The organism is Rhodopseudomonas sp. (genome assembly GCF_013377015.1).
Taxonomy (GTDB): domain Bacteria; phylum Pseudomonadota; class Alphaproteobacteria; order Rhizobiales; family Xanthobacteraceae; genus JARJEH01.
This window is the reverse complement of the sequence record NZ_JACABA010000002.1, coordinates 1,124,155-1,233,894: the sequence shown is the minus strand read 5'-3', so window position 1 is coordinate 1,233,894 and position 109,740 is coordinate 1,124,155. Positions and strand designations below refer to the sequence as shown.

The 109,740-nt window shown below is 63.6% G+C and carries 115 protein-coding genes and 2 tRNA genes (2 of these 117 cut by a window edge); 28 read left to right on the top strand and 89 right to left on the bottom strand.

Features of this window, described 5'->3' with window-relative positions; all coding sequences use genetic code 11:
* From flgE to HXX15_RS14295, 7 genes are all read right to left on the bottom strand, one after another.
* Window positions 1-885: the 5' portion of a flagellar hook protein FlgE gene (gene flgE / locus HXX15_RS14325; RefSeq protein ID WP_296516728.1), read on the bottom strand. 381 nt of this gene lie to the left of the window's left edge; only the first 885 of its 1,266 coding nucleotides appear in the window; its start codon is at window positions 883-885; its stop codon lies beyond the left edge, outside the window.
* Window positions 886-904: 19 nt separating this feature from the next.
* A complete protein-coding gene (locus tag HXX15_RS14320; RefSeq protein WP_296516727.1) occupies window positions 905-1,567 on the bottom strand; it encodes a FlgD immunoglobulin-like domain containing protein in 663 nt (220 codons plus the stop codon).
* A 519-nt stretch (window positions 1,568-2,086) separates the two neighbouring features.
* Window positions 2,087-2,497 (bottom strand): hypothetical protein, encoded by a 411-nt coding sequence (locus tag HXX15_RS14315; RefSeq protein WP_296516726.1) that lies wholly within the window; start codon window positions 2,495-2,497, stop codon window positions 2,087-2,089.
* Between the two features lie 214 nt (window positions 2,498-2,711).
* Window positions 2,712-3,116, bottom strand: coding sequence for a flagellar export chaperone FliS (locus HXX15_RS14310; protein WP_296516725.1), 405 nt, complete (start codon window positions 3,114-3,116; stop codon window positions 2,712-2,714).
* Window positions 3,117-3,118: 2 nt separating this feature from the next.
* Window positions 3,119-4,813 (bottom strand): flagellar filament capping protein FliD, encoded by a 1,695-nt coding sequence (gene fliD, locus HXX15_RS14305; RefSeq protein ID WP_296516724.1) that lies wholly within the window; start codon window positions 4,811-4,813, stop codon window positions 3,119-3,121.
* 67 nt (window positions 4,814-4,880) lie between these two features.
* Window positions 4,881-5,708 (bottom strand): flagellin, encoded by an 828-nt coding sequence (locus tag HXX15_RS14300; RefSeq protein WP_296516723.1) that lies wholly within the window; start codon window positions 5,706-5,708, stop codon window positions 4,881-4,883.
* A gap of 139 nt (window positions 5,709-5,847) precedes the next feature.
* Window positions 5,848-6,537, bottom strand: a complete 690-nt coding sequence (locus HXX15_RS14295; protein ID WP_296516722.1) for an RNA polymerase sigma factor — start codon at window positions 6,535-6,537, stop codon at window positions 5,848-5,850.
* 671 nt (window positions 6,538-7,208) lie between these two features.
* Between HXX15_RS14295 and HXX15_RS14290 the strand changes: the two genes are divergently transcribed.
* The 3 genes from HXX15_RS14290 (at window position 7,209) to HXX15_RS14280 (ending at window position 9,734) form a co-directional block, all read left to right on the top strand.
* Entirely contained in the window at window positions 7,209-7,499 is a 291-nt protein-coding gene (locus tag HXX15_RS14290; RefSeq protein ID WP_296516721.1) for a hypothetical protein, read from the top strand.
* A gap of 279 nt (window positions 7,500-7,778) precedes the next feature.
* A complete protein-coding gene (locus HXX15_RS14285) occupies window positions 7,779-9,191 on the top strand; it encodes a hypothetical protein (RefSeq protein ID WP_296516720.1) in 1,413 nt (470 codons plus the stop codon).
* A gap of 276 nt (window positions 9,192-9,467) precedes the next feature.
* A complete protein-coding gene (locus tag HXX15_RS14280; protein WP_296516719.1) occupies window positions 9,468-9,734 on the top strand; it encodes a hypothetical protein in 267 nt (88 codons plus the stop codon).
* 1,061 nt (window positions 9,735-10,795) lie between these two features.
* Here the strand turns inward: HXX15_RS14280 and HXX15_RS14275 are convergent.
* From HXX15_RS14275 to HXX15_RS14230, 10 genes are all read right to left on the bottom strand, one after another.
* Window positions 10,796-10,871, bottom strand: a tRNA-Phe gene (locus HXX15_RS14275).
* Between the two features lie 125 nt (window positions 10,872-10,996).
* Window positions 10,997-11,182: a DNA gyrase inhibitor YacG gene (gene yacG, locus HXX15_RS14270; RefSeq protein ID WP_296516718.1), complete on the bottom strand. Its 186-nt coding sequence runs from the start codon at window positions 11,180-11,182 to the stop codon at window positions 10,997-10,999.
* Window positions 11,172-11,795 carry a Maf-like protein gene (locus HXX15_RS14265; RefSeq protein ID WP_296516717.1) on the bottom strand — a complete coding sequence of 208 codons (624 nt, stop codon included), beginning with the start codon at window positions 11,793-11,795 and terminating at the stop codon, window positions 11,172-11,174. Before HXX15_RS14265 ends, yacG begins: the two co-directional genes overlap by 11 nt.
* Window positions 11,796-11,881: 86 nt before the next feature.
* Window positions 11,882-12,346 (bottom strand): low molecular weight phosphatase family protein, encoded by a 465-nt coding sequence (locus tag HXX15_RS14260; RefSeq protein ID WP_296516716.1) that lies wholly within the window; start codon window positions 12,344-12,346, stop codon window positions 11,882-11,884.
* A 6-nt stretch (window positions 12,347-12,352) separates the two neighbouring features.
* Window positions 12,353-12,844 (bottom strand): UPF0262 family protein, encoded by a 492-nt coding sequence (locus HXX15_RS14255; RefSeq protein WP_296516715.1) that lies wholly within the window; start codon window positions 12,842-12,844, stop codon window positions 12,353-12,355.
* The gene (gene hisD, locus HXX15_RS14250; RefSeq protein ID WP_296516714.1) at window positions 12,841-14,136 is read right to left on the bottom strand and encodes a histidinol dehydrogenase; all 1,296 of its coding nucleotides are present in this window, start codon (window positions 14,134-14,136) and stop codon (window positions 12,841-12,843) included. Before hisD ends, HXX15_RS14255 begins: the two co-directional genes overlap by 4 nt.
* Window positions 14,137-14,232: 96 nt before the next feature.
* Window positions 14,233-14,706, bottom strand: coding sequence for a DUF2948 family protein (locus HXX15_RS14245; protein ID WP_296516713.1), 474 nt, complete (start codon window positions 14,704-14,706; stop codon window positions 14,233-14,235).
* Window positions 14,703-15,992, bottom strand: coding sequence for a UDP-N-acetylglucosamine 1-carboxyvinyltransferase (gene murA / locus HXX15_RS14240; RefSeq protein WP_296516712.1), 1,290 nt, complete (start codon window positions 15,990-15,992; stop codon window positions 14,703-14,705). The genes HXX15_RS14245 and murA overlap by 4 nt, the downstream gene beginning before the upstream one ends.
* A gap of 183 nt (window positions 15,993-16,175) precedes the next feature.
* Window positions 16,176-16,838 carry an epimerase gene (locus tag HXX15_RS14235; RefSeq protein WP_296516711.1) on the bottom strand — a complete coding sequence of 221 codons (663 nt, stop codon included), beginning with the start codon at window positions 16,836-16,838 and terminating at the stop codon, window positions 16,176-16,178.
* A gap of 110 nt (window positions 16,839-16,948) precedes the next feature.
* The gene (locus tag HXX15_RS14230; protein WP_296516710.1) at window positions 16,949-17,146 is read right to left on the bottom strand and encodes a hypothetical protein; all 198 of its coding nucleotides are present in this window, start codon (window positions 17,144-17,146) and stop codon (window positions 16,949-16,951) included.
* Between the two features lie 47 nt (window positions 17,147-17,193).
* Here HXX15_RS14230 and HXX15_RS14225 point away from each other — a divergent pair, with 47 nt between their 5' ends.
* Together HXX15_RS14225 and HXX15_RS14220 are read left to right on the top strand one after the other, a co-directional pair.
* Entirely contained in the window at window positions 17,194-17,640 is a 447-nt protein-coding gene (locus HXX15_RS14225; protein ID WP_296516709.1) for a nuclear transport factor 2 family protein, read from the top strand.
* A 99-nt stretch (window positions 17,641-17,739) separates the two neighbouring features.
* Window positions 17,740-17,814 (top strand) — tRNA-Thr (locus HXX15_RS14220).
* Window positions 17,815-17,923: 109 nt separating this feature from the next.
* Here the strand turns inward: HXX15_RS14220 and HXX15_RS14215 are convergent.
* Genes HXX15_RS14215 through HXX15_RS14185 form a run of 7 tightly spaced genes read right to left on the bottom strand, consistent with a single transcriptional unit; the run spans window position 17,924 to window position 23,249 of the window.
* The gene (locus HXX15_RS14215; RefSeq protein ID WP_296516708.1) at window positions 17,924-18,211 is read right to left on the bottom strand and encodes a hydrogenase maturation nickel metallochaperone HypA; all 288 of its coding nucleotides are present in this window, start codon (window positions 18,209-18,211) and stop codon (window positions 17,924-17,926) included.
* A complete protein-coding gene (locus HXX15_RS14210; RefSeq protein WP_296516707.1) occupies window positions 18,204-18,722 on the bottom strand; it encodes a hydrogenase maturation protease in 519 nt (172 codons plus the stop codon). Before HXX15_RS14210 ends, HXX15_RS14215 begins: the two co-directional genes overlap by 8 nt.
* Complete coding sequence (locus HXX15_RS14205; protein WP_296516954.1) at window positions 18,719-20,017, bottom strand: Ni/Fe hydrogenase subunit alpha; 1,299 nt, start codon at window positions 20,015-20,017, stop codon at window positions 18,719-18,721. The genes HXX15_RS14210 and HXX15_RS14205 overlap by 4 nt, the downstream gene beginning before the upstream one ends.
* Window positions 20,007-20,780 (bottom strand): oxidoreductase, encoded by a 774-nt coding sequence (locus tag HXX15_RS14200; protein WP_296516706.1) that lies wholly within the window; start codon window positions 20,778-20,780, stop codon window positions 20,007-20,009. Before HXX15_RS14200 ends, HXX15_RS14205 begins: the two co-directional genes overlap by 11 nt.
* Window position 20,781: 1 nt before the next feature.
* Window positions 20,782-21,639 carry an FAD/NAD(P)-binding protein gene (locus tag HXX15_RS14195; protein ID WP_296516705.1) on the bottom strand — a complete coding sequence of 286 codons (858 nt, stop codon included), beginning with the start codon at window positions 21,637-21,639 and terminating at the stop codon, window positions 20,782-20,784.
* Between the two features lies 1 nt (window position 21,640).
* Entirely contained in the window at window positions 21,641-22,102 is a 462-nt protein-coding gene (locus HXX15_RS14190; RefSeq protein WP_296516704.1) for a cyclic nucleotide-binding domain-containing protein, read from the bottom strand.
* A complete protein-coding gene (locus tag HXX15_RS14185) occupies window positions 22,089-23,249 on the bottom strand; it encodes a 4Fe-4S dicluster domain-containing protein (RefSeq protein ID WP_296516703.1) in 1,161 nt (386 codons plus the stop codon). The genes HXX15_RS14190 and HXX15_RS14185 overlap by 14 nt, the downstream gene beginning before the upstream one ends.
* A gap of 774 nt (window positions 23,250-24,023) precedes the next feature.
* Here HXX15_RS14185 and HXX15_RS14180 point away from each other — a divergent pair.
* A complete protein-coding gene (locus HXX15_RS14180; RefSeq protein ID WP_296516702.1) occupies window positions 24,024-25,400 on the top strand; it encodes a hypothetical protein in 1,377 nt (458 codons plus the stop codon).
* Window positions 25,401-25,421: 21 nt separating this feature from the next.
* On the opposite strand, the gene HXX15_RS14175 is transcribed toward HXX15_RS14180, so the two are convergent.
* The 7 genes from HXX15_RS14175 to HXX15_RS14145 form a co-directional block, all read right to left on the bottom strand.
* Window positions 25,422-27,059: a regulator gene (locus HXX15_RS14175; protein ID WP_296516701.1), complete on the bottom strand. Its 1,638-nt coding sequence runs from the start codon at window positions 27,057-27,059 to the stop codon at window positions 25,422-25,424.
* Complete coding sequence (locus HXX15_RS14170) at window positions 27,056-27,781, bottom strand: isochorismatase family cysteine hydrolase (RefSeq protein ID WP_296516953.1); 726 nt, start codon at window positions 27,779-27,781, stop codon at window positions 27,056-27,058. Before HXX15_RS14170 ends, HXX15_RS14175 begins: the two co-directional genes overlap by 4 nt.
* 212 nt (window positions 27,782-27,993) lie before the next feature.
* Entirely contained in the window at window positions 27,994-28,293 is a 300-nt protein-coding gene (locus HXX15_RS14165; RefSeq protein ID WP_296516700.1) for a hypothetical protein, read from the bottom strand.
* 83 nt (window positions 28,294-28,376) lie between these two features.
* Complete coding sequence (locus HXX15_RS14160; protein ID WP_296516699.1) at window positions 28,377-29,888, bottom strand: tripartite tricarboxylate transporter permease; 1,512 nt, start codon at window positions 29,886-29,888, stop codon at window positions 28,377-28,379.
* A gap of 76 nt (window positions 29,889-29,964) precedes the next feature.
* A complete protein-coding gene (locus tag HXX15_RS14155) occupies window positions 29,965-30,513 on the bottom strand; it encodes a tripartite tricarboxylate transporter TctB family protein (RefSeq protein WP_296516698.1) in 549 nt (182 codons plus the stop codon).
* Window positions 30,514-30,652: 139 nt separating this feature from the next.
* Entirely contained in the window at window positions 30,653-31,636 is a 984-nt protein-coding gene (locus tag HXX15_RS14150) for a tripartite tricarboxylate transporter substrate-binding protein (protein WP_296516697.1), read from the bottom strand.
* A 95-nt stretch (window positions 31,637-31,731) separates the two neighbouring features.
* Complete coding sequence (locus HXX15_RS14145; RefSeq protein WP_296516696.1) at window positions 31,732-32,937, bottom strand: aminotransferase class V-fold PLP-dependent enzyme; 1,206 nt, start codon at window positions 32,935-32,937, stop codon at window positions 31,732-31,734.
* A 156-nt stretch (window positions 32,938-33,093) separates the two neighbouring features.
* Here HXX15_RS14145 and HXX15_RS14140 point away from each other — a divergent pair, with 156 nt between their 5' ends.
* The 3 genes from HXX15_RS14140 (at window position 33,094) to HXX15_RS14130 (ending at window position 36,856) form a co-directional block, all read left to right on the top strand.
* Window positions 33,094-36,096, top strand: coding sequence for an FAD-binding and (Fe-S)-binding domain-containing protein (locus HXX15_RS14140; RefSeq protein WP_296516695.1), 3,003 nt, complete (start codon window positions 33,094-33,096; stop codon window positions 36,094-36,096).
* The gene (locus HXX15_RS14135; protein ID WP_296516694.1) at window positions 36,089-36,520 is read left to right on the top strand and encodes a heme-binding protein; all 432 of its coding nucleotides are present in this window, start codon (window positions 36,089-36,091) and stop codon (window positions 36,518-36,520) included. The genes HXX15_RS14140 and HXX15_RS14135 overlap by 8 nt, the downstream gene beginning before the upstream one ends.
* Before the next feature lie 174 nt (window positions 36,521-36,694).
* On the top strand, window positions 36,695-36,856 hold the full coding sequence (locus tag HXX15_RS14130) for a Flp family type IVb pilin (protein WP_296516693.1): 162 nt from the start codon (window positions 36,695-36,697) through the stop codon (window positions 36,854-36,856).
* Between the two features lie 25 nt (window positions 36,857-36,881).
* Here HXX15_RS14130 and HXX15_RS14125 read toward each other — a convergent pair whose 3' ends face one another.
* Window positions 36,882-37,853, bottom strand: coding sequence for a S1C family serine protease (locus HXX15_RS14125; protein ID WP_296516692.1), 972 nt, complete (start codon window positions 37,851-37,853; stop codon window positions 36,882-36,884).
* Between the two features lie 355 nt (window positions 37,854-38,208).
* Between HXX15_RS14125 and HXX15_RS14120 the strand changes: the two genes are divergently transcribed.
* The 5 genes from HXX15_RS14120 (at window position 38,209) to HXX15_RS14100 (ending at window position 43,898) form a co-directional block, all read left to right on the top strand.
* A complete protein-coding gene (locus HXX15_RS14120) occupies window positions 38,209-39,483 on the top strand; it encodes an O-antigen ligase domain-containing protein (protein ID WP_296516691.1) in 1,275 nt (424 codons plus the stop codon).
* A 31-nt stretch (window positions 39,484-39,514) separates the two neighbouring features.
* A complete protein-coding gene (gene galE / locus HXX15_RS14115) occupies window positions 39,515-40,498 on the top strand; it encodes a UDP-glucose 4-epimerase GalE (RefSeq protein WP_296516690.1) in 984 nt (327 codons plus the stop codon).
* Window positions 40,499-40,864: 366 nt separating this feature from the next.
* Window positions 40,865-41,644 carry a WecB/TagA/CpsF family glycosyltransferase gene (locus HXX15_RS14110; RefSeq protein WP_296516689.1) on the top strand — a complete coding sequence of 260 codons (780 nt, stop codon included), beginning with the start codon at window positions 40,865-40,867 and terminating at the stop codon, window positions 41,642-41,644.
* A gap of 89 nt (window positions 41,645-41,733) precedes the next feature.
* Window positions 41,734-42,888 (top strand): Gfo/Idh/MocA family oxidoreductase, encoded by a 1,155-nt coding sequence (locus HXX15_RS14105; RefSeq protein WP_296516688.1) that lies wholly within the window; start codon window positions 41,734-41,736, stop codon window positions 42,886-42,888.
* Complete coding sequence (locus tag HXX15_RS14100) at window positions 42,885-43,898, top strand: DUF6492 family protein (protein WP_296516687.1); 1,014 nt, start codon at window positions 42,885-42,887, stop codon at window positions 43,896-43,898. Before HXX15_RS14105 ends, HXX15_RS14100 begins: the two co-directional genes overlap by 4 nt.
* Window positions 43,899-43,908: 10 nt before the next feature.
* Here the strand turns inward: HXX15_RS14100 and HXX15_RS14095 are convergent, their stop codons facing one another.
* Window positions 43,909-44,901 (bottom strand): glycosyltransferase family 2 protein, encoded by a 993-nt coding sequence (locus HXX15_RS14095; protein ID WP_296516686.1) that lies wholly within the window; start codon window positions 44,899-44,901, stop codon window positions 43,909-43,911.
* A gap of 305 nt (window positions 44,902-45,206) precedes the next feature.
* On the opposite strand from HXX15_RS14095, the gene HXX15_RS14090 reads away from it, so the two are divergent.
* Together HXX15_RS14090 and HXX15_RS14085 are read left to right on the top strand one after the other, a co-directional pair.
* Window positions 45,207-46,139, top strand: a complete 933-nt coding sequence (locus tag HXX15_RS14090; RefSeq protein ID WP_296516685.1) for a glycosyltransferase — start codon at window positions 45,207-45,209, stop codon at window positions 46,137-46,139.
* Between the two features lie 153 nt (window positions 46,140-46,292).
* Window positions 46,293-46,823 carry a hypothetical protein gene (locus HXX15_RS14085; RefSeq protein WP_296516684.1) on the top strand — a complete coding sequence of 177 codons (531 nt, stop codon included), beginning with the start codon at window positions 46,293-46,295 and terminating at the stop codon, window positions 46,821-46,823.
* A 12-nt stretch (window positions 46,824-46,835) separates the two neighbouring features.
* Here the strand turns inward: HXX15_RS14085 and HXX15_RS14080 are convergent, their stop codons facing one another.
* The 3 genes from HXX15_RS14080 to HXX15_RS14070 all read right to left on the bottom strand — a co-directional run bounded on the left by HXX15_RS14080 (window position 46,836) and on the right by HXX15_RS14070 (window position 51,560).
* Window positions 46,836-47,834, bottom strand: a complete 999-nt coding sequence (locus HXX15_RS14080; RefSeq protein WP_296516683.1) for an NAD(P)-dependent oxidoreductase — start codon at window positions 47,832-47,834, stop codon at window positions 46,836-46,838.
* A 10-nt stretch (window positions 47,835-47,844) separates the two neighbouring features.
* Window positions 47,845-49,221, bottom strand: coding sequence for an oligosaccharide flippase family protein (locus HXX15_RS14075; RefSeq protein ID WP_296516682.1), 1,377 nt, complete (start codon window positions 49,219-49,221; stop codon window positions 47,845-47,847).
* A 176-nt stretch (window positions 49,222-49,397) separates the two neighbouring features.
* Entirely contained in the window at window positions 49,398-51,560 is a 2,163-nt protein-coding gene (locus HXX15_RS14070) for an exopolysaccharide transport family protein (protein WP_296516681.1), read from the bottom strand.
* 378 nt (window positions 51,561-51,938) lie between these two features.
* Here HXX15_RS14070 and HXX15_RS14065 point away from each other — a divergent pair, with 378 nt between their 5' ends.
* Window positions 51,939-53,273: an O-antigen ligase family protein gene (locus HXX15_RS14065; RefSeq protein WP_296516680.1), complete on the top strand. Its 1,335-nt coding sequence runs from the start codon at window positions 51,939-51,941 to the stop codon at window positions 53,271-53,273.
* 15 nt (window positions 53,274-53,288) lie between these two features.
* Here the strand turns inward: HXX15_RS14065 and HXX15_RS14060 are convergent, their stop codons facing one another.
* The 6 genes from HXX15_RS14060 to HXX15_RS14035 all read right to left on the bottom strand — a co-directional run bounded on the left by HXX15_RS14060 (window position 53,289) and on the right by HXX15_RS14035 (window position 59,191).
* Complete coding sequence (locus HXX15_RS14060; RefSeq protein WP_296516679.1) at window positions 53,289-53,723, bottom strand: hypothetical protein; 435 nt, start codon at window positions 53,721-53,723, stop codon at window positions 53,289-53,291.
* Window positions 53,724-53,746: 23 nt separating this feature from the next.
* On the bottom strand, window positions 53,747-55,375 hold the full coding sequence (locus tag HXX15_RS14055) for a lipopolysaccharide biosynthesis protein (RefSeq protein ID WP_296516678.1): 1,629 nt from the start codon (window positions 55,373-55,375) through the stop codon (window positions 53,747-53,749).
* Window positions 55,258-56,370 carry a hypothetical protein gene (locus tag HXX15_RS14050; protein WP_296516677.1) on the bottom strand — a complete coding sequence of 371 codons (1,113 nt, stop codon included), beginning with the start codon at window positions 56,368-56,370 and terminating at the stop codon, window positions 55,258-55,260. Before HXX15_RS14050 ends, HXX15_RS14055 begins: the two co-directional genes overlap by 118 nt.
* Before the next feature lie 87 nt (window positions 56,371-56,457).
* Window positions 56,458-57,111 (bottom strand): PIG-L deacetylase family protein, encoded by a 654-nt coding sequence (locus HXX15_RS14045; protein WP_296516676.1) that lies wholly within the window; start codon window positions 57,109-57,111, stop codon window positions 56,458-56,460.
* A complete protein-coding gene (locus tag HXX15_RS14040; RefSeq protein WP_296516675.1) occupies window positions 57,111-57,905 on the bottom strand; it encodes a glucose-1-phosphate cytidylyltransferase in 795 nt (264 codons plus the stop codon). The genes HXX15_RS14045 and HXX15_RS14040 overlap by 1 nt, the downstream gene beginning before the upstream one ends.
* Window positions 57,902-59,191, bottom strand: a complete 1,290-nt coding sequence (locus tag HXX15_RS14035; RefSeq protein WP_296516674.1) for a class I SAM-dependent methyltransferase — start codon at window positions 59,189-59,191, stop codon at window positions 57,902-57,904. Before HXX15_RS14035 ends, HXX15_RS14040 begins: the two co-directional genes overlap by 4 nt.
* A 196-nt stretch (window positions 59,192-59,387) precedes the next feature.
* Here HXX15_RS14035 and rfbC point away from each other — a divergent pair, with 196 nt between their 5' ends.
* On the top strand, window positions 59,388-59,918 hold the full coding sequence (gene rfbC / locus HXX15_RS14030) for a dTDP-4-dehydrorhamnose 3,5-epimerase (protein ID WP_296516673.1): 531 nt from the start codon (window positions 59,388-59,390) through the stop codon (window positions 59,916-59,918).
* 10 nt (window positions 59,919-59,928) lie between these two features.
* Here the strand turns inward: rfbC and HXX15_RS14025 are convergent, their stop codons facing one another.
* Both HXX15_RS14025 and HXX15_RS14020 read right to left on the bottom strand, forming a co-directional pair.
* Window positions 59,929-61,236: a DUF4910 domain-containing protein gene (locus HXX15_RS14025; RefSeq protein WP_296516672.1), complete on the bottom strand. Its 1,308-nt coding sequence runs from the start codon at window positions 61,234-61,236 to the stop codon at window positions 59,929-59,931.
* Window positions 61,237-61,318: 82 nt separating this feature from the next.
* Window positions 61,319-62,374, bottom strand: coding sequence for an NAD(P)-dependent oxidoreductase (locus tag HXX15_RS14020; protein ID WP_296516671.1), 1,056 nt, complete (start codon window positions 62,372-62,374; stop codon window positions 61,319-61,321).
* A gap of 370 nt (window positions 62,375-62,744) precedes the next feature.
* On the opposite strand from HXX15_RS14020, the gene HXX15_RS14015 reads away from it, so the two are divergent.
* The gene (locus HXX15_RS14015) at window positions 62,745-63,848 is read left to right on the top strand and encodes a glycosyltransferase (RefSeq protein ID WP_296516670.1); all 1,104 of its coding nucleotides are present in this window, start codon (window positions 62,745-62,747) and stop codon (window positions 63,846-63,848) included.
* Between the two features lie 60 nt (window positions 63,849-63,908).
* Here the strand turns inward: HXX15_RS14015 and HXX15_RS14010 are convergent, their stop codons facing one another.
* Window positions 63,909-64,271: a VanZ family protein gene (locus HXX15_RS14010; protein ID WP_296516669.1), complete on the bottom strand. Its 363-nt coding sequence runs from the start codon at window positions 64,269-64,271 to the stop codon at window positions 63,909-63,911.
* A gap of 364 nt (window positions 64,272-64,635) precedes the next feature.
* Here HXX15_RS14010 and HXX15_RS14005 point away from each other — a divergent pair, with 364 nt between their 5' ends.
* Window positions 64,636-65,223 carry a DUF2478 domain-containing protein gene (locus HXX15_RS14005; protein ID WP_296516668.1) on the top strand — a complete coding sequence of 196 codons (588 nt, stop codon included), beginning with the start codon at window positions 64,636-64,638 and terminating at the stop codon, window positions 65,221-65,223.
* A 33-nt stretch (window positions 65,224-65,256) separates the two neighbouring features.
* Here HXX15_RS14005 and HXX15_RS14000 read toward each other — a convergent pair whose 3' ends face one another.
* The 32 genes from HXX15_RS14000 to HXX15_RS13845 all read right to left on the bottom strand — a co-directional run bounded on the left by HXX15_RS14000 (window position 65,257) and on the right by HXX15_RS13845 (window position 92,525).
* A complete protein-coding gene (locus tag HXX15_RS14000) occupies window positions 65,257-65,553 on the bottom strand; it encodes a ferredoxin family protein (RefSeq protein WP_296516667.1) in 297 nt (98 codons plus the stop codon).
* Between the two features lie 69 nt (window positions 65,554-65,622).
* On the bottom strand, window positions 65,623-66,930 hold the full coding sequence (locus HXX15_RS13995) for an FAD-dependent oxidoreductase (RefSeq protein ID WP_296516666.1): 1,308 nt from the start codon (window positions 66,928-66,930) through the stop codon (window positions 65,623-65,625).
* Window positions 66,931-66,941: 11 nt separating this feature from the next.
* The gene (locus HXX15_RS13990; protein WP_296516665.1) at window positions 66,942-68,048 is read right to left on the bottom strand and encodes an electron transfer flavoprotein subunit alpha/FixB family protein; all 1,107 of its coding nucleotides are present in this window, start codon (window positions 68,046-68,048) and stop codon (window positions 66,942-66,944) included.
* A 24-nt stretch (window positions 68,049-68,072) separates the two neighbouring features.
* The gene (locus HXX15_RS13985) at window positions 68,073-68,918 is read right to left on the bottom strand and encodes an electron transfer flavoprotein subunit beta/FixA family protein (RefSeq protein WP_296516664.1); all 846 of its coding nucleotides are present in this window, start codon (window positions 68,916-68,918) and stop codon (window positions 68,073-68,075) included.
* Between the two features lie 393 nt (window positions 68,919-69,311).
* Window positions 69,312-69,656 carry a nitrogenase stabilizing/protective protein NifW gene (gene nifW / locus HXX15_RS13980; RefSeq protein ID WP_296516663.1) on the bottom strand — a complete coding sequence of 115 codons (345 nt, stop codon included), beginning with the start codon at window positions 69,654-69,656 and terminating at the stop codon, window positions 69,312-69,314.
* A gap of 50 nt (window positions 69,657-69,706) precedes the next feature.
* Window positions 69,707-70,888: a homocitrate synthase gene (gene nifV, locus HXX15_RS13975; RefSeq protein WP_296516662.1), complete on the bottom strand. Its 1,182-nt coding sequence runs from the start codon at window positions 70,886-70,888 to the stop codon at window positions 69,707-69,709.
* Complete coding sequence (gene nifS, locus HXX15_RS13970; protein ID WP_296516661.1) at window positions 70,881-72,095, bottom strand: cysteine desulfurase NifS; 1,215 nt, start codon at window positions 72,093-72,095, stop codon at window positions 70,881-70,883. The genes nifV and nifS overlap by 8 nt, the downstream gene beginning before the upstream one ends.
* Window positions 72,092-73,090 (bottom strand): Fe-S cluster assembly protein NifU, encoded by a 999-nt coding sequence (gene nifU / locus HXX15_RS13965; protein ID WP_296516660.1) that lies wholly within the window; start codon window positions 73,088-73,090, stop codon window positions 72,092-72,094. Before nifU ends, nifS begins: the two co-directional genes overlap by 4 nt.
* 25 nt (window positions 73,091-73,115) lie before the next feature.
* Window positions 73,116-73,436, bottom strand: coding sequence for an iron-sulfur cluster assembly accessory protein (locus HXX15_RS13960; RefSeq protein WP_296516659.1), 321 nt, complete (start codon window positions 73,434-73,436; stop codon window positions 73,116-73,118).
* A gap of 165 nt (window positions 73,437-73,601) precedes the next feature.
* The gene (locus HXX15_RS13955) at window positions 73,602-74,267 is read right to left on the bottom strand and encodes a nitrogen fixation protein NifQ (RefSeq protein ID WP_296516952.1); all 666 of its coding nucleotides are present in this window, start codon (window positions 74,265-74,267) and stop codon (window positions 73,602-73,604) included.
* Between the two features lie 56 nt (window positions 74,268-74,323).
* On the bottom strand, window positions 74,324-74,635 hold the full coding sequence (fdxB, locus tag HXX15_RS13950; protein WP_296516658.1) for a ferredoxin III, nif-specific: 312 nt from the start codon (window positions 74,633-74,635) through the stop codon (window positions 74,324-74,326).
* 41 nt (window positions 74,636-74,676) lie between these two features.
* Complete coding sequence (locus HXX15_RS13945; protein ID WP_296516657.1) at window positions 74,677-74,883, bottom strand: CCE_0567 family metalloprotein; 207 nt, start codon at window positions 74,881-74,883, stop codon at window positions 74,677-74,679.
* Window positions 74,884-74,901: 18 nt separating this feature from the next.
* Window positions 74,902-75,369, bottom strand: a complete 468-nt coding sequence (locus HXX15_RS13940; protein WP_296516656.1) for a NifX-associated nitrogen fixation protein — start codon at window positions 75,367-75,369, stop codon at window positions 74,902-74,904.
* Window positions 75,362-75,772: a nitrogen fixation protein NifX gene (nifX, locus tag HXX15_RS13935; protein ID WP_296516655.1), complete on the bottom strand. Its 411-nt coding sequence runs from the start codon at window positions 75,770-75,772 to the stop codon at window positions 75,362-75,364. The genes HXX15_RS13940 and nifX overlap by 8 nt, the downstream gene beginning before the upstream one ends.
* Before the next feature lie 46 nt (window positions 75,773-75,818).
* Entirely contained in the window at window positions 75,819-77,186 is a 1,368-nt protein-coding gene (nifN, locus tag HXX15_RS13930) for a nitrogenase iron-molybdenum cofactor biosynthesis protein NifN (protein WP_296516654.1), read from the bottom strand.
* A gap of 10 nt (window positions 77,187-77,196) precedes the next feature.
* On the bottom strand, window positions 77,197-78,861 hold the full coding sequence (gene nifE, locus HXX15_RS13925) for a nitrogenase iron-molybdenum cofactor biosynthesis protein NifE (RefSeq protein ID WP_296516653.1): 1,665 nt from the start codon (window positions 78,859-78,861) through the stop codon (window positions 77,197-77,199).
* Between the two features lie 39 nt (window positions 78,862-78,900).
* A complete protein-coding gene (gene nifK / locus HXX15_RS13920; protein WP_296516652.1) occupies window positions 78,901-80,457 on the bottom strand; it encodes a nitrogenase molybdenum-iron protein subunit beta in 1,557 nt (518 codons plus the stop codon).
* A 90-nt stretch (window positions 80,458-80,547) separates the two neighbouring features.
* A complete protein-coding gene (nifD, locus tag HXX15_RS13915) occupies window positions 80,548-82,011 on the bottom strand; it encodes a nitrogenase molybdenum-iron protein alpha chain (RefSeq protein WP_296516651.1) in 1,464 nt (487 codons plus the stop codon).
* Between the two features lie 77 nt (window positions 82,012-82,088).
* On the bottom strand, window positions 82,089-82,985 hold the full coding sequence (gene nifH / locus HXX15_RS13910) for a nitrogenase iron protein (protein ID WP_296516650.1): 897 nt from the start codon (window positions 82,983-82,985) through the stop codon (window positions 82,089-82,091).
* 432 nt (window positions 82,986-83,417) lie between these two features.
* Window positions 83,418-84,317: an SIR2 family protein gene (locus tag HXX15_RS13905; protein WP_296516649.1), complete on the bottom strand. Its 900-nt coding sequence runs from the start codon at window positions 84,315-84,317 to the stop codon at window positions 83,418-83,420.
* Between the two features lie 34 nt (window positions 84,318-84,351).
* Window positions 84,352-84,624, bottom strand: coding sequence for a hypothetical protein (locus tag HXX15_RS13900; protein ID WP_296516648.1), 273 nt, complete (start codon window positions 84,622-84,624; stop codon window positions 84,352-84,354).
* A 2-nt stretch (window positions 84,625-84,626) separates the two neighbouring features.
* On the bottom strand, window positions 84,627-84,836 hold the full coding sequence (gene nifT, locus HXX15_RS13895) for a putative nitrogen fixation protein NifT (protein WP_296516647.1): 210 nt from the start codon (window positions 84,834-84,836) through the stop codon (window positions 84,627-84,629).
* Window positions 84,837-84,933: 97 nt separating this feature from the next.
* A complete protein-coding gene (locus HXX15_RS13890; RefSeq protein WP_296516646.1) occupies window positions 84,934-85,170 on the bottom strand; it encodes a nitrogen fixation protein NifZ in 237 nt (78 codons plus the stop codon).
* Entirely contained in the window at window positions 85,170-85,478 is a 309-nt protein-coding gene (locus HXX15_RS13885) for a nitrogen fixation protein NifZ (RefSeq protein WP_296516645.1), read from the bottom strand. Before HXX15_RS13885 ends, HXX15_RS13890 begins: the two co-directional genes overlap by 1 nt.
* Entirely contained in the window at window positions 85,469-86,269 is an 801-nt protein-coding gene (locus HXX15_RS13880) for a 4Fe4S-binding leucine-rich repeat protein (protein ID WP_296516644.1), read from the bottom strand. Before HXX15_RS13880 ends, HXX15_RS13885 begins: the two co-directional genes overlap by 10 nt.
* On the bottom strand, window positions 86,259-86,798 hold the full coding sequence (locus tag HXX15_RS13875) for a tetratricopeptide repeat protein (protein ID WP_296516643.1): 540 nt from the start codon (window positions 86,796-86,798) through the stop codon (window positions 86,259-86,261). Before HXX15_RS13875 ends, HXX15_RS13880 begins: the two co-directional genes overlap by 11 nt.
* Window positions 86,799-86,801: 3 nt before the next feature.
* A complete protein-coding gene (locus tag HXX15_RS13870; protein ID WP_296516642.1) occupies window positions 86,802-87,167 on the bottom strand; it encodes an iron-sulfur cluster assembly accessory protein in 366 nt (121 codons plus the stop codon).
* Between the two features lie 10 nt (window positions 87,168-87,177).
* Window positions 87,178-87,402 (bottom strand): 4Fe-4S binding protein, encoded by a 225-nt coding sequence (locus HXX15_RS13865; protein WP_296516641.1) that lies wholly within the window; start codon window positions 87,400-87,402, stop codon window positions 87,178-87,180.
* Between the two features lie 77 nt (window positions 87,403-87,479).
* Window positions 87,480-89,036: a nitrogenase cofactor biosynthesis protein NifB gene (gene nifB, locus HXX15_RS13860; RefSeq protein ID WP_296516640.1), complete on the bottom strand. Its 1,557-nt coding sequence runs from the start codon at window positions 89,034-89,036 to the stop codon at window positions 87,480-87,482.
* A gap of 273 nt (window positions 89,037-89,309) precedes the next feature.
* Window positions 89,310-89,504, bottom strand: a complete 195-nt coding sequence (locus HXX15_RS13855; protein WP_296516639.1) for a 4Fe-4S dicluster domain-containing protein — start codon at window positions 89,502-89,504, stop codon at window positions 89,310-89,312.
* Between the two features lie 171 nt (window positions 89,505-89,675).
* Window positions 89,676-91,421 carry a nif-specific transcriptional activator NifA gene (gene nifA / locus HXX15_RS13850; RefSeq protein ID WP_296516638.1) on the bottom strand — a complete coding sequence of 582 codons (1,746 nt, stop codon included), beginning with the start codon at window positions 91,419-91,421 and terminating at the stop codon, window positions 89,676-89,678.
* 288 nt (window positions 91,422-91,709) lie between these two features.
* Complete coding sequence (locus HXX15_RS13845) at window positions 91,710-92,525, bottom strand: SDR family oxidoreductase (protein WP_296516950.1); 816 nt, start codon at window positions 92,523-92,525, stop codon at window positions 91,710-91,712.
* Window positions 92,526-92,855: 330 nt separating this feature from the next.
* Between HXX15_RS13845 and HXX15_RS13840 the strand changes: the two genes are divergently transcribed.
* A complete protein-coding gene (locus tag HXX15_RS13840) occupies window positions 92,856-93,710 on the top strand; it encodes a xanthine dehydrogenase (protein ID WP_296516637.1) in 855 nt (284 codons plus the stop codon).
* 18 nt (window positions 93,711-93,728) lie between these two features.
* On the opposite strand, the gene HXX15_RS13835 is transcribed toward HXX15_RS13840, so the two are convergent.
* The 5 genes from HXX15_RS13835 to HXX15_RS13815 form a co-directional block, all read right to left on the bottom strand.
* The gene (locus HXX15_RS13835) at window positions 93,729-95,609 is read right to left on the bottom strand and encodes a ferrous iron transporter B (RefSeq protein ID WP_296516636.1); all 1,881 of its coding nucleotides are present in this window, start codon (window positions 95,607-95,609) and stop codon (window positions 93,729-93,731) included.
* A gap of 14 nt (window positions 95,610-95,623) precedes the next feature.
* Complete coding sequence (locus HXX15_RS13830; protein WP_296516635.1) at window positions 95,624-95,905, bottom strand: FeoA family protein; 282 nt, start codon at window positions 95,903-95,905, stop codon at window positions 95,624-95,626.
* Window positions 95,906-96,002: 97 nt separating this feature from the next.
* Window positions 96,003-96,341: a hypothetical protein gene (locus HXX15_RS13825; protein ID WP_296516634.1), complete on the bottom strand. Its 339-nt coding sequence runs from the start codon at window positions 96,339-96,341 to the stop codon at window positions 96,003-96,005.
* A gap of 77 nt (window positions 96,342-96,418) precedes the next feature.
* The gene (locus HXX15_RS13820; protein ID WP_296516633.1) at window positions 96,419-97,096 is read right to left on the bottom strand and encodes a spermidine synthase; all 678 of its coding nucleotides are present in this window, start codon (window positions 97,094-97,096) and stop codon (window positions 96,419-96,421) included.
* A 96-nt stretch (window positions 97,097-97,192) separates the two neighbouring features.
* Window positions 97,193-97,936 (bottom strand): thermonuclease family protein, encoded by a 744-nt coding sequence (locus HXX15_RS13815; RefSeq protein WP_296516632.1) that lies wholly within the window; start codon window positions 97,934-97,936, stop codon window positions 97,193-97,195.
* 385 nt (window positions 97,937-98,321) lie between these two features.
* Here HXX15_RS13815 and HXX15_RS13810 point away from each other — a divergent pair, with 385 nt between their 5' ends.
* On the top strand, window positions 98,322-98,540 hold the full coding sequence (locus HXX15_RS13810; RefSeq protein ID WP_296516631.1) for a hypothetical protein: 219 nt from the start codon (window positions 98,322-98,324) through the stop codon (window positions 98,538-98,540).
* Window positions 98,541-98,557: 17 nt separating this feature from the next.
* Here HXX15_RS13810 and HXX15_RS13805 read toward each other — a convergent pair whose 3' ends face one another.
* Window positions 98,558-100,114, bottom strand: a complete 1,557-nt coding sequence (locus tag HXX15_RS13805; protein ID WP_296516630.1) for a long-chain fatty acid--CoA ligase — start codon at window positions 100,112-100,114, stop codon at window positions 98,558-98,560.
* Window positions 100,111-100,845, bottom strand: coding sequence for a TetR/AcrR family transcriptional regulator (locus HXX15_RS13800; protein ID WP_296516629.1), 735 nt, complete (start codon window positions 100,843-100,845; stop codon window positions 100,111-100,113). The genes HXX15_RS13805 and HXX15_RS13800 overlap by 4 nt, the downstream gene beginning before the upstream one ends.
* Window positions 100,846-100,898: 53 nt before the next feature.
* Between HXX15_RS13800 and HXX15_RS13795 the strand changes: the two genes are divergently transcribed.
* From HXX15_RS13795 to HXX15_RS13770, 6 genes are read left to right on the top strand one after another with little or no spacing between them, the layout of a single operon-like run.
* On the top strand, window positions 100,899-102,083 hold the full coding sequence (locus HXX15_RS13795; protein WP_296516628.1) for a lipid-transfer protein: 1,185 nt from the start codon (window positions 100,899-100,901) through the stop codon (window positions 102,081-102,083).
* 9 nt (window positions 102,084-102,092) lie between these two features.
* A complete protein-coding gene (locus HXX15_RS13790) occupies window positions 102,093-102,548 on the top strand; it encodes a MaoC family dehydratase N-terminal domain-containing protein (protein WP_296516627.1) in 456 nt (151 codons plus the stop codon).
* Window positions 102,545-102,952 carry a MaoC family dehydratase gene (locus HXX15_RS13785; protein ID WP_296516626.1) on the top strand — a complete coding sequence of 136 codons (408 nt, stop codon included), beginning with the start codon at window positions 102,545-102,547 and terminating at the stop codon, window positions 102,950-102,952. Before HXX15_RS13790 ends, HXX15_RS13785 begins: the two co-directional genes overlap by 4 nt.
* 14 nt (window positions 102,953-102,966) lie before the next feature.
* Window positions 102,967-103,794, top strand: coding sequence for an SDR family oxidoreductase (locus HXX15_RS13780; RefSeq protein ID WP_296516625.1), 828 nt, complete (start codon window positions 102,967-102,969; stop codon window positions 103,792-103,794).
* A gap of 11 nt (window positions 103,795-103,805) precedes the next feature.
* The gene (locus tag HXX15_RS13775; protein WP_296516624.1) at window positions 103,806-104,951 is read left to right on the top strand and encodes an acyl-CoA dehydrogenase family protein; all 1,146 of its coding nucleotides are present in this window, start codon (window positions 103,806-103,808) and stop codon (window positions 104,949-104,951) included.
* A gap of 38 nt (window positions 104,952-104,989) precedes the next feature.
* Window positions 104,990-105,766, top strand: coding sequence for an enoyl-CoA hydratase-related protein (locus HXX15_RS13770; RefSeq protein WP_296516623.1), 777 nt, complete (start codon window positions 104,990-104,992; stop codon window positions 105,764-105,766).
* 9 nt (window positions 105,767-105,775) lie between these two features.
* Here the strand turns inward: HXX15_RS13770 and HXX15_RS13765 are convergent, their stop codons facing one another.
* The 5 genes in view from HXX15_RS13765 to HXX15_RS13745 are tightly spaced (at most 26 nt apart) and all read right to left on the bottom strand, a layout consistent with a single transcriptional unit that may run on beyond the window.
* Entirely contained in the window at window positions 105,776-106,753 is a 978-nt protein-coding gene (locus tag HXX15_RS13765; protein ID WP_296516622.1) for a branched-chain amino acid ABC transporter permease, read from the bottom strand.
* Window positions 106,750-107,616 (bottom strand): branched-chain amino acid ABC transporter permease, encoded by an 867-nt coding sequence (locus HXX15_RS13760; RefSeq protein ID WP_296516621.1) that lies wholly within the window; start codon window positions 107,614-107,616, stop codon window positions 106,750-106,752. The genes HXX15_RS13765 and HXX15_RS13760 overlap by 4 nt, the downstream gene beginning before the upstream one ends.
* A gap of 26 nt (window positions 107,617-107,642) precedes the next feature.
* Window positions 107,643-108,347 carry an ABC transporter ATP-binding protein gene (locus HXX15_RS13755; protein WP_296516620.1) on the bottom strand — a complete coding sequence of 235 codons (705 nt, stop codon included), beginning with the start codon at window positions 108,345-108,347 and terminating at the stop codon, window positions 107,643-107,645.
* Window positions 108,340-109,059, bottom strand: coding sequence for an ABC transporter ATP-binding protein (locus tag HXX15_RS13750; protein ID WP_296516619.1), 720 nt, complete (start codon window positions 109,057-109,059; stop codon window positions 108,340-108,342). The genes HXX15_RS13755 and HXX15_RS13750 overlap by 8 nt, the downstream gene beginning before the upstream one ends.
* Window positions 109,060-109,068: 9 nt before the next feature.
* Window positions 109,069-109,740 carry the 3' portion of an ABC transporter substrate-binding protein gene (locus HXX15_RS13745; RefSeq protein WP_296516618.1) on the bottom strand. The gene runs 573 nt beyond the window's last position, so the window shows 672 of its 1,245 coding nt (coding positions 574-1,245); the start codon falls outside the window, past its right edge; it ends in the stop codon at window positions 109,069-109,071.

The window sequence follows — 109,740 nt, the reverse complement described above, 5'->3', positions numbered from 1 at the left end:
ACTGGTGGTATCGATGCTCGGGGAGCTCTTGCCGGATGAATATTGGGTCAGACCGTCGGTCTTGCCGACCGTGCCGAGATTCAGCGCGATGGAGCTGTTGGCCGCGCCGTCGGTCCATCCGCTGATGCTGATCGTCGCCGGACTCGGGGTCGTGCTGGCCAGAGACCCGTCGCTATTGAACACAATCGAAACCGAACCGCTCGTGGTTCCCGTGGTCTTTGTCGAATCCGAGGATAGCGTGGCATTTCCGAAGCTGGCCGACCAGGTGTTGCCGGCAGTCTTCGTCCAGGTCACCTGAACGGTATTTGCGGTTCCCAACGAGTCGTAAGCGGACATCGAGCTGTTGAACGTGTCCCCCACTGCGGCGTCCGCTGGCAAATTTGCCGCTACAGTCGTCTTGGTCGTCGCGCTCCCGCTCGTCTCGGCTACCCTTGTATTGATCGACACCAGGCTATCGCTGCTCTCGCTTCCGATCACCTTGCCGGACGCATCGGTGCGCCACCCCTGCAGATAGTTCCCATTGTTGACGAGATAGCCGCTGTCGTCGGTCGTAAAGGCGCCATTCCGGGTATAGAGCGTGGCTCCTCCCGACTTCGAAGTGCTGACGGCAAAAAATCCGTTACCCTGGATAGCGACATCGGTAGCGCTCGTTGTCGATGACAGAAGCCCCTGCTCCGAGATATTCGATCGCGATCTCGTCGCGACACCGCCCGACGCATAGGAGGCGGAGCTCGACGTATTCGTCACAAGATCCTCGAAATTCGCCGTCGTGGTCTTGTAGCCCTTGGTCTGGGAGTTCGCGATGTTGTCGCTGATCATTGAAAGCGATTGGCTTTGCGCGTTCAATGCCGAAATCGCGGAAGATAGCGCACCTGACAGACTCATAATGTAACTCCGAATGTTTTTAGGAGGTGACTGCGATGATGTCGCTGGTCTTCACAGAACGGCTTCCGATCGTCAGCTCCGTCGTCCCGCTCGAGCTGTCGACGCCGGTGACCTTGCCCGAGACCGTGGTGTAGTCGTAGACGGAGTTGCCGCTCGAATCTGTTGCGGCGACCGAGAGCGTGTAGTCGCCGCCGTCGCTGAGCTGCGTGCCGTTCGAATCTTTTCCATCCCACGTGAAACTGTTTTTTCCGGACGATGTCGATCCGCTGCCGGACCAAACGGTGCTACCGGAGGAATCCTTGACGGTGAGCGTGACGCTTTCGGCTGCGGACTTTAGTGAATAGCCGAACGTCGCCTGTCCGTTGCTGAGCGTTGTGGTATCGCCCTTAGCCTCGACCGCGTGACCGATATAGTTGGTGGAACTCAGCGTCAGAAGACTGTTGAAGGACGTTGCCAACGAATTCAGATTGGTGTTGAGCGTGGAGGTTTGTTCGTAATTCGAATACGATGTGAGCTGGTTGACGAAGTCAGTGGTCTTGGTGGGATCGAGCGGATTCTGGTTTTGCAATTCACTGACGAGTAGTTTCAAGAAATCCTGTGACGTTAGGCTCGACGTTGAAGACGATGACGAGGACGCCGTGGTTGCTGTTGCAGTGGTTGCAGTCGTTGCAGAGACACTCATGGCAGGCTCCAATTCGCTTCCGGGCGCAGTACGAAATTTGGCAGGCGGCTCCGGGGATCGCTTAATTCCGCTCCTTGTTGAAACGGACGCCGCTCCGAAATCAGGCAGGGTTTTCGCGCACCGATGTCGGCGGTCATCTGCAATTTTGCGCAACGCGCCGGGTTCGATTGACGGGGCTTCAGGCCGCGCGGTCGGCAGATGTGCGCCGCGTGCTGGTCAGGAATTGCCTAGTCTGGATCGCGCAGTTCTGCGTCGACCGCCGGTGACGCGATCACGTTGGCGACGTGTGCAACGGATGTGATTTGAAAACCGCCTGGATTTTCTGGACGCGCCTGACCAAAGGCTCTCGGATATGCCGTTCGGCGAACATGGACGACAATGATGGAGAGCAGATCGTCGAGGATCTCGCCGAATGAACCCGACGAAGATGTTACTCGCAGTGGTCAAAATTTTCCGGGTCGCAACGACGCAATCTTTGCGTCGCAATCGATCGAGGCCGACGAAGGTGTCAACCGGTTGCTAAAAAATAAACTGCCGGACACACTCTGCTGCGGTTTTCAGGACATCCGAGGCCTGCTCGCTGCCCGAGTCGCTTGAGGGTGCGGCGGGAGGCGTCTCGGGCTTCGTTGGTTCTGGCTGTGATGCGTCCGGCTCCGTTTCGACGGGCTCGGCGCCACCCTGACGCACTCCCTGCATGATCCGTTCGGTGAGTCCGGCCTCCGCACGAATCGGGGGAGCGGACAAGGCTTGCCGCAGGAGCCTCGCCTCCGCGAGGGCTGAACGTGCTTCGGCTGAGGACCGCAGGAGATCGGCCGCGGCCTGCTGCTGCGGCACAGGCCAGCTGGACATGTCCTCCCCGAGCCGATCGAGCAGATCCGCAAAATCTGCAATTTTCATTGGCGACAAGACCTGTTTTCGCAACCCGACCATGTTGTCCTGTTTTTACGGGAGGCAGGGGCGACTTGGCAATCACAGCCTGCCGCCATGGCTGCGACCTGCCTTTTTCAACCGCAAACAGCTGTTGGAAACGGGTTTTCGACCCCGAATTGCCCGGATTACCGGTTGATCTGCCCAGGATCTGGCAACAACAGATCGCGGTATCCAGTCACCGCCGTCAAACGGGCTGCCTGAAGGCGCACCGAATCTACGCGGCCCCGGCAGGCTTCGCGGTCTCGACCGCGACGAATTTCCACGCATCTCGCAGTTCAGCGAGGCTTGCAATGATGCGACGATAGCATTCCGGCGCATCCGGACGACCAAACGACCGCAAGCATGCCAGGATCAATGCGTGGTAGGTCAAGTGCAACTGTTCGGCCATGGCGCCGCCGCGATCGAAGTTGAGGCCGTGGCTGAGGCCCCGCAAGATCGCCGTGGCGCGGATCATATGCTGATGGCTTTCCTCGAACCGCCGGGCTTCGGAAGCGGTGATTGTCTTCTGAAGGAACATGATGGTGCCGTCGTAGAGCATGATCAGCGCTTTCAGCGGCGGCACAGCAACGGAGGCGCTGCGGTAGGCCTGAGTCGCCTGATAGGCTGTCGAATTCTGCATGACTAGTTACTCGAGCTGGTGTTCAGGAGGGCGGAGAGATAATCCAAAGTCGAATTCGCGGACTCAATTGCGGATTGGTATTTCGCGTACTGATTCTTCAATGCCGTCTGATAGGCCGCCGCCCTCGACATGATGTCGTCAGCCTGCGTCTGCATTGTGTCGTCCTGCGTGGTCAGATTCTCGATCAGCTTCTGGAGCGAGCCGTTGCTGGTGTTGGAATCCGTCTTTGCAATGTTGTAGATTTGCGCGGCGATACCCGAGGTCGAAGTGATCGTGATGGTTTTGGAGGTCGACCCGGAATAGGTGAATGCCATGCCGGCATAGGCCGTCCCCGAATTGCCGACGATCATATGCCCGCTGACCGTGAACAGCGTACTGTCTCCCCCGATGGCCGCCGAGGTGAGATTGCCGGAACTGTCCACGGATAGATCGAGGTTGAAGGAAGCCGGGGCGGAGCTTCCGGTATTGACCACCGAGAGATCGCTCGACGATGTCGTGGTCTTGGCGGCCAGCAGCGATATCGCCCCGTCGAGATTGCTCGACAGCGTCGTCGACAGCTTGCTGGTGTCGAGTTCGAGTTCGTTCTTGGTGTTGAAGGACAGCCCAAGGCTGCTGAGCGACATCCCCCCCACCGAGATGTTCAGCGCCTGTTCGGCCCGCGTCATGATATCACGCATGGTCGCGTCGCCAAACAACACCGAACTGGATGATGCTGTGCCGTCCGAATTGGTCTGCTGCTGGGCGGTGACGGAGTCACGGAGAGAATTGTAGTCGGTCACGAACGTCTGCAGCCCCGTCTGAATCTGACTGGTGTCGGTGCCGATGCTGATGTTCAGACTGGTTCCGGTTGTCGTGCTCTGCAGAAGATTGAAGGTTACGCCGCTCAGCACGTCGGTAATGTCGTTGGTATCGCGCGTCAGCTCAACTCCGTCCAGCTTGAGTTTGGCCGCCTGCGAAGTCTGCAACACGTCGGTGAATGCTCCGGAACTGTCGGTGATGCCGAGCTTGTTCAGAACGTCGTCGCCGGAGACGCTGCTGGTCTGGATGTCGGCCGCGTCCTTTGTCCCCGACAGCACCATTTCGAATTTGTTGCTCGACACCTGGATGATCGACGCCTGCACATTGGTCGTCGAGGTCTGGTTGTTGATCGCATCGGCCACGTCCTGAAGCGTCATACCGCTGCTGATCGAGATGTTCGCGCTGGACCCGCCGGCCAAACCGATCGAAAAGATCCCGGTATAACCCAGGCTCGCGGTCTGATCCGACACCGACGACCCGATGACCTTTTGTGCGGTCGCGATCTGCTCGATTTGCAGTGTGTGATCGCCCGTCGCGGCGCCGTTGGCGACCGACATCGACAGCGCCGAACTCGCGCTGACGTCGCCGGTCGAGGAGATCGTCGCCGATCTGGTCGCGAACACGCTGGAAGACAGCGAATTCTGGATGGAATTGCTCAGCGAACTCGCCGCGGTAGCGAGGGTGCTCAGCGACGACTGCAGGCTCTGGTACGCCGAGATCTTGGCCTGGTTGCTGGTGATCTTGGTCTGGATCGTCGTCGCCCGGGCCTCTTTGGCGTCGACCTGCGCCTTGATCAACGCCGTCCAATCGACGCTGGAGGTCGTTTTGGTCCCCGACGTCGTGGTTGAATTTGTGGAGCTCGTGCTGGATGAGGAAGTCGTGCTGCTTACCGACGACATGGCAAAACCTCCGGTTCACGGAAACCACGGGCCGGCGCTCGACGCCGGCCCCCGGTTGGCGTTGGCGTTAACCGAGCAACTTCAGAAGATATTGCGGCAGCTCGTTCGCGGCGGCTTCCGCGGAAACCGCTGCCTGGGTCTTGACTTTGGCCGAAGACAACTTCGACTGTTCCGCGGCGATGTCCACGTCCGTAATGGCTGAGTTGGCCGACTTCAGGTTCTCCGACTGAGTCGAGATCGAACTGGCGCTGAAATTGAATCTCGACTCCTGGGCACCGATCGACGCACGTGCCGATGAGACCTTGTCGATCGCGGTGTCGAGCGTCGTAAGCGCCGAGGTTGCCCCCGCCTGCGTGCTGATATCCAGTGCAGTGGTGCCGAGCGTCGCCGATGTCAGATCGGAGAGGGTGACGGTAATCGTATCTGTCGAACTCGATCCGACCAGAATCGATGAGCCGGTGCCGGCGAATGGGCTGGTGCCGTCGAGGAGAGACTGCCCACTGTAGCGAGTGCCCTTCGCAATGCTGTCGATTTCGTTGCTGAGCTGCGAGAACTCGGATTGCAGATAGGCGCGGCTGCTATCAGTCACGGTACCTGAGGACGACTCCGATGCCAGCGACTTCATCCGCGAAAGAATGTCGCTGATGTTCGAGGCGCCGCCGTCTGCGGTCTGCAGGATCGATGTCGCCTGCGAAGCATTGGTCGCCGCCTGCTGCAGCGCCGTGACGTCCGATGAAATACGCGTCGAGATCGCGAGACCAGCGGCATCGTCAGACGCCTGGTTGATTTTCGAACCGCTCGACAATTTGGCCAGCGAACTCGACTCCTGCGCCGAGTTGATATTGAGGTAACGCACGGCCGAGTTCGCCGCGGTATTGGTGGAAATGACGGGCATGTATTTGATCCTCGATATGACCGGCGATATTGCCGCATCAACGGATTGAATCCCGGACGTAGGTCAGCCCCCGTCCGCATCTAGAACGTGCGAGCACTCGGAATTCAGGCGGGCTTTGTGCGCGGTCGGGAAATTATGGTTAGCAATCGGTAAACAAATGCCGGATGTCCCGCTCGTGACGTCGGAGCAATTCCCGAAGTTGCTGACGGCCGCGCTTGAGAAGCGACTCAACCGCCGCGATAGTCGTATCCATCACCTCTGCGATTTCGCCGTTGCTCATATTCTCATGATACGAGAGAATAACCGCAACCCGCTGCTGATCAGGCAGCCGCTGCATTGCATTCTCCAGCATCTGCGTGACCTCTTCGCGCTGCATCGCGCTAACGACGTCCGGCTGGGTGTCCACGGGTTCCGGAACAGCGTCGACATTGTCGGTGCGCGGCTGCCGGTACAGATCGATGCAGCGGTTGGTGACGACCCGGTAGAGCCATGTCGAGAACTTCGCGCGTCCGTGCTGCCATTGCCCGCGATGACTCCAGACTTTTAGCATCGCATCCTGGACAACATCCTCCGCATCCGCTCGACTTCTGACGATGCGAAGAGCAATTCCGAATGCGCGATCGATGTGGCGTTCCACGAGTTGCCGAAACGCAGCTTCATCGTTGTCAGCAAGCCGCTTGAGAAGCTCTTCGTCCTCATCCGGTAGCAGCAACCGCACGACTTCTTCGCCCGCCATCCCGGCGGCCAAGCTTGGTGAAACAGCTTCCGACTCTGCCATCACGGTGGGCACTACATCGACTGGAGCGCAGATATCGAGCGCATACGCCATCCCCATCTCCCGATCAGCCACGCCCGCAGATATTCAATTCGGATGGCTTCAGTCTCTTGAACGCACGAGCGCAGCAAATCCGGCGGACAATTTTGGCTTATCTCACAATATCTTAGTGGGAATTTACTGCCTGCCTCTGGGCAAAACATGCCGGCTCCCGTCGCATCGGCCCGGCGCGGCGACGAAGCCGCCAGGCCGATCAGGATCTTCGCCGACGATCTCGAAGATCGCAGCCCTTGCCCACGCCACAACACCATCCAGCTCCCGAATTCCCCAGAAACACGACACGCGACGCAACTATCTGACGCGCCGCGCCGACGATCTTGCACAGACGTTCCGACGTTCGTTGCCAAGCATCGAGAGTCGGACGTCCCAAGCCGCTCGGTAATTCTTTCCGAATCAGCTTTTTAAATCTAAGCGCAATTTTGAATCGCCGAAACACGAATGATCAAACTCTCTGTACCGCGCGATCATTGCGCCTGATTTCCTGGCAACAATCGGAAACGGGCGGGCGGAGGATTTTGAATTGAATGTACAAACTTCAGAACTATTGCGCCACAATTGGAAACATTCGGAAGCAATAAATCTCCTTCGATATCTTCGATACTTTCATGCTACGCACCCGCACCCAGGACCCTATCTGGTTAGTGCTCCCGATTTGATCGAAAAAGATGACGTCGGTGGCCGCCGACCTCGGGGCAGAATTACTTCTCTACCTGCGACAGAAGATTCCGAATTTCGACTACCGCCGCGACCTCGTTCTGATCGATCTCGGCTATTTCGACGGCATCCAGCAATCGTTCCGTTCAGGTGGAATACTATCGGACCGGGTTCGGCGATCTCCGCCTGCGAATCCGGATTGTACAGCGTATGGCTGCTCGGACCATCGTGCTGCCTATCGTCAGACCGGCAAGGGAGGGCGCGATCGCCGGACCGTTCCTGCGCCCGAGGGCCAGCTTTGAGAAAGCATTGCTCCTGACCGGGTCATGAAACTCGCGCCACAGCACGTGACCACCGCTGGGTTAGTTCGGAGCGGTCGGTATTTCTGCACGACCGAGGAAGACGGAGCGCTGATCGTCATGATTCCGCCCCAGATCGCGCCGGTTACGATCGTGAGCGTCGGCTTGACATCCCTGCGGCACCACCTGGTCATTGCGTCCCAATGGCAAAACGCTTGCAGCCGCCTGAATTTCGCTTGCCTGCCGTATCAATAGCGATACTCAGCAAGAAGGTCCGCGCACATGAGCGACGCTATCGACAGAATATTGAAAGAACGTGAAGCCGCCGGGATTTGGTTGGGGTCCATCCAGCGCCATCGCCTTCTTCAATTACTTCAGCGTTACCGCGAAGCCGTGTTGTGGGACGGCGCCAGCGGCGTGACGGAGCCCGGCGTGCCGGTAGTCGTGCTGAATTCAGCCTCCGCACCGCGCATGGAGCTGCTGGTCAGTTCGCTGCACGAGAATTCTATCGTAATCATTCCGTTCGGCGAAAACCCCGCATTCGATTTCCTCAAGTCGAAGCTTCACCCATACGGCTCGATAGGTTCACAGGGACCGACGGCTCCGCATCAGGTCTGGTGGGGTGGTGCAAAGCCATTGTCCGTGCCGACCGGCTTCTACCGTAAGGAAGAAACGCTGTTCACTTCGTTGTTCCGAAGCGGTCTCATAAATGGGGAAAGGGCGGCGACGCTAACGAAGGACCTGGATCGGTTGAGCCTCGACCATGTTGTCGAAGGCCCAAGCCAGGAAATGCTGGCGGGGACGAGCAGCCTTCCCAAGATCGATTTCATCATTCGTCAATGGGAACGGAGCAATCTTCCGATCTTCTGGATCGATCCGGACGCGAGGGTTCGTCAGCATCCCCTGCTGCCTCAATCCATAGGTTGCGACTTCGCGATCCACAGGCACTCGTCCGGCGAGATGGAGACCGGCGTGATGTTCTTTCATCAGACCGAGGCAGCACGCGCCTTGCTGGACATGTGGCGGCGACTGACCCGTGACCATGCGAATCTTCCGGAATCCTTCCTGTTGGATCAGGCCTGGATTCTCGTATCTTCGCAGCGCCAGCTCGAAACGGCATGGCTACCTGACACCTATTGGCGTCCGGCAGGACTCCCTGCCTCCCATCGCAATGCCGTTGTTCTGTACGATCCCGTCAGCAGGCCTCAGTCTCCGTTGGCATATTTCACGCTGCCGTTCCAGCAGGCCCGTCGGTTCGGGAGACATCAGGCGCCCGAAGCCCATCTGATCATGCAGGGCGTCACTGGAGCGCGTGGACCGATCACCGTGCTCATTCGTGACGTGCTGGACGCCGATACCCAAAGCGTCGGCAGCGCCATCGAGGCGGCCGCGCAGGCGTATGCAAGCAACGCGGGAGGCTTCTCCCAAATGGAGGTCGTACTCTGCGCCTGGAATAAAGAAGTAGAAGCCGTGCTGCAAATCGAAGACGGCACCTGGGTGCTGGTGACTGATCCGTCCGAGCGCCTCGCACCTGACGCTTTCAGTAAGGAGGACATGTTTGACGCCGTCAGGATCGCCTCGGGTGGCCGTCAGGTTTCGGGGATTAAATATCAGTTCCCCAGCGGGAGATTGAAAAACAGCGGCAAATATCGCGGATTCCTGAAGCGTCCCCTACTGCCTGCGTACAACGAATGAACGACTGATGCCGGGACCGACCGACGCGTCTCTCCCGTGCTGGTCATCTCGACGTTGGACTCTGCTGGGTTATTAGCCACGCGGCTTTCAGCAGACTACAGAGGCTATTGTACACCTCTGAATTGTGGAATACGTTTTTCTGAGAATGCGCGATGCCCCTCCGCATTATCCTCACTCGCGAAACATTTTGCCACTGCGTTTTCGACCGCAGAGAGATTTTTTCCGCAGCAGCCGCCTGCGCCCGATCGATCGCCAGTTTCGCGCCGGAGATAGTCATTGTGCGTTCTGCGCTATCTACATCGTAGCATCGGTGGGGTGGCGTTAAGCCGTTGGCAACGCCTAAAGGCCGAATTCGGCACCGCCGAATTTATTGACGAGTTGACTGAGATAGAACGCAAGCTGAAACCGCCGCTGCCGACAGGCACCGTGCAAAGAGTGGTGGACCTGGCGCTGGAGCCGCCGGCGGGAGAAACAACCCACTGGACCGGCCGGATGCTGGCGAAAGCCGCAGGGGTCCAGCTAATCGCGAGAAAAGTCGCGTGATACACATGGTGCACACCGATCGCCGGCCATGGGTGCACGCTAAGGACTGAGCTGCTGGGCACTGGAGATCAGGCTTTGCGCCAACTGCTGAGCAGTATCTTGTTTATTCACGTCTCTGTCGCCGCTGGGCTCGCGGTCATTCTCGGGTTTGTTGAGGCGGGCGACCCTCGCGTTGCGGCATGCATCGGCATTTCATTTTCCGGGGCGATTTGCGGCGCATTCATCAGAGTTATCGATGCTCCAAAGAACCTGAGGTAGCAGGCTTGAAATGTTCTCGTTCCCTGAGGCTTGAACGAACAAACCCGACATCAAAGGCCAGACAATAGTCGATCGCGCTACGGACGCCGATTGCTGAGTGCCACACGCAGAAATCCGTACATGGCTTTATTGATCGATGGACGCGTTTTCGCCCAAGCAGCCGCCGGCTGCTATCATCGCCGCGCTCGGATGCGACGCGGAGCGGATCGAGCCTCCTGCGGCAAAAGTGATTCGACGGTTTGTCGGCACCGGCCCGGTGCACAGGTGTAAGAATCACAACCTTTTTCATCTTCATACATTCCGATGTAAGGCTGTGAATGATTTTGTATAAATTTGCATAAGCTTGACGGACTATTTTCGCCTGGTTGGCGTCGACTTCGATGGTACGCCCTCGCGAAAGCTGACCGATGAGGCGCCCAACCGACGCCGAGGAGCGTGTTGGCCGCCTCTATGCGGCGATCGAATCAGGGACTATCGACGGCACGGACCCGACCTTGAAGGATCGGGTGTCCTCCCTGAAAAATACCCGGGACCGGGCCACCGAAGCCTTCGACTACGCCAGGAAGTCCAGCGCCCTTCCGGTCGAAATCGATCCGGTCGCGATCGACAACTTCACCCGTTTGATGCGCGAACAGCTCGTCTCGGGAGATGTGGCAGCTCGGAAGGCCTATCTGGCCGCCATCGTCGACGCCGTCATCGTTTCGGAGAATAAAATCCGGATCATCGGGTCAAACGACAACATCCGGTCGACCTTCGGCCCAAAAGGCCAACCCACTCCAGTGGTTCGTAAATCTGTTCAGCAATGGTGCCCAGGGGCGGGATCGAACCACCGACACTGCGATTTTCAGTCGCATGCTCTACCAACTGAGCTACCTGGGCGCCGCCCGGAGCAAGTCCAGGGAGCGCCGGGTTATAGTCAGGCCAGACAGCGCTGTCCACCCGCCGCGGGGGAAACTTGCGGGCGGAAAAACCGCCCCGGAATCAAGGGGCCGGCTGCGCCGCCTTCAATCGGCATCGTCGTCGTCGCTGGGCGCGGCCGGAATCGCATAGGAATTCGACAGCCAGCGGTTCAGATCGACGTCGCGGCAGCGCTCGGAGCAGAACGGCCGCGAGGCCTCGACCGCCGGTTTGCCGCAGATCGGGCACTTCTTGGCGCCAGGGGCGGCTTTCGGGGCGTCCTCAGCTGGCATTGAGCCAGCCGAAGCGGATCGGGAAGCCTTCGCCGCCGAGCAGGGTCACCGTCTCGTACAGCGGCAGGCCAACGATGTTGGTGTAGGAGCCGACCATCTTGACCACGAAGCTGCCGGCGATGCCCTGCACCGCATAACCGCCGGCTTTGCCGCGCCATTCGCCGGAGCCGATATAGGCTTGGATATCGTCCTCGCTGAGCCGCTTGAACCGCACCTTGGATTCGATCAGACGCTGCCGGAAGGTCTGTTTCGGCGTCACCACGCAGATCGCGGTGTAGACCCGGTGATTGCGGCCCGAGAGCAGCCGCAGGCATTGCGTGGCCTCCTCGACCAGTTCGGCCTTCGGCAGGATGCGGCGGCCAACCGCCACCACGGTGTCGGCGGCGAGGATGTAGGCGCCGCGCAGTTCGTCATCGAGCTGCACCGATTTCAGCGCGGCTTCGGCCTTGGCCCTGGCCAGACGGTTGGCGCAGACGCGCGGTAATTCCCCCCGTTTCGGAGTCTCGTCGACATCGCCGGGGCGCAGCGCGTCGGGCTCGATCCCGGCCTGGTTGAGCAGGCTGAGGCGTCGCGGCGAACCGGAAGCGAGAACGAGTTTGGGACGGCCAAGCATGCGGGCATTTCGGGGCTGGAGGGATGCGCGCGGAACCTATCGGAAGGCACCCGCTTCGACAACCGCGCAGGCGGGAGTTTGGCGTCTTACTCGTTGCCGCCGCCGTGGCGGCCGAAGCGCTTGCGGATGCGCAGCATCAGGCCGTCGGCGACGTCGCGGTAGGCCTGCAACCGCTGCGCGCGGCTGCCCTCGACGCCGGTCGGATCCTGGGTCGGCCAGTATTCGACCTCGACGGCGCTGCTGCGCGTCAGTTCCAGCGCCTTGTGATGCGCCTCCGGCGACAGCGTCACGATCAGGTCGAAATTGAGCCCCTCATAGTCTTCCAATTCGTCGAAGGTGATCGGCTTGTGCTTGGAGATGTCGTGGCCGATTTCGGCCATCGCCGCCACCGCGAACGGATCGAGCTCCAATTTCCGCACCCCGGCGGATTTGATGTACATCGTGCGCGGCGCGATCTGCCGCAGCAGGCCCTCCGCCATCGGCGAGCGCACGCTGTTCATGCCGCAGGCGAACAGCACCGCTTGCGGTTGGCGCGCGCGCGATGCCGGCATCGCGCGCTAACCCTTCCAGTGCAGCACGGAGATCAGCGTGAACAGCCGGCGCGCGGTCTCGAAATCGATTCGCACCTTGCCGGCGAGGCGCTCCTGCAGCGTGCGCGAGCCCTCGTCATGAATGCCGCGGCGGCCCATGTCGATGGCCTCGATCTTGTCCGGCGTCGCGGTGCGGATCGCCTGGTAGTAGCTGTCGCAGATCATGAAGTAGTCCTTCACGATGCGGCGGAACGGCGTCAGCGACAACAGATGCGCCACCACCGGGGTGCCGTCCTCGCGGCGGATGTCGAACATCAGCCGGTTGCCGGTGATGCCGATATGCAGTGTGAACGGCCCGTCGCCGGCGCCCTCAGGCGCGAACAGGTTCTTCTCGACCAGATCGTAGATCGCAATCGCGCGCTCGTGCTCGATGTCCGGCCCGGAACGCCCGATCGATTCCTCGTCGAGCGTCACCGCGACGATGCAATTCTTGGAATCGTCTGGCGGCGGTTTGGTCATCGCAGGTTCAAACGCAGTCCCACCGAGCGCGCATGGGCATCGAGGCCCTCGGCCTTGCCCAACGTCATCGCCGCCGGTCCGAGCGCGCGCAATTGATCCGGGCCGCATTTCAGGATCGAGGTCCGCTTCATGAAGTCGAGCACGCCGAGCCCCGAAGAGAACCGCGCCGAGCGCGCGGTCGGCAGCACGTGGTTGGAGCCGCCGACATAGTCGCCGATCGCCTCCGGCGTATGGGCGCCGAGGAAGATCGCGCCGGCATTGCGGACTTTCGCAGCGAGTGCTTCCGGATCGGCGGTGACGATCTCGAGATGCTCGGCCGCGATCGCATTCGCCAGCGGCACCGCGTCCTCGATCTGCCTGACCAGAATGATGGCGCCGAACCGGTCCCACGAGGCGCGCGCGATCGCAGCGCGCGGCAGCGTGGTGAGCTGGGCCTGCAGCGCGCGCTCGACCTCGTCGCCCAAAATGGCGCTGTCGGTGATCAGGATCGATTGGGCGTTTTCGTCGTGCTCGGCCTGTGCCAACAGATCGGCGGCGATCCAGTCCGGATTGGCATTCTGATCGGCGATCACCAGCACTTCGGACGGCCCGGCGATCATGTCGATCCCGACCTTGCCGAACACCAGCCGCTTGGCCGCCGCCACATAGGCATTGCCGGGGCCGACGATCTTGGCGACCGGCGCAATCGTGGCGGTGCCATAGGCCAAAGCCGCCACCGCCTGCGCGCCACCGACGCGATAGATCTCGGTGACGCCGCCGAGCCGGGCCGCCGCCAGCACCAGTGGATTCAATTTGCCGTCGGGCGAAGGCACCACCATCACCACGCGCTCCACGCCGGCGACCTTGGCGGGAATCGCATTCATCAGCACCGAGGACGGATAGGCCGCGGTGCCGCCGGGGACATAGAGCCCGACCGCCTCGATCGCGCTCCAGCGCCAGCCGAGCTCGACACCGAGCGGATCGGTGAAGCGGTCGTCCTTCGGCAATTGCCGGCGATGGAAGAACTCGATGCGGTCGCCAGCCAGCTTCAGGGCCTCGATGGTGGCGGGATCGCAGGCTTTGACCGCGGTATCGATCTCGGCGGGGGTGACGCGCAGGCCCGAGGCGTCGAGCTTGAGCCGGTCGAACTTGGCGGTGGCCTCCAGCAAGGCGGCATCGCCGCGCGCGGCGACGTCGTCGACAATGGCGCGGGTGGCCGCCTCGATGTCGGCCGAGACCTCGCGCTTGGTCGCCAGGAAGGCCTTGAATCGCGGGGTGAAATCGGCGCTGCGGCTATCGATACGGATTGGCATTTCGGGATTCCGGCAGGGGCTTCGTCGGGAAGGCCTACTGCTCAATGGCGCGGCGACAAATCGCCGTCAACCCTTGCCGAGTCCGCCGACACCGGCTCAGTCGCCCAGCCCCGCAGATTGACCCGCCGCGCCGCTGTCGTCGAAGTCGTCCAGGCCCAAATCGGTCAATGCACATTCCAGGCACTCAAGATCGAGCCGCAGCATCCCGCCATGGGTGAACATCAGCACCGCGCTGCCGCCGGGGGCCTCGGCGGCGGGGTAAAACTCGATTCCGATCAATTCCAGCGCAGTTTCCGCGGCATTCGGGTCGATGTTTCGCGACTTGCAGGCAAGCACCCGGTCGAACCGCAGCGCCGCGACCAGCCGGCGCGATGCGGCCGCCCCGGCCAGCGTCTGGTCCCAGTCGAGCCGGTGCAGGCCGAGCACCAGCCGCTTCTCACTCTGCCGCCAGACGATGTCAGCGGTCGCGATCCGGGAATCCTGGACATGGGCCGAGATCACCGCGAGATCGTCGGGATCGAGCGCGATCAGCTTGAGCAAGCCCGGCACGGCGCCCCCCTGCAAACTCATCCGCTAATGCGTTCGATGGTGGCGCCGCAGGCAGACAGCTTTTCCTCGAGCCGCTCGAAGCCGCGGTCGAGATGGTAGATCCGATTGACCATGGTCTCGCCTTCGGCGGCGAGGCCGGCGATCACCAGCGACACCGAGGCGCGCAGATCGGTCGCCATCACCGGCGCGCCGCGCAATTTCGCCACGCCATCGATGGTGGCGGTTTCGCCGTCGAGGTGAATCCGCGCGCCGAACCGCGCCAGCTCCTGCACATGCATGAAGCGGTTCTCGAAAATCGTCTCGGTGATGTGCGAGGAGCCCTTGGCGCAGGCCATCAGCGCCATCAATTGCGCCTGCAAATCAGTCGGAAAACCCGGAAACGGCGCGGTCGAGACGTTGACCGGGCTGATCCCGGCGCCGTTGCGGGCGACCCTGATGCCGTCATTGTTGACCGTGATGGTGGCGCCGGCCTCGGTCAGCACGTCGAGCGCCGATTGCAGCAGTTCCGGGCGGGCACCGGACAGCTGGACGTCGCCGCCGGTCATCGCTACCGCCATCGCGTAGGTGCCAGTCTCGATCCGGTCCGGCAGCACGGTGTGGCGGGCGCCATGCAGCTTGGCGACGCCCTCGACGACGATACGCGGCGTGCCGGCGCCGCTGATTCGCGCGCCCATCTTGTTCAGGCAATCGGCGACATCGACGATTTCCGGCTCGCAGGCGGCATTGGTGATGGTGGTGATACCCTTGGCCAGCGTCGCGGCCATCAGCGCCACATGGGTGCCGCTGACGGTGACCTTGGGAAAATCGATCGCGGCGCCCTTCAGCCCGCCGGGGGCCTTGGCGATCACATAGCCGCCGTCAATGGTGAGCTCGGCGCCAAGTTTTTCCAGTGCCATGATCAAGAGATCGACCGGACGGGTGCCGATCGCGCAGCCGCCGGGCAGCGACACCTTGGCCTCGTGCATCCGCGCCAGCAGCGGCGCGATCACCCAGAACGAGGCGCGCATCTTCGAGACCAACTCATAGGGCGCGGTGGTGTCGATGATGTTCTTGGCCGAAATATGCAGGGTCTGGCCCTGATATTCGTGGTCACCCGGCCGCTTGCCGGCCGACATGATGTCAACGCCGTGGTTGCCGAGAATGCGTTGCAGCTGCGCGACGTCGGCAAGCCGCGGCACATTATCGAGGATCAGCGTTTCCTCCGACAACAACCCTGCGATCATCAGCGGCAGCGCCGCGTTCTTGGCGCCCGAGATCGGAATGGTGCCATGAAGCTGGTTGCCGCCGACGATGCGAATGCGATCCATGCCGATTCCCGCTGGTTTGCTGTCGAGAAGTCATAGGCGTCTCAGCCCGTGATTGCAAAAGCCTCGGAATTTGCGGCGAAATCATGGGTTTTGGGCAATTTGCACCGGATTCGAGGCGAAAGGGGCGCGGTGCAGAGCCTCCGCGACGGCGGCCCGCCCGTTCACCCCGCGTGCGGGGAGAGGTCATACGACCGCGTTGATGTCGGCACTTTCCAGGATCGAGGTCGGATAGCCGTGTTTCGCCACCGCGAGCATGGCGCGGCCGACCTGTTCGGAGGTGGTCATGTAGTTGGGCGCGGTTTTGACCAGCAGCGACAGCAGCGGCGCGGTCACGGCGTAGATCGCGTTGATCCAGCCGACCTTCGAGCGGACGCCATGCAGCGGCTGGATTCCGGCCGGCCGAAACATGTAGGCGGCCTTGAATGGCAGCTTCAGCAGATCGTTCTCGGTCTTGCCCTTGACCCGCGCCCACATCTGCGGCCCCTGCTCGGTCGAATCGGTGCTGCGCCCGGTGACGTAGATGAAAGTCATGCCGGGGCTGAGCCGCACCAGCGTCTTCGCCGCGGCAAGCGTGATGTCGTAGGTCAGCTGGCGATAGCGCTGCTCGGACAGGCCGAGCGAGGTGACGCCGAGACAGAACAGGCAGGCATCATGACCTGCCAGTTCGTATTCAATCGCGGAGAAATCCAGAAAGTCGCTGTGCACGATTTCGCGCAGCTTGGGATGGCTCTGTCCGGTCTTGCTGCGCCCGACCGACAGCACGCTGGTGACCTCGGGATCGAGCAGGCATTCGCGTAGCACGCCCTGCCCAACCATGCCGGTGGCGCCGAACAGAATAACTCTCATTTTCCTCCTCGGGGTGAGTCGCAAATACGCCCGTCAAGACTAAGCGCTTAAGTTCGTCATTGCGAGCTGTTACGAAGCCGGTGTTCACAGCGCCGCTTCTCCGCAGCCTGCTAGCTCTTGTCGTCGGAGTCCTTGCCGATTTCGTCCTGGACGACACCCGGATCGTCGGCCGAAACCAGCGCGGGCTGATCGGCCCGGCCGCGGGATTGCGATTTCCGCCGCTTCAGGTTTTCACGCAGCGCCTCGCGCAGCCGGTTCTGACGATCCAGCGTACGTTCGGTCGAGGGGCGATTTGGCGCGTCGGTCATGGCATGCTTTGTTCGGCTGGTTGGAAAGACGATCCCGGAGAGAGACGATGGCCACCGACACATATGCGCTGGCGCCGCTGCCGCAACAAACCGTCGCAGCCTGGCACGATTTTGTCGCCACCAGCGACCCCGGCGTGCTGCGGCCGTTGCTGGCCGAGAACGTGGTGTTTCGCTCGCCCGCAGTGCAATCGCCGATCCCCGGCCGGGAGGCGACGCTGCTGGTGCTGACCACGGTGACGACGATTTTCGAGAATTTCCGCTATCACCGCACCTTCGTCGCCGGATCCCACGACGTCGGGCTGGAATTTTCCGCCAATATCGGCAAATGGCAGCTCAAGGGCATCGACCTGATCAAATTCAACGAATCTGGCGAAATGGTCGAGTTTGAGGTGATGATCCGCCCGCTCAAGGCGCTGCAGGTGCTGGCCGAGGAAATGGGCAACCGGATCGGGCCACAATTGCTCCGGATGAAGGAAATGGCGGCGTCCCGTTAGACCAATCCCCCAGCCGGCCCGCTTGCGCCGACGGTGGCCTTGTGGCAAGGATCGCCCGCCGAGCCGGGCCATCGCAGGTTGATTCCCGGACAGTGGCACGCTGCCGTAGCTCAGTGGTAGAGCACTCCATTGGTAATGGAGAGGTCCACAGTTCGACCCTGTGTGGCAGCACCAGCTTTTTTTGAAAATAGCTTTTTAAATCAGCACATTATAACTCTGCGGTATTCTCGTCAGCCTCAGCCATATCGGCTATTGGCGCGGTCGATTCCGGACGCGCCTGTCTTCAGCTGCCCTCTCCGTTGTCGTCGGGAACTTCGAGGTCGATGCTTTCCATCATCACGTCCTGCGCAGACGGATCCGTCACATCCGCCGACGTCTGGATCCGCAGCGCAGCGCCTTCGGCGAGGGTGCCGCGGGCCTCTTCGTCGAAATGCTCGCGAAAATGCTCGGGCGCGAACTGGCTGAGCGCGCCAATCCGAACCGCGACGCCGGCCACCCGCTTCGCCCCGGCGTCCCGCGCGACCGCTTCCAGCCGACGGATCAGGTCCCTGACGATTCCCGTCTCATGCATCGGACATGACCTTGCCTTCGCGGCAGCGGAGTCGGCCGACCTCGGCGACGACGCGATCCGCAACTTCGGCGGCCGCAGCCGTCACCTCTGGTGTCATTGCGGCACCACCATCGAATGAAGCGCCTTCGATCGCATAGACGATGACGGTGTCGGGCAGTGACCTCAACGCGGCGGCAAGCGCAATCGCTTCCGCGAGGCCGAAAGCGTGGCTTGATGCGAACGATACCTCGTTCGGCAGTTCGCCGGCGCCCGCGTCGATCCGATGGATGCGTCCCGGCATACCCATCGACGCAGCAGCATCGATGAAGATGACGGCATCGAAGCCGGCCCATTCCTCGATCAGGGAAAGGATGTCTCCACGTCGCGCAACGAGACTCACGTCCGGGGGCAGCCGTCCGGCCAGTCCCGTTGCGGCCAGAGCGCCAACGCCGTCGTCGGCACGGTCCGGATTGCCGACGGCGACAACGAGGACCTTCGGCAGCATGGCATTGCGGTCGGCTGCGCCACTCACGTTCGGCGCACCGTGAGCTTGAGGAAATGAGTGGCGCAAGAGATGCAGGGGTCGTAGTTGCGGATGGTCTGTTCGCAGCGATGGCGGATGACATCGTCAGGCTGATCGAGAACCGTGGTCGCTACCGCAGCGAGATCGGCTTCGATGGTGGGCTGGTTCTGCGAGGTCGGCGGCACGATGCGGGCCCGTTCAATGCTGCCGTCCGCCTGGAAGTCGTAACGGTGCCAGCAGATTCCGCGTGGCGCTTCGGTACAGCCAAAGCCGGTGCCGGCGCGGGGCTCGATCGGCACCGCCGCCAGGTCCGGCGGCTCGTAGGCGGCGATCAGGCGCAATGCCTCGTCGCAGGCAAAGACGAGCTCGAGCCCTCGCACAATGATGCTCTTGAACGGATTGCGGCAGACGGAATCGAGCCCGACCTCGCGCGCGAGCTCCCGGACCGATGCCGGTAGTCGATCGAAATTCAGCGCATAGCGCGCGAGCGGACCGACCAGATAGGCGCCGCGCCGCTTCACCAGGGAATGCAGCGCCGTCGAATGAGCGACGTGCCGCTCCTCGAACTCGGTCTCGAAATCGGCGATATCGATGTCGATGTCCCGGCTCGAGACAAGTCGGCCCTCGTTGAGGGGATACTCGTCCGGATGGCGGAGCGCGACGAATTCGTAGTCCTGCTCGAAATCCGGGAACGGGAACGTCGCGACCCAGCGGACCATGCCGATGGCAAGATCGCGGGCGCGCGCAAGGCTCTCCGCCACCGGCGCGAGCTCACTTCGCGTCGGCACCCGGTGGAAGCCTCCGGCTTTGACGTTGACAGGATGAATTTCCCGGCCGCCGACGACCCGCATCAGCTCGTTGCCGGCCTTCTTGAGCGTCAGCGTGTTGCGGACCGCCTCGCCATGGTCGCGCGCCATCCGGATCCCGTCGGGAAAGCCCAGGAAATCCGGCGCATGCAGCATCACCACATGAAGCGCGTGGCTTTCGATCCATTCGCCGCAGTAGATCAGCCGCCGCAGCGCCCGAAGCTGGCCATCGACCTTGACGCCGAAGGCATTCTCGATCGCGTGGACCGCGCTCATCTGGTAGGCGATCGGGCAGATGCCGCAGATGCGCGCGACGATGTCGGGCAGTTCGGCATAGCCGCGGCCGCGCAGGAAAGCCTCGAAGAAGCGCGGCGGCTCGAAAATCCTGAGTTCCGCCGATACGACCCGGCCATCGCTGATTTCGAGGTCGAGGGCGCCCTCGCCCTCGACGCGGGCGAGATAATCGACCCGGATCGTTTTGGTCGTCTTATCCGCCATGGGCCTTGCTCTCTTTCCGAAAGGCTTCGGCCGCTGCATTGAAGGTGCTGAAGACACGGGCAATGTCGCGCGGCGTCGCGCCGAGCACCTGCCATTCGCACGCGAGCGCGGCGGTGTTGGGCGTCTCCATCGGACCGTAGCAGCCGTAGCAGCCACGCCGGAAGGATGGACAGATTGCTCCGCAGCCAGCGTGCGTGACCGGGCCGAGGCAGGGCGTGCCCTGCACCATCACGCAAACCGCACCGCGCTGCTTGCATTCGATACACACGCTGTGGGCCGCGATCGAAGGCTTGCGGCCGGCAAGGTAGGCCGAGATCACCTCGATCAGTTGCGCCTTGTTGATCGGACAGCCGCGCAATTCGTAGTCGACCGCGATGTGCGCCGAAATCGGCGTCGAGGTGGCAAGGGTCGAGATATATTTGGGCGATGCGTAAACGGCAGCGATATAGTCGTCGACGTCAGCGAAATTCCGAAGCGCCTGGATGCCGCCGGCGGTGGCGCAGGCGCCGATCGTGACGAGGAATTTCGATTGCTGGCGCACCATCTGAATGCGCTCGGCGTCGTGCGCCGTCGTGATCGATCCTTCGACCAGGGAAAGGTCGTAAGGGCCGTCGAGTATCAGACTCGAAGCCTCGGGAAAATTGGCGATCTCGATCGCGCCGGCGAGAGTCAGAAGCTCGTCTTCGCAATCCAGCAGCGAGAGCTGGCAGCCGTCGCAGGAGGCGAACTTCCAAACCGCGAGCCGGGGACGTTGCGCTTTCATCTCAGACCTCCCGAATGGCGAAGATCTTGGCGATCCTGGCGAACTGCATGACCGGGCCGTCCTTGCAGATGAAGGTCGGCCCGAACTGGCAGTGGCCGCAAAGACCGATGGCGCACTTCATATTGCGCTCCATCGACAGATAGATGCGTTCCGGCGGCACTCCCGCTTCAGCCAACGCACTCGCCGAATAGCGCATCATCACTTCCGGGCCGCAAACCAACGCGATCGTGTTGTGACGATCGAAGGTCGCACGCGGAATCAACGCCGGCACGACCCCGACATTGCCGTGCCAGTCGGCTTCGGCATGATCCACCGTCACCTCGATACTGATGTCCAGGTGCTGCCGCCATTCCTCAAGCTCGTGCCTATAAAGCATGTCATGGGGATTGCGGCTGCCGAACAGGATCACGACCCGCCCGTAGCGAACCCGATTGGCCAGAATATGATAGATGGCCGGCCGCAGCGGCGCGAGACCTAGGCCGCCGGCCACCAAGACGACGTCGGAGCCTTCCGCCGCCTCGACCGGCCACCCGACCCCAAAAGGGCCGCGCAGACCGATCGTCGCGCCGGTCCCCAGTTCCGTGATCGCCTTGCTGACGGCGCCGACATCGCGGACGGTGTGCACAAAATGAGTCTCGTCCGTGCTGTCGCCGCTCAAGCTGACGGCGATTTCGCCGACGCCGAAAACGTAGAGCATATTGAACTGCCCGGGCCTGAAGGCCGGACGCCTGCCGGCAGACGGGGCAAGCTCCAGCGTCACCGTGTCGTGGAGTTCGCGGCGTAGCCGGCCGACGCGATAGATCTGCGGAACGAAGGGGTCGGGAAGCGATGCCGCCGCAGAAACACTTTCCGGAACCATGTCAGCGCTTCTTCCCGTAGACGTCGAGGATTTGCAGCTGTGTTGCGTGCAGGCGTCTGATGAAAACCGGCAGGAATCGCTTCATCATCTCGTAGCCGAGATGGTGGTCCGCCTCGCATTTGCCGCGCAGGCAGGCGGCGTCAATTCCGATCGCACGAACCAGCTCGGTGGCGCGAGCGTCGATGGTCCAGCGATAAGGCGGCACAAGCCAGGCCTCCCCCACGATCTCGCCCGGGCCAAGGGTCGCAAACACGATCGGCGCCTGCCCCGGGGCCACGATCTCAAGCGCCACCTTGCCGTGGCGGATCAGGAAGAACTCGTCTGCGGGATCGCCTTCGCGAAACAGATAGTCGCCGGGATCAAAGCGATGGTTCCGGGCGCAGCCGGCAACCAGCGCGCCGTGCTCGGGCGCGAAGTCGGCGAAGAAGGGATGCTGTCGAAGAATATGCTCAAGTCCCTCCATGCGGCTCTCCCTTTCTGGATTGTGGCGTCGCCCGGATGGCGGCCGCTTCCGCCGTGATGTCGATGCCGACCGGACACCAGGTGATACAGCGCCCGCAACCCACGCAGCCGGAGGTGCCGAACTGATCGATCCAGCTCGCCAGCTTGTGCGTCATCCATTGCCGATAGCGCGAGCTGGCGGTCGTCCGCACGCTGCCACCGTGCAGATAGGAGAAATCCAGGGTGAAACAGGAATCCCATTTGCGGATCCGCTCGGCCGACGAACCCATGAGATCACTGTGGTCTTCTACAGTCGTGCAGAAGCAAGTCGGGCAAACCGACGTGCAGTTGCCGCAGGCGAGGCAGCGCGCGGCGACCTCATCCCAGCGCGGATGGTTCAGGTTGGCCTGGAGCAGCTCCTTCAGGCCGTCCGTTTCCAGCCTGCGTCCCATCGCGCTCTGCGTGCGCGCTATCACCGCTTCAGCGGCCAAGAGATCGGCATTGGCCGCGGGGCGATGGGGTAATCGGTCGAGCAAATCGCCGCCGGCTTCGCTTCCCACCTCGACAACGAATTCGTGGCGCGTGGCGTCGATCAGCTCGGTCAATGCAAGGTCGAAGCCAGCATCCACCTTTGGTCCCGTTCCCATCGACGCACAGAAGCAGGTAGCTGCGGCATTCCCGCAGTTGACCGCGACGATAAAGGCGTCCTGCCGCCGCATGCCGTAGGTCACATCGCGATAGGGGCCATCCAGGAAGACGCGGTCCTGGATGGCGATCGCGTGGAGCTCGCAGGCGCGCACGCCGATGAAGGCAAATATCGGGGTCTCCGACCTGTCGGTCGCAATCGAGATGCCATCGTCGCCCTGGCGCGCGGTCCACAGCGTCTCGACCGGCGGATGCAGAAACTGCTTCCACGACTGAGGGCCGACGGCGAAGCCGAACAAGGCATCGTCCTCCCGACGCTCCAGATGATAGCGTCCGGCTTCCTGACGATCGGTCCAGCCTGCCGGCAAGTTCCCAACTTGCGCGATCTCATCATAGACGATCGCCCCGTCACGCACCGTGGGGCCAAGCACCCGACAGTTCTCAGCGGAGAGAGCCTCGATGAGTTGCTGCAGCGCCTCCCGGGAGATCACCGCCTTCGTTCCCCCGTCTGGGCGATGCTGCATCACGTCACCTCTGCTTGACGGGCGGATGGGCCGAACGATCCCGTCCGGCACCACATCCACTTGGCACCTTCCGGGTTCGATCGATTATGGCCGCCACATGCGTCATCAATCGCCCGCAGCTTCCAAGCCAATAGATTCTCATCGTTTGACGATAAGCACGCTTGATTCAGATCAACGAACACTACCGCGAAGCCTATGAACGCTGCGCGAATTGACCTCGACTTCCTGCTGTTGACCATTGCGACGACGCTCATTTGCGTCCTCGGTTCCCGGATGAATGGCGCGTCCGTCATTGTGGACGTTACGGCGATGTTCCCGCTGTCTTATCCGATCAGTTGCATCGGTGTCGCGACGTGCCAAGGCGATGGACGCGGATTCGTCCGGGCCGCCCGGACGTTTGGGACTGGCGATCGCTGACCTCATCGATTTGCAACCTAAAGAGGATTATGAAATAATATTCATGTTTTGCGTGTTTTTTGGGCTGTAATCGCGAGCGCTATGGTCCGTCAAATGTCCCCGCAAGGTTGAGCGCAGGTCCGTAGCTTCTCACGGTCCGCTTGATCGGTCAGCATCCCGGACTTAATTATGACCAAATACTCGCCTTGGTAGCGCTTGGTAGCGCCGCCACACCGGCAAGCCGCGGCAAGGTGGATCGCCGGCCGGCTAACTTCGTACTCTGTCGAATGGACGAATTAACTCTGATGTGTAATTTGACAGCATATAAGGCCAACAGCCCCCGGCGTAACGCCGCGGTAACGGCAAATTCGATCCGGGATGGAGCGTTCCATTAATACCCAGGCACTGGTCGCGCGGACGCGACAATCACTGACGTCGCGGATCGCCGTCGCCATTCTCCCGCTGCTGCTGATCGCTCCGGCGTTGTGGAATGAATATCCGCTGCTGCAATTCGATACCGGGGGCTATCTCGCCCGCTGGTACGAAGGCTATCTGGTTCCGAGCCGCTCGACGGTGTTCGGGCTGTATCTGCATTTCGGCCAGAACACCCATTTCTGGATCAATCTCTGCATTCAGGCGATCGCGACGCTGTGGATCCTGCAGCTGACGCTGCGGGTGTTCGGCCTCACCCGGCCGTTCCGGCTGGCGCTGATCGGCCTGATCCTGATCGCCACCACGGCGCTGCCCTGGATCGCCAGCATGCTGCTGACCGACATCTTTGCCGGGCTGTCGGTGCTGTCGCTGTTCCTTCTGGTCGCGCATGGCGACAACACGTCGACGCTGGAGAAATGGCTGCTGTTCGGCTTCACCGCCTTCGCCGGCGCGACCCATAGCGCGACGCTCGGCGTCCTGCTCGGCCTGTGCTGCGTCGCCTGGCTGCTGCGGCCCTTTCTCGGCGCGCGACTGCCGTTCGCCGGCCTGATCGCCGGCAGCCTGACCATCGTGGCCGGCGCGGCGATGCTGCTCACCGCCAATTTCGCCCTGTCGGGCAAATGGGCCTGGACCCCCGGCGGCGCCGGCGTCACCTTCGGCCGGATGCTGCAGGACGGCATCGTGACCCGCTATCTCAATGACAATTGTCCGCAGCTGAAACTGAAACTCTGCCCCTACCGCAACCAGCTGCCGCCCACCGCCGACGATTTCCTGTGGGGCAATGACGGCATCTTCAACAAGCTCGGGCGCTTCGAGGGGATGGACCAAGAGATGGGCTACATCGCCGCCCATGCGCTGACCGCCTACCCGCTCTGGCAGGCCCAAGCCGCCGCCGTCGCCACCGCGCAGCAGCTGGTCCAGGTCGCCACCGGCGAAGGCACCACCGGCTGGATTCCCCACACCTATGGCATCATCGAACGCTATCTGCCGGCCCAGGTGCCGGCGATGCGCGCGGCGCACCAGCAGAAATGGGACATCAATTTCGCCGCGGTGAACTGGGTCCACGTCCCGGTCGCGCTGGGGTCGATGCTGCTGCTGGTCGGGCTGCTCGGCCACGCGCTATGGCAACGCCGGCTCGACGATCTGACCTTGCTGGCCGGAACCGCCGCGGGCGCATTGCTGGGGAATGCCATGATCTGCGGGATCATTTCCGGGCCGCACGACCGCTATGGCGCCCGAATGGTCTGGATCGCAACCTTCGTGGTGCTGATCGCCGCCACACGGTACTTCGTCGATCGCGACTCCGCCGACCCGGCCGACTGACCGGGTCGACGCGGCCCGACGCTATTCGGCCGGCGCGGCCAGCGCCGTATTCGGCTCCGCCAGCGCCACAGCCCCGTATTTGCCGTAGGCAAAGAACCCGGCCGCGACGACCGCATAGGCCATCGCCACCGGCAATCCGCTGCCGATCCCGACCGCCTCGCCATGCATGAAGCCGAAGAAGGTCAGCACCGCGCCGCTCAAGGCGAAGGCAGAGGCCTTGACGAATTCACGGTCGATCACGAACACGCCGATCGCGCCGAGGATAAGGCCGGTCAGGATCGAACCGCCGCCCATCACCTCGAGGCCGTGATACAGCACACCCTGCTGCGGCAATGAGGCAATCGCCGCGGCCTTGACCTCCACCACCTTGTCGGCGGCAAGACCCGCGGCCTGCGCCGCAGTCACGGTGGCGCCCAGCATCGTGTCGATCTGCAATTTCGCCCAGGCGGCGAGATGCGGCGTCAAAGCCAGCACGATCGCGGGCGCGTGCTTGACCGGCGTGGTCTGGAACGCCTGCGCGCCGATCAGCATGCCGATGTAGAGCAGGATCGGCGAGATCGCCACCACCGGCACCAGCGCCAGCAGCAGCGAGATGATACCGAACCACGACAGCACCACCACCATCAGCCCAGTCGCCGCGGAGTAACCGATCCGGCCGCCCATCGCCTTCCAGCCGGGATGGCCGATATAGACCGCGTTGATGAACGGGTTGCCCATCAAGCAGCCGATCAGGCTGACCACGCCGTCGGCAGTCAGCACGCGCGTGGTCGGATATTCGTCGCCGGCGGCCTCGGCGGATTCGACATTGTCCATCGCCTCGACCAGGTCATAGATGCCGAACGGAATCGCCGTCACCAGGATGATGCCGAGGAATTCAAAGCCAGAGAATACCTGGCCGAACGCCGGCAGCGGCACCGAGAAGCCGAAGCTCGCAAAGGCGTCTCCGACGCCCTTGACGCTGAGGCCGCCGAGCCCGAGGCCGAACAGATTCGAGCCCCACGCGATGATCATGCCGACCGCGATCGCAACCAGACCGGCGGGCACGCCCTTGAAATATTTCACACCGCCGAACCAGCTCGCCAGAATGATGGCGAAGCACACCAGCCCGATCTGCGGCGTCATGTACATTTCCAGCGCCGGCCGCATCGAGATGAAGGTCACCGAGACGCCGGCCAGCGTGCCGAGCAGCGCCGCGCGCGGCGTGATGCGTCGGATATAGGGCGCGATGAAGCCGCCGATCATCAGGATGAAGCTCTGGAAGAACACCCAGACCAGCCCGGCGGACCAGCCTTTCATCGGATCGCCGGTCTTCAGCGTGATCGGCAGCATGATCACGAAGGTGACGATGAACATGTGCGGCACGCTGACGCCGGACGGCAGCGCGCAGACGTCGCTGCGGCCGGTCTTCTGCGCCAGGCGATAGGCGAGGTACGCGTAGTAGAAGGTCGACAGGCACATCATCAGCCCGAGCGCCGGCAGGATCCGCCCGAACACCAAACTGTCGGGCATCTTCAGCACGAAGCGCAGCAGCCCGGTCAGCACCAGCATGTTGACCAGAATGTTGGTGCCGAAACCGAACAACGCGTTCCAGTCGCCCGGCGTCCATAGTGCAGGCTTGAAATCGGTAGGCGCGACAGTTGCCGTCTTGCTCGTGCTCATCGTGATGCTCCCGCTGCAACTCGGTTCGATCTATCCGGCGTCATTGCTTTCAGCACCGCGGCCGAGTCGGCGACCCAGCCGAAAATGCCGCCCTGGGCCTTGATCATGGCGAGGCCGGCCTGGTGAAATTCCGGGAAATAGGAGGCGCAGCCGTCGGCGATCACCACGCAGCGATAGCCGCGGTCGTTGCCCTCGCGCACCGTGGTGTTGACGCAGACCTCGGTGGTGACGCCGCACACCAGCAGATTCTCGATGCCGTATGTCTGCAGCACGTCGCCGAGTTCGGTGGCGTAGAACGCGCCCTTGCCGGGCTTGTCGATGACGATTTCGTCGTCCAGCGGATACAGCGCCGGGATGATGTCGTGGCCGGCCTCGCCGCGGATCAGGATGCGGCCCATCGGCCCGGGGTCGCCGATCCGCAGACTTGGCGCGCCGCGTTCGACCTTGGCCGGCGGCGCGTCGGAAAGGTCGGGCAGATGGCCTTCACGGGTGTGGATCACCAGCATGCCGCTGGCGCGCGCGGCTTTGAGCAGCGCGGCGATCGGCGGCACCGCGCCGGCGAGCTGCGATACGTCATTGCCCAGCGTTTCGCCGAAGCCGCCGGGCTCCATGAAGTCGCGCTGCATGTCGATGATCAAGAGCGCGGTGGCGGTCCAGTCGAGTTCGATCGGGGTCGGCTCAGCGGCGACAATGCCGCGGGACGTGGAGGTCGGGCTCGCCATCGCCATGCGTACTCCCCGAGCTGGAAACAACTCGCAGCTAGCAAAGCAAGGCGCATGCCATTGTGTACAACGCCGAAACGGGTCCGTTGAGGCGTCATTAGTCGAAATAAATCAAACGATTAGTTGTTTCTGAGGGATCGCCCGCGGGCTCGTCCCTGCGCCGCAGCGACGGGCACTTGCCCATTCAATGAGCGTGCTGGTTCGCTGAGTGCTCAGGAATTGCGATGGGTGAATTGCAGGGCGATCAAGCTGCCGACGATCATGCCGGCGCACAAGGCGGCGGTGGCGAACACCGCGGACCACAGCGAGAAATACAGCGCGATCGCCGCGAAGGTTTTCTCGGCGCTATCGCCGAACATCAGGAAGGAGGCGACGCAGGCGATCAGCAGCACGGTGGCGATCGCGATCCTGATCCACAGCGTGTCGCGCCGCGCGCGTGCGGCCAGATACCACGATCCCAGCGTGGAGATCGCGGCGATGCAGAGCCACAGAATGATCAGTCGGGACGCCATGATTCTAGCCTGATCCAAAATGCCTTGCCGATAAATTCGACCATCGGCCAAAGACAGCTCCCGGTGCGAACTCCCAGGCAGCACTATGCCTTGGCCGGGCGCAGCAGTCGACCGATGCTGCCGAACGCCTTGTCGAGCACCGGCCAGAACAGCAGCGCGATCGCCAGCGTGGTGATGGTGCCAACCAGACCGTTCGACCAGAACACCTTCATGCTGCCGCCGGAGCCGATCATCGACAGCCGGAAGGCATCCTCGGCGCGATTGCCGAGCACCAGCGCCAGCGTGAACGGCGCCAGCGGAATTCCGATCTTCTTGAACACATAGCCGACCACGCCGAAGCCGAGCATCAGCCAGATGTCGAACATCGCGTTCTGGATCGCATAGGCGCCGATCGCGCAACTCACCACGATCATCGGCGCCACCGCCGCAAACGGCACCCGCAGGATCGAGGCGAAGATCGGCACCGTGGTCAGCACCAGCACGAGGCCGACGACATTGCCGAGATACATCGAGGCGATCAGGCCCCAGACGAAATCCTTGTGTTCGACGAACAGCAGCGGTCCGGGATTAAGCCCCCACACCATCAGCCCGCCGAGCAGGATCGCCGCGGTGCCGGAGCCGGGAATGCCGAGCGCCAGCATCGGCAGCAGCGCGGCAGTGCCGGAGGCATGCGCCGCGGTCTCCGGCGCGAACACGCCCTCGATCCGGCCCTTGCCGAAGGTCTCGGGATTCTTCGAAAACCGCTTGGCCAGATTGTAGCCCATGAAGGACGCGGCAATTGCGCCGCCCGGCGTGATCCCGAGCCAGCAGCCGATGAACGACGAGCGCAGCAGCGTGGCCCAGTAGCGCGGCAGGTCCTTCCACACCTTCAGCACCACGCGCAGGCTGATCGCGGCGGCGTGGCCGCGCAGCGCCAGCCGCTCCTCCATCGTCAGCAGGATTTCGCTGATGCCGAACAGACCGATCACCGCGACCAGGAAGTTGATACCGCGCAGCAGTTCGTTGGAGCCAAAGGTCATGCGCAACGTGCCGGACACGGTATCCATGCCGACGCCGGCGAGCAGAAGCCCGAGCGACATCGAGATCACGGTCTTGTGCTTGGCCTCGCGGCCGAGCCCGACAAACGAGCAGAACGTCAGCAGATACACCGCGAAGAATTCAGGCGGTCCGAATTTCAACGCGAAGGACGAGATCATCGGCGCCAGGAACGTGATCAGCAGCACCGCGACCAGCGAGCCGATGAACGACGAGGTGAACGCCGCAGTCAGCGCCTCGGCGGCGCGGCCCTGCTGCGCCATCGGGTAGCCGTCGAAGGTGGTGGCGACCGACCACGCCTCACCGGGGATATTGAACAGGATCGAGGTGATGGCGCCGCCGAACAGCGCGCCCCAGTAAATGCAGGACAGCATCACGATCGCCGAGGTCGGGTCCATGGTGAAGGTGAGCGGCAGCAGGATCGCCACCCCGTTCGGCCCGCCGAGCCCCGGCAGCACGCCGACGAAGATGCCGAGCACCAGCCCGACCATCATCAGCGCGATGGTCTTCCAGGTCAGCAGCACGACGAAGCCGTGCATCAACAATCCGAAAGCTTCCATGAGGCTGTCCCGGTTAATGCAGAGATTTGCGCATGATCTGGTCCGAAAACCGGTTCCCATTTTTCGGGATCATGCGTTAGCGCCCGAACGCCGCTTCGAGCGGGCCCTTCGGCATGATGACGTCGAACGCGACGTCGAAGGTGACGAACATGATCGCGGTGAAGACGAAGGCGGTGAGCAGCGATTTCCACCACGCGATCTTGCCGACCAGCCGCATGAAGCCGGCGATCAGCAGGAAGCTCGCGACATATAGCCCGAGAAACTGCATGGCGAGACAGAACAGCAGCGTCGGCACGAACACCTGCATCACGCGGCGCAATTGTGCGCGGGTGACGAAGGTCTCGGAGGTTTCGCGGCGTGCAAGGAATGTGGTGACCAGTCCATACAGGCTGGCGCCGCCGAGAATGACCGAGAGATAGAACGGGAAATAGCCAGCCTGAGGGCCGGTGGAATCCCACGACGCGCCGGTGCGCCAGTTATCAATGCCGAGCATGACCGCGAGCGCCAGCAGCATCAGCGAGACCACGATTTCGACCGTATGGATATCGGTGACCGCTGGAGAATCCGGCTCCGGAGCGGTGGGATCGTCGACGATGATTTCGATATCGAATTCAGATTTCGACATATGGTCACGCTCGGTGGGAGTTCTTCACCTCTCCCCGCCTGCAGGGAGAGGTCGGCGCGAAGCGCCGGGTGAGGGGCGTCACGTCATCATCAGAGTCCGCGGCAAGCCCGCTCTCCCCGCCCGCGGGAAGAGGGAGAAGTCACTGCGCGACGAATCCCGCTTCGGTCATCAGCGACTTGTTCAGCGCGTCGTCTTCCTCGAGGAACTTCAGCATCTCGGGGCCGGTGAGATAGACCGGCTTCAGCGCCTGCTTTTCCATGTAGTCCTTGTATTCGGCGGTCTGCGTCACCTTCTTGAACAGATCGACATAGAAGTCCTTCTGCTCGGGCGTCACCTTGCCGGGCAGGAACATCGCCCGCAGCATCAGATACTGCACGTCGAGTCCCTCTTCCTTGCAGGTCGGAATGTCGTTCCAGGACTGCGTCTCGGTGACCTTGGTTGTGTAGGCGATCCGCTCCTTGTCGAACACACACAGCGCCCGGACCTGGCCGGCGCGCCAGACTTCGAGATTTTCCGACGGATTGTTGACATTGGATTCGGTGTGCTTGCCGACCAGCTGGGTCGCGGCCTCACCGCCGGATTTGTACGGCAGATAGGAGAATTTCGCGCCGGTGCGCTTCTCCATGAACACGGTGAGCACATGGTCTTCGCGCTTGGAGCCGGTGCCGCCCATCTTGAACGGTGAACCGGCGGTCTTCGCAGCCGCGATGAAATCCTTCACCGTCTTCGGACCCTCAATATTGTCCCACAGCACGAACTGGTCCATCGCCACCACCGACACCGGCGTCAGCTCACGCCAATTGAACGGAATCTTGGCCGACAGCGGCAGCATGTAGATCAGCGAATAGGCGATCAGCACCTTGTTGGGATCGCCCTCGCTGGACTTCATATAGATCAGCGCCTCGGCCCCGGAGGCGCCGCCCTTCAGCGACACTACAACCGGCTGCTTCATCAGATTGTTCTTCTGGATCGCGGCCTGCATCATCCGCGCCATCTGGTCGGAGGCGCCGCCGGCGCCGGCCGCGACCACGATCTCGACCGGCTTGGTCGGTTCCCAGGCGGCTGCGGGAAAGCTCGCCATCGCGGCCACAAGCGCGACCGCGGCTTTCGTTATCTTGCGCATCGTTTCGTCCCTGTCGTGTTCGCCGGGCAGTGCCAAGCTTCTTGTTGTCGTCATTGTGCGGGTTTTGCCCGCGAGTTCAAGCGCAAGGCTGAGCGTCAGGCGACCGCGCTGCGCGAGGCCGGGAGCGGCACCGCGCCGCGGCCCTTTAGCACCTCCATCGCGGCAAGCACGCCGCCGCTGCGATGCGGCACCTTGGCGAGATCGAGCCCCATCTCGACGCCGGCCAGGGTTCCCATCAGCATCAGGTCGTTGAAATGCCCGATATGGCCGATCCGGAACACCTTGCCCTTCAGCTTCGACAGGCCCGCGCCGAGCGACATGTCGAAATTCTCCAGCACCACCTTGCGCAGATGATCGGCGTCATGCCCCTCGGGCATCAAAGCTGCGGTGACGACGGCAGAGTGACCGTGCGGGTCGAGGCAGAGCAACTCGATGTCCCAGGCGCGGATCGCGGCGCGGGTCGCTGCCGCGTGTCGCTGATGCCGGGCGAACACGTTGTCGAGCCCCTCCTCGTGCAGCATCGCGATCGCTTCCTTCAAGCCGTAGAGCATGTTGGTCGCCGGCGTGTAGGGCCAGGAACCGGACTTGTTAGACGAAAGAATCTCGTTCCAGTCCCAATAGGAGCGCAGCGATGCATTCGCCTTCGACGCCGCCAGCGCCTTGTCTGAAATCGCGTTGAAGGCGAGTCCGGGCGGCAGCATCAGGCCCTTTTGCGACGCGGCGACGGTGACATCGACGCCCCAGCCGTCGTGTTGGTAGTCCATCGATCCCAGCGACGACACCGCATCGACCATCAGCAGCGCCGGATGCTGCGCGCGGTCGAGCGCGGCGCGCACCTCCGCAACGCTGCTGGTGATCCCGGTCGAGGTCTCGTTGTGTACAACCATCACGGCCCTGATGGCGTGGGCGCGATCCTCCGACAGCTTCGCTTCAATCTGTTGCGGGTCGATGCCGTGACGCCAATCGCCCGGAATGTAGTCGATCGCCAGCTTGAAGCGCTCGGCGATCAGCCGCCACTGCGCCGCGAAATGCCCGGTCTCGACCATCAATACGCGATCGCCGGGCGATAGCGTATTGACGATGGCGGCTTCCCAGCCGCCGGTTCCGGAGCCGGGATAGATGATCACAGGGCCGCTGCTGCGGAAAATGGTCTTGCAGCCCTCCATCACCTCGCGGCCGAGCGCGGCGAATTCCGGCCCGCGATGATCGATGGTCGGCATGTCCATCGCGCGCAGCACCCGCTCGGGCACGTTGGTGGGGCCCGGAATCTGCAGAAAATGTCGTCCGGTGTGCACGGTCATGGGTGGCGTCCTTCCCCGGGGGCATTGTTCTTGAGGCGCCCGCATAACAGTTTTTCGCAGCCTTGTCCCCGCATTGCTGACCGGCAGGGCGCCGTTCGAGCGTCTTGCAATGCCGAAATCCGGATGCAAGACAGATGGCACAGACGAGGCATCTGAATGGCAACCAGCACAACGGTAACGGTTCGGAACGCGGGCACGGACGACGCGCTCGCCGCGCGGCTTTCGCGCGAAACCTCGGGCGACGTGCTGTTCGACAGCTTCAGCCGCGGCCGCTACGCCACCGATGCCTCATTCTACCAGATCGTTCCCGCCGGCATCGTTGTGCCCCGCAGCATTGACGAGGCGCTGCGGGCGCTGGCGATCTGCCGCGAGGCCGGGCGGATCGTCACCCCGCGCGGCGGCGGCACCTCGCAATGCGGCCAGACTATCAATCACGGCATCGTCATCGACTTCTCGAAGCACTGCAACAAGCTGCTGTCGCTGGACGTCGAGAACCGGACCTGCGTGGTCGAGCCTGGCATCGTGCTCGACGACCTCAATCGTCAACTGAAGAAACACGGGTTGTGGTTTCCGGTCGATGTCTCCACCGCGTCGCGGGCGACGATCGGCGGCATGGCCGGCAACAATTCCTGCGGCGGCCGTTCGCTGCGCTACGGCACCATGCGCGACAACACGCTATCGATGCAGGCCGCCTTGGCCGATGGCGCGCTGCTGCAATTCGGCGAGGTGCCGCGCGACCTGTCGGATTCGGCCGAAGCCGGCCGCGCCTTGTTCGCCGACATGCTGGCGCTCGGCGCGCGCGAGGCGGCCGAGATTGCCGAGCGGTTTCCGAAAGTGCAGCGCCGGGTCGGCGGCTACAATCTCGACGCGCTGGTGCCGAGCAACCGGCCGAACAATCTGGCGCATCTGCTGGTCGGCAGCGAAGGCACGCTTGCGTTCACCACCCAGGTCGAACTCAAGCTGTGGCCGCTGATCCGCAACAAGGTGCTGGGCGTCTGCCATTTCGGCAGCTTCTACGAGGCGATGAACGCCGCGCAGCATCTGGTGAAGCTGAAGCCGATCGCGGTCGAACTGGTCGACCGCACCATGCTGGCGCTCGGCCGCGACATTGCGATGTTCAAGGGCATCATCGCCACCGCGGTACGCGGCGATCCCGACGCGGTGCTGATCGTCGAATTCGCCGAGGAGGACCAAGCCGAGAATGTTGCGCGTCTAAAGCAACTCGGCGAGATGATGGGCGATCTCGGCTTCGGCTGGGATCAGCCGCAACGCAAATGGGGCGGCGTGGTCGAGATTATCGAGCCGGCACTGCAGACCGGAATCGCCGAGTTCCGCGCCGCGGGCCTCAATGTGATGATGTCGATGAAGCAGGCCGGCAAGCCAGTATCGTTCGTCGAGGACTGCGCGGTGCCGCTGCCGCATCTGGCCGACTACACCGCGCGGCTCAACGCGATATTTGCGAAGCACGGCACCAGCGGGACCATGTATGCGCACGCCTCGGAAGGCTGCCTGCATGTCCGTCCCGTGCTCAATCTGAAGCTGGAGAAGGACGTCAAGGCGATGCGCGCCATCGCCGAGGAAACCTTCGCGATGGTGCGCGAATACAAGGGTTCACATTCCGGCGAACACGGCGACGGCATCGTGCGCTCGGAATTCCATACATCGATGTTCGGCGAGCGCATCGTCGCCGATTTCGCTGAAGTCAAGCAGCGCTTCGATCCGGACAATTTGCTCAATCCCGGCAAGATCGTCGACGCGCCGCGGATGGATGATCGCTCGCTGTTCCGCTATCCGCCCGACTATCAGGTCGGCGAGTTGAAGACCGTCTTCGACTGGACCGCCTATCCAGGCGCCGGCGACGGTTTCCAGGGCGCGGTGGAGATGTGCAACAACAACGGCGCCTGCCGCAAGCTGGAGGGCGGCGTGATGTGCCCGTCCTATCGCGCCACCCGCGACGAGAAGGACGTCACGCGAGGCCGCGCCAATGCGTTGCGGCTGGCGATCTCGGGACAACTCGGGCCGGACGCGCTGACCTCCGACGAGATGATGCAAACGTTGAAACTCTGCGTCTCCTGCAAGGCCTGCCGGCATGAATGCCCGACCGGCGTCGACATGGCGAAGATGAAGATCGAGGTGCTGGCGGCGCGCTTGGCGAAACACGGCCTCGCGCTGCGCGACGCCCTGTTCGGCTATCTGCCGCGCTATGCCGCGCTGGCGGCGCGGGTGGCGCCGTTGATCAATTTGCACGAGCGCAGTTTCGTGGTCAGGGCGCTGTTTCAGCGCTACGTCGGCATCAGCGCCAGGCGCAATCTGCCGCGCTGGCGCAGCGATGTCTTCCGCGCCCCTTCCGACGCAGTAGGCCCCGCGAATGGCCGCGAGGTGGTGTTGTTCGCCGACACCTTCAACCGCGCCTTCGAGCGCGAAAACGTCGACGCAGCGATACAAGTGCTGATCGCGTGCGGCTATCGCGTGCATCTGCCGAAACCGCCGGATGGTGGAAGGCCGCTGTGCTGCGGGCGGACGTTCCTGTCGACCGGCTTGGTCGATCAGGCCCGCGCCGAACTCGACCGGCTGGTCGCGGCCTACGCGCCGTTCGCCGCGCGCGGCGTGCCGATCGTGGGACTGGAGCCGAGCTGCCTGCTGACGCTGCGCGACGAATTACCGTCGCTACGCAGCGACGACGCCGCCAAGGCCGTCAGCGCGCAGGCGCTGCTGTTCGAGGAATTTCTGGCGCGCGAGGCGGAAGCCGGCCGGCTGCAACTGCCGCTTCATGCCATCGCGCCGAAGGCGCTGCTGCACGGCCACTGCCACCAGAAATCGTTCGGCGCGTTCAAGCCGGTTGAGCAGGTGCTGCGGTTGATCCCGAATCTCGAAGTCGAGACCGTGGAGTCGAGCTGCTGCGGCATGGCGGGCTCGTTCGGCTACGGCGCCGAGACTTATGACGTCTCGATGCAGATGGCCGAGGCGTCGCTGCTGCCGGCGGTGCGGCGCGCCGATGCCGCGACGCTGATCGTCGCCGACGGCACCTCGTGCCGACATCAGATCAGGGACGGCGCCGACCGCGGCGCGCTGCACGTCGCCCGCGTGCTGGCGATGAGCCTCGACGCCGCAACGCTTTCCGCTTTACCGCCGGCTCACAAGGACAACAACAATGGCTGATCTTTCGCTCGACACCGCCCGCACCATCCTCGACGCCGCGCTCGCCAAATCGGGCGAGCTCAAGCTGAAGCCGCTGGTGATCACGGTGCTGGATGCGCGCGGCTGCGTCAAAGCCAGCGCGGCACAGGACGGCACCAGCCTGATGCGCGGCGAGATCGCCCACGGCAAGGCCTGGGGCGCGCTGGCGCTCGGCATGGGATCGCGCGCGATCTTCCAGCGCGCGCAGGAGCAGCCGTATTTCGTCGATGCGGTCAACACCATGGCGCGGGGCGCGCTGGTGCCGGTGCCGGGCGGCGTGCTGATTCACGACCAGGCGGGGGCACTGCTCGGCGCGATTGGAATCAGCGGCGACACCTCCGACAATGACGAGGCTTGCGCCCTGGCGGGAATCGAAGCCGCGGGGCTGAAAGCCAACGCAGGATAACGTCGCCGCCCGGACCCACGTCTGGATCTCTCGAGATTCAGCCCGGAATTCGCCGGAACCGTTCCGGCCGGCGCCCGTCGGGTTGCCCCGAGTTCCCGAAACGGAACCAGAAATACCCGTATTTCAATGGGTTATTTAACTCGCCTTTCAAGACTTCGGCCTATCGATAATCCGATGAAAATCATCCGAGCATTCCTCGCGGACGAAACTGGCGCAACGGCCATCGAGTATGGCCTGATCGCCGCGGGCATCTCGCTTGCGATCATCACCGCGGTCAACGGACTTGGCACCAACTTGAAAACCAAGTTCACGAGCATCAACTCATCGATCAAGTGACAATCGCGGCGGCTGTGCTGCGAGATCAATGCAGCCGCGGCGCCTTGAGGAATTTCGCCCGGTCGGACGAATGCAGCACCACATCGAAGGTCGCGCCGCCGCTGAGCAGCGTCAGCGGCACTTCGACTCCGGCCGGCCCCAGCGCCCAGATCTTGCGGTAGAAATCCGCCGCGCTGTTCACCGGCTCGCCGCGCACGGCCAGTACGACATCCCCGGGCTTGAGTTCGGCACGCGCCGCCGGACCCTTGGGCGCGATGCCGACCACCACGATTCTGTCATCGATTTCCGACGAATACATCCCGAGCCAAGGCCGCGCCGGCTTGTTGACGCGACCGAATTTGCGCAGATCGTCGAGCACCGGCTTCAGCAGATCGATCGGCACCATCATGTTGAGATGCTCGTTGTTGCCACCGCGCTCGCGCTCGATCTGAAGCGAGCCGATCCCGATCAGTTCGCCGCGGGACGAGATCAGTCCGGTGCCGCCCCAATTGGGATGCGAGGGCTGGGTGAAGATCGCGTCATCCAGCAGATATTCCCAATAGCCGGCGAATTCCTGCCGCGCAGCGACCCGGGCCGCGACCGAGCGGGCGCGTCCGCCGACGCCGCCGACTACGACCCTGTCTCCGACCTCGGTGGCGCCGGACACTCCAAGCGGCAACGACGGCAGATCGAGCCGGCCGAACGCCTGCACCAGACCGAAGCCGCTGTCCTGGTCGAAGCCCAGCGCGTGACCTTCGACGACGCGGCGATCGCCGAGATGCAGCCAGACCATTTCGGCCTCGGTGATCAGATAGCCGATGGTCAGCACCAGATCGTCGTCGATCAGGACGCCGTTGCCGGCGCGTTCGACGCCCAGGGTGTTGGCGGTAAAGGCATCGGCAGGAACGATCGAATGAAGCCCGACAACGGCGGACAACGTCCGGTTGAGATCGAAGTCGTAATCCGCAGCGCGCGGCCGCACCGCGGCCGGCACACTCCATTCGGGCAAAGAAGGCATGGGCTTCTCCTGTTCGACCCGAACGACCGCCGCAGACCGGCGGAATCCGCGGCATCAAAGGACCGGCCTGCTGCCGGATCGGCGAAGCAAGCCGCGGCCTTTGGGAATTATGGAGACTGGGCCGGCTTTTGCAAGCCGGCCACGGCCCGCCGCAGCCATGCAAACCCGACCGCCGCCGGTCCCATGCGGCGGACAGAGCCGGCTCCGCGACTCGCGATAAAGTCGATGTTAATCTCAATTCAATAGACTGCGGCAGGTCGTTCGGTCGGCGGCCCGCACACCTATCGGCGCATGCCTGCTAGCGCCGCCTTGCGGCCAACAGATTGTTCCAGATCGGCGACGCCAGGTTGAACCGATGACTGATTTTGCCCTCGCGTCCCAGGCCGAGCGTCCGGCGGCGTCGATCCCCGGACTGAAGGCCGTGCAGCTCGGCCTGCTCTGGCTGCTCGGCGCCAGCGGCGCGATCGTCTTCATCGAGCCGAGCCCGTATGAATTCGCCATCGTGCTGTCGATGATCGTGTTCTTCGCCAGCGGCCTGCGAATGTCGCCGCCGCTGCTGGTCCCGATCGGGCTGCTCGCCGGCATCGGCATCGGCTATTCGATCGGCGCCATCGAACTCCTGGAAGACACCGAGATTCTGTATTGGGTGCTGACATCCTGGTACATGGCGATTGCCGCCATCTTCTATTCGCTGCTCTGCCTCGAAGACAGCGGCGACCGCGTCGAGGCGATCGCGCGCGGCTATCTGTTCGGTGCGATCATCGCCTCGCTGGCCGCGATCGCCGGCTATTTCAACCTGATTCCAGGCGGCGAGGATCTGCTGACCTATGCCGGCCGTGCCCGCGGCACCTTCAAGGATCCGAACGTGCTCGGCGCCTTTCTGGTGTTTCCTGCGCTTTACGCCTTGCAGAAAGTCCTCGAGGGATCGTTCTGGAGCGCATTGCGTAACGGCCTGGCACTGGGGATCCTCAGCCTGGCGATCTTCTTGGCTTTTTCTCGCGCCGCCTGGGGCACCTTCGCCGGGTCGACGCTGCTGATGTTGGCGCTGACGTTCATCACCGCGTCGTCGCAGCAGAAGCGTGCCCGTATCGTGATCCTCGCGGTCGTCGCGCTGGCATTGGCGGTAGCGGCCATCGCCATTCTGCTGTCGTTCGATCAGGTCTCGTCGCTGTTCAAGGAACGCGCGAGTTTCAATCAGCCCTACGACAGCGGCCGGTTCGGGCGGTTCGGCCGTCATATCCTCGGCGCCGGGATGGCGCTCGACTATCCGACCGGAATCGGCCCGCTGCAATTCCGGCGTTTCTTCCCGGAAGACACCCACAACTCCTTCCTGAACGCCTTCATGTCCGGCGGCTGGATCAGCGGAATCCTGTACCCCGCGCTGGTCTTCACCACGGCGATCTTTGGACTTCGCCAGGTGTTCGTGCGAACACCCTGGCAGCGCACCTACATCGCCATCGTCTCGACCTTGATCGTGACGCTGCTGGAGAGCTTCATCATCGATACCGACCATTGGCGTCATTACTTCATGCTGCTAGGATTGACCTGGGGCCTCGCGGTCGCAACCAGCGCGTACCGCAGCCAGAGCCTCGCCGGCTCGAGCGATTCGCAAGCGAGTGGTTCGCGGTAAGCTCCGCAACGAACGCAGGTTGAAGCCGGCCATGAGCCAACAGCGACATATTCTCGTCACCGGCGGCGCCGGTTATATCGGCAGTCACATGACGCTCGCATTGCTGGCCGCGGGCGAGCGGCCGCTGGTGATCGACGATCTGTCGGCCGGGCTGCGTTCCGCGGTGCCGGCCGAGGTGCCGTTCTTCCTGGGCGATTTCGGTAACGCCGATTTCGTCGGCGAGATCATGGATCGCTACCCGGTTGAGGCCGTGATCCATTTTGCCGCCAGCGTGGTGGTGCCGGACTCGGTCGCCAACCCGCTGGCCTATTACGCCAACAACACCGTCAACGCCCGTACGCTGATCGAATGCGTGGTTCGCCACGCCATTCCCCATTTCGTGTTCTCATCGACCGCCGCGGTCTATGGCGAGCCGGAGGTGACGCCGGTCGTCGAGGATCAGGCGACCGATCCGATCAATCCCTACGGGCGTTCCAAGTTGATGGTGGAATGGATGCTCGCGGACGTCGCCAAGGCTCATCCGCTCAGCTACGCGGCGTTACGCTATTTCAACGTCGCCGGCGCCGATCCGCAAGGCAGGGCCGGTCAATCCTCGCCCAATGCGACGCACCTGATCAAGATTGCGGTGCAGGCCGCGCTCGGCAAACGCGCCGGAATGGAGGTCTACGGCACCGACTATCCGACCGCGGACGGCTCGTGCATTCGTGACTACGTCCATGTCAGCGATCTGGCGCAGGCGCATCTCGACGCGCTGAACTATCTGCGAGGGGGCGGACCGAGCCTGACCTGCAATCTCGGCGACGCGACCGGCTACTCCGTCCTCGAAGTGATCGACGTGGTGAAGCGGGTGTCCGGCGTCGATTTCGATGTCCGCCTCAAACCGCGCCGCGCCGGCGATCCCGCGACGCTGGTGGCGTCCAACCAGCGCGCCCGGACAATGCTGGGCTGGACGCCGCGCTATGGCGATCTCGAAACCATCGTTCGCCATGCACTGGCCTGGGAGCGCGGACTTTAGGCGCCGCAGCCGTCATATCGGGCAACTAATCGGTTTCCTTCGATCCGTTTCGCGGCGATCATTCACGTCTGCGCGATGTGCGGCGGCGCCGGCCACCAAATCGACAGATGCACCCGACTTTCGCGAAGCGACTTCACGGACCGATAATCTCTTGATCCGTAGGGTCGCGCTGCATTCGTTCGATCTTCAACAGCTCGAATCGCAATGCCTTCGAGAGCAATTTTTCCGCGCTAACGAGACGTAGACGGATTAACTATGAAGAATGGTTAAAGTCGAAGAGACTCGTAGCAGGTCGCAGGACTGATAATATTCCGATTGACACGCTTCACGTTGCGCGTTCAATCATCTGGAGCGATCGTTGTTATCATGAACCCGAAGCCCGTCGCAGTGGTGGCCGGACAGCAGATCAACGTTCGCAACTTCGACGATCTGCAGCGTCTAGTGACGGGCCGCGTTAACCAAGACGCCGGGTTCACACTGGCGACGCTCAACCTCGATCATCTGGTGAAGCAGCGCCGCGACAAGATTTTTCTTGCCGCCTATCAACGAATGACCTTCGTCACCGCCGACGGAATGCCGATCGTGATGCTCGGGCGGCAAATGACGCCCGACCTTCAGCGGGTTGCCGGCGCCGACATCGTGCTTCCGATATGCGAGGTCGCCGAGCGAAACGGCGTCGGCGTATTCATGTTCGGATCGGACAGCGCCTCGCTGCATGGCGCCGCGCAACGCCTGCAGGCCAGGTATCCGAAACTGATCGTCAGCGGCATCGAGGCGCCGCCGCAGGGCTTCGACTACGCGTCGGCCGAGGCGCTGGAATCCGCGGCCCGTATCGCGGCCTCCGGAGCGCGGCTGTGCTTTGTCTGCCTCGGCGCCCCCAAACAGGAAATGTTCGCCGACCGGATGGCCGCGATCTATCCGCACGTCGGCTTTCTCTGCGTCGGCGCCGCGCTGGACTTCGTCGCTAATACACAGACCCGGGCGCCGAACATGATGCAGCGGTTCGGCCTGGAATGGATCTGGCGATTGGTCAGCCATCCGCGCCGGATGGCGTGGCGCTACGCGTTGTGCGCGGTGCTGCTGATCCAGATTCTCCTGGGGCGACTTACGACGCAGCGGTCCGCGATTCCCGAGCGTGACGCCTAGCCGGCAGGCCACGCCGTGACCAGTAACTCGGATTTAAGTCGAAGACTTTATTGCTTCGGGCGATCGGCAGTCGCGCCCCAAAGGTAGCCATGAACGAGCCCCTCGGCATTGCCATCATCGGTTGCGGCTATGTTGCGGATTCCTACCGCTATTGCCTGCCGTTTCACGGCGACCGGCTGCGCCTGGTCGGGGTGTTCGACCGCGACCCGCAACGCCTCGATGCCTTCGTGGCCTGTTGGGGCGATACCCGCTACGCTTCGCTGCAACAGGCGCTGGACGATCCCGCGGTCCGGATCGTCGTCAATCTGACCTGTCCGGAGAGCCACGCCGACGTTACCCGCGCAGCGATCTCCGCCGGCAAGAACGTATATTCCGAAAAGCCGCTGGCGTTGACCATGCGGCAGGCCGCGGAACTGCGCGACGCCGCCCGCGCCGCCGACGTCCGGCTGTCTTCGGCGCCCTGCAACGTGCTCGGCGAAAGCGCGCAGACCGCATGGTCGGCGCTGCGAGCGGGACGGATCGGAAAGGTGCGGCTGGCCTACGCCGAGCTTGATGACGGCATGATCCATCGCGCCAATTATCAGAGCTGGGTCAGCAGGAGCGGCCGGGTCTGGCCGGCGCGCGGCGAGTTCGAGACCGGCTGTACCTTCGAGCACGCCGGCTATGCGCTGACGATCCTGGGCGCGATGTTCGGCCCGGTGCGGCGCGTCACCGCCTTTGCGTCGGTCCAGGTAGCCGACAAGAAGGTCAGCCCGCCGCTGCATGCGGCGACGCCGGACTTCTCCGTGGGCCTGCTCGAATTCGACGATGGCGTGGTGGCCCGGCTGACCAATTCGGTGGTCGCGCCCTATGACCACCGGATGCGTATCGTCGGCGACGACGGCCACCTCGAAATCACCGAACTGTGGGACTACGCCAGCCCCGTCGTGCTGCGTCGCGCAGCGCAAGGCCGGATCTCGCGACTGATCGAACGACGGCTGCCGTGGCTCGCCGGACGACGGCTCCCGCTGGTGCGCCCGCCGCTGTTTGCCGGCGGGCGGGGCCGTCCCACGATGGATTTCATGCGCGGAGTGTCCGAACTCGCCGATGCGCTCGCAACCGGACGCAACAGCCGGCTCGACGAGGATTTCGCGGTTCACATCACCGAGGTCACCGAAATTCTGCAATTTCCCGGACGCTTCGCCTCCCCGGCGATCGTTCAATCATCGTTCTCACCAATCGCGAAAATGGACTGGGCACCATGATCAGCGCAGGCAAGCCTGCTGTTAACGGCCAGGACGAGGCGAGCATCCTGACCTGCTCGTTTCGCGGCGATTTCGACCTCTGCGCGATGCTGTGCGCGAGCGTTGATCGGTTCGTGCCGGACAATGTGCAGCATCGGATTTACGTCCCGGCCTCCGACCTGGCGCTGTTTGCGCCCCTCGCCAACGCCCGGCGCCAGATCATCGCCGAGGAAACTCTGCTGCCGAAATGGTTCTGGAAGGTGCCGCTGCCGGCGGCGCGCTGGCGCAGGCTGTTGTTGTTGCCGCGGCGAAATATCTACGTCACCCCATTCAGCATGCCGGTGCGGGGATGGATCGCGCAGCAGATCATGAAGGTCGCCGGGGCGGCGGATTCGCCGACCGAAATCGTCATGCATGTCGACAGCGACGCGGTTTTCGTGCGGCCGTTTTCGCTGGAGACCCTGTATCAGGACGGCGCCGGCGTTCGGCTGTTTCGCCGCCCGCATGTCGATGCCGAGGGGCACCGTTGCTGGCATCTGTCCGCCAGCACCTTGCTGGGCCTGCCGCCGGATCCGTTCCACGACGGCGACTACATCGATTCCCTCGTCGTCTGGCGGCGTTCCGTGGTGCACCGGATGATCGGCCGCATTGAAGAGATCGGCGGGCGCGATTGGCGCGTCGTGCTGGCGCGCACTCAGCACTTCTCGGAATATCTGCTGTACGGCGTGTTCGCCGAACGGGTGCTGGGTCTCGCCGACGCCAGGCTGGCGATCGCGCCGGTGTCGCTGTGTCACACCCGCTGGAGCGACGAATTCGCCGGCGCCGAGGACGAAACGGAATTCGTCACCTCGCTCGATCCGCGGATGATCGCCGGCTGCGTGCAGTCGACGATCGCGCTGCCGCTGCCGCAACTACGGAATTTGTACGATCGCCTGGTCGCCTTCGCGGCGTCGCAGGATCGGGCCGCGCCGGAGGACGATCGCAGCGTGGTGCAAATCGCCGAGCGGCGCGAAAGCCTGGCGTCGCGATAGGCACTGGAGATCAGTTGCGGTCGCGACGATACAACGGATAGATCCCGCCGAACGACAGCTTGCCGAGAATGCCGGCCCAGCGATAACCGTAGTCGTCGAGACTGCGGCCCCCGCGGATCAAGACCTTTGGCAATTGCAGCAGCAGCAGGATGCCCTGCGCCGCCGCCTTCCATCGCACGATCCAGCGCGTCAGTTGCTGGTTGTCGCTGTTGCGCGCGATCGCCGCGGCGAACGCCTGGCCGCCGGCATAGAACCGTCGTCGCAGATAGCGGCCCTCGCAGCGCGCCCCCGGAACAAATTCGCGCACCGTGGCGGCGGGCAGCCAGCCGAAGCTGCGGCCGCGCCGTTGCAGCCGGCAGAACAGATCGTAGTCCTCGCCGCCGCCGACGCCGAACGAGGCGTCGAACGGAACCTCGTCGGTCAAGGTGGTGGCGCGGCGAAAAATCGAGTTGCAGGTGGCGAGCGAGATCGCCGCGAGCTTGTCGGGGCCGAAGGCATACAGCCTGTGCCCGTCGGCGCGATCGAGCTCACGGGAAAACAGCTGCTTGACGGCGTCGCTCGGCAGATCGGGATTCTCGAAATTGGCGACGACCCGACCGAACAGCACGTCGTGAGCGGTGATTCGCAGCGCCCGGCCGACGGCTTCGAGCCAGCCAGCTTCGCACAATTCGTCATCGTCGACAAAGGCCACGAACGGCTCGTCGGTCGCGCCGATCCCGACATTGCGGGCCACCGATATATTGGCCGGATGCGCCTCCAGCCATCGCATCGGCAGCCGGTTCGACGCCGCGGCCGCCGCCACGACCGCGGCGGCGGAGCCGTCGTCGCTGTTGTCGACGACGTAGACAGTCGGCCGCAGATCGTCCGGCACCGTTTGTCGACCGAGGCTGTCGAGCGTCTCTCGCAGCAGCTCCGGTCGGTGGTAGGTGCAGATGATCACCGCCAGGCCGATGCCGTCACGCCGGCGTGAGCTGGTTGCATCGTCAAGTTCGGCTAGCTGCATTTCAACGGCCCAGAGTTAACGGAATGCCGGCTCTGGCAGGCCGACGTCGAAGCGGCGCTAAAGCAATGAGAGATTTTGGCAGCTCCATCAGGCGGCCGCCGGGGAGCAATTGTTAACGATATTCATATTCCTCCGCACGACCCGTTCGTCTTTAGCGACCGCCGCACACCAGTTGAACCTATTATCGTGCCAAATCGTTTTCATCGTATGATTGTTGCGCCAAATTGTTCGGTGCAACAGGCGCAGCATCTATGTTCCGCCGAGAATTGCCTGCCGTCGACTTTGACGCGCAACCGGAGTGCCTCATGGACGTGGTTTCCGTCGTGATCCCCACGCTCAATCGTGCCGTGCCGCTGCGCCGCGCGATCGAAAGTCTCGGACGGCAGGTCGGGCTGACCGGCACCGACGTCGACATCCTCGTGGTCGACAATTCCGCGGACGGCAACGCGCAGGCTGCGGTGGCGGAAATCGCTGCGCAGATCCGCTTTCCGGTTCGCTACCTGCACGAGCCGCATCCCGGCGTTTCCAGCGCGCGCAATGCCGGCGTGCGCGCCGCTCGGGGACGCTGGGTGGCGTTTCTTGACGACGACGAGGAGGCCGCTGACGGCTGGCTCGCCGCGCTGGTGGAAACGGCGCGGCGGACCGGCGCCGACGCGGTGTTCGGCCCGGTCGTCGCCAACGGCGAAGGCGCCGCCGGCATCGCCGGATTTGCCTGCTATTTTTCGCGACAGATCGATTGTCCCGACGGCGCCGATATCACCGGCCGCGTCGCCTATCTCGGCACCAACAATTCGATGTTCGACCGGCTGCGGTGTTTGAACGACGCTGCGCCGTTCGAGCTGTCGCTGAACAGCGTTGGCGGCGAGGACAGCCTGCTGCTGAAGCGTCTCACACTCGCCGGCCGGCGGTTATTTTGGGCCGCCAACGCCAGCGTGATCGAGTGGGTGCCGGAGAGCCGACTGAACTGGGGCTATATCCGCAAGCGCAAATTCCTCAGCGGCCAGATTCGCGTGTTCGTGCTCGGCATGTTGCGGCCGGTCCATCGGCTGGAGATCGTCGGCTGGATGGCGATCGGTCTGGTTCAGGTCGGCCTCGGCGGTCTCGCCATGCTGGCATTGTCGCCGTTCGACGCGCGGCTGCGTGCGCGCGCGTCGGTGGTGTTATCCGCCGGACTTGGCAAAGTGCTGTGGATGCCGCGGTTCCGCCCGGCATTATATGGGTCAGGGTTGGTCTCTTGACGGCAGCTGCCGACGGATTGAGCAGGCGGTCGGTTGTCGCCGGCCTGGCATCGGTCGGATGCGCGATCGCTGCCAACCCGGGCCTTGCACGGACGTCCACGGCTATCGTGATCGACGACCGCCAGCACGGTCGCGCGATTAGTCCCCTGATTTGTGGATCCAACGAAATCGGCACCATGGACGGCGGCGCGCCGTCCGGCGATCTCGATCGCATCGCCGGACAACTATAGCGGCGCCGAATCGCTAACTGCCGGCCGGGCCCTGGCGGACGCGCTCGGGCGGTTCGGCAGTCACGGGGTTCGACTGGCGACGCATTGGGGCAGTCTGACCGGGTTTCTATCGGAGGCTTACCGGCTGTATCGCGAGCCGGACGAAGCCAATGAGAGATTCGGCGATTTCAGTCTGTCGGTGGAGCATCCAATTCCCGGCCTCGCGGTCTATGCCGCCCGCGCGCGACAGGGCGACCGGCTGCAGATCGTCGTCATCAACAAGACCGCCGACACCATCGATACCGAGCTCAGCTTCCGCTCGGCGCGCAAGTTCCGGCTGGCCGACTTGCTCGGCTTCGACGCCGAGCACCGTCATACGATGTCGCTCGACATTCGGCTTAGCGACGGCGACGATGCCCTGGTGGTCAACCTGCCGCCCTGGTCGGCACGCCGCTATGCCTTTGCGGGGTTGTGACGCAACGCTTCGTCACCGGGCCGGAAACGTCCGGCGCAGCCCGTCCTGAAGTCCGATCCCGGCCTTAAATCCGAGCAGCGCCTCGGCATTATCGACGGCGTAGCTCGCTCGCAGCGCAAACAGCCGCAGCTCGCCCGGGGTCGGCGCAAGCGCGGCGCATCGTCCACCGGGCAGTCCGGCCTTACGCCAAGCCTTGGCAACAATCGCCGCGGCCATTCTGAACGCAAGCTCGCCGCGCGAGAATTGGCGCAGCGCGGGTTGACCGTCCGCCGCGGCGAGCGCCTGGAAATACGCGTTCCAGGATGGCGTCTCGGGGCCGACCGCGTTGACAACGTTCACCGCGGGCAGTGGCGGCGACGCCTGCGCCAGACGCGCGCAGGCCTTCACGATGATCGCGGCGACGTCGTCGACGTGGATCAGCGCCGCCGCTCCCTCGCCGGACGGCCCAAAACTGCCCCAGGCGCCGCAGCGAATCCGTTCGAGCATCTTGTCGATCCATAACAAGCTGTTGGCGCCGTATACTATCCCGGGTCGCAGAATGATCGCGCGCCGGGTCGCCGGCTGCTGCTCGACCCAGTGCCGAATCGAATCCTCGCATTGCCGCTTGGCCAGGCCGTAACTGCCGGGGTCGCCTTGCAGCGGCGCATCCTCGCGAACGATTCCATCGGCTTCGCCGTAGACCGCGATCGAGCTGAGGAATACCAGGTTCGAGGTGCCGGCGGCCGACATCGCGTCGAGCAGCCTGCGGCATTGGTCGTGCATCGCCGTGACCGAGCGATAGGCGGTGTGAACGACAACGCTCGAACTGGTCACCGCAGCGCTGAGTTCATCGAGGTTGTCCAGATCGCACCGGCACTCCCGTACGTTCGGCGCCATCCGGGTCGATGGCCCGGCCTGCCTGACGCCGGCGCGAACCACCGCGAACTCGCGGGCCAGTAGGCCGGGCAGGCTGGAGCCGATGAAACCGGTCGCACCGGTGATCAGAACGCAGCTCTCGTCCTCGCCGGACATCCGCGCTATTTCAACTGTTGTTGGCGCGGCGCGCCGGCCACACCGCAATCATCCGGACCAGATCACTGCGGGCGAAGGCGAACAGCAGCACCGCATAGGTCGCCACCCCGAAAATCACCAGCACCGCAAGCGTCAACGAGCGATCCAATATAGGTGGTACCACGCCCAGCAAGCCAACCAGCCCCCCCATGACGATGGCTAGGCCCCAGGCCGGCGCCAGCGCCAGGAACCTATCGCGGCAGGACCATCCGAAATTACGCGGCGATACGCCGATCGCAATCGCGGCCTGCAAGACGTCGCCGGCAATTCGCGACAATCCGACACTGATTGGGCCAAGGCTGACGGTGCAGACCAGCACCGCCAGAGTGCCGGCAAACGCAACGCAATTGGCCACGAGGCTGAATTCGGGCCGGGCCGTTGCCGAAAATGCCGAATAGATCAGCTGCGACGGCACCGCGATGGCACTGCCGATACCAAGGCAAACCGCGATCTTCACGGATTCGTCCCATCCCGGACCAGACACCAGCGGAAGCAAGGTCGGCATCACCGCGGCCAACCCGACGAAGATCGGTACGATCGCCAACGAGGCCAGCGAGACCAACTCCGATGTGCGCCTCAGCAACCGCGAACGGTCGTTCTGAACCGCCGCGAACCAGGAAAACGCCAAATTGTGACTGGTTGCTCCGATCGCGCCGCGAATCGGTTCGATCAGCCGCATCGCGACGTTGACATATCCAAGCGTGGTGAGACCGTAAAATGCCCCCACCAGATTGTTGAAAGCGACGTAGGTCATGCTGTCGAACAGCCGATCGAGCAGCGTCACCGTGCCGTAGCGGCCCATGCCAGACAGATTCTTCAGCGACAATTGCGGCAGGATGATTATGTCGATGCGCCATTGCAGCACCGCCGCGCGGATGATCACCACCAGCAGCCGCTGCGCGATCAGGGCCCACAGGCCGAAGCCGGTCATCGCCATCACCACTGATATCGGAATGCCGATGAGGTGGCCGAACAGCGTCGCCGCCGAGACGTCACTGAAGCGACGCAGCCGCCGCGCCAGCCCGGTCATGACGTCGGAATGCCCCGAGAAGAATACCGAGCACATCGCGACCGGCAACAGTGTGGTGATCTGGGGCTCGTGATAGAGCCGCGCCAGCAACCATCCCGCCGGAATCGAGGCGGCGACGAGGACCAGCCCGATCAGCCAGCTCCCGGTCAGCGCCGCACGCAGATGCGGTCGCCGCAGTACGCTGCGCTGCGCCAGCGCCTCCTCGAACGGCGCACCGACCATCACCGAACCGAGCGCCACCACGGTGAGCACCAGAGCCGCGATTCCGAAGTCGCGTGGCGTGAGCAGTCGCGAGCAGACGGCGGTGCTGGCCGTCAACAGCGCAAGGCGGCCAACAGTGTCCGTCCCGGCCCAGCCAAGCCATCCTAGAACACGCCTGCGCAAATTCTGTTTCCCTTCGATGCAAGAAAACGAAGAGATATTACATCTCCCGCAAGGACGGTTGCAGAACAACAGACCGCAAATCCGTCAGCAACGTTTAACCAAAATTAACGCTAACCGGCCCGAACGATTTTCCCACGAGTCATCCGATCTGCGATCGTGTCAGTCGCCGCATCGCCGGCGCCGGCAACGATCGTTCGCAAGACCTTGTTCGCCGGCACGTCGAGCCAGCTGACAAGGTCGGCATGGCTCGGTTGCGCCGGATCGTCGGCGGCCGATACCAGCACGATGCGGTCGGCCACCCCGGCCAGGCCGCGCGCCTGTTCGCGGCTTGCGATCACCGGACCGTCGAACACGATAAAATCGAAATCCTCGGCCGTCTTCGATATTGCGGGCGGATCGCCGCGCAGCGCCAGGCGCAGGCAGATGTCCTGCTCGTTCTTCAGAATCGGCGCGACACTCAGCGTGTGAGACCCGGCGTCGATCCGATAAATCGGCCGGAGAATTCCCGCCAGCTTGAACAACCGCACCGGCGCATTCCGTGGCACCACGGCGGCCAGCGTCGGATTGACCGGGTCGGCCTCCGCCAACAGTGCGCGGCGACCGGAACTGGCCGCGATCCAGGCCAGTTCGGCGGCGACCGCCGACTTGCCGCTGCCAGAACGAGCGGCGACGACCAGCACTGAGATCGATTTCGTCTGGCGCGGGTCGCCCGAGCCGGATGCAAGGCAGGTTCGGTACAGTGCCTTGACGGTGGCAGTCGGATCCGCATCCGATCGGCCGCGTTTTTCCCGCACCGGTTCGACCTGCGGGGGCGACGCGTCGGGTCGTCGCGCGCTGCCGGGGTTCGATTCCGGCGCCGGAATTCGAACGATGGCGTGCTCGCCGGCAACGCCGCGTTGAAAGATCGTCAGAAACACGATCGCCGCGATCGAAATCGCCGCCCCCGCCAGTCCGCCGAGCAATCCCCACAGCAGCAATCGCTTGAGGCTGCCCTGCGCGCTGGGCGCCCGCGCGGGCGAGACGATGCGCACGCTGGTGCCATCGATGCGGCCGAACTCGCTGGTCTCACGTGCTTTGGTCTCGAACGATTCGAGGATCTTGCGATGGCCCTCGACGTCGGCCTGCAGCGTTCGCAGGCCGACTTCGGCCTGCCGCGCCTTGGACAGGTCGGCCGACAAGGTCGAAACCTTGCGCGACAGGTAGGCGACTTCCGACTGCGTCTGATCGAGCTGCGATTGTGTAGCCTTGCGGACGCCGCTGAGCACGGCGGTAATGCTCTTGTCGATTTCCTTCAGCCGGCTGCGTGCATTCTGCAATGCCGGGTGCTGCTCGCCGAGCGAGCCTGACAACTGCTCCATCTCGCTGCGCGCGGTGGCCTGGCTGTTCAGCAGCAACGCAAGGCTGCGCGATTCCGGATCGGTTCCCAGCTCGCCGATCGCGCTCATCAGCGGCTGCGACGATGCGAGTTCGTTGTACTTGCCACGCAGCTTGGCTTCGCGGCTCTCCGCCAGGGTGAGAGCCGTGGTGGTCTCGCTGAGCCGCTGTTCGAGCACCAGCTTGTCGCGCACGCCGACCAACCCGTTGGTCACCCGAAAGGCTTCGACCTTGTCTTCCGCCTCGCGCAGATTCTGCCGCAGGCTTTGCAGCCGGCCGGTCAATTCGGTCGTCACGCGCTTCATCGAAGCGCTGCGGTCGATCTGATCCTCGGCAATGTAGGCATCGACCACCGCGTTGGCCAACGCCGCCGCGCCTTGCGGCGACGCGGCGTCGACGGTGACATCGACGATGAAGCTGCGTTCGGCGCGCTCCACCTTGATCGACCGCTGCAGCTTGGTCAAAGCCTTGGTCTCGGCCAGTTCGCCTGAGTCGCCGGGCAAGGACGGCGCGCCGTCGGCCGGCGGCTGGGATCGATCGTCTGCAGCGGGCTGCCCGCGCAAGACCCGCAACAGCACCCGCTCCGACTTGATCACGCCCATCTGGCTCTCGACGAAATTGATCGCCGTATTGGCGTCGAGCTGGCCGGAATCATTCGAGAAGATTCGCAAACCACGCGGGTCGATCAGGACCTGCACGGTGGCCTTGTAACTGGCGGGGATCACGAGCCGCGCGGCAATTCCGGCCAATGCCGACAGCACGGTGACGATGGCGATCAGCGCGATGAACCGCTTCACCTGGCTCGTCGCGGCGGCCAGCGCGACCGTCCAGGGGTCCGCGCCGGAGCGGTTTGCACTCCCGGTTTCCGCGTCTGCCGATGTGGTCGGTTGAACTGACATTGCCGTCCCGAATACTGCCTGTTGCTGCAATTGCGCGGGCAATCGGCAGCAACCCGAGCAGACAAAGCTGCTGTCAGTGGCGAGACCGCCGGCAATCCGCAAGGTTCGCCCGCGGAGTCGCACCTCGACCGCCCCCGACCATGAACCAATATGGTTAATGGTCGATTGCCAATGGCGCCGCCGTCACTGCCTCCCGCCCGCCTGCGTCGCGGGTTGCACGGCATAGTTCGGCTCCCCCCCGCCGCCGATTGCGGCCGTCCGGGCCGTTAAGACTAAGATATGCCCTTGCGGCTATCGTCCCGGCTTGATCGCGATCCGGTCGCCGTTGCGGCGACTCGTCACGACGGGGCAATGACGGGCAAGTCGACGGGGCAAGGGATGCCGACTTCTTCAAGCGCCAATGCCACCGCCATCCCGGGCGGGCCTCAGGCCAGCGGGTTGCGACGGTTCGACTGGATTGGCCCGACATCGTGGTGGCTGAGCCTGTGCTTCCTGCTGTTTACCTTCATCGGCCTCAATCCGCTCGGCAACGCCTCGCCGCGCGCACGGGTCGAAGGCAGCCTCTCCGACCGCCTCGCTGTTGTTGCCATGACCGCGGTCGCGCTCATCATTCTGATCCGCCATCGCCGTGCCGCCTTCCACTGTGTTCGCGACAACCTGCTGATCTTCGGCGTGCTGGCGTTCTGCCAATTCAGCGTGTTGTGGTCCGACTATCCGGAATTGACGATCCGTCGCGCCGTACTGACTTTGCTCGGCGGCGTGATCGCGATGGCGGTCGCCGTCAGCGTCAAATCACTGCGGTCGTTTCACACCCTGCTGTTCCTGAGCCTGTTCGGCGTCGTGCTGGTCAATCTGGCGGCGACGGCGCTATGGCCGGCGCTGACGATTTCCGACATCGGCGTGCACGGCATCTACGGTCAGAAGAACGTCGCCGGAATGGTCGCGATGCTCGCTCTGATCGTCTGTGTGACATGGATCGCCGGATCGGCCGCACTGCCGCAGATCCTGTTCGGTCTGTTGGCCGCCGCCGTCGTCAGCTTCTTTCTCGTCATCACCTCGAGCAAGACCTCGATCGGGTTGGCGGTGCTGGCGCTGGGCATCGGCGCGGTGTTCTGGATCGCCTCGCGCCTTGGGCCGCGCTTCGTCCTGCTGATTCTCACGACGCTGATGCTCGGCGTCGCCGGCCTGCTGATTCTGTTCATCGTCAATGATTTTGATCCGATGCGCTTGGTCGGGCTGTTTGTTGGCGACACCTCGTTCACCGGCCGCGACGAGCTGTGGGCGTTCGCGTGGCGCAAAGCCTCCGAGCGGATCTGGCTCGGTCACGGTTATGGCGCTTTCTGGGATGTCGGACTCGTCAATGATCCGCTGACCAGGCTCGACCCCGGGACCTGGCTCGGCGACGTCGAAAAGGGCATCATCAACCAGGCCCACAATGGGTACCTGGAGCTCTGGCTGCAAATCGGCCTGCCCGCGACCTGCGTGGTGGCGATCGCCATTGCGGCCCGGATATCTTCAACAACCAGAATGGCGATCGAGAGCGCGCCGGCCACGGATACGCGGGCGACCTATGCGGCAATCGCGCTGATCCTGTTCATTCATCTGGTGCACAATCTGACCGAAGCCACGCTGTTCCTGCGCGGCAATCAGTTCTCGGTCCTGGTGCTGATCCTGCTGTTCGTCAGCAGTGAGTTCCGGCGCAGACAGGCCTGACCGCGGCGGGGCCGATTAGATCGCCGCATCGGCCGGATCGATCCGGCGCCAAAGCAACAGGCCAACGCTGCCGCCGATCAGGCACAATAGCGCGATCAGCGATTCGCCGCGGTCGAAGCCATTGCCGATCATCGCATAAGGCAGCAGGCCTAGTCCGATCCAGAACAGCTTTTGCCATTGATAGGAATCGTGCCGCCTGGCGATCCTGCGGCGCGTCGACCAGATTTCCCTCGCTTCGACCGAGAATGGCAGCACGCGCCGAAGCAAGGCCGGGATCGTGTAGAGCGCGACCAGGATTCCGAGGAACAGCGCCAAATCGGTCCAGAACCGGTCATGGCCGCCGGCGAAGGCGCGAAACAGCGGCGGCAGTGACAGCCCTAGTGCGATACGCCAGACCGCGCTCCACGGCGGGCCGTCAAGGCCGACCAGAAATCGTTCGAAGGGTCCCATGATGAGTCCGCCTGCCTGTTCGGTTAGGAGCGCGCCGGCGAACGCCTTGCGGCATATTCGCCCAGCACGGAAAGTGCCAGTCGGATCGGTCCGGTCATCTTGAAGACGCCCACCACCACCGTGAAATAGACCCCCAGACAGACCGCGCCCGAAATCGATACCCTGATCAGCTGGAGATGGTCGGCCAGAAACATTTCCTGAATGCCGAATCCAACCGCCGCGGCGCTCAGCCCCGCGATCGTCTGCGGCCCCACCGCCCGCAGCACGTCGTCATAGCCGATGCCGACCGGCCGTCCAGCATAGACCAAAGCAGGGATGAAAAGGCCGAACGTGACGATCGCATAGGTCGTCGCCACGCCAATAACCCCGAAGGGAAGGCCGGCAGCCAATGCCGCGAGTTGGACCAACGCGCTGACGAGCCCCCACCGCATCCAGCGATCGGACCGTCCGACGGCGACGTGAACCCACCCCAGCGACCGTTCGACGCTATGGGCAATGCCGCGCACGGCGAAAATACAGAGCAGCGGACCCGCAGGCGCCCATTTCGGCCCCAGCAACACCACCACCAGATCCTGCCCGGTCACGGCAAGCAGCGCGAATGCCGGAGCCGAGAAGAAACTCAGCGACGACAGCGCCGTGGCCCACGCCCGCTTCAACTGGTCGGCGTCGTTCCTGAGCTTGCTCAGGCCGGACACCGCTATGTTGTGCAGCGGCTCGGTGAGGATACTGAGCAAATTGCTGTAGATCGTGAATGCATTCTGGAAATAACCGAGGGGGCCGGGTCCGTAGAAATAGCCGATCGCGATCCGATCTCCCGCGCGCGCCAGATAGTCCGTCATCGTGAACCCGGTCACGCCCAGGCCGAACCGAACCAATTCCCTCACGTCCGGCGTGACACGCGGCCGCCCCGGCACCCATCGGCAGCTGATCCACACGCCGACCGCTGCCAGCACCGACGTCACCAGCGGCTTTGCGACCAGCGCCCAATAGCCCCAACCGGTGAGCGCCAGGACGACGCTCACGACGCTTCCCACGACGTTCGCCGAAATATCGATGGTCGCGATACGGCGGAATTGCATGGCTCGTCGCATCAGCGCGTAATGCTGGGTCGACAGCGCCGCCATCACGAAAGTTGCCGACAGCACCAGTGCGATGCCGGCGAGCAATGGCTCGCCGAACATCCGTGCGATGACGCCGCTGCCGGCGGCTAGCAGCACCGTCAGCAGCACGCTGATCGCGACGTTGAGCCAGAACAGCGAGCTGATTTCGACTTCGCTGATCTGCGTCTTCTGGATCGACGCTTCGGTGGTTCCGAGATCGATCAGCATCGGGGCAAATCCGACCAGCGCCAGAACGATTGCGACGAGGCCGAAATCATGGGGACCTAGCAGGCGGGCGAGCACGACAGTCGACGCCAGTTGCACGAAAATGTTGATGCCGCGCGCGGCGACGTAGGTCACACCGCTGCGCAGCGAGCTCCGCTGCAGGCCCACGAACGGCTTGTTGTCCTCGAAATATCGGTCGACATTCCGGCTCAACGGACCACGCTCATGTCCTGAGATTCCCCTGGCCCCTTGCACACCTTGCTCGGGCCTTCCGCGGCGCGCTCCAGCCAGATTTCGCGCCAGTACGGATAGATCGCGCGCGGACAAAAGCGACGGCAGACCGAATAGCGGGACTGGCACACCACATCCTTGAGGATGATCGCATCGGTCTTGAACCGCACCATCTTGCCGGTGCCCTCGTCGATGATCTGCGACTGCCGACGCTCGACCTCGTAGGTGCGGCCGGTGAACGGCACCATTTCCACGTCGAAATACAGGCCGCGATTGCGATAGTGGGAGTCCAAGGTCGGCAGGATCTCCTCGAACGGCTTGACGCGGACGATCTCGCCCTGCTTCAGATCGAGCTGCGCGCGCGGGACCGGCGTCCCCTTCGGCACGCCGAACGGTCGCACCGGGTAGGGCGACCCGCCGACGGCGCGCTGAAACCGGTCATAACTCCAGCGCATCGCCGAACCGAGCCCGATCCCGGCTTCGGCGACGGTGCGCCAGAGCGAGTACAGCAAGCCGTTGGCGAGCTGCGACAAGCGGACATTGCCGGATGTGTAGTCTTCCCAATATTGGCGGATATCCCACCATTTCAAAGGTTGGGTAGCGAACTTGATCTGGGTATTTTGACACACATAGGTCGGCTCCGTCTCGCCGGCGGCCGGAGGGATCTTCACGCCCGAGCGAAGTGCATCCTCTACGGACCGGATGCGACCGGACGGCTCTGCGATTCGCGAAGACGCGCCATCTGCCGCGGCCTGCGGATCGACCCGCTTCAGCCAAGCCTCTTTCCAGAAGATCAGACAGCCCGCCTCGCACTGGTCATGGGCCGATCCGTTGCAGCGAATATTCTCGAGGTGGACGGTCCTTGCCATCTTGCGGCCGCCGACCCCCAGAGAAGGATCGCAGGTCTTGTGGGCCCGCTTTCCGACCCGCATGGTCTTGCCGCAATACGGCAGCATCTCCGGCATAAACGGCAGCGCGTCGAGCCGACCGTCGCCATCGAGCGTGCCGAAGATCTCCTCCGCGGTTCGGACCTGCACCCATTCATCGGCGCGAAGCCCCAGCGTCTTCCCATCGTCCAGCTCGGCTCGCATTCAGGATCGTCCCGGTTAAGACTCAGTCGGCGAAGTCACGCGCTCGAAATTCTGCGCGGATGATCAGCTGGCGATTCCGGCCCGCTTTCACATCAGCACAAGCTTGCGTCCAAAAAAGGCCTCGGCGTAGCGCTGCGGAGCACGGCATTCCATGCCCCTGATCCGCGCCAGGCCGCGAAAGGTCTCGTCGTCGAACCATTGCTTGGAACGCTGGCTGCCAAAATGCGCGATCAACAGCTCGATCTTGCGCTGCAGCGCCTGCGCCGAAACCGCGACATAGACATTCGGCTGTCCGATGTCGCCATCCCATTTCGGAACCTCGTATTCGAGGATCTGATGATCCCGGAAGGTGTTCCAGGTCAGCCGGCAGACCTGGCGATGGTCCTGGTGGGCGTCGTCGCGCTGGTGGGTCAGAATGAGGTCCGGCTCGACCCGCTGCTTCAGCGTTTCGAACCATTGCTTAATCGCCTCGCCCTGCTCGGGGAAGAAGCCATCCCGAAACGACATCATCTCGAACTGCGAATTCGCTGCATTCGCCAGAAAGTCCGCGGCGGATTGCTTCGCCTCGAGGTCCCGCACCCCGCCGCCGCTCAGAACACACCAATGCACGTCGAGCTGCACACCGCGCTCCATCAAGCTCAGCAACGTCGCACCCGCGCCGATCTCGATATCGTCCGAATGCGCGCCCAGACAGAGAACGCTCAGACGATCCCCCGGCCCGGCGAAGTGTAACGCCTTCATCACGCGACCTTGCTGGGTTGCGGCGATTGCTGGCGCCACGGCGTATCGCCGCGATCGACCATGTCCTCGAGCACCTGGCGGTCGCGCAACGTGTCCATCGCGCGCCAGAAGCCCTCGTACCTATAGGCCATCAGGTGACCGCCTTCGATCAGGCGGTTGAACGGCTCCAGCACCAGCTCCTCGCCCTCGTTGATGAAATCAAAGATCTGCTTGCGGAAGATGAAGAAGCCGCCGTTGATCCAGATTTCCGATTCCTGGCTCGACCGAATCCGCTGCACCGAGCCCTGATCGTCGAACTCGGCGAGATGGAAGCTGATCGGCGGGTGGATGGCGACGAAGCAGGCGAGCTTGCCGCTGGCCTTGAACTTGCTGATCATCTCCGGCAACGGCACGTCGCTCAGCCCGTCGCTGTAGTTGGCGAGGAAGATCTCCTCGTCCTCGACCAGATGTTTGACTGCCATCAGCCGTTCGCCGATATTGCGCCAGGTTCCGGTGTCGACCAGCGAAACCCGCCAATCCGGCGGCTGATTGCCGAGGATTTCGACCTTCGTGCCAAAATCCGTGATGATGCAGTCGCTGTTCGCGGTCTGCCGGTAGTTCAGGAAATAGTCCTTGATGACGTTGGCTTTGTAGCCGAGGCAAAGGATGAAATCATTGTGCCCGTATTGGCTGTAGTACTGCATCACATGCCACAGAATCGGCTGATGCCCGATCGGCACCATCGGCTTGGGGATGCTTTCGGAGTATTCGCGAATCCGGGTTCCTAGCCCGCCGCAGAACAGAACGACCTTCATGCCGCCACCTCTCGTGGATCGATGATTTCGACGCGGGGAATCGGAACGACGAATTTGCAGCCCCAGCCGCCGACATGGCGCATCTGCGCGACGATCTCGTTCTTCAGGTTCCAGGGCAGGATCAGCAGATAGTCCGGCCGGATCTCGTCGATCGCCTCGACCGGGTAGATCGGAATATGCATGCCCGGCGTGAAGCGGCCGTGCTTGTAGGGATTGCGGTCCACTGTGAAGTCGAGGAAGTCGGTGCCGATGCCGCAATAATTCAGCAGCGTATTGCCCTTGCCCGGGGCGCCATAGCCGCACAGCCGTGCGCCCTTTTCCTTGCAATCGATCAGGAACGATAGCAGCTGACGCTTGGTGTGGTGGACGCCGGCGGCGAACCGCCCGTAGCTGGCGATGTCCTCGAAGCCGATGGCGCGTTCATGGGCCAATAGCGCCGGAACTTTCGGCGAGACCGGATGGCCAGCGTCGGCGCGGCACAGATAGACCCGGAGCGATCCGCCATGCGTGGGGATCTGTTCGACGTCGAAAATCCTGAGATTGTGCCGCTTCGCCAGACGATCGATCGTGACCAGCGAGAAATACGAAAAATGCTCGTGATAGATGGTATCGAACTGGTTCTCGTTGATCAGCTTTTCGAGATGCGGAAACTCCAGCGTGATCGCGCCCTGCGGCGCCAGCAGATGCGCCATCCCGGCGACGAAATCGTTGAGGTCCGGCACCTGCGCCAGCACGTTGTTGCCGATGATCAGGTCGGCGCCCTTGCCTTCCGACGCCAGTCGTTGCGCGAGGCCGAGCCCGAAGAACTCGACCAGCGTCGGGACATTCTTCTGACGCGCCACCTCGGCCACATTGGCGGCCGGCTCGATGCCCGTCACCGGCACGCCGAGCGGCAAAAAGTGCTGCAGCAGGTAGCCGTCATTGCTGGCGATCTCATACACCCGACTGCTGCCGCCGAGGCTCAGCCGGGCCTTGATCATCTCGCAATATCGCCTCGCGTGCTCAACCCAGGACGTCGAATAGGACGAGAAGTAGGCATACTCGGTGAAGATGTGCTCCGGCTTGACGTATTCCTTCAGCTGCACCAGGAAGCAATTGTCGCAGACCAACGCGTGCAGCGGATAGAACGATTCGGCGGCGTCGATTTGGTCGGCGGTCAAGAAGCTTTCGCACAGCGGCGACATCCCGAGATCCATGAAGCTCGTGCTGAGCGACTTGTCACACAGCCGGCAACGACCATGGGTGGATTTCGACATTATCGATTGGGGATTGGAATGTGCGTTCATTGGCCCGCGCTTCGCTGTACTGAAATTGGCTGTCCGAAAGAGTCATACGTTTCGACCGGATCATCTATTGCACAAGCGCGCGCGAATTGAAGCGTCGTCGGGAATCAAGGTAAAAATTGAGGAAGTTACCAATACTTAAGCTGGCTTTTGTTAAGCTCGCAGTAGTTAATCAGTTATCAAGGGGCGCGCCGAAATCATGCGGTTCGAAGTAACTACTCTGGACGGCGCGGTGCTGGTTCATCCGGAGCCGATGCGCGACGATCGCGGCTCCTTCATGCGCACTTTCTGCGTCAACGAATTTCGCGCGCACGGACTCGAAACCGAATTCCCCCAACACAGCGTCTCGCATTCGCTGCGCAAGGGGACAGTGCGCGGGATGCACTTTCAGCGCGCCCCTCACGGCGAAGTGAAGCTGGTGCGATGCCTCGGCGGATCGATCTGGGACGTCATCGTCGATCTGCGGCCGGAATCTTCGACGTTCCGGAAATCGGCGGGCTTCGAACTGTCCGGCGAGAACGGCTTGCAGTTGTATATTCCGAAAGGCTTCGCGCACGGTTTCCAGACGCTGCGCGATGACACGCGGGTGAATTATCTGATCTCGGAATTCTATGCGCCAGCGGCAGCCAGCGGCGTGCGCTACAACGATCCCGCGTTCCGCATCGATTGGCCGCTACCGATCACGACGATCGCCGAAAAGGATCTGCTGTGGCCTGATTTCGCGGCCTGACCGACGCGCCTCACGCCTCGCCGAGCGGCTTCAGCAAGCCGTGATCGCCAAGCCGTCTGGCAGTTCTTTCGACGACCTCGAACGGAAGATCGGCGCGCTGCGCGATGTCCAGCAGGGAATGGCCGCCGTCCGACAGATTCAGGATCCAGAGCATCGCCATGTTGGCGGCGGCGGCGTCCTTGTCGCCGCCGATCGCGCCATAGAGCCCGCGCCTTCCAAGCTGCGGTTCGCCCTTCGGCGCCGTGTTGCGGTAGGTGCCGTTGGCTTCGATCGCGCCGATCGCCGCGTCGATCAGCCGGGAGGATTCGCTCAGAGCGTCCGGCCGAATGAAATCCATATTGTCCGCCGACGTATGATATTCGGGAATCGCGCCGAATTTGCTGCGCTGAAACAGCCCGACCGGCAGATTGAAGCCGGGCGAGCAGTATTGCCGCTCGTCGTAGCCGTAGGGAGAGAACTCCTCGATGGTCGCCGACAAGCCGGAATGCCGCAGCGTATGGATCATCGCTCGGTCGATCTCGGCATCGCCGCGTCGACTCTTCTTGTAGGTCGGGCCGCCCGGGTCCCCGAGCATCGAGACGACCAGCCCGTGCTTGATGCGGTCGACCTTGTCCTCATTGCGCGCGAGCCAGGTGATCGCGCCGATCGTACCGGGGGCGAACAGAAAGCGATAGCTGTATCGGGTTCGGATCCGGGAGATGCGCTTGGCGAGATGCGTCAGCAGCGCGATGCCCGAGCAATTGTCGTTGGCAAGCGAGGGATGGCAGATGTGGGCGGAGAATAGAAACTCGTCCGCCGTTTCTCCCTGGTGGAAATATTCGCCGTAGGTCAGATGTCCGTCACTCAAGGTTGAGTCGATCAAGACCTCGTAGGTATCGTCCGGCAGCGCTTCGAGCTGGCGATGGGGCAAGCAGAATGCCCAGTTTTCCGCGTAATACGACGTCCGGTACGGAATCAGATCGGGTTGGTCGGGCAGCGTGTAGACGTGCTGTTTCAGTTCGGCGAGCGAGATGCGGCGGTGAACCGGCATGCTGTAGCCCATGACGTGCAGATTCGATCGATTGAAATCGACGATCCTTTCGCCCCGCTCGTTCTTGATATAGGCGTCGCGAATGTTCCATTCGCGCGGAACCGTCCAGTCGAGAACGCTGGTTCCGGTCGGGACTTCATGGATGTCGAGCGCGATATGGGCGGCGAGTTCGTGCAACGTCTGCCTGACGCCGTCGCCGGTGATGCTGCGGCAAATCGGGTAGATCTTCGCGGCCAGCGCGAAGATCTCGGCGCCGACATCGTCGCTGACAGATTTGTCCAAGGACATCCCACGACCTTCATTGCGCGATCGGCCCCCGATCGACCGCGCGCGCCGGCCGACCTCAGGAACTCGCCAGCGCCGGAGCCGCCTACGCCGCGGCCGTCCGGCTCGCCGCCGAGCGGTGCCGCAGATCGGCGTCGAGGATTCCGTCGGCCAACAGCTTGTTGATGTGGCCGATGCGCTGGTAGCGCGGCCCCTCGAATTCTTCCAGAGTGATACCGGACGCGAGGTACGCCTTGTAGAGCTGCTCGGCGCCCTTTTTGGCATCCCATTGCGGCTTGAACTGCGGCAGCCGGGTTCGGATCTTCTCGAAGCTCACGCGATACGACCGCGTATCCGGCCCCGCGCCGTCGGCGAATTCGACTTCGCATCCCGGCACGACTTCGGCGACGATCTTTGCGAGATCGCGGATCTGGTAGTTGTGGGCGGTCTGGCCGACATTGAACGCCTCGTTGAACACCGCGTCGGCGGGCGCTTCGAGCGCGGCGATGAACGCGCGCGAAATGTCTTCGATATGCACGATCGGGCGCCACGGCGTTCCATCCGACTTCAAATGGATCTTCTTGGTCGTGACCGCCCAGGCGACCAAATTGTTGAGGACGACGTCGAACCGCAGCCGCGGCGACAGGCCGTAGGCCGTCGCCGGTCGCAGATAGACCGGGCAGAACCCGTCGCCGGCGAGCCGGGCGATGCCGCGCTCGGAATTCACCTTCGACTCGCCATAGGCCGTCACCGGATTGAGCGCGCCGGTCTCATCGATCATGCCTTCGCCGGCCTTGCCGTAGTTGCTGCAGGACGAGGCAAACACGAAGCGGCTGACGCCGGCCTGCTTGGCGAGTTCCGCCATGCGGACGCTGGCGCGATGATTGATGTCGTCGGTGAGGCCCGGCTTGAGATTGCCGAGCGGATCGTTGGAGAGCGCCGCGAGGTGCAGAACGGCATCGATCCCTTTGAAATCGGCCAGTTCGACGTCGCGCGTATCCTTGTGGATGGTCGGCACGTCGTGAATGGTGCCGCCCTGCGGGAATGTGCAGCGTGCGTACAGATTGCTGTCGAGACCGACGACCGTGTGTCCGGCCTCAAGCAACATGGGGGTCATCACCGTGCCGATGTAGCCAAGATGTCCGGTCAGCAATACACGCATTTGTCACACCTCAATCGTTGGGCTTCGATAATCGCTTCTGGCTTCAATGTAGTCGATGTTGTCCCCGCAATACACGCGGTGTTCGGGATTTAGGTTAATCGTAAGTCGCGTCCGAAACATCATTGTTCGGGTCGAAAAACGATCGACACAAGCCGCTCACCCCGACGAAACCAGCGCTTACGCCGCTACTGCCGGTCGCATGCTTCACTGATAGCGTAAATGGGTTTCATCAAATTTTACCTTATGCGACGAAACCGACAGAATCCGCCGACGCCGCGGGATTGTCGGAGCGACGCAAACATGGTCTCTTGACCGCAACGGCGCTCGAACGTCGAACCGACAGGGACTTGAACTCGTGCAAGACAGGGTATTGCTGCTATCTGAACGCCGAATATCCGATCTCGTTGCATATTGTCTGGCCTACGAATTCGAGGACACCGTCGCGGCCGTCACCGGCGCCGAGCGAATCGACGTCACCGACCTGTCGTCGCTGGAATTCTCCCGACGCGCCTACAAGCTTGTCCGCATGGCATCCGGATCGCCGGAGCTTGCACGCCGCTTCGCGCCCGCTTCGCGGAATACGGTGTCGTTGGAGCGTGACTACGAGCTGTTTTTTCCGATGTTCAGTCACGCTTTCGAACTGTATTCGCTCGCGACCATTCCAAACTGGCGCCAGCGCTGCCGTAAGGCGGCCTGCTTCATCACCGAAGTCTGGTCCGACAACCTGCCGGAATATCTGCTCGAGCTATTGTCCGGATTCGATCACATCTTTCTCGGGCTGCGCGATAGCGTTGACGACGTTGCGCGCATCACCGGCAGGCCGTGCAGCTACCTGCCGCTCGCCGTGGACGTGCTGCGCTTCGCGCCCGCCGCCGACCAGCCCCGCCCGATCGAACTCTGCAACATCGGCCGGCGCTCGGCGGTGACGCATCAGGCCCTGCTCGAGGATGCCGAGCGACGGAGCACGTTCTATTACTACGACACCGTGGCGGCGAGCGGCTTCGACCTGAAGCAACGCACCTTCCGCGTCGACAATCCGCGCGAGCATCGCCTGATGTTGGCGACGCTGCTCAAGAACAGCCGCTACTTCATCGCCAATCGCAGCCACGTCAACGATCCCGCGTTCGCGGCGGGCCGCGACGAGATCTCGGCGCGGTTCTACGAAGGCGCCGCGGCGGGCACGGTGATGCTCGGCGAAGCACCGCGCACCGACGAATTCAGGCGGCAGTTCGACTGGCCGGACGCGGTGATCGAGTTGCCGTTCGACTCTCCCGATATCGGCCGGATCCTGGCAGAGCTGAACGTCGACCCCGCGCGATTGCGGGCCGTCATGCGCGAAAACCTGCGGCAGGCGGCACTCAGGCACGACTGGCTGCATCGGATCCAGGTCGTGTTCGATGTCCTGGGCCTGGCGCCCACCGAGCAGATGCAGGCTCGTGCGCTCCGCCTCGGTCAGATCGCTTCCCGGGCATAGGTTCCAGCTCTGTCCAACTTGATCTGTGCGGCCGACGACGACCCACGTCCGGGGTCGCTGTCAATCCTGTCTCGACCGGACCAATTTCGTCAGCATCCATCCTGCCCCGAGACCGAGAATTCCGCCGACGATCTTGATCGCCGCATCCAGCGCCCGGCCGTGTCGGGACGGCGACAACAATTGAAAAAACTCCAGCAGGATCGCTGCGCCAATCACAATGACTGCGGCAAACCAGATGTATCTGGGATATGCCGCGGCGAATAATATGCCGACCACCAGAAAGGCAAGAAAACGCTCTGCATTGGGTCCCATCGCGCTTTCGGGCCGAAGGCTCAACGGCCCCAGCGTCACGAAAGCGATCATGGCGATCGCGATCCAGGCCACGATCCGCAGCGCGGTCTCAGCTGTCTTGAACGAAACCATTGCGATAGATCTTCCCTGAGTCCGCCGATCGCGCAGTCCGACCATATCGAACCGAGCCCCTATATCGATTCTCAACCTAGCACAGGGTTCGTCGCTCGATCTGGACGCATCGACCGCCAGTGGCCTCCGGGAGGCGGCGACGCACATCAGATATCCAAAAATGTCCGTGCCGGACCGTCAGCACAGCACCCCGGCGCGCCGCCTCCGATATGGGCCGAGCGACGCGGTGCTCACTCGGTGCCCAAACCATTGGGACCAAGTCGTCCCGCGACTAAGTGCTGATTGATTTGACGCAAAGCAGCGGACGAGCGAGTCTGTCACAGACTTCAAGCAATATTGTACCGGAGTTCAACGGATAGAGCGGATGTTTCGAAGCCACGGCGCTTTGGCCAGACCCTCGGTTCTCGGCATCGTCTACTCGGACGGTGCCGCCGCGGGTCGCTTCATTTCCGATTTCGGCTATCGCCTGCGCGACAGCGGCGTTGCGGTTGCAGGTGTCGTCCCGGCCAGTTCAGGCTGTCGCGACGGCAAACCCAGTTGCGACATGGAGCTCGAGGAGCTCGCCACCCGGATCATTCTTCAGTTGTCGGAGGATCGCGACAAGCGGGCGACCGGCTGTCGATTGGATCCGGCAGCCGTGCAGGAAGCCGCGGCGCTGATCTCGGCATCGATCAGAAACGGGCCGGAACTGCTGATTCTGAACAAGTTCGGCAGGCTTGAAAGCGAGGGCGAGGGCCTGTGCGACGTAATCGGCGAGGCCATCGAGCTCGGCATTCCGGTCGTGGTCGGCGTCCCGCAGCGGAACATCGGACCTTGGCGCGTGTTCACTGATGGCCTCGCCGAGGAGGCACCTATCGGTTCGCCGCGTTTGCATCGCTGGCTGTCGCGGCGCGGTTTCGACACCCCGTGCGAAATCGCCGACGCCATCACCATGGCCTCCTCCGCGGCCTGACCGGCAATCACGCGCCTGCCGCCGCGATCAGAACTAGCCGAATTTGAACAGCACGCCGTAGCCGCCGCGCGGGTAGCTCCATTCGATATCGCCGCCCGGCGCGGCGATCACCCGGCAGGTGCCGCATTCGACGCAGCCGTCGGCCGCGATTTCGACCTGGCCGTTGCTGTTGAGCTCATAGCAATGCGCCGGGCACGCCTTCAGCAGCGCCAGCAGCGCCGGCGACGGCGTGGTATGCGGCCGCACCTTGATATGGGCCTGGCCGACATCGACCAGATAGCGGTTCTGAAACAGCTTGTCCTCGACGCGCACCGCGATTTCCGTTGTCATCGTCTCGACCTCCAGATTGTCCGTTCACTCACGGCCCGTCGTCGGGGTCCGTGTCGTCATCACCAAGTTCTATCGCCAAGCACGGGCGAATTTGATCGCGTCGCCGAACAGGCCGGCCCAGGACCGTGCCGCGACGAACGACTTTAGAGTGACCTTCTCCTTCTCGACCTTCGGCGTGCCGTCGACGCGAACGAAATTCTGCATCGCCTTCGACACCAGTTGCGGATAGGTCAGGAAGAAGTTCTGCGACTGGATATGCAGCAGTCCCGGCATATCCTTGTACTTCTTGAGATCCTTCATGACGAAGGAGTTGTCGAGCATCGCCTTGTACAGCGACAGGTTCTGCGCCGTCATCGGGTCCTTGCGCGACTTGACCTGGAAGATCGCCTCGGCGGCGAGCCGGCCGGAGGTCATGGCGAGATTGGAGCCCTCGCGGTGGACGAAATTGTTGAGCTGCGCGGCGTCGCCGACCACCACCCAGCCGTCGCCATAGAGCTTGGGAACGGCGTTGTAGCCGCCTTCGGGAATCAGATGGCCGGCATATTCCTTGACCTCGGAGCCCTCGAGCAGCGGCGCCACCGAGGGGTGCCGCTTGAACCGCTCCAGCAGATCGTACGGCGTCTCGCCGGTCTTCTGGAAATCCGACACCAAGCAGCCGATGCCGACCGAGATCGATTCCTTGTTGGCGTAGATGAAGCCCATCCCGGCCATGCCGCGCGAGATGGTGCCGGCGGCTTCGATCACGGTGCCTTCGTCGCCCTTCAGGTTGAAGCGCGATTCGATGGTCTCGCGCGGCAGGAAGTGCATTTCCTTGACGGCCAGCGCGACGTTTTCCGGTTTCGGGATCTCGCGCAGATCGGCCTTGGTGCCGAGCAGGCCGTTGACGCCTTCCGCCAGCACCACGACATCGGCATGGACCTCGCCGCCGTCGCGGTCAGTGAGAACGCCGATCACCCGTCCATAGGCATCCTTGATCAACTCCTTGACCGTGGTCTCGCACAGCACGATGGCGCCGGCTTCCTGCACCTTCGATGAGAACCATCGGTCGAACTGCGCCCGGATGATGGTGTAGCGGTTCGGCCGCTCCTCGTTGAAATCGTCGGAGCGATAATGCAGGCCGGTATGGGCGCGCTCGTCCATCATCCAGAACCGCTGCTCGACAAGGTGCCGCTCCAGCGGCGCGTCCTCGCGGAAATTCGGGATCATCTTCTCCAGCATGTCCGCGTAAAGAATCGCGCCCTGGACGTTCTTCGAGCCGGCATATTCGCCGCGCTCGATCTGCAGCACCTTGAGCCCGCGATTGGCCAGCGTGAACGCCGCGGCGTTGCCGGCCATGCCGGCGCCGACCACGATCGCATCGAACCGTTCCTCAATCATGACGATCTCCTCTAGCTGGCGATGCGGTCGCGGGTATGCGGCGACAGCCGTTTGCGGAACGCCTCGGTCAGCGCCGGCAGCAGCCGGACGGCGTCGGTGACGATGGCGAGATGGGCGAAATCGAAGATCGGCGCGTTCTTGTCGGTGTTGATGGCGACGATCAGGTCAGCGCCGTCGACGCCGACGCGATGCTGGATCGCGCCCGAGATGCCGGCGGCGATGTAGAGTTTCGGCCGGATGGTCTTGCCGGTCTGGCCGATCTGTCGGTCCGAGCTGACCCAGCCCTTCTGCACCAGCGGCCGCGAGCAGCCATATTCGGCGCCGAGCACGGCGGCGAGCTGCCGCACCAGCTGGAAATTCTCCATCGAATTCAGCCCGAGCCCGCCGGCGACGACGATATCCGCATAGGCCAAATTGGATTGCGCCTTGTCACGGTCCGGCACGAAGGCCAGCACCTTGGTGACGATGTCGGCTTCGACCATGCCGAGCGGATGCTCGATGACGCGGCCGACCGGCTTTTCGACCCGCTCCGGCATCGGCATCACCCGCGGCCGCACCGTCGCCATCTGCGGCCGGAAGTTCAGCGTGTAGATCGTGCACAGCAACGAACCGCCGAAGGTCGGCCGGGTCGCCGCCAGCGAGCCGTCGGTATCGACATCGAGCTCGGTGCAGTCGGCGGTCAGCCCGGTCAGCAGCGTGGTGGCCACCGCGCCGGCGAGATCGCGGCCCAGCGTGGTGGCGCCGAGCAGCAGGATCTCCGGCTTGTAGGTGTTGACGATGTCGGTCAGCGCCTTGGTGTAGGACTCGTTGCGATAGTCGGTGAGCACCTCGTCGGCGACGATGTAGGCGAGATCGGCCCCGTAGCAGAACGATTCGGCGACTGCGGCGCGCATCGATTCGCCCGGCGCGCCGATCACCACGGCGGCGAGCTCGACGCCGAGCTTGTCGGCGAGCTTGCGGCCGGCTCCCATCAATTCCCACGACACCGAATGAACGTGGCCGCGTTCCTGTTCGATGAACACCCAGACATGCTTGTATTGCTTGAAGTGCTCGGACAGCTCCTTCTTGGCGTTGGCGCGTCCGGCGGGCTGTGCGGCGGGTTTGGGGGGCTGGCTCATCTGGGCGGCTTTCTGTTCTGAGTTTCAGAATCCACGCGCGAGTTCGAACATGTCGGCTTCGAGCTTCGGCCTGAGTTTGAAGATTTCATCGATCAGCGCGTCGGCCGGAGGCCGGCCGGCCGGCTCGACCAGCGCGGCCTTCTCAGCGCGCGGCGTCGGCGCGAACACCCGCTTCACCACGGTCGGCGAACCGCGCAGCCCGCATTTCGAAATGTCCTCGACGCCGGCGTCCTGCGCACTCCATTTCACCACGGTGGCGCGGGCTGCGCTGAGCGCGTTGACCATGGTGCCGCGGCGCACCTCATTGGTGCCTTCCAGCATGGTGATCAGACAGGGCAGCCGGCTGCGCAGCACCTGCACGCCGCCTTCGGACCGGCGCTCGACGTCGATACAGCGGCCGGCGAGATCGAGCGCCACCACCTTCGACACGTAGGTGAGCTGCATGAAATCCAGCCGCTTGCCGACGCCCGGCCCGACCTGCGCGGTATCGCCGTCGATGGTCTGCTTGCCGGTAAAGACGATGTCGACGTCGCCGTAGGTGGCGCCGATCTTGCGCACCGCGGCGGCGAGCGCGTAGCTGGTCGCCAGGGTGTCGGCGCCGGCGAAGAAGCGGTCGGTCAGCAGCACGGCGCGATTGGCGCCGAAGGTGAGCGCCTTGCGCAAGCTATCCTCGGCCGAGGGCGGGCCCATGGTCAGCGCGGTGACTTCGCCGCCGAACTTGTCGCGCAGTCGCAACGCCTCTTCGAGCGCGAACAGATCATACGGGTTGATGATCGTCGGCACGCCCTGGCGCATGATCGTATTGGTGACCGGATGGACACGGATCTGCGCCGAATCCGGAACCTGCTTGATACATACGACGATATGCATGGTCTGCTCCGCGGTTGCTCACGGGAAGAGAACAGCAAGCCTCATACCAACTTCGGCCGGCACCGAATTCGCTCGTCGTACCAATGACTTGTTGAAGCGACCTGGGGCCGTGCAGGATTGTCGACGGCAGCTTCGACAGCACAAGTCGGACACTTGTCGGGAAGTCGACAGCGCCTTAGCCGAACCGGACGTGGCATGGATGAAAAGCTGGGGCGGTTCCGGCGCGCGAAGCGCGAAGGCCGCTGGTATCAAAGCGGCGGCGATTGCTGGTGCATCGATGGCGGTGGTGATTGCGGGCGCCGGCCGCTCAGCACAACACACTTGCCGGAACGACGAACTTTCCGGCTGGGCGCGATGAGATTTCGATACGTTCGCGAGTTTCGGACGAAACGCCTATTTCAGCTCGTCGAACGGCACGAAATTCGCCGGCTTCGGTGCGACCGCATCCTTCAGCACCTTGAACACGCGCTGGTCGAGCGGCGACGAGGTCACGAAGTCGGCATAGGCCCGCTCCAGCACCGCCTTGCAGCGGGCGGCGACCACCGCACCGGGCAGACCGTCGATTTCCTCGCTGGCGAGATACTGCCCCATCCGCTTTAGAATGTGGAGGCGCGCCACATCGACGATCTTGGCGTCAAAATCGACGCCGAGCAGCGCGAAGAAATCTTCCGCCGAGGAGGCGCGCTTCAACTGGTCGATCACGACCGGCTCCTCACCCATTACCGCGGTAGCGCTCATCGAAACTCTCCTCATGGTCATCTTGTCGCAGCACGACGGCGGCGCCGTCGTCACGCGCAATTCGGCAAGGTCTGCTCGCACACCTCACGCCAGATTTCGGTCAAGGTTTCATTCTCGACCGGCCCCTTGTTGGCGACCGCGTGAGTGCGGACTCGGGCCAGAATTCCCCGCACCTCGTCAGAATTGGCCGGCAGATTAAGGCGGGCGAGCGACGAGGTGATCGCCGACAATCCGGAGTGCTTGCCGATCACGATCTGGTTGGAGCGGCCGAACAGCTCCGGGTCGAGCGACTGATAGGTCTGCCGGTCTTTGAGCAGGCCATCGACATGGATCCCGGACTCGTGGGTGAAGACGTGCGCGCCGACGATCGCCTTGTTCAGCGGAATGGTGCGGGCAGCCGCAGCCGCGACGATCGCCGCGACATTGCCGAGTTCGGACGGCACGATCCCGGTTTCGCGCCCGTAAAGCTGCTTCAGCGCGATCGCCACTTCTTCCAGCGGCGCATTGCCGGCGCGCTCACCGAGCCCGATCACGGTGACTGAGGCGTGGGTGGCGCCGGCCTGCACGGCGGCCAGAGTATTGGCGGTCGCAAGCCCGAGATCGTCGTGGCCGTGGAACTCCAGCTCGAGGTCGGTAGTGGCCCGCAACGCCGCCATCAAACGATAGCTGGTGCAGGGATCGAGCACGCTCAGCGTATCGGCGATGCGGAAGCGGCGCGCCCCGGCCGCCTTGGCGGCGGCGACGATCTCGATCAGGAAATCGACGTCGGCGCGGGAAGAATCTTCGCCGCCGACTGCGACGTCGAGACCCCTGTCGCGCGCATAGCCGACCACGCGGCCGAGCATCTCCAGCGCGTTGGCGCGCCGGCCGCCGAGCTTGGCGGCGATCTGGACGTCGGACACCGGCACCGACAGGTTGACCATCCGGACTCCGGCCGCGATCGCGGCGTCGACATCCTCGGTACGCATTCGGCACCAGGCGATGGTGGTCAATGGCAATTCGGCCGCCACGATGGCGCGGATCGCGGCGATCTCGTCAGGGCCCATCGCCGGCGTTCCTGCTTCGATTTCCGGTACCCCGGCGCGGGCCAGCGCGCCGGCGATCGCCACCTTCTCGGCGGTCGAGAAGGCGACGCCCGGCGCCTGCTCGCCGTCGCGCAGCGTGGTATCGTTGAGAACGATCCTGGGCAGCGTCGGCGCCGCGGCGCGCGGGGTGTTCGGGCCGTCAAACATGGGCTCGGTTGAGCGTCATCGACGCTCCCTCCTCTGCACAGAACGGCGAGATCTCGCGTAGCCTGGCGATTACGCCGGGTATGACGGCAAGCGCCCGGTCAACATCGTCGTCGGTGGTGTCGCGCGACAGCGAAAACCGCACGCCGCCGCGTACCGCGTCATCCGCGACCTTCATCGCCACCAGCACATGCGACGGTTCGAACGAACCGGTCGAACACGCCGATCCCATCGACACCGCGACGCCGGCGCGATCGAGCAGCATCACGATGCTTTCGCTTTCGATGAAGGAGAACGCGATGTTCGAAGTGTTGGGCAGCCGCTCCGCGCGGGCACCGACCGCGACGCAATGCTCGACCCGCTCCACGATCTCCCGTTCCAGCCGGTCGCGCAGCGCGCGAACCCGGATGTCTTCATCGGCCATGTGGGCCGCGGCAAGCTCGGCCGCCATGCCGAGGCCGACGATACCGGGGACATTCTCGGTGCCGGCGCGGCGGCCGCGTTCCTGATGGCCGCCCTTGATCTGAGGCTTGAAGCGGACGCCGTTGCGGATATACAGCGCGCCGATGCCCTTCGGCGCGTGCAGCTTGTGTCCGGACAGCGACAGCATGTCGATCGCGGTCGATCGCAGGTCGATCGGCAATTTGCCGACCGCCTGCACCGCGTCGGTGTGGAACAGCGCGCCGTGCTCTTTCGCCAATTCGGCGAGATCGACCACCGGGTTGATCACGCCGGTCTCGTTGTTGGCCCACATGATCGACACCGCCGCGACCCGATCCGACAGCGCTGCCCGGTAGGCCATAATGTCGAGCCGGCCCTGGCGATCGACCGGAATCAAATGGACGCGAATGCCCTTGGTCTTTTCCAGCCAGCCGCACAGCGCCAGTACGGCGGGATGCTCGACCGCGCTGGTGATGATCTCGCGCCGGCGCGGCGAGGCTTCCAGCGCCGCCAGGATCGCCGCATTGGTGCTTTCGGTACCGCCCGATGTGAACATCAATTCGTGGGCATGTTCGACGCCGAGCAACCGCTGCAACTGCTCGCGTGCGCGCTTCACCGCCATTCCGGCGTGAGCGCCGAGCGCGTATTTCGACGACGGATTGCCGTAATATTCGCTGAAGTAGGGCAGCATGGCCTCGACCACGCGCGGGTCGGCGCGGGTGGTGGCGTTGTTGTCGAGGTACACCAGTCTGGCGGGCTGAACGCTCATGGCACCGGCACCACGCGCATCGGCCGGCCGATCTTCTCGATCAGCTTGGCCTGGACCCCGGACAGCGTCACCGACGCCAGCTGGCAGCCGTCGCAATTGCCCGACAGCCGGATGTGGATCGTGTTGCCCTCGATCTTGACCAGTTCGCAATCGCCGCCGTCGCGCTGCAGATGCGGCCGCAGTTCCTCGATCGCCTGCTCGATCAGTTCGGTCAGCGTCACGGTGTCGGCGCCGCCCGCCGGCGCAGTCACCGCCGGCCGAGGTGGCGCCGGCTTTGGCGCCGCACGCAGATGCGCCGGAACCCCGTTGCCGGCGCTGAAAATGTTCGCCGCCGGCGTGGTGTCGCCGCGCGGCTTCATCTCCAGCACGCGTTGCGGCATCGAACCGACTTGATAGGCCTGTGCGGCCGGCAGCAGGCCGTCCTCGACCAGGTCGGCATTGACCCGCGCCAGCAGGGCTTCGATCTTCTTAAAGCAACTGCTGCAACTGGCGCCGGCCTTGGTGTAGGAGGTGACCTGCTCGGGATTGGTGAGACGATTGAAGCGGATGGTACGCTCGATCATCATCTGACCGACGCTGAAGCAGTCGCACAACGCGTCGGGATCGGCGCTTTCGTGTTCAGCCTTTCCGCGTAACCCGGCGATCGCTTTGCGCAGGGCCTCGTAGGCGATCACCGAGCAATACATTCGCTCCGGCGGCAGCCCGCCGAGAAATTCGGCGATATCGGCGGCGGCGATGCCGCTGGCTTCGTCGAGCGACTTGCCGATGACCATTTCGGTGACCGCCGAGGATGACGCGATCGCAGAGCTGCAACCGAAGGCCTGGAACCGCGCCTGTTCGATCCGGTCGGTCCGCGGATCGACCTGCAGCATCAGCTTGACCGCGTCACCCCAGCCGATCGTCCCGAACGAGCCTACCGCGTTGGCATCCGGCAGCGATCCGAAATTCCTCGGATTGGAAAAATGGTCGTTCAACCTGTCCGAGACGTGCAGCATTGCGTTGATTCCCGGTTCGCAGCGATCACCCGAACGATTTGCCGCACCCGCATTTGGTGCCGGCATTGGGATTGTCGAAGGTGAAACCGGAGCCTTCGAGGCTCTCGACGAAGTCGATCTTCATCCCGGTCAGCAATGGCTGCGAGTCGGGATCGAGGAACACCTTGACGCCGGCGGCTTCCACCACCGCGTCATCGGCGCGCGGCTCGGTATCGAGCCCGATCAGATATTTGTAGCCGGCGCAGCCGCCGGCCTCGACCATCACCCGCAGACCACCTTCGGTCTTGCCGGCCCGCGACATCGCGGCCTTCACAGCGCTACCTGCTTGTTCGGTCAGAATGATCATGTGACGGCCTCCTCATGTTGGCTCTCACCTGATCAATAGCAACCGCCGTGCCATTCCGCGGGGCGGCAGCAATGGCATGGATTCGTTAGCGTTTTTCGAAAGTGAAGATTGTCGGAGTTGCGACATGGTCGCGAAACTGACGGAATGTCGACGGTATCAGGTACCTTACGATACGATCGACGAAGCCTGTAACTCCGCCTGCCGACGCCGGTCAGCCATCCGGCTTTCGCCGCTCTCGTCGCCGAAGCATTCGTTGAAGTCATTGCAATGCGAGCACACAGGGGTGCTGCACATCACCATACCGTCGTCTTCGCAGAGCTTGCGATAGAAGAACCGCTTCCACCGCATGTTCCTGGTATTATCCTGCGCCAACGGCGCGAAGTGCCGCATCAGCAGCCGCGTCAGTTCGGAGCGGTCACGCAAGCCGAGATCCTCCCAGAGATGGTTCGGCTCCATCGCCCGGCGCGCCACCAGCGCGGCGAGCCAGCGGCTGACCTCGCCGTGGGTGGAGCGATGCGCGAGCAGCAGATCGCGTAACATGGTGACCTCGTCGTCCTCGGCAGGCTCGCCGGTGGCGAGCACCGAGAACAGCACCGAAATGTGCGGAAAGAATCCCGTCATCAGCGTCGCGAAATCGTTGGCGCCGAGTCCGCAGCGGTCCACGATCGAGCCCGGTTCGGTCGCAGCGACCGCAAGAATCGAGGCCAGCACGTGACGGTCGAAGGCGCGGTCGCTGTCGATTTGCGCCTCGGCGGAGTCGCAACCGGTCAGGGCCCGATAGGCGGTACGCGCCGGCGACACGACCCTGCCCGTCACCACACCGCGCGGCATCGGTGCCTGAGAAGCCGCCTGGCCATATGTCGCCGCGCCGATCATATCGCGTTCCTTCAGAGCCCGAGTTCGCTGGCCTTGACGTGGGTCTGGCAATCCTTCGGGCAGACCCGGTTGCAGGCCGAACAGCCGATGCAATTGCCGGCCTGATCCAGCACCATCACCTTGCGGACGAATTCCTCGTCGTCATCGTCGTTCTCGAGACTGCAGGCGACCAACTCGCCGTCCTCGTTGACGCCCATCAGGTGCATCACGTCGCGGGAGCAGACCTTGTAGCAGCGGCCGCAGCCGATGCACTTGTCGCCATCGATCGCGGTGATGTAGGTCGGTTCCCACGGCTTGCCGTCGCGGCTGGAAAATATCGTCATCGACTCTGCTCCTGTGGCGCGGCCACGGGCCGCGCGAAATGTCAGCTTGCGTTGGCTTCGAGCTCTTTCAGCGCCTTGCGGGCCTGCTCGAGCACTTTGAAGGCGTCATAGGTATCCTGCGCGACGGTCAGGATCGACTGCCAGTTGACCGGCAGCTCCTCCGACAGATCGTGCAGGTTCATCTTCATGTTGATGGCCCGAGCGGACAGTTTCTTGATCTCGGCCTTCATGGTGTCGATATCGGACATGGTTTGCTCCGGCTTCGCTCAGATCGCGGCGACTTCGGGATATTTTCGGATCATCTCGACGCCGGCGGCGACCAGCTTCTCGCCGTCCTCGGCCAGCTTGCCGAGATTGTCGAAGCCGAACCGATGCACGTCGCGCAGCTGCTTGTTGACGACAATCAACCGGCCCGCCGCCAGGATCATCCGGCCGAAGCCCTCGTGATGCATCTTCATCATCGGGGTGACCATGACGCCGGTCTCGCGCTCGATCGACAGCGCCACCGCGTTGTAGAACAGCTCGAGCCGCCACAGCGTTTCCGGATCCGGATCGCCCATGATCGGAATCTCGCGACGACGCTGTTTGTCGACGATGTAGGGATCGATCAGCACCAGATCGCTCTTGCCGTCCCAGGCGCCGTGGGTGTCCTGCGCCCGCCACTGCTTGATCAGTTCCTTGACGAACAGGGATTCGGTCGCGGCGTCCGTTGCGGTTGCGATTGCGTCAGCCATTGTCCACCTCGTCGGCAAAATCGAGCTTGCGTTCCTCGCCCTTCAGCAGCGCCTTGCGCAGCCACGGCGGCGGCACGCCGCGCAGCACTCCCTGCAGCTTCTCGAGCAGATCGCTGATCAGCTCCGGCTGAGCGACCTTGAGCGGATGCACGTTGTTGGCGACGACGCGGGCGGCGCCGGAGCCGCCGATCGCCGCGACGTAGAGAATCGCGCAATCCTTGATGGCCTCGATCTTCGGCGTCAGCTTGTCCTCATTGCCGTCCTCGGCGAGATCGCTGGCGAACTGCACCGCCTCGACGAAGCGATAGTCATCCGGCGAGATCTCGTAGATCGCGATGTTTTTGGCCCAGCCGAAATGCGCATCGACGCGCTTCAGATCCTGGGTAGCGAATGCGACCTTCATGCCGCCGCTCCGTTGTTTCGCATCGACACTCTCCCTCGATTCCACACTAATGAGCCGTAACCTTCGCATCGCCTTGTTCCGCCATGACGCCGGCCTGCCGCCAGCTGTCGATCGTCGGCTCGCGAATCGCGGCGATGAACAGATTGCCGACGGTGAAGATCAGGTCGCGGGTGCCGCGATAGCCGACCGCGAGCTGATGGGCCGCGCCGAGCCGATCGAAGATCGGCAGGCCGATCCGGTGCAGCGGGACGCCAAGCCGCTCCGCCGCCTGCCGGCCATGCGAATGCGTCACCAGCAGATCGCAGCCTTCGGCGCGGGTTTCGAGATCCTCCAGATCACCGACCACGACCTCGTCGGCCGGAACCTGTTCGAGCACCGGCGATGTCGTGGTGGTCACCGCTGCGGTGATCCGGCATCCCATCTCGGTGAGCCAGCCGCCGATATTCAGCAGCATATCGGGCTCGGCGCCAATCGCGACCTGCTTGCCGCCGAAATAGAAATGACCGTCCAGCATGGCGTCGACCAGCTGGCTGCGCTGCCGGCGATATTTTTGCGGCACCGGCCGTCCGCTGATCCGCGCGAGACAAGCCATCAGCGCGTCGCTCGCCGCCAGCCCGGTGAGCCGGCGCAGCAGCGTGAATGGAATGCCGGCCTTGGCTTCGAGGGCAATGGCCGCGGCGCGCATCTGCTCGCCGATCGCCAGCGTATGCACCGCGCGGCCCATCGCGGCAATTTCGCCGACCGCGACGCCGCCATGGGTGGTCGGGGTGAAATCGTCCGGGACGTGGCCATCGAGCGAGCCGGAGATGTCGGGCAGAAAGGTCGGCTGCAGACCGAACGCCTCGATGATGTCGCGCAACTCGTCGAGATCGCCGGCGGTCAGATGGCTGCCCGGCAGCACATTGATCCGCGCCGGATCGCGCGCGCCGGCGGGCGCCTCGACCAGAACGTCGACCATCTTGGCGACGGTCGTCGCCCAGCCGTCCTCGAACGCATCCTTGAAATCCGGAGTCGAGACCGGGACCAGCGCGACCCCGGCCAGTTCCGGATGCTTGGCACGAATGACCTTGATGAAGCTGTCGAGGTCGTCGCCCTTGATTTCGGTGACGCCGGTCGAACAGATCCCGATGATGTCGGGCTTGGTGCGATTGACGATGTTGACGATCGCCTGCTCGACATTGTCGAAACCGCCGAGCACGGTCGCGACTTCGCTCATCGCGGTGGTCTGCAACGGAATCGACTCGCGGAAGTGCCGCACGAACAGCACCAGGCCAAACGAGGTGCAGCCCTGCGAGCCGTGCAGCAGCGGCATACAATTGCGCACGCCCATGAATGCCAGCGCGGCGCCGAGCGGCTGACTCATCCGCAGCGGATTGACGGTGCAGTATTTTCCGGAGCTGACGACCTTGGCCATGACCGCGACCTCACGCGACCCTGGCGGCGGGCGCGGCGTCCGCCGCGACACGCCCCAGAATGGATGCGATCTTGTCCTTGCAGCCGCCGCAGCCGCCGCCAGCCTGCGTCAGCTGCGTCACCTGGGCGATCACGGTGAGATCGTGGCTGCGGACCGCGTCCTCGATGGTGCCTACATCGATCTGCCTGCAGTGGCAGACCAGTTCGCCGCGGCGCTGCGCTTCGGCGAGTGCGGGATCGGCGGCGAGCGCCGCCGCGTCCGCCGCATTGGCGGCGTCGGCGCGATCTTCCCAGCTGATCTCGGCCCATGGCGCCGGGGCGCGCACCTGCGCCCAGATCGGATTCGACAGCGCCTTGTCGATCTGCCGCACCAGCTCGACCACGCCGACATAGCCTTCGTAACCGTAGCTGCGCTCCTGATTGATATCGAGCCAGGGCATCCTGGCCTTCAGCGCGACGAATTGCGAACGGCCGCCGGACAGCATGATGTCGGCCTGGGCGTCCTTCAGCATCTTGTACATCTCGCGCGGTCGCAGATCGTCGATCTGATGCACGTCGGGGCTCATCTCCTTGAGCCGCTCCTTGTCTTCCTTGGTCGATTTCTTGACGCTGGTTCCGACAATGGTCAGCCCGGCCTCCTGCAGCGCCGCGACCACCGACCACGATTTGACACCGCCGGTGATCAGCAGAACCTTCTTGCCCGTAAGCCGCGGCGTGAACGCCTTCAGCGCCTCCCAGGCGCGGGCCTCCTCGCGGGCGATCACCGCCTCGACCCGGCCCATCAATTCGTCCGGCGCGCCGCGCGCGATCAGCAGGGTCGCGATCTGCCGCAGTGAATCCGAGGTGTCGGTGATGCCGTAGAACGAGCCTTCGAAGAACGGAATGCCGTAGCGCTCTTCCATCTTGCGGGCGACGTTGATCATCGCGGTCGAGCACACCATCATGGCGGCTCTGGCACGATGCGCCCGCGCCACCTCGTGGTAGCGCGCATCGCCCGACAGGCAGGACAGGATACGGATGCCGAGCTCGTCGAGCAGCGGCTTGACCTGCCAGAATTCGCCGGCGACGTTGTATTCGCCGATGATGTTGATGTCGTAGGGCGTGGTGAAATCCGGCTCCTGTGTGCCGATTACGTGGTCCAGCATCGCCTCGCCGGCGAGCTTGTTGCCGAGATTCTTCGGCCCGACGAAGCCCGGCGAGATGATCGGGATCACCGGCTTGCCGAATTTCGCAGCCGCGAGTTTGCAGACCGCGGCTATATCGTCGCCCATCATCGCCGGCACGCAGGTCTGATAGACGAACACCGCCGGCGGATCGTATTTCTCGATGATTTCGCGGATCGACTTGAACAGCCGCTTTTCGCCGCCGAACACCACGTCGTTCTCACCCATGTCGGTGGTAAAGCCGGTGCGATACAGCTTCGAGCCCGACGACTTGACGCCGCGGTTGTCCCACGACGAGCCCTCGCAGGCGATCGGGCCGTGGACCAGATGGGCGACGTCGACGATCGGTTGCAGCGCGATCTTGGCGCCGTCGAAGGCGCAGCCACCGGCGGCACCGCCGGGCTGCAACGGCTTGGTGCAGCCCTTCTTGCGTTGCTTCTCGGACTTGCCGGTATTGGTGGCGCAGCCTGGCTCGTTGAAGACTTCTTGAATCTTGTCGGCCAGGCTGCTCATAGCAATACTCCGATGGTCAGTCGTTCCGTCCTCGTCGCATCAGCGGATGATATCGAAGCTGATGTCGTTCTTGCCGGCGACCACGTCCTTGTCGAGCTCGTCGAAGATCTTATCGAGGATCCAGACCAGCACGTTGAGCGCGCCCTGATAGCCCCACACCGGATAGCGGTGGTGGTGATGCCGATCGAACAGCGGGAAGCCGATCCGGATCAGCGGGGTGCCGGTGTCGCGCTCGAGATACTTGCCGTAGGTGTTGCCGATCATGAAGTCGACCGGCTCGGTGAACAGCAGCGAGCGCAGGTGCCACAGATCCTTGCCGGGATAGACGTGGCAGTTCTTGCCGAACGGCGAGGAGGCGAGCAGCGTTTCGACTTTCTCCGCCCAGGCCTTGTTGCCGTTGGTGGCGAGGATGTGGGTCGGTTCGCCGCCGAGCTCGAGGATGAACGCCGCGAGGCCGAGGCAGGTGTCGGGATCGCCGTAGATCGCGAACTTCTTGCCGTGGATATGCGCGCTGGAGTCGCCGATGGCGTCGACCAGCCGGCCGCGCTCCTTGGTCAGCGCGTCGGGAATCGGCTTGCCGGTGAGGCGCGACACTTCCTGCAGGAAGGCGTCGGTGCCGGCGACGCCGACCGGGTGGTTGAACGCCTTCACTTCCTGGCCGTGCGCGGCGATCGTGGCGAGCGTCTTCTCGGTGCAGAACTCCTGCATCGAAATCGTCGCCTTGGCGTGGATGGCGTTGGCGGCCTGCTCCAGCGTGGTGCCGCCGTCATACATCCGGAATTCGCCGTCGGCCGGCGTGTCCCAGACGTCGCTGTTGTCGCCGAAGATGGTGTATTCGACGCCCATCACGTCAAACAGCCGCTTGATCTCGCGCAGGTTGCCTACGGTGTAACCGTCGAAGCCACCGATGAAATTGATCGAGTTGTTCGGCTGCCGCTCCAGCTTTGGCACGGTGCCGGCCTTGCCGTCCCAGAAATGCTCGACGACGCCCTTCATGACGTTGTCGTAGCCGGTGATGTGGCTGCCGACGAAAGCCGGAGTGTGGGCGAAGGTGACGTCGAAATCGGCCGGAACCGAGCCCTTTTCCTTGGCGCCCTTGATGAAGGCGTTGAGGTCGTCGCCGATCACTTCCGCCATGCAGGTGGTCGAGACCGCGATCATCTTCGGCTTGTACAGCGCGTGTGCGTTGGCCAGACCGTCGATCATGTTGTTGAGGCCACCGAACACCGCGGCGTCTTCGGTCATCGACGACGACACGCAGGAGGTCGGCTCCTTGAAGTGGCGCGAGAAATGGCTGCGATAATAAGCGACGCAACCCTGCGACCCATGCACGAACGGCAGGGTCTTCTCGAATCCGACCGCGGCGAACACCGCGCCGAGCGGCTGGCACGCCTTGTTGGGATTGACGGTGAGGGCTTCACGGGCGAAATTCTTCTCGCGATATTCCGCGGTCTTGGTCCAATCGCGAACCCGATCGAGTTCGGCGGCGGGCACACGATTTTCGAACAGCGCCCGCTTGTTTTCGATCATCTTGGCGTATTCGGGCTCTCGGAAGAGCTCCTGGTGGTCGAGGATTTTTTCTGCGTTCTGGCTCATGACACGTTCTTTCCGAACAGATCGTTCGCTGGGCTCCCGGCGTAACGCCGGGAGCGAATGAGAATTGCGCTTTCTCAGTTTCGAAAAGCCTTAGCTCCAGGGAGCCTTGGCCAGTTTCCAGACCGGCGCGTTGATGGCGATGTCCATATCGCGGGCGAAGATCGCAAACCCGTCATAGCCGTGATACGGACCCGAATAATCCCAGGAGTGCATCTGCCGGAACGGCACACCCATCTTCTGGAACACGTATTTTTCCTTGATGCCGGAACCGACCAGGTCGGGCTTCACCTTTTCGACGAATTTCTCGAATTCGTAGCCGGTGACGTCGTCATAGATCAGCGTGCCGTCTTTGACGTAATGCGTGGTGCGCTGATAGTCGTCGTTGTGGCCGAATTCGTAGCCGGTGCCGACCACTTCCATGCCGAGGTCTTCATAGGCGCCGATCACGTGGCGCGGACGCAGACCACCGACGAACAGCATCACCTTCTTGCCCTGCAGGCGCGGCTTGTACCTGTCGATCACCGCCTGCATCAGCGGCTTGTACTTGGCGATCACCTGCTCGGCGCCGGCCTTGATCTTGTCGTCGAAGTGGCTGGCGATCTCGCGCAAGCTGGCCTCGATCTTGGTCGGGCCGAAGAAGTTGTATTCCACCCACGGAATCCCGTACTTCTCTTCCATGTGCCGGGTGATATAGTTCATCGACCGGTAGCAGTGCAGGATGTTGAGCTTGGCCTTCGGCGTCGCCTCGAGTTCGGCGATCGAACCGTCGCCGGACCACTGAGCGATCACCCGCAGGCCCATCTCTTCGAGCAGGATACGCGACGACCAGGCGTCGCCGCCGATGTTGTAATCGCCGATGATGGCGACGTCGTAAGGCGTCGATTCAAAGTGGGCGATCTTGTCGCCGGCCTTGTCGAATACCCAGTCCCGCACCGCGTCGTTGGCGATGTGGTGGCCGAGCGATTGTGACACGCCGCGGAAGCCTTCGCAGCGCACCGGCACGATGGTCTTGCCTTCATACTGCTTCGACTTCGCCTTGGAGACGGCCTCGATGTCGTCGCCGATCAGGCCGATCGGGCATTCCGACTGGATGGTGATGCCCTTGTTAAGCGGGAACAGCACCTGGATCTCGTCGATGATCTTGCCGAGCTTCTTGTCACCGCCGAAGACGATGTCCTTCTCCTGGAAATCGGAGGTGAACTGCATCGTCACGAAGCTGTCGATGCCGGTGGTGCCGACATAGTAATTGCGACGCGATCCCCAGGAATACTGGCCGCAGCCGACCGGACCATGGCTGATGTGGACCATGTCCTTGATCGGTCCCCACACCACGCCCTTGGAACCGGCGTAGGCGCAGCCGCGGATCGTCATCACGCCGGGAATGGACTTGATGTTCGATTTCACCGAACATTCCGACTTCTCGGCTTCGTACGTGTTGAGATGCTTGGCGCGGCGCTTGGCGGATTTGTCCGGATAGGCCTCAAGGACCTCCGCGATCAGTTGCTTGTTGCGCGCCTTGATGTCTTCTGGTGTCTCTGCAAGTGCTGTGCTCATCGTCCTACCTCGTTTCGCGGGGCCGCTGGTCTGGATGCCGGCCGCGGATCGCGGCCGGCATTGTCACGGCTGATTGATCAAGCGGTCGCGGCTGCGAGCTTCGCGGCTTCCTTCGCGGCAAGCTCGGCAAGTGCCTGCTCCTCGGTCTTCATGATACCGAAGTCGAGCAGCATCTCTTCCAGCTCTTCCATCGTGATCGGGGTCGGGATGGTGCCCTTGCCGGCATTGGCGTGGATCTTCTCGGCCAGGTTGCGATATTCCTGAGCCTGCTGGCAGTCCGGCGCGTACTCGATCACGGTCTTGCGACGCAGCTCGGCGTGCTGAACGATGTTGTCGCGCGGCACGAAGTGGATCAGCTGCGAGTTGAGACGCTTGGCGAGCGCTTCGGCGAGGTCGAGCTCGCGGTCGGTCTGGCGTTCGTTGCAGATCAGGCCGCCGAGGCGGACGCCGCCGGAGGACGCGTATTTCAGAATGCCCTTGGCGATGTTGTTGGCGGCGTACAGCGCCATCATCTCGCCGGACATCACGATGTAGATTTCCTGCGCCTTGTTCTCGCGGATCGGCATCGCGAAGCCGCCGCACACCACGTCGCCGAGCACGTCGTAGGAGACGTAATCGACGTTCTCATAGGCGCCGTTCTCTTCCAGGAAGTTGATCGCGGTGATGACGCCGCGACCGGCGCAGCCAACCCCCGGCTCGGGACCGCCGGCTTCGGTGCACTTGATGCCCTTGTAGCCGATCTTCATCACGTCTTCGAGTTCGAGGTCCTCGACCGAACCGGCTTCGGCGGCGAGGCTGAGCACGGTGTCCTGCATCTTGGTGTTCAGGATCAGGCGGGTGGAGTCCGCCTTCGGATCGCAGCCAACGATCAAGATTTTCTGGCCCAGATCGACCAGAGCCGCGAGGGTGTTTTGCGAAGTGGTCGACTTGCCGATGCCGCCCTTGCCGTAGAATGCGATTTGCCGAAGTGCCATTGTGTTTCTCCGTTGCCCTTTTGCCGATTGATTGTTGTGCGCGAACTGCGCCGTCTCTTTCCGTTGGAAACCGTCGCATGGCGCAGATGCGGACGTTGCCTTTCGCAATCGTTGCTCAGTCAACAACCCATCGCCTTGCTGATCCCTGTTTTGCAACGACCGTGCCAACCGCCGCGAAAGGTAAAAACGCGTGTAGTTACGCGCAGATAACCGAGGTCATGCGGTTCGTCGGCGGGATGTTTCAAATCCGACATCGCGGCGTTGCGGCCGACATCGGCGCGCGGCGGTGTCCGAAACGAAACAACCGATGCGGAAAACCTGCGTGGCGTCGGCAATTCTCGGACAAGCGCCGCGAACCGGCGCCGCGGACACGACCGCGCGATCGCGCGGCGGGCACCGATCGTCGTCACTGCTGGAAGTTTGCGGGAGGCGCTATGCGGACAGCTTGTGGTCGTGTCCGGCCTCGGCCAGGGCGGCGACGAATTTCGCCAGCGGCAATTCGATCCGCTGGATGTTCTGCTCGTCGAGAAACCGCGCCTCGTAGCGGCTCGGCGTCTCCGGCAGCACCGCCCAATGCCGGTCCGACGACCGCTTCATGATCTGCCGCGCGAACACCCGATCGAGCTGAGTGTCGAAGCGGCAGCCCAGGAACAGAAAATGCCGGTCCTTGCGCAGCGTCTGCACCGGGAGCGGAACCGGGGTCTGAATGTCGATTTCGGTCATGACCTCGACAAAGTCGCTGTCGGAGACCAGATAATTCATCGCCGGCGCCACCGAGCCGAGCGGCTGATACAGCAGCGTCGCCCATTGCGCGGCCTCGTCCGGCGCCGGCGCGAACAGCGCCGTTTCGTCGGCGACGATGCTCGGAACGGCCTCGGGCAACTCGGTGCCGTCGGCGCGGAAGTAGTGCACCCAGCGGCCGAAATGCTCGGTCTGGCTGACGCCTTGCGCCATGCCCCAGTCGTTGCGTCCCGCCAGCGCCTTTTGCGGCAGGTCGTCGTACCAGGCATGGACCAGCAGCGGCAGCGCCGGCAGCGCCGCGAGCTGACGATGCAGCGCCGTCGGCGGCGTGTCGGACCGGAACGCCTCGGTCATCAGCGAGGTCAGCGTCTTACGGTGCTTGAAGTTCTCGATGTATTGCGCGGCGCCGGTGAGATTGTTGCGGACCTTGTGCGGCACCGTGGTTTTCGCGGTCAGCCGGGCGACCAGCTCCCCCGGCGTTCCCGGCGGACATCCCTCACCCGCCAGCGCCAGCACGCCGCAGCCGAGATAGGGAATGACCTTGCCATCGCGGAACCCGGCGACAATCTCGTCAATGATCTGAACAGTCATTCCTCAACCTCGTTGCTGCCGGCGCGCAATCGGTTCATGCCGCCACCTTGTGCTGGACGACGACAAGTCCGGTGGCGCGGTCCGGATCGATGGTGAGGCGCCAGCAATGATCGGTGCCGTCGACCAGATACAGGCTGAACCGCGGATATTCGCGGAATGGCTGTTCGGAGTCGACGTCGGAGGCGTCGCAGCGCGTCAGCGACAGGCCGGGGAATTGCCGGCGCAACGCCACCAGCGTCTGGGCGTCGGCCTCGGCTGCGCCGAGCAGCGCTTCAATCCTGGTGAGATCGTCGGCCGACAGCGCCATCGCTATTCGCTCAGCCGTCGCGCTTCGACCGTGATTGGCAGCTTGGTGTCGGCCGCGAGCGCCGGCAACTCCAGCTGCCAGCCATTGGCGAGCGTCACTTTGCCGCCCCAGATCTCCGGATTGTCCATCGCCACGATCGGCTCTTCCAGATCCTTCTTCGGCACATAGGCCGAGAGCTGGCCCTGCGCGCTCCTGCGGATCATCACCTTCATCAATATCTTCCTTGGTTTGGCCGCCCGAGCGACGACGATTTGTTGTTTGAGCATGATCCTGGCCGAAAACCGGTATCCACTTTTCGGGGATCATGCTCTACAGCGCCGCGATCTCCTCCTCGAGACAACCCACGACACGATTGGGAGCGAATTCGACCAGATAGACCGGCCTATTGGTTTCGACATGCATGCCGACCTGGACGACCTCGCCGGCGTCGCCGGTCTTGGCCAGCAGCGCGCCCTCGGGCTGTTCGGGGAACGAGCCGTCATTGAACAGATCGACGAAGGCTCGCACCCGCTGGCCCCACTGAAATTTCGGCTGTGCCGGCTCCATCACGCGACCTCCCTGTCCGGGGCATCGACGGCAGCGGCTGGCTCCAGTTCCTTGCGCTTCATCCCGACCTTGCGTCCGAGTGCGACGAAGTCGACGGTGTAGATGTAGAATTGCTGCAGGAAGGTTCCGATCCCGACCACATAGCCTTCGTCGCCCTTGGTCACCAGCACATCGCCGATTTCCTTGCCGGGGAAAGTGCCGTCATTGCGGATGCTGAGGCGCGAGCGCACCTTCTGCCCGTAGGCGAAAGCCGGCGGACCGTCGAGTTCGACAACATCGCTATCGCGGTTGATCTTGCTCACGGGCATGTCTCCGTTACTTGCGTTGGAATCAGGCTCGCGACCGGCTGGGTGGTTTCCGCGGCGACGCGAGTCCATGCCAGGTCCCGTACCACCGGGTCCGGATCGTCCAGCAGCCTGTTGAGTTCGGCGGCATCGACCCGGCTCGCGACTTCGTAGCGAACGCGCCAGTCGGCATCGTCGATCCGCCCCAGCAGCCGACCGGGCGACATCCGCCGCGCCGCTTCGAGCCGGACGTCGCCGTCCTCGTCCATCGCGATGTGGGTGAGCCATTCCGTGCCGATCCGGCGGGCCACCTCGCGGCGAACCTCTGTATCCGGATCGAGCACCAGCAGCGGGAGCATCGACGGCGCCACGCGCCGGGCGATCACCAGCCGCACGTAATAGTCGGAATCGTGAAACATCGGCCGCAATTCGTCGTCGCCGAGCACCGAGGCGACGCGGATCCTCACCTCACGATGCGCGTCGTTGCGCAGCGGCAGCAAGAAGCGTTTCGGCAGGCGGCGGGCGGCACACCAGCGCACGGTCTCGTCCGGATCGTCCAGCATCCGCGGCAGCAGAAAGACGGTGGCATAGCCGGCGGCGATGGCGCGCACCTCGAAATAGGGATGGTCGAGGTAGTCGTCCGCGAGCGCCCGGTTCCAGTCGAAGAATCGCTCGATTCGTCTGGCGTAACGATCCTGCACGCAGGCACGCTTCAAGGCGCAGCGACCCTCGGCCAACAGCGCCTGACGCGGGCAACTTGCGCAGCTCACCTCCTCGCCGCGCCAATCCTTGGCTTCGTCGATGTCAGTCGTCATCGGGCTGTCCGATCCGCTGCCAGACGCCGAGCAGCACGCCGGCATTGACCTTGTCGCTGGGATCGAGTTCGAGCAGCTTCTCGATCGCCGCGTGGCCTTCGCCGAGATCGCCCAAGCGCATCCGCAGATAGGCGTAGGCCTTCAGCGTGAACAGATAGAACCGCGGCAGCACCGCGGCGTAGGTGGAGAACTCGGCGTCTGCGCGCCGTACCTTGCGCCAGTCGGAATCGAGACCGTTGTCCCGCGCCGCCTTGGCGAGGCAGGACTCGGCGATCTCCAGCGCCTGGTCCAGCTTGCCCTTGTAGAAGTAGAACCGGTACAGACCGATCAGCACCGCCGCGTGATCCGGCGCCAGCGCCCGCGCCTCGCGCAGATGCTGCTCGGCGATGTCGTCGCGCTGATATTGCATCCCGGCGAGGTCCAGATGCCGCTGCGCCTCGAACGGCAGTCCCGCGCCGAGCAGGGCGTTCGCCAGCAGCGACTGCTCCGGCCCGGACATCGTCAGCTCGCTGTGCAGCGCCCCCGGCATCGCTCAGAACTCCCGCAACTGGTGCAGGCTGTTACTGGCGGGCTTGGTCGCCGCGACGTCGTCGCTGGCGCAGCCGCAAACATTCGGCTTCGGATCGTGGAACACGAAGCCGCTCCGCGTCGGGGTTTCGACGAAGTCGATGGTGACGCCCTGCAGCAGCAGCCGGCTCTCGGCCGGCAGGAACAGCTTGATGTCGTCATGGCTGACCACGGCGTCGCCGGAGCGCGGCGCGGCCTCGACGTCGAATTCCGCGGCGAGCCCGGAGCAACCGCCGGAACTCACCGACAACCGGAATCCACCGGCGCCGCCGCTGAAGCGAATCATCCGGCGAATGAATTTCTCAGCCGATGGGGTGAAGCTGAAATCCATCGCGGCCTCCTCACGCTGGCGCCTGGTAGCGCGGAACCGAATTGTCGATCACGCAGGTGTTCTCCACCGGGCACACCGCGACGCATTGCGGAACGTCGAAATGACCAAGGCATTCGGTACATTTCTTCGGGTTGATGACGAAGGTGCCGCCCTTCTCGTAGATGGCCACGTTCGGGCATTCCGGCTCGCAAGCGGAACACGAGGTACATTGCGAGGCGATGATCTTGTAAGCCATTTTCTGTCCTTCACTGCGGGCGGATGCCCGGTCTCCTCGGTCTCGCGCCGCGGATGGCGGCGCATCGATTGCAACGCTCAGGTCTCGATAAACGCGCCCTGGCGGATGTCGGCATCGCCGCGCACGACGTGGCGGATCTCCGACTTACCGACGCGCTCCAGATAGTCCTTGAAATACGCGATCACCGATTTCTCGATGAACTCGAACGCGTAGGTCTCGACCGCCTCGATCCCGGCGCCCTCCAGCGAATCCTTCGGGCAGACGCCGATCTTGGCGACCAGCACGGCGGAGCAGTCGTTCAGCGCCCGGATAATCGGTTCGACGCCGTCGGCGCTGGCATAGCCGCCCTCGCAATACAGATCGACGCGGCGATGGCCGATGAACTTGGCGCCCGTGGTCGAGACTTCGTAGATCTGGAATTCGTGGGCGTGGCCGAAATGTTCGTTGACGCGCCCGCCGCCCTTGGTGGCGACCGCAACCTGGATCTTGATCGCGCTGGTCTCGTCCGCGAGCTTGGCGAGCTCGGCCTGCTTGGCCCTGGCGATCACCTCGCGCTCCTGCTCGACCTTGGCCTGATAGGCCTGACGCGCCTCGAGGTCGTATTCGACCTCCATCTCCATCACCTTGTCGGTGGAGAATTCGGCGCTGCGGTCCTCGCCGAGCAGGCCGACGGCGTCGGCGCGGCACTGCCGGCAATGCCGCATCATGTTCATCTCGCCCTCGCAGGCATCCTGCAGCGCCTTCAGCTCCTGCGCGGTCGGGCCGCGCTGGCCGGTCAGGCCGAACACCGTGCCGTGCTCCGGCTCGGAGATCAACGGCATGATGTTGTGCAGGAAGGCGCCGCGCGACTTCACCGCTCTGTTGACCTCGACCAGGTGCTTGTCATTGACCCCGGGGATCATCACCGAGTTGACCTTGACCAGGATGCCGCGCGCGGTGAGCATTTCGAGGCCCAGCAACTGCCGCTCTGACAGAATCCGCGACGCCTCGACGCCCTCGATGCGGCGGTGGTTGTAGAAGATCCACGGATAAATCTTGGCGCCGATCTCCGGGTCGACCATGTTGATGGTGATGGTGACGTGATCGACATTCATCGCCTGAATCCGGTCGACGTGGTCGGGCAGCGTCAACCCGTTAGTCGACAGGCACAGCTTGATGTCGGGCGCGGTCTCGGCGACCAGTTCAAAGGTCTTGAAGGTCTTGCCCGGATTGGCCAGCGGGTCGCCGGGGCCGGCGACGCCGAGCACGGTCATCTGTGGGATCGTTGAAGCCACCGTCAACACCTTGCGCGCGGCCTGTTCTGGCGTCAGCTTCTCGCTGACAACGCCGGGGCGGGATTCGTTGGCACAATCATATTTGCGATTGCAGTAGTTACACTGGATGTTGCAGGCTGGCGCCACCGCGACATGCATGCGGGCGAAGTGATGATGCGCCTGTTCGCTGTAGCAGGGATGGTTCTTGACCTTGTCCCAGACCTCCGGCGAAAGATCACCCTGCCCGGCGCCCGACCCGCAGCTCGCCTTGCCGCTGCCGCCGGTGCTGCTACATCCGCCTTGCGCCGCCTCGCGACGCACCTCGTCGAGCGTCTTTGCGCCGGGCCCACCGAAGTCTTGCAGCTGTAGCAACTTTTGCATGGTCGGCCCTCGTTGATCGTCGCGCCCGGCGCGCGACATGCCCGTTATTGGTCTTGGCCTGATAGGTCTGGCCTGACGGCGTCGACCGAAGCCTTGCAACATTCGGAGAGGTACTACGCAACTAACGTGCCAGCGCCGCCTCGTTCATGAATCGTTGCCACTGCAAGGAGTTAGCATTGCGCGCGTTGTGATATCGGCGACAAGCGACGCCCGATCGAGGCGCCGCTGTTGCGAACGAGACATTGGATGCGCGCACTGCCACAACCGGATCGATCAGGCTGGAATGCAGGTATTTTCGACCGGACATACCGCGACGCATTGCGGCTTGTCGAAATGACCTTCGCATTCGGTGCATTTCGCCGCTTCGATCACATACATGCCGCGCTTCATGGAGATCGCGGCGTTCGGGCATTCGAATTCACATGCGCCACACACGGTGCATTGCGAGGCGACAATCTTGTAGGCCATGACAGACTCCTGAGGTTCGCAGACATTGCATTGTGCAATCGTCTTTCAAGCCCCGTGCCAGAAGGTTAGTCATTGGATTTGCTTGATGATTCGCCGCGCACGGAGCGCCGCCGGTGTCGGGGGCCCGACACCATGTCGCAAGTCTGACAGACCAACTCCGACCGGCCAGGCTCAGAAGTGCTTGACCTCGATGTCGTGCTTCTTCAGCGCGTAGCCGATCTGACGCGGCGTCAGTCCGAGAATCCGCGCGGCCTTGGCCTGCACCCAGCCGGCGCGTTCCATGGCATCGACCAGGCGATCGCGTTCGGACATCTGCAAATCGGCGGCCGACTCCGCATGGCTTGGCGCGGCGGGCTGAGCCGCCGGCAACCGCGGCGCTTCGCTGACGCCGACCGGGTCGGCCAGAACCCTGCGCGGCAGCACCTGCAGCGGGATCTCGGGGCGCGGCCGTTCCGGCGCGGGGACGGCATGCCCCTTCCACAGAATCGCCGACAGGCACTCGTCCTGATGACAGGCGAAATCGCTCGCAACGATCGCGGGACCCGGCGCCAGCGTCGCGGTCCGCCGCACGCAATTCTCCAGTTCACGGACATTGCCGGGGAACGAACAGGCCTTCAACAGCTCGATCGACGCTCTCTCGAACGCCAGTTCGCGATCATTCTCCTTGTTGAAATTCTTCAGGAACTGCGTTGCCAGCAGCGGGATGTCGCTGGGCCGATCGCGCAACGGCGGCAGAATCATCGGCACTACATTGATGCGGTAATACAGATCAGCGCGGAACTCGTTGCGCGCGACGGCTTCCTCGAGATTGCGGTTGGTCGCAGCGACGATGCGGACGTTGACCTTGATGGTATGGTTGCCGCCGACCCGCTCGAATTCCTGCTCCTGCAGCACCCGCAGCAGCTTGGCCTGGAATGACGGCGAGATCTCGCCGATCTCGTCGAGGAACAGCGTGCCCTTGTCGGCCAGTTCGAACCGGCCCTTGCGCGAATTGATCGCGCCGGTGAACGCGCCCTTCTCGTGCCCGAACAATTCCGATTCAAGCACGGATTCCGGCAACGCCGCGCAGTTGATCTTGATGAAGGGGCCGTTGGCGCGCGCCGACAATTCGTGGATCGCCTTGGCGATCAATTCCTTGCCGGTCCCCGATTCGCCGCGCAGCAGGACCGGCGATTGCGACTTGGCGATGATACTGACCTTGGCAAGTAAGGTGCGGATCGCCGGGCTCTCGCCGACGATACCATCGACCTTGACCCGCTTGCGCTCCTTGGCCGGCTTCAGCTCCGACAGCTCTTTCTGCAGACGATGGCTCTCCGCCATCAGCCGCTCGCGGTCGCGCGCCACCACGCGGTGCAGCTTGACGGTCTGGCCAATCAGATTGGCAATCATGGTCAGGAAGCGGACGTCGGCATCGAACCTGAAATTCGCCCGTCCGTCGCGGACCCGGTCGATCGTCAGCGTTCCGACCACCCGGGAATCGATCCGGATCGGCACTCCGATGAAAGAGACTCTGGTCTCGGCGGAGGCACCGAGCGCGGCCGCATCGGCCGGGGTGAACATCGGATGGGCGGCGACATTGTCAGCAACCAGCGGCACCGCGGTCGCCACGATCTGGTCGATCGCCTTCTGCGGCAAGCGGGCGCGGTAGCGGCCGTCGCTGCCCTCGTTCCAGCCGGCGCCGACGGTGATGTCGGGAACGCCGTCGTCGGCCAGCAAGGACACCACGCCGTTACGCATCTGCAGGAACGACTGCAGCAGATTGACAACATTGGCCAAAGTGGTCTCAAGCCGTGCCGGCGCGGTGAGAATCTTCGAAATTTCGAATATCCCGGTGAGCGCGATCTCACTCAGCGGTATCGGAGCCGGGGTCGGCCGCAATTCATCGCTATCAACAAGGCGTATATCGCGGTGAGCCATCTGCTATCTCCTGTGCTCCGGACCTCCCCCCTCTAGCTTCGAAGCATTGCGGGATTGTGTATGATGTTCAACCAGATGTCGTGCTCATCTTGGCTGCATCGCTGCGGAAGTTGGTAGCTGGACATGCACAGATTTTACCCACCGCGGAAACCCTACAAATGGTCGATTACTTAGCTCCGAATCTCAACTTCTGAGCCAGTCATTGATCTAGAACAAATCGCCGCGATCAAAACAGCGGCGCTGGTAGCAACATCCTACCAACCCGCAACACGGCTTTGCCGACAAGTATTAGACGTGCTGACCGCCATTGATGTGAATCTCCTCGCCGGTGACGTAACTCGCAGCATCGGAGCATAGAAAAAACATCACCTTGGCGACTTCGTCCGGCGTCCCGATCCGGCCCATCGGAATGGTCGGCGCCAGTAATGCCTCGGTTTCAGGCGACAGGATGTCGGTCTTGATTTCGCCCGGCGCGATCGCATTTACCCTGATACCGTATGGTGCATAGTCATGCGCCATTTCGCGTGTCAGGCAAGTCAGCGCGGCCTTTGACGTCGCATAGGCGGTGCCGGCGAACGGATGTACCCGCGAACCGACAATCGAGGTGACGTTAATGATCGAGCCGCTCCCCGCCCGCAATTCCTCGAACAGGCCCTGCGCCAGCAGCACCGGGGCGAGCAGATTGACGTGGAACACGCTCATCCAGGTCGAGACCGGCGTCGTCAGCGAACTCAGCCGCTCGCCGTCCGAATTCTTCGGCGAGATCGCCGCGTTGTTGATCAGCGCGTGCAGCGGCGCGCCGGCGAGCTTCTCCTTCAATTCGGCGATGGCGCGCGGCAGCGCGCCGTGGTCCGACAGTTCGATAGCGACGTGGTTGTCCATCCCGGTGCTCCAGGGGCAGCGATCGTCGTCGAACGGCTGACGCGAGCAGGTGATGATTCGCCAACCGGCGTCCGAGAACAATTTCCCGGTGGCATGACCGATGCCGCGGGAGGCACCGGTCAGGACCAGCGTCTTCTGCTTCCCCGAGCGGCTCTCGCGCTGATCGTTGTGAAATGGACAGGCCCCCGGTGCGGTTGTCCCGGCCGGTCCGGCCGCCGGCATTCGCCCATCGGCGTATGAAATCTCGCTGATGCCTGCCACGAACGCTCTCCACTGAACTGCTTATTCTTGTCAGCTCACGACAGGGACTGCAGGAATTGGGCCATCGCCTTTCCGGCCAAAAACGGCAGACCTCCGACAGCTGAGTGTCTGCTGCTCGACAAGGTGGGAGCTTGCAAACAGCATTCGCGTGCGTTTCCCGACACAAGCGGCCAAGTTGGTCATGAACGGCGGTTCCGGAATGCCGCTCCGCCGGCTTCCGGCCACCGCGCGGCTGGTCCGGCTCTTGCTTTGTTGCGGCCGGATAACAAAACCGTGACGGGCGCACCGCGGATGCATCACCCAGCCGACCATAGCCGGAAACGCTTCGCCATCGTGCTGGGGACCAGCGAGATCGCCTCCGCGGTCGCGGTCCACCTGCATCGCGCGCGCTATGGCGTGGTGCTGTCGCACGATCCGTATCCGCCGGTGATCCGCCGCAAGATGGCGTTTCACGACGCGCTGTTCGGCGATGCGGTCGCGGTCAACGGCATCCCCGGCGAGCGCGCCGACGACGGTGTGCAGGTCTTCAAAGCGCTGCGCCACTCCGATCGGATTCAGGTGACCTGGCTGGCCTTGCCCGATCTACTCACCGTTGGGGCGATCGACGTACTGATCGATGCGCGTCTGCAGAAGCATCGCGTGACTCCTGATTTGCGTCGGCTGGCGCGGCTCGCGATCGGCCTCGGGCCGGGATTCTCGAGCAGCGCGAATTGCGATGTTGCGATCGAGACCCGACCCGGCCGTAGCGGGCTGCTGGTCCGCGAGGGCTGGACCGACGCCGCCGACGGCGTTGCCAGCCCGCTCGGCGGGGCCGGCGCCGAGCGCTTCTCCTATTCCCAGGGCAAGGGCCGCTGGCACACTGCCGTCGAGATCGGCTCCCGCGTGTTCAAGGGCTTCGTGCTCGGTCACTTGGCCGGCGCCCCGGTGCGGGCGCCGTGCGACGGCATCCTGCGCGGCATCGTTCGGGACGGCAGCGAGGTCCCGGCCGGGGTCAAGCTGCTGGAAATCGATCCTCGCGGCCGGCATGCACAATGGACCGGGATCGACGACCGCGGCCGCACCATCGCCAAGGCGGTGCTGAGCGCGGTCGAGTCAAGCACACGGCGACCCGGCGTCGCCGCCGCTGCGCCGACCTATCCGGCGTAGCGCATCACCAATCGCTGGTCAGCCGGCGCCAAGCGCCACCGCGATCTTGTAGGTGATCAGGCTGGCGAGATAGGCCAGCGCGAACATGTAGGCGAAGGTCACCGCCATCCAGCGCCAGCTCCCAGTCTCACGCCGGATCACGGCCAGGGTCGAGGCGCATTGCGGCGCAAAGATGTACCAGGCGAGCAATGACAGCGCGGTGGCCAGGCTCCATTTGGTTGCCAGCAGCTGCCCGATCTGCTCGGCAGCCTCCTTGCCGCCTTCGATCGCGTAGACCGTGCCGAGTGCGGCGACCGCAACCTCGCGCGCCGCCATGCCCGGAATCAGCGCCACCGCGATCTGCCAGTTGAAGCCGAGCGGCGCCAGCAGAGGCTCGATCGCGTGTCCGATGATCGAGGCCAGACTGAAATTGATCGCGGGCTCGGTCGTCCCCGCCGGCGGCCGGGGAAACGACGCCAGAAACCAGATCAGCACCATCATCGAGAAAATCGTGGTGCCGGCGCGCTGCAGGAACATCTTGGCACGGGTATAGACGCCGATCGCAATGCTGCGCAGCCGCGGCAATTTATAGTCCGGCAGCTCCAGCATGAACGGCGCAGGCTCGTAGTCCCGCCACAGGAAGAATTTCACCAGGAACGACACCGCGAGCGCGCTGACGATGCCGGCCGTGTACAGGCCGAACATCACCAGCCCCTGCAGATTGACCCAGCCCCAGACCTGCTCCGAGGGAATGAACGCCGAAATGATCAGGGTGTAGACTGGAATCCGCGCCGAACAGGTCATCAGCGGCGCGATCAGGATGGTGGTCAGCCGGTCACGGCGGTTGTCGATCACCCGCGTCGCCATGATGCCGGGGATGGCGCAGGCGAAGCTCGACAGCAGCGGAATGAAGGCGCGGCCGTGCAGCCCGGCGCCGCCCATGATGCGGTCCATCAGGAACGCCGCGCGCGCCATGTAGCCGAAATCTTCCAGCAGCAGGATCACCAGGAAGATGATCACGATCTGCGGCAGGAACACGATCACACTGCCGACGCCGGAGATCACGCCGTTCTGCAGAAAGCTCTGCAACAGGCCTTCCGGCAGGGTGTCGTGGACGAACTGGCCAAGCGTGGCGAAACCGGCGGCCAGGATCTCCATGATCGGCTGCGCCCATGAGAACACCGCCTGGAACATCACGAACAGCACCGCGATCAGCAGCACCAGGCCGGCCACCGGATGCAACACAACCGCATCGATCCGGGCGGTCATGGTGTCCGGCCTCGACGGCAGACTGACGCAATCGGCGATGATGCGGTCGGCTTGACGCTGGGTCGCGCGCAACTCGGCGACGCTGAGCGGCTTCCAGCTGCTTTCGATCAGCGCCGCCGGCGCGCGGGCGGCAAATTCATCAGTGCGCTTTAGCAGGTCCGCGATGCCGCCTTTGCGGACGGCGATCGAGGTGACCACCGGAACCCCGAGCGCCGCACTCAATCGCTCGACATCGACGGTGACGCCGCGTCGAAGCGCGATGTCGTACATGTTCAGCACCAGCATCAAGGGGCGGCCGGTGGCCTTGAGTTCGAGCACAAGGCGGAAGGTCAGCCGCAGATTGGTGGTGTCGGCGACGCACAGGACGAGGTCGGGAACCGCCTCGCCGGGAAACCGGCCGAGCACGATGTCGCGGGTGATATCCTCATCGGGGCTGCGGCCGCGCAGCGAATAGGTCCCCGGCAGGTCGACCAGCGTCACACTGCGGCCGTCCGGCGTGGTAAACACCCCGGCCTTGCGCTCCACGGTGACGCCCGGATAGTTCGCCACCTTCTGACGGCTGCCGGTCAGTGCGTTGAACAGCGAGGTCTTGCCGCTGTTCGGGGTTCCCACCAGCGCAAGATTCAGCGGACGAAGATCGATTGTGCTCATTCGTGCGGCGATCGTCACATCAACACGACGGCCATCGCCTCGCGTCGCCGCACCGCTATGGTAATATTGTCGACACGGACCGCGATCGGGTCGCGGCCGATGATGCCTTCGTGCAGCACCTCGATCCTGGCGCCCTCGACAAAGCCAAGTTCGATCAGACGACTCTCCAGTTCGACCGGATGCAGCGCCGAGGCCACGCCGTCGGATTCGATCGCATGGACAATGCCGCGAAACCCACGCCGCGCATTTCCGAGCAGGATGGGATGCTTGCCGCCCTTGTGATGGTTCTTGGTCATCGTCCGTTGTTCCAATCGCGGCTCGCGGAGGTCAATCGATTCAATCCCGCGCCGATCCGAACTCCAGACGATTGCAACAGGCGCCAACAATTCGCAGCTAAGACGGAATCGGCGGAAATTGGTTTGATCTGGCACAAAACTGCGGTCGCCCGGCACGCAATGAGCGTGAAAGTCGTAAACCATTGATCGCGGTCAGTTTTGGTTTACCAGCCCGGTTAAGCTTTGAGCCAACTCGGCATGCGAAGGTCCAGTCATGATCGGGGGCAAACCTCGGCAGGGAAGGCGTCAGGGTCAGGCCGCCAAACGGCCTGACCCGCCACTTAGGAAGCACCATGTCATCGACAAAGTCGGCCGCATCGAGGCGCCGCAAGGCGAAGCAGTCATTTCCTTCCTCTTTTTCAATATCGATGGTGATCACCCAGAACCTGGCGAACATGGTCACAGTCGCCGCGTGTTCGGGATCGGTGCTGCTCGGGCTGCTGATCGCAAGGCGGTTCTGACCCCCGCGACATATTAGCCGCGCCGGGTCGCCGCCCAAATCACATGCCGCGCGCCGCCGCGCGCGCCATTGGCGCGCACCTTGATCTCATCCACCTCGAAGCCAGATTCTCGAAGTCGCTTGGCGAAACCCGGATCGGGTCCGGACGACCACACCGCCAGCACGCCGCCGGGACGCAGCGCCTCGCGGGCCTCGCGCAATCCTCTGAAATCGTAAAGCGCATTGTTGGCCTCGCGGGTCAGCGCTTCGGGGCCGTTATCGACGTCGAGTAGAATGGCGTCGAATGCCAGCCGGCCGGCTCCGATCACCTCCCCGACATCGGCCTCGCGGATGCTGACGCGCGAATCCGTCAGACTGTCCCCGAAAATTTCCGCCATCGGGCCCCGCGCCCATGCCAGCACAGCTGGGATCAGTTCGGCGACCACGATGCTCGCCCCGCTTCCGAGCTGCGCCAGCGCGGCCCGCAGCGTGAACCCCATCCCCAATCCGCCAATCAGCATTCGCGGCCGCTCCACCGCGCGTAGCCTCTCGCAGACGATGGTGGCGAGCGCCTGTTCCGAGCCGCTGAGACGGCTGTTCATCAGCTCGTTTTGCCCCAGCATGATCGAGAATTCGGACCCCCGCCGCATCAGGCGAAGCTCGGCGTCGGCGCCGGGCACCCGCGCCGTGTCGATCAGACACCATGGAATCACGAGACACCTCTCAGTGCGTCAGCTACCGCCCGTCGGCGCGGAGCCTGCGCAGCCGCGATCGGGCGCAACGACGGATTCACGAATCTCGGCACGAACCTAGCGGCGTTGGCCGCTGCCGCAATTATACGCCTTGCGAAACCCCGCGGCCCGCGCGTCGTCCTCGGAGCAGAACCAGCGATTGGGTCTGGTGAGCGCCGGATAGCTGCGGCAACTTTGGGTGTGGTAAATGCCCCGGTTGCCGGTGAACCTCGCACGAACCGCGAGCTTGCCCTTGATCGTGCAGCCCGGCGGCATCGCGGGTTCGACGGGAAACAAGATCTCCCGCAGCTCCGCCAACTTGTCGCTTCGGCACGCCGCGCCAAGCAGAGGCGCGTCGATCTTCCAGCCGCGAAATTCCTGCGGCGAGGCGAAGCAGCCTTTCCACAATCCCCTCTCATTAGCCCGCGCATCGGCTTGGTCCGCGCCGAACCGCGGCACGCCAGACTCGGCACTCAGCGCCCAACCCTGCCGCACCAGCGTTTGGTTGATGCTCTGCGTCTCGCCGGCCAGCGTGCAGATCCCGATTCGCCAATTGTTCGATTTCGGCACCGCGCCCTTGTCCTCGCAACGCAGTTCGCGAGCGCCGATCAGCTTGGTCAGTTGATCGCGCGCCTCGACGCCGCAGGCCCAGGAATCGGCTTTCTGGTCGACGCAGACCTGGTCGAATTCCGGTGCATCAATGCCGTCGAGCCGATAGATCACGCCCCTGACCTGGAGGGTGCCTCCATCCTTCACCACGGCATCGCTGGCCCAACTCGGAGCGGCCAGAAGCGTCGCCAGCATTGCCAAGACAAATCGCATTCGTCATCCCCCACCGGACTATAGTCGAATGGCGCCGATCTCTCCAGCCACCGCGCGCCCATCGCATTGCGAATTCGCCGAACGATGTTGTCGCGCATTCGACCTGATTGGCCCAATGTGGCTCGGTCCGCACCCAATCGGAGTCTATCCGGGCTCACTCAACCTTCGAATTCGATCGCTCGACCGGAGATCAGACCAACGTCTTAGACAGCGATGAAATCGGAATGAGCTACGCTTTCCGCAACCGATGTGAACATATGATGGAAGTCATCCGGATAGCGACAGAGGCGTCGCCTTCCAACTCGGCTGCATCGACGGCGGCCGGATCGATCGGCGAACAAGGCTGACCTTGCCGCCTGTCCGCCGGCAAGACTTGAGGAAAACCGTGGTCGATATCCGCGCCCGGAAAGTGACATGGCAGGAAGTCGGCCTGGTGACGGAACCGGGCCGATATCTTTACAGATTCGGCTGGCTCACCATCACCCAGGATGATCTGGCTGTGTGGCAGAGCTTCCCCAATGCGGCATTTGCACTTGTCCCAATTCCGCCCGGCGATTCCACCGACGAGTATCATCTCGGCTCGTTCGAACTCGGGCTCGAATAGTCGTCTTGGCTGCCGGCCTAGCTGACGCGCCGCTCGCGGTTGTCCCAGAACGGCGCGCGCAGCTCGCGCTTGAGAATTTTGCCGGCGCCCGACAGCGGTAGCGGGCTCGCCCTGACCTCGACGCTACGCGGGCATTTGTAGCCGGCGATCAGCGTCTTGCAGAACTCGATCAGTTCGGCGGCTGAGACCTGTGCGTCGGCCCGCGTCACCACCACGGCGTGGACCCGCTCGCCCCAGTGCTCGTCGGGAATGCCGATCACGGCGCATTGCGCCACCGCCGGATGCTGGGCGACGGCGTTCTCGACCTCGACCGAATACACGTTCTCGCCGCCCGAGATGATCATGTCCTTGACCCGGTCGACGACGAATACGAAGCCGTGTTCGTCCATGTAGCCGCCGTCGCCGGTGTGCATCCAGCCGTCGATCACCGCGCGGGCGGTCTCTTCCGGCCGCTCCCAGTAGCCCATCATCACATTGTCGCCGCGCACCACGATTTCCCCGACGGTGCCAAAGCCGACCGGCTTGTCGTCGGCGTCGACGATGCGGACCTCGCAGCCCAGCGTCGCCCGACCGGCGGCGCGGTGCCGACCCTTGGCGCGGCCCTCGCCGATGTGCTCGTTCCAGTGCAGCAGCGTGGCGATCGGCGACAATTCGGTCATGCCGTAGGCCTGGGTGAACTGCGCCTTCGGCAGCGCCTTGGTGGCGCGGTCGAGCACCGCCTCGCTGATCGGCGACGCGCCATAGACGACGTTCTTCAGCGACGACATGTCATGGGAGCCGAGCGCTGGATGATCGACCAGCATCTGGATCATGGTCGGGACCAGCAGCACGTCGGTGACGCGCTCCTTCTGCACCACGGCCATCACGCCGTCCGGCGTGAACGCCTGAACCATCACATTGGCGCCGCCGCTGAGCAGCAGCGAATACATCGCCGCGCCATTGGCGAGGTGAAACATCGGGGCGGCATGCAGATAGGTCGCGGTGCCCGGGAACAGGCCCTCGCCGAGCGCATTCAGCGCGTTGGCCATCAAATTGCCGTGGCTGAGCATCACGCCCTTGGAGCGGCCCGTGGTACCGCCGGTGTAGAAGATGCCGGCGAGATCGGCGGCCTGACGCATCGCATCGGGGATCGGCTCGCTACGCGAGATCAGCGCCTCGTAGCTTTCCATGCCATCCGGGACATCACCGTCATCGGCATAGACCAGCTTCAATTCGGGCAACGCCTTCGCCAGCGCGGCGCCGGTCGCCGCGAACGCCTTGTCGACCACCAGCACATTGGCGCGGCAATCGCGCAGCGCGTCTTCGTTCTCGAGCGGGCTCCATCGGGTGTTGAGTGGCACGATCACGGTGCCGGCCCAGGCCGTGGCCAGGAACAATTCGAGATAGCGATCGGAATTCAGCGACAGCACCGCGACGCGGTCGCCGGGCTCGGCGCCGAGCGCGCGCAGCCCGGCGGCAAGCCGCGCGACGCGCTCGCCGACCTCGCGCCAGCTCCGTCGCCGCTCGCCATACACCGTGGCGAGGCCGTCGGGCTTGATCTGCAGCGCCCGCCGCAATCCGTGGGTGGTGTTCATCGTTTCCCTCCGCTGGTTTGTTTGCTTTTTGACTTTGATGGCGCCGGCGCCGTCTTACGTGAGGCCCGTGCCGCCAATCCCTCGGTCAGCCGTACCGAAAATTCCTCCGCGACCTGCTCGGCCGACAAGTCACCGCCGCGCTGGAACCAGTGACCGATCCAGTTCAGCGAGCCGGCGATGGCAAACGCCGCCATCTTGGCGTCGCACGGCTTGATCGAGCCGTCCGCAATGCCGTCGGTGATGTAATGTCGAAAGGTCCTGTCGATGCTCTTCTTGGCGTCGCGCAGGATCTTGCTGTTGCGGTCGGACAGATCGCGGGTGTCGAACCGGATCAGACTGGCGCCGTAATCCGTCGTCATCACTTCCGCATAGGCTTGGATCAGCTTGCGCAGCTTCGCTATCCCCGTGCCGCCGCCGGCATCGATCTCGGCGATCACCTCGTCGACCCGCTCCTGCCCCAGCAGGCAGCATTCGAACAGGATTTCTTCCTTGCCGCGGAAGTAGTTGTACAGCGCCGGCTTGGTGATGTTGAGCCGCTCGGCGACGTCGTTCAGCGTGGCGCGGTGATAGCCCTGCTCGAGAAACAGATGCACGGCGGTGCGCAGCACCGCCTCGCGCTTCTCGTCGCGGGCGCGGCGGCGATTTTCGAACGGCATCCAGGGCGAGTCGTCTGGCGACTGGGCGTCCATTTCGAATTCCGGCGGCGTCGCATTGACTCGGGATTTGGCCACGTATATTACCCATGGGTAACAAAAAGTCCATTGGGTAATTTACGGAGGATTGGATGCCATCTCGCGCCTATGTTGCCGGTGTCGGCATGATCCCATTCGTCAAACCCGGCGCCAACGAGCCGTATCATGTGATGGGCGCAACGGCGACGAAATTGGCGCTCGCGGATGCCGGCCTCGACTACGGTCTGATCCAGCAGGCCTATGTCGGCTACGTCTACGGCGACTCGACCTGCGGTCAGCGCGCGCTGTACCCGGTCGGCATGACCGGAATCCCGATCGTCAACGTCAACAACAACTGCTCGACCGGCTCGACCGCGCTGTTCCTCGCCCGCCAGGCGATCGAATCCGGCGCCGCCGATTGCGTGCTGGCGCTCGGCTTCGAGCAGATGAAGCCCGGCGCGCTCGGTTCGGTCTACACCGACCGGCCCAGCGCGTTCGACGAGTTCGATGCCGCGGCCGATCAATTGGTCGATGCGCCGGGGGTACCGCTGGCGCTGCGTTATTTCGGCGGTGCCGGCCTCAGCCACATGAAGAAATACGGCACGCCGTTGTCGTCCTTCGCCAAGATCCGCGCCAAGGCCAGCCGCCACGCCAAGAATAATCCGCTCGCGCTGTTCCGCAAGGAGGTCTCCGCCGACGACGTCATGAACGATCAGGTGATCTGGCCTGGCGTGATGACCCGGCTGATGGCCTGTCCGCCGACCTGCGGCGGCGCCGCCGCGGTGCTGGTTTCGGAGAAATTCGCCAAGCAGCACGGCCTGCGCACCGATGTGCGGATCGCCGCGCAGAGCATGACCACCGACACCCCGTCGACTTTCGGCGCCCACGACATGATGCAGGTGGTCGGCTTCGACATGGCGCGGGCCGCCGCCAACGCCGTCTATGAGAAGGCCGGCGTCGGCCCCGATGATCTCGACGTGGTCGAACTGCACGACTGCTTCGCGCAGAACGAGTTGATCACCTACGAAGCGCTGGGCCTATGCCCCGACGGCGGCGCGGAGAAATTCATCGACGCCGGCGACAACACCTATGGCGGCAAGTTCGTCACCAACCCGTCGGGCGGACTGCTGTCGAAGGGTCACCCGCTCGGCGCCACCGGCCTCGCGCAATGCTACGAGCTGACCCGGCAATTGCGCGGCACCGCGGCGGCGACCCAGGTCGACGGCGCGCGGCTCGGGCTGCAACACAATCTCGGCCTCGGCGGCGCCTGCGTGGTGACCCTGTACGAGCGCGCGTAAGGACACATCATGGTCGATCAATCCGCCGTCGGGCGTCGCTTTACGCCGGTCACCGCGCATGTCGAGCCGGGACGACTGCGCTATTTCTTTGAAACGCTGGGCGAGAGCAACCCGGTCTATCGCGACGCCGCGGCGGCGAAGGCCGCGGGCTTTACGGCGATCCCGATCCCGCCGACCTATCTGTTCTGCCTCGAACTGATGGACTCCGAGACGCCGTTCGAATTCCTCACCGCGCTCGACATCGATCTCGGCAAGGTGCTGCATGGCGAGCAGAGCTTTGCCTATCACGCGCCGGTCGTGGTCGGTGACACCGTCACCTTCAGCCCGCGGGTCACCAGCGTCACCGACAAGAAGGGCGGCGCCATGACGCTGATCGTGGTCGAGACCGAGGTCACCAACCAGAATGGCGTCCACGTCGCCGACGTCGCCCGCACCATCGTGGTGCGGAATGGAGCCAGCTCATGAGCAAGACGGCCCCCGCGGTCGGCGACCGCATCGTCCACAAGGAATTCCCCGCCATCACCCGCCACACGCTAGCGCTGTATTGCGGCGCCTCGGGCGATCACAACCCGATCCATGTCGATATCGATTTCGCCAAAGCATCGGGATTTCCCGACGTGTTCTCGCACGGCATGCTGGTGATGGGCTATCTCGGCCAGGCGCTGACCGACGCGGTGGCACCTGGGAAGATCCGCTCGTTCTCGACGCGCTTCGCCGCCATCACCCAGCTCGGCGCGCAATTGACCTGCGAGGGCCATATCGCGGAGCTGCTCGAGACCGGAGGCGAACGCCGCGCCAGAATCGCGCTCACCACCAAGGACCAGCACGGCGAGACCAAGCTCGCCGGCGAAGCCATCATCGCCCTATAGCCAAGGAAGACCCGATGTCGAAACTGCAAGGAAAAGTCGCGCTGATCACCGGGTCGGGCCGCGGCATCGGCCGTGCCATCGCGCTGAAGCTGGCGCGCGAGGGCGCCAAGGTCGTGGTCAACGATCTCGATGCCGCGCCGGGCGACGCGGTCGCCGCCGAGATCAAGGCGGCGGGCGGCGAGGCGATCGCCATCAATGGCAGCGTCTCGGAGCCCGGCTTCGCCGACCGCTTTGTCGGCGCCGCGATGGAGACCTTCGGCGGCATCGACATCATCGTCAACAATGCCGGCTACACTTGGGATTCGACGATCCAGAAGATGACCGACGAGCAGTTCCAGGCGATGCTCGACGTCCATCTGGTGGCGCCGTTTCGGGTGCTGCGCGCCGCCGCCGAACCGATCCGGATTCTGGCGAAGAAGGAAGCCGAAGCCGGCCAGGAGGTGTTCCGCAAGGTGGTCAACATCTCGTCGATCGCCGGGCTCTACGGCAACGCCGGACAGGCCAGCTATTCTTCCGCCAAGGCATCGCTGATCGGCTTGACGCGGACGCTGTGCAAGGAATGGGGCCGCTACAAGGTCAACGTCAATTGCGTGGCGTTCGGGCTGATCAACACCCGGCTGACCCAGCCGATCGAGGCGCAGCAGACCACCATCGACGTCGCCGGCCGCGACATCAAGGTCGGCGTCCAGCCGCAGATGCTCGACGCCATGGCGAGGATGATTCCGCTCGGACGCGGCGGCACGCCGGAAGAAGCCGCCGACGCGGTTTATCTGTTTTGCAGCCCGGAATCGAACTACATTAGCGGGCAGGTGGTCGTCTGCGGCGGCGGCCTCATCATTTAACGCGAGGCATTATGCAATATCGATCGTCATGGATGACCGAGGAACTGGATTCGTTCCGCGATCAATTTCGGAAATTCCTCGCCAAGGACCTGGCGCCGCACGCCGAAAAGTGGCGGGCGCAGAAGATGGTGGACCGCTCGGCCTGGCTGGCGCTCGGCAAGATGGGCGCGCTGCTGCCGAGCATTCCGGAAGCCTATGGCGGGCTCGGCGCCACCTTCGCCTATGACGCCGCGGTGTTCGAGGAAATGGAGAGCGAGGTGCCCGACGCGCTCGGCGGCGTCACCGTCAGCAGCGGCATCGTCGCGCATTACATTCTGAACTACGGCTCCGAGGAACAAAAGAAGCGCTGGCTGCCGGGCATGGCGCGCGGCGAATTGATCGGCGCGATCGCGATGACCGAGCCGGGGACCGGATCGGATCTGCAGGGCGTGCGGACCACGGCGCGGCTGCAAGGAAACGCCTATGTCATCAACGGCCAGAAGACCTTCATCACCAACGGCCAGACCGCTGACCTGATCATCGTCGTCGCCCGCACCGGCGGCCCCGGCGCCAAGGGCCTGTCGCTGATCGTGCTGGAGACCGAGGGCAATGCCGGCTTCAAGCGCGGCCGCAACCTCGACAAGATCGGCCTGCCGGCGTCGGACACTTCGGAATTGTTCTTCGAGGACGCGGTGGCGCCGCCTGAAAACCTGCTCGGCGGCGAGGAAGGCAAGGGCTTCGCCCAGCTGATGCAGCAATTGCCGCAGGAGCGGCTGATCATTGCGATCGGCGCCGTAGCGGCGATGGAGCGCGCGGTTCGGCTAACGGTCGACTATACCAAAGAACGCAAGGCGTTCGGCCAACCGATCATCGAATTCCAGAACACCGCCTTCAAGCTCGCCGAGCGCAAGACCGAGGCGATGATCGCGCGGGTGTTCGTCGACTTCTGCCTCGAGCGGCTGCTGGCCGGCGACCTCGACGCCGTCACCGCCTCGATGGCGAAGTGGTGGACTACACAGAAGCAGGTCGAGACCGTCGACGAATGCCTGCAATTGCACGGCGGTTACGGCTACATGCAGGAATACCCGATCTCGCGGATGTACGTCGATGCGCGGATCCAGAAGATCTACGGCGGCACCAACGAGATCATGAAGCTGCTGATCGCACGGTCGCTGTAGCGTCATCGGTCCATTCCTCGCGGGTCACGGAGCACCACATGTCGATGGTTCTGAACGAGCGGCGCGGCGCCGTGGCGATCCTGACGCTGAACAATCCGGAGCAATACAACGCGCTCGGCGGCAGCCTGCTGGCCGATCTCGGTGCAGCGCTCGACGCGGCTCTCGCCGAGCCGGCGGTGCGGTCGATCGTGCTCACCGGCGCCGGCAAGGGGTTTTGCTCCGGCGCGCAGCTCGGCGGCGCCACCTTCGACGCCGGCGAGCAGGTCGCGACGATGATGCGCGGCCGGCTCAACCCGCTGCTCGAGAAGATGCGCGCCGCGCCGAAGCCGATCGTCGTCGCCGTCAACGGTCCGGCCGCCGGCGCCGGCGTCGGCATCGCGCTGGCCGGCGATGTCGTGATCGCCGCGCGCTCGGCGCGCTTCATCCTCAGCTTCGTCCGGCTCGGCGCCGCGCTCGATGCCGGGACGTCATTGTTCCTGCAGCGCGCGATCGGCGTCCCCCGCGCCCGCGCGCTGGCGCTGCTCGGCGAACCCCTGGCCGCCGAGAAGGCAGAAGAATGGGGCTTGATCTGGAAGATGGTGGAGGATGCGGAGCTGTTCGACACCGCTTTGGCCGCAGCCCAACGCCTGGCCGACGGTCCGCCGCTCAGCATCGGCCTGATCAAGGGACAGATCGAATCCGCCTGGGCGGCGCCGCTGGCCACGACGCTCGACGGCGAGGCGTCGTCGCAGGCGCGCGCCTTCGTGACCGAGGATCTGCGCGAGGGCGCCGCTGCCTTCGTGCAGAAGCGCCCGGCCCGCTTCACCGGCCGCTGACGCTCCGCGCTACGAGCGGCGCCAGCGTTCCCATTGCCGCTCGAACAGCGGCAGCAGTCCGCGCGGCGTCGCCAGGATGACAGCGATCACCACCACACCGTAGATGAAATAATGCAGCCCGGGCAGCGCGCTGCCGAGCTTGCCTCGCAGCACTTCGCCGAGCGGCACCAGCAGCAGCGCGCCGAGCGCGGGGCCGTAGGCCCGACCGAGCCCGCCGACGGTCGCGAACAGCACGATCTCGATGGTGATGACCGGAGAAATCAGCAGATAGGGATCGGCGAAGGTCAGATAGCGAACGTAGGCGGTGCCGACCACCGAGGCGAGCACGGCCGAGATCACCATCGCGGTGATCTTGTAGCGCAGCACGTTGACGCCGATCGCCTGCGCCGCCTTCTCGTTGTCGCGGATGGTGCGCAGATAGAAGCCGAGCGGCGCATTGAGGATCGCGACATTGACCAGGACGCAGACCGCGGCCAGCGTCAGCATCACCCAGAACGAGCCACTGCCGCCGCCGAACTGAAAGGCGAGGAAATCACCGGTGTCCTTGGGCAGCAGCATGCCAGACGCGCCACCGAGAAATTCCCAGCCCTCGACCACGATCGCACCCATCTCGGCGAAGGCCAGCGTGATCAGTACGAAGGAAAGATGGCCGAGCTGAAAGCGGAAATCGATCCAGGCGATCATGGCGCCGAGGACGCCGGAGATCACTGCTGAGATCACCAGCCCCAGCCACATATTGATGCCGAGCTTGAGCAGCAGCGCGCTCGACAGCATCGCGCCGATGCCGATGAACAGGCTGTGCGCCAACGACACCTGCCCGGCCATGCCGCCGACGATGTTCCACGACGACGCCAGCGCGACATAGACCAGCGCCAGCGTCACGATGTGTAGATAGTAGCTCGACAACGCGAAGGGCAGCAGCGCCGCGAGCAGCAGCACGCCCCACAGGATCGGCGACGACAGCGTGTCGTAGAATTCCTGCTTCATTTCGACGACCTCCAGGTCAGGCCCTGCGGCCGGAACAGCATGATCGCCACGAAGATGATGTAGGGCATCAGCAGGCCGATCGCGCCGTCGAGATAGATGGTGCCGAAGGCTTCGGCGATGCCGATGATCAGCCCGCCCAGCATGATGCCGACGAAATTGGTCATGCCGCCAAGCACCACGACCAGCAGGGTGATGACGGTGTAGCGCAATCCCTGGGTCGGCTGGATCGGCGTGCCCGGCAGCAGCAGCGCCGCGGCCAGCGCCAGAATGCCGATGCCGAGCGCGAAGGTCAGCACCTGGACGCGGCCGACGTCGATGCCCATCAGCGCCGCCGCATGGGCGTTCTGGTGCACGGCACGAATCGACCGGCCGAAATCGGTCGAGCGCAGCATCACGTAGAGACCGATCGCCAGCGCGAAGGAAATCACGAAGGCGATCACATGCGGCACGCGTAGCACCACGTCGCCGAGAATCCACAGTTTGGATTCGACGATCGACGGCGTCCGCGCCGGCTGGCCGCCGAACACCATCAGGATGCCGTTCTGCAGCACCAGGCTGAGACCCAGCGTCAGCTGCACCACCATCAGGAACTGGTGCCCGACCATCGGCCTGATCAGGAACAGATAGACCAGCGCGCCGATCGCCGTCATCACCGGAACCGTGATGATCACCGACACATAGGGGTCGAGCGACAGAGCCGAATACAGCCCCAGGCACATGAACATGCCGAGCGAGATGAAGTCGCCGTGGGAGAAATTGACGACGCCGCTGACGCCGTAAACCAGGCCCATACCGAGCGCCAGCAGCCCGTAGGTGCTGCCGATCAGCAGGCCCTGCGCCAGAGCCTGATAGAGTTCAGTCACGCCGCCCTCCGATCAGAGGCCAAGAATCACAGGCCAAGATAGGCACTCTTGGTGCGAGGATCGTTTCTGACCGCATCCGCGCCCCCTTCCACCGCGACCTGCCCGCGCTCCAGCACGTAACAGCGCTGGGCATGACGCAACGTCAAATTCAGGTTCTGTTCGACCAGCAGGATGGTCAGTCCGTCGGCGTGCAATTTGTCGATGATCTCGAAGATGTACTGCACGAACAGCGGCGACAGCCCGAGCGACGGCTCGTCGAGCATCAGCACCTTCGCGTCCGCCATCAGCCCGCGGCCGATCGCCAGCATCTGCTGTTCGCCTCCGGAGAGCGAGCCGGCGTGCTGCGCCAGCCGCTCGCCAAGCCGCGGGAACAGCTCCAGCACCTTCTCCATCTGCTGCCGGCGCTGCGGCCGCGCCCGGCTGTTGATGCCGCCGAGCAAAAGGTTTTCGCGGATGCTCATCTCGGGAAACACCAGCCTGCCTTCCGGGACCTGGACGATGCCGCGCTCGACGCGCTGCCGCGGCGTCAGACGGGTGATGTCCTCGCCCTGGAACAGGATGCGGCCGGCCATCGGCTTCACCGTGCCGGACAGGCTGTTGATCATCGTGGTCTTGCCGGCATTGTTGGCGCCCAGCAGGCCGACCAGTTCGCCGTCGCCGAGCCGGACGTTGATGTCGCGCAGCACCTCGATGCCGCCGTAGCCCGCCGTCAGGCCCTCGATCTCAAGCATCGATATGATCCCCGAAATAGGCGTCGATCACGCGCTGATCCTTGAGGATCTCCTCGGGCGTGCCTTCGGCGATCTTCTCGCCGAAATTGATCACCACGATCCGGGTCGCCAGCCGCATGATCACCGGCATCACGTGCTCGACCATCACGATGGTAACGCCCTGCCGGTTCAGTTCCTGGATCACCGCGATCGGCGCCGCCGTCTCCGACATGGTCAGGCCGGCCATCACCTCGTCGAGCAGGATGCATCGCGGATCGGTGGCGATGCATTTGGCGAGTTCGAGCAACTTCTTGTCCTGCAGCGACAGCGTCAGCGGCATCTTCAGTTCCTTGCCGCCGAGGCCGACGCGCAGCAGCGCTGCGGCCGCGTAGTCGATCGCCTCGCGCATCGGCCGCCGCGTCAAGGCCGCCGTCGTCACTACGTCGAGCGCCGTCATGTCGGCGAACGACTGCACGATCTGGAAGCTGCGCATCAGGCCGCGCCATACCAGGCGATCCGGCGAAATGCCGAGGATGCTGTGGCCGTCGTAAGACACCTCGCCCTCGCTCGGCGTGATGAAGCCGGAGATCACGCCGAACAGCGTGGTCTTGCCGGCGCCGTTCGGCCCGATGATGCCGACGATCTCGCCTTGCGCGACCGAGAAGCCGATCGCGTTGAGCGCGACCAGCCCGCCGAAGCGTTTGGTGACGTTGTCGACCGTCAGGAACGTCATGCCGATCGCCTAGGCGCGGGGCCGCGGCGGCACTTGCGCGAATTCCTTCGGGAACACGACCTGCTGGTCCTGCTCCGGAGTCCACTGCACGAACATCGCCGAACCGTCCTTCAGCAGGCGGTCCTCGGCGAACTGCAGGCCCTTCGGCTTGGCGACGTAGAGGTTCGGATCGCCGAACGGAATGTTGACGCTGCGGAACGCCTTGAGCAGGTCGTCGCTCTGCAGCGACGCGGCGTTTTCCAGCACCTGCTGCAACACGCGCGCGGCCTGCGCGTACTGGATCGCGCCCTGCCCGATGCGGTCGAGCTTGGCGATGTCGCGCAATTCGGCGATGATCTTCTGCATCGAATCCACCTTGGCACCGGGGCTGAAGCCGGTCATGCCGAATAGGTTCTTGGTCAGCACCGCCTTGCCGACCTCGGGACCGAGGTCCTTCCACAGCGACAGATCGGTGTAGCCGCCGGTGCCGCCGCAGAACAGGCTGTCGTGGTAGTTCAGGTTGTAACGGGCCTGATGCAGCAGGATGCCGTCGCGCGGCGTCACCAGTCCGGCCACCACGTCGGGCTTGAGCGAACGGATCCGGACCATCGCAGAAGTCTGGTCCTGCGCGCGGATGTCGAGCGCGGCCTCGCCGATGATCTCGACGCCGCTGGCCTTCAGCTTCTCGGTCAGGAACTTGTT

Excerpts from the sequence above, each read along its gene's own strand:
- HXX15_RS14025 (WP_296516672.1), bottom strand. The coding sequence starts at position 61,236 with ATGTCCTTGGACAAATCTGTCAGCGACGATGTCGGCGCCGAGATCTTC.
- HXX15_RS13835 (WP_296516636.1), bottom strand. The coding sequence starts at position 95,609 with ATGAGCACAATCGATCTTCGTCCGCTGAATCTTGCGCTGGTGGGAACC.
- HXX15_RS14020 (WP_296516671.1), bottom strand. The coding sequence starts at position 62,374 with ATGCGTGTATTGCTGACCGGACATCTTGGCTACATCGGCACGGTGATG.
- fdxB (WP_296516658.1), bottom strand. The coding sequence starts at position 74,635 with ATGACGATATTTTCCAGCCGCGACGGCAAGCCGTGGGAACCGACCTAC.
- HXX15_RS13905 (WP_296516649.1), bottom strand. The coding sequence starts at position 84,317 with ATGACTGTTCAGATCATTGACGAGATTGTCGCCGGGTTCCGCGATGGC.
- HXX15_RS13865 (WP_296516641.1), bottom strand. The coding sequence starts at position 87,402 with ATGGCTTACAAGATCATCGCCTCGCAATGTACCTCGTGTTCCGCTTGC.
- HXX15_RS14265 (WP_296516717.1), bottom strand. The coding sequence starts at position 11,795 with ATGCTTGGCCGTCCCAAACTCGTTCTCGCTTCCGGTTCGCCGCGACGC.
- murA (WP_296516712.1), bottom strand. The coding sequence starts at position 15,992 with ATGGATCGCATTCGCATCGTCGGCGGCAACCAGCTTCATGGCACCATT.
- HXX15_RS14060 (WP_296516679.1), bottom strand. The coding sequence starts at position 53,723 with ATGGGACCCTTCGAACGATTTCTGGTCGGCCTTGACGGCCCGCCGTGG.
- HXX15_RS13840 (WP_296516637.1), top strand. The coding sequence starts at position 92,856 with ATGCATCACCCAGCCGACCATAGCCGGAAACGCTTCGCCATCGTGCTG.
- HXX15_RS14300 (WP_296516723.1), bottom strand. The coding sequence starts at position 5,708 with ATGCCCGTCATTTCCACCAATACCGCGGCGAACTCGGCCGTGCGTTAC.
- HXX15_RS14165 (WP_296516700.1), bottom strand. The coding sequence starts at position 28,293 with ATGGCGTCCCGACTGATCATTCTGTGGCTCTGCATCGCCGCGATCTCC.
- HXX15_RS13805 (WP_296516630.1), bottom strand. The coding sequence starts at position 100,114 with ATGAACACCACCCACGGATTGCGGCGGGCGCTGCAGATCAAGCCCGAC.
- nifS (WP_296516661.1), bottom strand. The coding sequence starts at position 72,095 with ATGAGCGTTCAGCCCGCCAGACTGGTGTACCTCGACAACAACGCCACC.
- HXX15_RS14120 (WP_296516691.1), top strand. The coding sequence starts at position 38,209 with ATGACTGATTTTGCCCTCGCGTCCCAGGCCGAGCGTCCGGCGGCGTCG.
- HXX15_RS14080 (WP_296516683.1), bottom strand. The coding sequence starts at position 47,834 with ATGTCCGGCGAGGACGAGAGCTGCGTTCTGATCACCGGTGCGACCGGT.
- HXX15_RS13780 (WP_296516625.1), top strand. The coding sequence starts at position 102,967 with ATGTCGAAACTGCAAGGAAAAGTCGCGCTGATCACCGGGTCGGGCCGC.
- HXX15_RS14150 (WP_296516697.1), bottom strand. The coding sequence starts at position 31,636 with ATGCGCAAGATAACGAAAGCCGCGGTCGCGCTTGTGGCCGCGATGGCG.
- HXX15_RS14005 (WP_296516668.1), top strand. The coding sequence starts at position 64,636 with ATGTTTCGAAGCCACGGCGCTTTGGCCAGACCCTCGGTTCTCGGCATC.
- HXX15_RS14190 (WP_296516704.1), bottom strand. The coding sequence starts at position 22,102 with ATGGAGGGACTTGAGCATATTCTTCGACAGCATCCCTTCTTCGCCGAC.
- nifH (WP_296516650.1), bottom strand. The coding sequence starts at position 82,985 with ATGGCACTTCGGCAAATCGCATTCTACGGCAAGGGCGGCATCGGCAAG.
- nifE (WP_296516653.1), bottom strand. The coding sequence starts at position 78,861 with ATGAGCAGCCTGGCCGACAAGATTCAAGAAGTCTTCAACGAGCCAGGC.
- nifD (WP_296516651.1), bottom strand. The coding sequence starts at position 82,011 with ATGAGCACAGCACTTGCAGAGACACCAGAAGACATCAAGGCGCGCAAC.
- hisD (WP_296516714.1), bottom strand. The coding sequence starts at position 14,136 with ATGCCAATCCGTATCGATAGCCGCAGCGCCGATTTCACCCCGCGATTC.
- HXX15_RS14320 (WP_296516727.1), bottom strand. The coding sequence starts at position 1,567 with ATGAGTGTCTCTGCAACGACTGCAACCACTGCAACAGCAACCACGGCG.
- HXX15_RS14125 (WP_296516692.1), bottom strand. The coding sequence starts at position 37,853 with ATGCCTTCTTTGCCCGAATGGAGTGTGCCGGCCGCGGTGCGGCCGCGC.
- HXX15_RS14065 (WP_296516680.1), top strand. The coding sequence starts at position 51,939 with ATGCCGACTTCTTCAAGCGCCAATGCCACCGCCATCCCGGGCGGGCCT.
- HXX15_RS13755 (WP_296516620.1), bottom strand. The coding sequence starts at position 108,347 with ATGCTTGAGATCGAGGGCCTGACGGCGGGCTACGGCGGCATCGAGGTG.
- HXX15_RS14155 (WP_296516698.1), bottom strand. The coding sequence starts at position 30,513 with ATGTCGAAATCTGAATTCGATATCGAAATCATCGTCGACGATCCCACC.
- HXX15_RS14180 (WP_296516702.1), top strand. The coding sequence starts at position 24,024 with ATGGAGCGTTCCATTAATACCCAGGCACTGGTCGCGCGGACGCGACAA.
- HXX15_RS13990 (WP_296516665.1), bottom strand. The coding sequence starts at position 68,048 with ATGAGCCAGCCCCCCAAACCCGCCGCACAGCCCGCCGGACGCGCCAAC.
- HXX15_RS14160 (WP_296516699.1), bottom strand. The coding sequence starts at position 29,888 with ATGGAAGCTTTCGGATTGTTGATGCACGGCTTCGTCGTGCTGCTGACC.
- HXX15_RS14290 (WP_296516721.1), top strand. The coding sequence starts at position 7,209 with ATGACGTCGGTGGCCGCCGACCTCGGGGCAGAATTACTTCTCTACCTG.
- HXX15_RS13900 (WP_296516648.1), bottom strand. The coding sequence starts at position 84,624 with ATGGCGCTGTCGGCCGACGATCTCACCAGGATTGAAGCGCTGCTCGGC.
- HXX15_RS13995 (WP_296516666.1), bottom strand. The coding sequence starts at position 66,930 with ATGATTGAGGAACGGTTCGATGCGATCGTGGTCGGCGCCGGCATGGCC.
- HXX15_RS14010 (WP_296516669.1), bottom strand. The coding sequence starts at position 64,271 with ATGGTTTCGTTCAAGACAGCTGAGACCGCGCTGCGGATCGTGGCCTGG.
- HXX15_RS14245 (WP_296516713.1), bottom strand. The coding sequence starts at position 14,706 with ATGAGTTTGCAGGGGGGCGCCGTGCCGGGCTTGCTCAAGCTGATCGCG.
- HXX15_RS14045 (WP_296516676.1), bottom strand. The coding sequence starts at position 57,111 with ATGAAGGCGTTACACTTCGCCGGGCCGGGGGATCGTCTGAGCGTTCTC.
- HXX15_RS13880 (WP_296516644.1), bottom strand. The coding sequence starts at position 86,269 with ATGACGACTGACATCGACGAAGCCAAGGATTGGCGCGGCGAGGAGGTG.
- HXX15_RS14140 (WP_296516695.1), top strand. The coding sequence starts at position 33,094 with ATGGCAACCAGCACAACGGTAACGGTTCGGAACGCGGGCACGGACGAC.
- HXX15_RS13985 (WP_296516664.1), bottom strand. The coding sequence starts at position 68,918 with ATGCATATCGTCGTATGTATCAAGCAGGTTCCGGATTCGGCGCAGATC.
- HXX15_RS14170 (WP_296516953.1), bottom strand. The coding sequence starts at position 27,781 with ATGGCGAGCCCGACCTCCACGTCCCGCGGCATTGTCGCCGCTGAGCCG.
- galE (WP_296516690.1), top strand. The coding sequence starts at position 39,515 with ATGAGCCAACAGCGACATATTCTCGTCACCGGCGGCGCCGGTTATATC.
- HXX15_RS14315 (WP_296516726.1), bottom strand. The coding sequence starts at position 2,497 with ATGGTCGGGTTGCGAAAACAGGTCTTGTCGCCAATGAAAATTGCAGAT.
- HXX15_RS13885 (WP_296516645.1), bottom strand. The coding sequence starts at position 85,478 with ATGCCCGTGAGCAAGATCAACCGCGATAGCGATGTTGTCGAACTCGAC.
- HXX15_RS13830 (WP_296516635.1), bottom strand. The coding sequence starts at position 95,905 with ATGACCAAGAACCATCACAAGGGCGGCAAGCATCCCATCCTGCTCGGA.
- HXX15_RS14050 (WP_296516677.1), bottom strand. The coding sequence starts at position 56,370 with ATGCGAGCCGAGCTGGACGATGGGAAGACGCTGGGGCTTCGCGCCGAT.
- HXX15_RS13875 (WP_296516643.1), bottom strand. The coding sequence starts at position 86,798 with ATGCCGGGGGCGCTGCACAGCGAGCTGACGATGTCCGGGCCGGAGCAG.
- HXX15_RS14100 (WP_296516687.1), top strand. The coding sequence starts at position 42,885 with ATGATCAGCGCAGGCAAGCCTGCTGTTAACGGCCAGGACGAGGCGAGC.
- HXX15_RS14040 (WP_296516675.1), bottom strand. The coding sequence starts at position 57,905 with ATGAAGGTCGTTCTGTTCTGCGGCGGGCTAGGAACCCGGATTCGCGAA.
- nifX (WP_296516655.1), bottom strand. The coding sequence starts at position 75,772 with ATGAAGGTCGCATTCGCTACCCAGGATCTGAAGCGCGTCGATGCGCAT.
- HXX15_RS14070 (WP_296516681.1), bottom strand. The coding sequence starts at position 51,560 with ATGTCAGTTCAACCGACCACATCGGCAGACGCGGAAACCGGGAGTGCA.
- HXX15_RS14285 (WP_296516720.1), top strand. The coding sequence starts at position 7,779 with ATGAGCGACGCTATCGACAGAATATTGAAAGAACGTGAAGCCGCCGGG.
- HXX15_RS14225 (WP_296516709.1), top strand. The coding sequence starts at position 17,194 with ATGGCCACCGACACATATGCGCTGGCGCCGCTGCCGCAACAAACCGTC.
- HXX15_RS14215 (WP_296516708.1), bottom strand. The coding sequence starts at position 18,211 with ATGCATGAGACGGGAATCGTCAGGGACCTGATCCGTCGGCTGGAAGCG.
- HXX15_RS14230 (WP_296516710.1), bottom strand. The coding sequence starts at position 17,146 with ATGACCGACGCGCCAAATCGCCCCTCGACCGAACGTACGCTGGATCGT.
- HXX15_RS14255 (WP_296516715.1), bottom strand. The coding sequence starts at position 12,844 with ATGACCAAACCGCCGCCAGACGATTCCAAGAATTGCATCGTCGCGGTG.
- HXX15_RS14175 (WP_296516701.1), bottom strand. The coding sequence starts at position 27,059 with ATGAGCACGAGCAAGACGGCAACTGTCGCGCCTACCGATTTCAAGCCT.
- HXX15_RS13785 (WP_296516626.1), top strand. The coding sequence starts at position 102,545 with ATGAGCAAGACGGCCCCCGCGGTCGGCGACCGCATCGTCCACAAGGAA.
- HXX15_RS13955 (WP_296516952.1), bottom strand. The coding sequence starts at position 74,267 with ATGCCGCGCGGTGTGGTGACGGGCAGGGTCGTGTCGCCGGCGCGTACC.
- HXX15_RS14235 (WP_296516711.1), bottom strand. The coding sequence starts at position 16,838 with ATGAGAGTTATTCTGTTCGGCGCCACCGGCATGGTTGGGCAGGGCGTG.
- nifW (WP_296516663.1), bottom strand. The coding sequence starts at position 69,656 with ATGAGCGCTACCGCGGTAATGGGTGAGGAGCCGGTCGTGATCGACCAG.
- HXX15_RS14105 (WP_296516688.1), top strand. The coding sequence starts at position 41,734 with ATGAACGAGCCCCTCGGCATTGCCATCATCGGTTGCGGCTATGTTGCG.
- nifV (WP_296516662.1), bottom strand. The coding sequence starts at position 70,888 with ATGTTTGACGGCCCGAACACCCCGCGCGCCGCGGCGCCGACGCTGCCC.
- HXX15_RS13790 (WP_296516627.1), top strand. The coding sequence starts at position 102,093 with ATGGTCGATCAATCCGCCGTCGGGCGTCGCTTTACGCCGGTCACCGCG.
- HXX15_RS13870 (WP_296516642.1), bottom strand. The coding sequence starts at position 87,167 with ATGGATTTCAGCTTCACCCCATCGGCTGAGAAATTCATTCGCCGGATG.
- HXX15_RS14095 (WP_296516686.1), bottom strand. The coding sequence starts at position 44,901 with ATGCAGCTAGCCGAACTTGACGATGCAACCAGCTCACGCCGGCGTGAC.
- HXX15_RS14195 (WP_296516705.1), bottom strand. The coding sequence starts at position 21,639 with ATGGTTCCGGAAAGTGTTTCTGCGGCGGCATCGCTTCCCGACCCCTTC.
- nifA (WP_296516638.1), bottom strand. The coding sequence starts at position 91,421 with ATGGCTCACCGCGATATACGCCTTGTTGATAGCGATGAATTGCGGCCG.
- nifU (WP_296516660.1), bottom strand. The coding sequence starts at position 73,090 with ATGCTGCACGTCTCGGACAGGTTGAACGACCATTTTTCCAATCCGAGG.
- HXX15_RS14185 (WP_296516703.1), bottom strand. The coding sequence starts at position 23,249 with ATGCAGCATCGCCCAGACGGGGGAACGAAGGCGGTGATCTCCCGGGAG.
- HXX15_RS14205 (WP_296516954.1), bottom strand. The coding sequence starts at position 20,017 with ATGGCGGATAAGACGACCAAAACGATCCGGGTCGATTATCTCGCCCGC.
- HXX15_RS13960 (WP_296516659.1), bottom strand. The coding sequence starts at position 73,436 with ATGATCATTCTGACCGAACAAGCAGGTAGCGCTGTGAAGGCCGCGATG.
- nifB (WP_296516640.1), bottom strand. The coding sequence starts at position 89,036 with ATGCAAAAGTTGCTACAGCTGCAAGACTTCGGTGGGCCCGGCGCAAAG.
- HXX15_RS14295 (WP_296516722.1), bottom strand. The coding sequence starts at position 6,537 with ATGGCGTATGCGCTCGATATCTGCGCTCCAGTCGATGTAGTGCCCACC.
- HXX15_RS14090 (WP_296516685.1), top strand. The coding sequence starts at position 45,207 with ATGGACGTGGTTTCCGTCGTGATCCCCACGCTCAATCGTGCCGTGCCG.
- HXX15_RS14200 (WP_296516706.1), bottom strand. The coding sequence starts at position 20,780 with ATGAAAGCGCAACGTCCCCGGCTCGCGGTTTGGAAGTTCGCCTCCTGC.
- HXX15_RS13845 (WP_296516950.1), bottom strand. The coding sequence starts at position 92,525 with ATGCCGGCGGCCGGACCGGCCGGGACAACCGCACCGGGGGCCTGTCCA.
- HXX15_RS13770 (WP_296516623.1), top strand. The coding sequence starts at position 104,990 with ATGTCGATGGTTCTGAACGAGCGGCGCGGCGCCGTGGCGATCCTGACG.
- nifK (WP_296516652.1), bottom strand. The coding sequence starts at position 80,457 with ATGAGCCAGAACGCAGAAAAAATCCTCGACCACCAGGAGCTCTTCCGA.
- rfbC (WP_296516673.1), top strand. The coding sequence starts at position 59,388 with ATGCGGTTCGAAGTAACTACTCTGGACGGCGCGGTGCTGGTTCATCCG.
- yacG (WP_296516718.1), bottom strand. The coding sequence starts at position 11,182 with ATGCCAGCTGAGGACGCCCCGAAAGCCGCCCCTGGCGCCAAGAAGTGC.
- HXX15_RS14145 (WP_296516696.1), bottom strand. The coding sequence starts at position 32,937 with ATGACCGTGCACACCGGACGACATTTTCTGCAGATTCCGGGCCCCACC.
- HXX15_RS14310 (WP_296516725.1), bottom strand. The coding sequence starts at position 3,116 with ATGCAGAATTCGACAGCCTATCAGGCGACTCAGGCCTACCGCAGCGCC.
- HXX15_RS13890 (WP_296516646.1), bottom strand. The coding sequence starts at position 85,170 with ATGGAGCCGGCACAGCCGAAATTTCAGTGGGGCCAGCGGGTGCGAGCC.
- HXX15_RS14260 (WP_296516716.1), bottom strand. The coding sequence starts at position 12,346 with ATGCCGGCATCGCGCGCGCGCCAACCGCAAGCGGTGCTGTTCGCCTGC.
- fliD (WP_296516724.1), bottom strand. The coding sequence starts at position 4,813 with ATGTCGTCGGTAAGCAGCACGACTTCCTCATCCAGCACGAGCTCCACA.
- HXX15_RS14130 (WP_296516693.1), top strand. The coding sequence starts at position 36,695 with ATGAAAATCATCCGAGCATTCCTCGCGGACGAAACTGGCGCAACGGCC.
- HXX15_RS14000 (WP_296516667.1), bottom strand. The coding sequence starts at position 65,553 with ATGACAACGGAAATCGCGGTGCGCGTCGAGGACAAGCTGTTTCAGAAC.
- HXX15_RS14110 (WP_296516689.1), top strand. The coding sequence starts at position 40,865 with ATGAACCCGAAGCCCGTCGCAGTGGTGGCCGGACAGCAGATCAACGTT.
- HXX15_RS13750 (WP_296516619.1), bottom strand. The coding sequence starts at position 109,059 with ATGACGTTCCTGACGGTCGACAACGTCACCAAACGCTTCGGCGGGCTG.
- nifN (WP_296516654.1), bottom strand. The coding sequence starts at position 77,186 with ATGGCCAAGGTCGTCAGCTCCGGAAAATACTGCACCGTCAATCCGCTG.
- HXX15_RS13855 (WP_296516639.1), bottom strand. The coding sequence starts at position 89,504 with ATGGCCTACAAGATTGTCGCCTCGCAATGCACCGTGTGTGGCGCATGT.
- nifT (WP_296516647.1), bottom strand. The coding sequence starts at position 84,836 with ATGAAGGTGATGATCCGCAGGAGCGCGCAGGGCCAGCTCTCGGCCTAT.
- HXX15_RS13795 (WP_296516628.1), top strand. The coding sequence starts at position 100,899 with ATGCCATCTCGCGCCTATGTTGCCGGTGTCGGCATGATCCCATTCGTC.
- HXX15_RS14035 (WP_296516674.1), bottom strand. The coding sequence starts at position 59,191 with ATGAACGCACATTCCAATCCCCAATCGATAATGTCGAAATCCACCCAT.
- HXX15_RS13945 (WP_296516657.1), bottom strand. The coding sequence starts at position 74,883 with ATGTCCGATATCGACACCATGAAGGCCGAGATCAAGAAACTGTCCGCT.
- HXX15_RS13940 (WP_296516656.1), bottom strand. The coding sequence starts at position 75,369 with ATGGCTGACGCAATCGCAACCGCAACGGACGCCGCGACCGAATCCCTG.
- HXX15_RS13825 (WP_296516634.1), bottom strand. The coding sequence starts at position 96,341 with ATGTTCGCCAGGTTCTGGGTGATCACCATCGATATTGAAAAAGAGGAA.
- HXX15_RS13765 (WP_296516622.1), bottom strand. The coding sequence starts at position 106,753 with ATGAAGCAGGAATTCTACGACACGCTGTCGTCGCCGATCCTGTGGGGC.
- HXX15_RS13815 (WP_296516632.1), bottom strand. The coding sequence starts at position 97,936 with ATGCGATTTGTCTTGGCAATGCTGGCGACGCTTCTGGCCGCTCCGAGT.
- HXX15_RS14135 (WP_296516694.1), top strand. The coding sequence starts at position 36,089 with ATGGCTGATCTTTCGCTCGACACCGCCCGCACCATCCTCGACGCCGCG.
- HXX15_RS13775 (WP_296516624.1), top strand. The coding sequence starts at position 103,806 with ATGCAATATCGATCGTCATGGATGACCGAGGAACTGGATTCGTTCCGC.